This window comes from Nocardia sp. NPDC005746, assembly GCF_040630785.1.
In the GTDB taxonomy this organism is placed as follows: domain Bacteria; phylum Actinomycetota; class Actinomycetes; order Mycobacteriales; family Mycobacteriaceae; genus Nocardia.
The window spans coordinates 513,325-627,664 of record NZ_JBEXYE010000001.1; the positions used below are offsets into that span (position 1 = coordinate 513,325).

A 114,340-nucleotide genomic window follows, 5' to 3' on the forward strand; every position below is an offset into this window, starting at 1 on the left:
AGACGGTGCGGCGGGTGGCCCGGAAGCCGTACACCTCGCTGAGGATGTCGCCGATGACGTAGGCGATCGGGAAGAGGAAGAACGCGCCGTCCATGGTGATCGGCAGGATGGTCAGCGGGCCCAGGGAGAAGTGCTGTCCGGAGAAGAATTGGACGCCCTTGGCGACGCACACGTTGGAAATCAGCAGGACAGCGGTGAAGGCCACCGCCACCGGCGTGAAATATCCCCCCGCCGCGTCCGCGAATGCGGCGTGTTGCGGCGTGGGGTGTCCAGATCGGTCGGTTTCGACCGTTTCGATATCACTCACGCTCGAAAGTATCCCCTGCCTCGACCGCGGGGTATGGATAGCTGGGGTGCCCTAGGCTGGACGAATGACGAATCCTGGCGATTCCGACGAGTGGTGGAAGCAGTACGGGGGTGAGGGCGTCGCGCCCGAGACTCCGCCCGCGGCGCCGCAGCAATCGACGCCGCCTCCGCCCGGCTACACCTCCGGGCCGCAGTATCAGCAGCCGCCGCTGACCCCGCCGCCGCAGCCGGTGTATCCGAGCTATCCGCCGCCGCAGGCGAATCCGACGCCGGGCTATCCGGGCGCGGGCCAGCAGCCCACGCCGCAGCCCCCGGGCTACGGTGGCTACCCGGGCTATCAGCCCTACGGGTACGCGTCGCCGACGCAGCAGACCAGTTCGCTGGCCATCGCGTCGCTGGTGGTGTCGATCATCGGCATCCCGGCCATGTTCTTCTGCGCCTTCCTGCCGGTGATCTCGATCGTCGGACTGGTGCTGGGCATCGTCGCGTTCAACCAGCTCAAGACGAACGGGCAGCAGGGGCGCGGCCTGGCGCTCGGCGGCATCTGGGTCGGCGCGGCCGGGACGGTGCTGGGACTGGGCGGGTTCCTGATCTTTCTCATCGCCCGCGCGACGGGCTCCAGCTGAGAGACCGGCGCGGTGCGCGAATGATGTGGCGCACCAATGACAATGGGGCGCATCCGGAGAGGATGCGCCCCATTGCGTTCAGCGGAGGGAAGAGCCTCAGCCCTTCAGCACCTGGGTGCCGCCGGCGAACTGGTCGTGCCAGCCCTGCTTGGTCGGGCTCTGCTCGATGGTGATGGCGATGTAGATCGCCATGCCGAGGCCGACCAGCGTGCCCAGGCACGGGACCAGCTGCACGATCATGAACAGGTTGCGCTTGGCGGAGGCGGCCGGGTCCAGCGGCGCGCCGCCGGGGCCGACGACCCGCAGGTTCAGGATCTTCTTGCCCAGTGTCTGGCCGCCCTGCTGGGTCTCCATGAAGATGAAGTAGCCGAAGTAGATGACCGGGACCAGCACGCTCCACAGCCACGCGATGCTGCTGGGCAGCACCGCCTGGATGATGCCCGCCGGAATGCCGATGATCAGGCCGTCGATGATGCGGGCCGCGAAGCGGGTCCACAGGTCACCGGGCTGCGAGCCGCCGAAACCGCCACCGAAACCGGGCTGGCCGCCGTCCGGGTAGGGCTGGTAGGCAGGCTGGCCGTACGGCTGCTGCTGGCCGTAGGCGTCGGACTGACCGAACGGCTGCTGCGGCTGCTGGCCGTACTGCGGCTGCTGCTGCTGCTGACCGTACGGGTCGGGCTGCTGGCCGTAGGGCTGCTGGCCGTAAGGCTGCTGCGGCTGCTGGCCGTAGGGGTCGGACTGCCCGTAGGGCTGCTGCTGACCGTACGGCTGCTGTGGCTGCTGCGGCTGGCCGTAAGGCTGCTGCGGCTGCCCGTACGGCTGGCCGCCCGGATACTGGTTGGGGTCGTACCCACCGCTCGTCATTGTTCCGCCGTCCTCGTCGATTTCGTTCGGGATCTGGTCGAGTGCGTACGTTACGGACACCAGCTGGGTTGCAACAACCCGTCGGGGTCGAGTCTCCAGGGTTCTTTTGGGAGGTTTTCCGGCCGGAATCGTTCCAGGACATCGGCCGGCGTGATTGCGCCGTCGTAGCCGAGCGACGCCGCGAGCGCGCTCAGCACGTATCGCGGGGATTCGCCGAGGGCTGTCCGATCGCGCAGGGTGACCGCCCCGTCGCGCTTGGCGAGCCGTTGCCCGGAGGTGTTGAGTACCAACGGGACGTGGGCGAATACGGGGACGGGCAGGCCTAGCAACATGGCCAGATACGCCTGCCGCGGCGTGGAGGGCAGCAGGTCGTCGCCGCGCACCACCTGGTCGATGCCCTGCTCGGCGTCGTCCACCACGACGGCGAGGTTGTAGGCGGGGGTGCCGTCGCCGCGCCGCAGCACCAGATCGTCCACGGCGCCGCGGTATTCGCCGAGCAGGAGGTCGGTGACGGTGAATTCGGTGCGGTCGGCGCGCAGGCGCAGCGCGGCGGGGCGGCCCTCGTCACGCCGACGCTGCTTCTCCCGCTCGGTGAGGTCGCGGCAGGTGCCGGGGTACGCGCCCATCGGGCCGTGCGGCGCGGTCACCGCCTGCTGTATTTCCTTACGCGTGCAGAAACACTCGTAGGTCAGGTCCGCCTCGGTGAGGCGTGCGACAGCAGTGTCATAGCGGGCGAGGCGCTGCGACTGCCACACCACGGGCGGGTCCCAGTCCAGGCCGATGGCGGCCAGGTCCTCGAGTTGGCGTTCGGCCGCACCCTTTTTGACGCGGTCCAGATCCTCCACCCGCATGAGGAATTCGCGTCCGGTGGAGCGGGCGAAGAGCCAGGCCAGCAGTGCGGTGCGGAGGTTGCCCAGATGCAGATCGCCGGACGGGCTCGGTGCGAAGCGACCGGCCCCGGGCCGCCGTCCGGGGTGGGCGGCCGTTGCTGGGGCGGGGTCGGTCGGCATGTCTGTCGATGGTAGTTCGCATCCTTCGCAGCGCGGCCGACCCTTCGCCTTCGTGCCGGTGCGCACCTCGAGTGCGGCGGGACTACGGGATCGCGAATTCAGCGCGGGAGTGTGAGCCGAGCTCGAAGATCCGTGTCGGAGATGGGTTTTCCCTGCTCAATGGCCATGAGCAAGGTGTGCGCACGGTCCACCAGGCCGGGCGAGTCGATGCCGTAGGGCGCGGATCCGTAGGCGGAGAGGCGTTCGGACGCCCGTTCCAGCAGAGTGCGCGCTCCCTTGGGGTTTCCCCGCTGAATGTGGGTGAGTCCAACGGCAAATTGCGCGAGGCCCTGCCATAGCGACTTCTCCGCGAACGGACCGTTCTTCCAGGCGGCCTCCAGTACCTCGTGCGCGTTGAAAGCCAGGCCCTCGTCCAGCAGACGTTGGGCATAGTCGAGGGTTTCGGCCGGCGGCAGGTCCAGGTCATCGGGAATGCGAGGGATGCCGGGGCTGCCGAAAGGGAGGGGTCGCCCAAAACGGTCACGAGGACGGGCATTCTGGGCACGGCCGTCGTCGTCACGGTCCCGTCCGGCGTCCTCCGGTGACTGCTGGGGCATGCTCCCCATGATTCCCCATGCCCCGCGTATCTCGGTCCACCCGGGGTACCCGAGGCGTGAGCGAAGGAATTCTCATGTTTGAAATTCAATAGCCTCAAACCGGGGCTAATTTCTTGCAAATAATTTGCTGGCTAACCTTGCCACAAATTTGCTGATTGAAAACGAAAGAATGCGATCTCCTAATGACGAACCCTGCTAGGGTTTAGCGCGGGAACGGCCATCGGGGGCGCATTCCCATCGCGAAGTGCAGAGATAGGTGGTACGGAGCGTTTGCGTGCGACCCGCGGCGAGCCCCGGAGATTCGTGTTTTCGAGCGATCCCGCGGTCGCCAGGTTCGATGCCAGCAGGATTCCAAGCTTGACGCAGAAAAGGAGCTAGTACCGTGAAGGTGGATTTCACCGGCGCCGTTTGGCGCAAGAGCAAACACAGCGGCCCCAACGGCAACTGCGTGGAGGTCGCGTTTCTCCGCGACGGCAATGTCGCGGTCCGCGACACCAAGGACCACGGCGCCGGGCCGATCCTGGCTTTCACCCCGGGCGAGTGGGATGCCTTCGTAGCGGGCGTCTCCGACGGAGAGTTCAAGCGGGCCTGATCGCAGCCCCTATGCGGCCTGCCGCGGCCCCGCCGGGAAAAACGAGAAGCCCCCGAGTCCCGGAGACTCGGGGGCTTCATCATTGGCCCTACGCTTCGCTCCGGGCGGGTTCGCGGCCCCTGGTCCCGATTCTTCCCTCCTCCGCTCCTCCGCTTCGCTCCCCCGCTCCGTCAGTCCAGAATCGGGACGGCCGCGAACTTTTGAGCCCGGAGTCTCAGCGGGTGCTCTCCTGTGCGTCGCGCAATACGGCCAGCTGGGCGCGCTCGGCCGCGTGCTCGTTGGCGGCGTTGAGTTCGCGTTCCTCCGGGGGATCGGCCCAGAAGAACGCACCGGTGCCCGGGCTGCCGGCGAGGCCGAGTTGGTTCAACTTCCGGGGGACGCGGGCGCCCTGATATTCCAGGGGGATCGGATGGCCGTGCTCGTCGACGGGGCCGAGCGGCTGGTGCACCTCGATGTACTCGCCGTGCGGAAGTCGCCGCACCACGCCGGTTTCGATGCCGTGCTCGAGCACGCTGCGGTCGGCGCGTTGCAGTCCGATGCACAGCCGGTAGGCCGCGGCGTAGGCCAGCGCCGGGACGGTCAGCAGGCCGATGCGGAAGGCCCAGGTGGTGGCGTTGAGCGAGATGTCGAACTTGAAGGCGATGATGTCGTTGACGCAGGCCAGGGTGAGGATCAGGTAGAAGCTCAGCGACATGGCCCCGATGGCGGTGCGCACCGGGACGTCGCGCGGGCGCTGCAACAGGTTGTGCCGGGCCCGATCGCCGGTGAGCCGCTTCTCGATCCACGGGTAGGCGATGATCAGCGTGAAGATCAGCGGCATGAACAGCGCCACCGAGAACGCGCCGGGGATGGTGTGCCCGAACGGGTACGCCTCCCAGGCCGGGAACAGGCGCAGGAACCCGTCGGTCCACATCATGTAGAAGTCGGGTTGGGTGCCGGCCGAGACCTGGGAAGGGTTGTACGGCCCGAGATTCCAGATCGGATTGATCTGCAGCAGTCCGCCCATGAGCGCGAGCGCGCCCAGGGTGAAGGCGAAGAACGCGCCCTGGTCCAGTGAGAAGACCGGGACGATGCGGGTGCCGATGACGTTCTTCTCGCTGCGTCCGGGCCCCGGGTACTGGGTGTGCTTCTGATACCAGACCAGCGCGATGTGAACAACGATGAGCGCCAGCATGATTCCGGGCAGCAGCAGCACGTGCGCGATGTAGAGGCGCGGAATGATGATGGTGCCGGGGAAGTCTCCGCCGAACATGAGCCAGTGCAGCCAGGTGCCGATGACCGGACTGCCCAGGGTGATCCCGGCGAAGGCGGCGCGCAGGCCGGTGCCGGAGAGCAGGTCGTCGGGCAGCGAGTAGCCGAAGAAGCCCTCGAACATGGCCATGATCAACAGCAGCGCACCGATCACCCAGTTGGCCTCGCGGGGTTTGCGGAAGGCGCCGGTGAAGAAGATCCGGCACATGTGAACGATCATCGACGCGGTGAACAGCAGCGCGGCCCAGTGGTGCACCTGCCGGATGAACAATCCGCCGCGTACGTCGAACGAGAGGTTGAGCGCGGTCTCGTAGGCCCGCGACATGGTGACCCCGCGTAGCGGCTGATAGGAGCCGTTGTAGGTGACGTCGCCCATGGAGGGGTCGAAATACAAGGTCAAATAGACGCCGGAGAGCAGCAGAATGATGAAGCTGTACAGCGCGATTTCACCGAGCAGGAACGACCAGTGAGTCGGAAATACCTTGTTGATCGATCGTTTCAGGAATGCGGCACCCTGGTACCGCTGATCCATCTCATCGGCTTGTTTCCCAAGTCGACCGGCGATCTTGTTGGTGGTTGCCATAGCGGTCACCCCGCCCCCGGGACAGTGCCAGTGCTTCTACTACAAACGGTAGCACTGCCGTCTCCGCAGCGCATCGGGTTTTCGTTATGGTCGTCGGGTGAATTCCCTGGCCGCCCGGGACGCCACCATGTACTGGCTGTCCGCGCGCACCCGCAACGATCTGTTTCTGCTCTACTGCTTCGCCGACACGGGGTGCGACGCCGAGCGGCTGCGGACGGCCGTCGCGAACCGGGTGGTCCACATCCCGGATTTGCTGGTCCACGTGCTGGACGCTCCCGCGAATATCGCGTATCCGATGTGGGCGACTTGTGAATTCACCGCCGATCAGTTCGTCGACCACGACCTCGGCGATGCCACCTGGGCGACGCTCACCGACGAACTCGGCACCCTGCTCGGCACCGGCGTGCGGGCGAATGAACGCCCCTGGCGACTGCACGTCTTCCGAAACGTTCGGGACGTGCCTGGATTCGCTGCCGGGGAGTCCGCCCTCGTAGCGGTGCTTCAGCTGTCCCACGCCCTGGCCGACGGGCGTCGCGCGGCCGCCATCGCTCGCGCGCTCTTCGGTACGGGCGACGTTCCGGCGGCACCCGTGCCGCGTCCTTCGGCCGCGTTCCTCCTCCGTTCGCTGCCCCGCCGCGTGCGCGACACGGCGACCGGCGCGTTCGCCTCGGCTCTCGCTCTGCCCACTATCCCGATCGACATGGCGCGCACCATGATTCGCGGCCTGGCCGCCGTCCGCGCCCAGCGCGGCCTGGCGGATCTCACCGCCGCCGGTGAACTCCCGCCCCCGGCCCCCGATGTCGAGCCGACCCTCCTGAACGGCGCCGGCGCACCCCCGCAAGCGCATATCGTGCGAATGCTGGTGTGCGACAAGACCCGCCTGCGCGCCCAGGACCATTCGGTCACGGTGGTCGCCCTCACCGCCATCTCCTTCGCCCTCGAACGCTATCTCCGCGACCACGACGCGGCCGTCGCCGAACTCCGCGCCCAGGTGCCCATGGCGGTCGCCGCGCTCGGAACCGACGGCCCGGACCGTCCCGCCCGCAATGCCTACCGCGACCTCTCGGTCGATCTGTCCCTCGCCGAACCACGGCCGCGTGCCCGCGCCGACCGTATCGCCGCCGACCTGACCGCCCGCCGCACCCGCGCCGCCCACCCCCTCCAGCACGCGCCGGACGCGGTGACCGCCGTCCTGCCGGCCCCGATCCTCCACCGCGATGTAGCCAACGCGCCGATCGACATACTCCCCGAACGAGTTTCGGGTCACACCGTGGTTTCCAGCGTCGACCGCGGTCCCGCGGATCTCGAGTTCGGCGGCGGTGCGGTGCGTTTCACCGCAGGGTTCCCGGCCCTGGGCGCGGTCATGCACCTCACCCACGGTGTGACCGGTCTCGGTGACACCGTCACCGTCTCCGTGCACGCCGACCCCACCGTGATTCCGGATCCGGACCGCTACTCGGAGCTGCTGGAATCCGCTCTGGACGAGGTTGCGCGCGCATTGCGCTGAACCGCGAATGCGAAAGCCCCCGGCGGATCGAGTCCGGCGGGGGCCTTCGAGGTGGAGTTCGGTGGAGAGTTAAACCATTCCGTTGATCAGCGGATGCTCGGACAGGCTATCGGGTGCACCCCACTGGGTGTGGGTGAGTGCTTCGAAAACACAGATCAACAATAGTTTTCGCGCGCGATGGCCGGAGTGGCTGTCGGATTCGCCACCGACGTCCTGGATTCGCATACCGACCGCCGGGTTGCGGCGCGGTGCGGGTTCCGACAACATCCAGAACATTTCGGGTCCCATCAAAGTCGAGCGCCCGCCCGTCTCGCTGAACCACCGACCGGAGTATTCGATCATCAGATCGGTGAATGATTCGACGTTACCGAATGCTTCGGTGAACTGAGTCATCGCACCCGATCGATCCAGACTGTTCTGGATGATCGAAGCCAGCCGGATCGCGATCTCCCGGAACTGATCTACTCCCTGGTCCTGCCACATGTTCATCGCCATACTTCGCTCCAGAAGGGTCGGTGGTGCACTACATTTGCGCAGCGGTCATGTAGAACTGGCGCCGTTCGTCGGCGTCCAGCGGGACGGGCCTGTGCTGGGTGCTGATGCCGGCGGTCTGGCCCAGGGAATATCCGGGTGCCGCGGATTCCAGTGGGTAGAGCCTCGGCTGAGCCGCGGGATATGGGTCCTTGGCGCGCCCCGTCTCCTGCCAGTCGAGCGCCGCATCGCAGAGCTCGGGTGCGGGCTCCGGGTCGTCGTGCTCGACCGCGGCGACTACATCCTCTAGCTCGGACACCTCGATCTCGTCCGCGAGGTCGGAGGCCTCCAGCTCGGCCGCGTTTTCCGCTGCGACCTGCTTGCCGCGTTCCCAGAGCATCAACGTGAGATGCACGGCGAACAGCATGGTCAGTGGCATGCCGGCGTAAAGGCACATCGGCACGACGCTGCCGCCGATCTCGTGGGCGTACTGGATATTCCCGGCGATCGAGACGAGAGTCGACAGAGCGAACAAGGCGGTCGAGTACCACCAGCCGACGCTCCATTGCCGGAATGCGGCGGTGGCGATGATCGAGGCGATCACCAAGCCATCGATGGCGATCGGCACATTCGAGGCGAGATCGGGCGGAACCAGATTACGCACCGAGAGTTGGTGCAACGCGGCAAAAGACATCTGAAATGACTTGACTGCCACCACCGAAGTCACCAACAGCGAAGCATGGGCCAGCCGGGGTCTGAACGAACTCAGTCGACGGAGCGTGCCTCCCGTCCCGCGTGACGGGGATACTCGCACTTCGCCATTCGTAGATCCTGCGGTAGTCATCGTCACCATGGCGGCGAGGGTACCGCGCGGTCGGTCGTCTATTGCGCATCGTCTTGTTTTCAGATGCTTTGGGGTCCCGAGTTCTAATCTGCGGCGATTGAAATCGGTGAACTATTGCCTGAAATCCCCTCTACTGCAACAGGTCAAGACTTTCGGCAATGGTCGGAAGTGCTGTAATCATCAGCCTATGGGTGTTTCGTAATGATTATCCGTAATGTCCTTCTGCTCGTTGGGTTCTGACGGGAGCGCGGTCGCAAGCGGTCGAGCATGCCATCCAAAAGCGAACTCTCTCAGACGATTGCGACACCATGACCCACGCGGCGTCGAACGCCTCGGCATCGGCGATCGGCCGGTCTCGCCGGACGAGACATCGACCGTGACCGACATGGGCCTGCGGCGCTCGAACCGACCACCCGAGTTGATCCACTTCTCAACCGAGTACGGGGAGATCGCATCGGCGGGCAGCGTCAGAGCTGTGACGTAACTAACACGCTGATCGACCGGCTCCCCGAGCGAGTCTCGGGTCATGCCGTCGTCTTCAGTACCGACCGCCCGGCCTCGCCGACCCCGCCGCGCTCCCGGACCCAAACCACTGCCTGAGCCTGCTGGAATCCGCTCTCGACGAGGTAGCCCGCGCATTGCACCGCGCCGGGTCGGCTTCGGATATGCGGAAGGCCCCGACCGGACTGAGTCCGGCCGGGGCCTTCGAAGCGGAGGATAGGGGATTTGAACCCCTGAGGGCTGTTAACCCAACCCGCGTTCCAGGCGAGCGCCATAGGCCACTAGGCGAATCCTCCGTCGAGCAATATACCGGGTACACCCCTGGTGGAAGCAAATGCAGTGGTCGGCGGCTACTTCTTCTTCAGATTGCTGAGCGCCTTCTGGGCCTGCTCCTTGCACACCTGGGCGATCTCGTCCTTGCTGACGCTCTGGCCCTTGCCCATGCGCAGGCGGATGTTGACCTTCACCGAAGCGTTGTCGTCCTTGACCGCGACCGTGTAGTCGGTGGTGGTGAAGGAGGAGTAGTCGTCGACCTTGGCCGCCCAGTAGCCGGCCTCGCCGATGCCGTTCACGTCACCGGCGGTGCGGCCGCTGCCGGTGGTGCCGGTGTCGCTGGTCTTCCAGATGTCGTATTCGGGGCGGTTGTAGGCGCTCGACGAGCCGCTCAGCAGCGAGACGTTGAGGGTGAGGTCGGCGGTATTGGCGATCGCGTACTTGTCGGTCTTGGAGGTTTCCTCGTTGCCGGCCCGGCAGTCGAAGCGGCCGCCCGAGTAGTCGGTGGGCTTGGTCTCGGAGTGCTCGGGGGTGCCCTTGGAGTTGGCGGCCCACTTGTTGAGCACCGAGGTGTCGATCACGGTGCAGCCGTTGGTGATGCCCTCCATGGAGTACTTCCCGGCGGCCTTCTTCTTGTCCCCGCCCAGCGGCGACGGGCTGTCGCTGCCGCTGAGCGCGACCACGCCGATCACCGCGCCGACGATCACCACCAGGCCGATCACCCCGCCGATGATCCAACCGGTCTTGTTGCCGCCCGAACGCGGCGGCTGTGCCGGATAGCCGTAGCCCTGACCCGGCGGCGGGACCGGGGGCTGGGCGAACTGCTGCTGCGGGAAGCCGCCGGACAGGGGCTGGCCGTAGGCGTCGGTCATGGGCTGCTGGTAGCCGGGCATCGGCTGCTGCGGGTAGCCGGGCGCGGACTGCCCGGTCGGAAGGGGCTGGGCGGGTGGCGTGTACGGGGGCATGCCGCCGGCGGCGTAATTGAGCATCGTCGGGTCCGCACCCTGAACCGGCCGGCCCTCCCCGGCGGCGGGCGCGGTGGCCCACCATTGCGCGGTCTCCTGGGCTTTCTGCGGGTCGTGCGGCGCACCGGCTCCTGGATCGGAACTCGTCATATTCGTCTCTACCCCTCCGGAAAATCGCGGGCGACCCCGCATATCGCAGGCATCGTATCGACCCCGGGAGGCACCGGGCTCGGTGAGCCGCTACACTGGCCGACGGATCCAGCGCGGCGCGCATCCTGTGAACTCCCCCAGGGCCGGAAGGCAGCAAGGGTCAACGGGCTCTGCCGGGTGCGCTGGGTCCCCTTTCTTTTTCCGGCCCGGTCGTGCGGGTGACGGAAGTACAGATATCCCTGCCGAATCGGATACGCCGCCTAGTAACCTGGGCGGTTGGGTTCGCGGTGCGCGCAACCCTGGACATACATCCCACGCCATTGGAAGGGCGCTCAGATGCCTCGGCAGATGCAATTCGGTTTGATGAGCCATGCGGAACTCGTGACGGAACACGAGACGCAGACCGCGAACTACGCGAAGCTCAAGACCGAGAAGCTGACGCTGGACATTACGAGGGGTAAGCCCTCGCCCGAGCAGCTGGACCTCTCGCAGGGACTCCTCGAGCTGCCGGGCGCCGCCGACTACCGTGACGCCAACGGCACCGACGTCCGCAATTACGGTGGCCTGCACGGCCTGCCGGAGCTGCGCGCGATCTTCGGCGAACTGCTCGGCATCCCCGTGTCGAATCTGCTGGCCGGCAACAACGCCAGCCTGGAGATGATGCACGACCTGCTGGTGTTCGCCATGCTGTACGGCACCGCGGATTCGGAGCGCCTCTGGGCGGACGAGCCGGTGCTCAAGTTCCTGTGCCCGGTCCCGGGTTACGACCGGCACTTCGCGATCACCGAGTCGCTCGGCTTCGAGATGATCCCGATCCCGATGAAGAACGACGGCCCCGACACCCACCTGATCGCGGAGCTGGTCGCGTCCGACCCGAGCATCAAGGGTCTGTGGGCGGTGCCGAACTACTCCAACCCGACCGGCGTCACGTTCTCCGAAGCCGTTACCCGCGAACTGGTTTCGATGCCCACCGCGGCTCCGGACTTCCGCCTGTTCTGGGACAACGCCTACGCGGTGCACCCGCTCACCGACACCGCCGAACCGGTGCTGGACGTGCTGGGTATGGCCGCGGCGGCCGGCAACCCGAACCGCCCGTTCGTGCTGGCCTCCACCTCGAAGATCACCTTCGCGGGTTCGGGCGTGAGTTTCTTCGGCTCCTCCACCGCGAATGTGGAGTGGTACTTGAAGCACCTGGGCAAGAAGACCATCGGCCCGGACAAGGTGAACCAGCTGCGGCACCTGCGCTTCTTCGGCGACGCCGAGGGCGTGCGGGAGCACATGCAGAAGCACCGGGCCGTCCTGGAGCCGAAATTCAAACTGGTGCTGCGGATTCTGGAGGACCGGCTGGGCGCGTCGAAGGTGGCGTCCTGGACCGAGCCCAAGGGCGGCTACTTCATCAGCCTCGACGTGCTGGAGGGCACCGCCAGCAAGGTGGTGGCGCTGGCCAAGGACGCGGGCATCGCGCTCACCCCGGCCGGTTCGTCCTACCCGTACGGAAAGGACCCGGAGGACAAGAACATTCGCATCGCGCCCAGCTTCCCGTCTCTCGGTGAGCTGGAGAAGGCGATGGACGGCCTGGCCACCTGCGTCCTGCTGGCCGCCTCCGAGAAACTCATGAGCTCCCCCGCCTCTCCGCGCCTTTAGCGGGCGGCATGGGTGCCGTGAACTACTGGCGACCCGTGCCGGCGGCGGGGTGCCGCTGACCATTTCGGGCGTCCCCGGCGAGTTACCCTCGCCTCCCGAAATCAGTTGTCGCGAAACGTCTTTCGCTGCTCGGGCGCGCATCGAATCGATGCGCGCCCGAGTTGTTTCAGTTCGGCTTGTGCGCCAGCACCGCGAAGATGGTCACCGACAGGTGGATGTCGCCGCTGGCGGCTCCGGCCTCCAGGTCGGCGAGCAACTGATCGCGCTGGGGCTCGCTGATCGAGCCCCGCGCCACCGCGCGATCCGCGACCCGGGCGACCAGTGCGCCCGCGCCGACGCTGCGGTCCTGGATCAGGGCGTGTGAGCCGATTTCGTCGACGACCAGTCCGGCCGCGGCCAGCTGCCCCGACAGGCGGCGGCCCGCGAACGGGTTGGTGGTGCCCGCGATCATGGTCTCGATCACCTCGTGCACCACGTGCCGGTCACCCGGGTGCACGATGGCCGAGCCCCAGTCGGTGTCCATCACCACGACCCGGCCGCCGGGCCGCAGCACGCGGGCGATCTCCCCGACGGCGCGGGCAGGTGCGGTGAGGTGCTGGAAGACGCGTTCGCACAGGGCCACGTCGAAGCTCTCGCTGCCGACGGGCAGGCCGTAGGCGTCGCCGCTGACGAAGGTGGCGGTGGAGCCGACCTGGGCGGCGCGGCGTTCGGCGGCGGCCAGCAGGTTCGGGTCGGGTTCGACGCCGAGCGCGGTGCCGGTCGGCCCGACCAGCTCGGCCAGGGTCAGCACCTCCGACCCGGCGCCGGCGCCGATGTCGACGGCGCTCTCGCCGGGGCGGGTGGCCAGGGCCTCGTGGGCCCAGGCCCGCAGGCGCCGGATACCCGGCAGCGCTGCCTGTAGATCGTGGACGTCGACGAGCTGGTCCTGTCCGTCACGGTCGAAACGGTCCGGTCGCAGTCCTGAGTCCGCACCAGGTTGCGGCACGGTTCGCACTGAAGAATCAGCCATGGTGTCGGGCATATGCCGAGCCTAGTCGTGACCCACGTCACCGCAACGCAAGATGAATGGGATGATCGATGCATGGTGAGCCGCACGCTGTGTATTGCGCAGGAATCCGATGCCGACGAGCTGCTTTCGACCGATGATTTCGCCCTGTTGGTCGGGATGATGCTCGATCAGCAGTTTCCGATGGAACACGCATTCCGTGGGCCGTGGAAACTGGCCGACCGCATGGGCGGCTTCGATATCCATCGGATCGCCGCCGCCGATCCCGCGGAATTCGAGGAGCTGGCCGCTACCCCGCCGGCCATTCACCGCTACGGCCGCTCCATGGGACGACGGGTCCAGGAGCTGGCCCAGTACATTCTGGACAACTACGGCGGCAATACCGCGGGCCTGTGGACCGACGGCGATCCGGACGGCAAGGAAGTCCTGAAACGGCTCAAGAAACTGCCCGGCTTCGGTGACCAGAAGGCCCGGATCTTCCTCGCCCTGCTGGGTAAACAGCGTGGTCTGGCCGCCGCCGGCTGGCGCGAGGCGGCCGGCGCGTACGGCGAGGACGGCTCCCGCCGCTCGGTCGCCGACGTCACCGACGCCGAATCCCTCACCCAGGTGCGGGAATTCAAGAAGCAGGCCAAGGCCGCCGCCAAGGCGAAGTAATCTCCCTCACTTCCACGGCATCGAATCAAGCTGGTTTTTAACCTCCAGTTTCACAGGGGGTTCACAGATGCTTGCCGCCGACAGTTCAGTTCTCGGCAGTGGAAGCAGTACAGAAAATGAAGATGAGGGAATTCGCCGGGATCGCGGCATTGCTGGTCGCGGCGACGGGGGTCACCGCCGGCACCGCGTACGCCGGTCCGGCCAAGACCGATGACGGCACGATCAACTACACATCCCAGGTCACCGAGCAGGGCAACACGGTGGTCAGCACCGACGCCGGCTCGCTGGTCGTCGAGGACGGTGCGCTGAAGGTCAAGGCGGCGAATGGAACCACCGTCGCCGGCACCGAATTGAAGTTCCGGATCGACGATTTCGAGTTCCCGATCGCGGCGCAGATCAGCGACCGCACCGCCACCCTGACGCCGCAGGCCGACCTGGCGCACGCGGTGTACAAGCCGGTCGCGCTGCCCTACGAGGATCAGGCGCCGTGGAAGACCCAGTACGACCGTGAGCTGGCCGCCTGGAACCGCTTGACCAGCACCATCTCCGCGGGCGCGACCATCGGCACCGTGGTCGGCGGCCTCGGCGGCGCGGCGCTCGGCTGCGTCCTGGGCGGCGTCGCCTTCGCGACGGCGACGGCCCCGCTGGCCACGCTGTTCGGCGTCGGACCGCTCGCCGGTTGCTTGATCGGTGCGAGCACGGTCGGCTTCCTGGGCACCATCGGCGGTCAATTGCTCGTCACCGCGCCGATCGCGATCGCCGCTGCGGTGCAGTACTTCACCACTATCAACCAGCCGTTCACCGCGCCCAAATAGGTTTTTTCGGCAACCGATGGGCAAAGGTTCACCGCGCCGGAACCAAGCTGCCACATGGCGTTTGTAAAGGCCGGTTTCCATCACTGGGCCCCGGGGATACACCTGATCTGGTTTCCCCGGGGCACACCGCTCATCTCACGAGGGATTTTCGAACACATGCGTCTCAAGAACTTCACCGCGGTTTCCGCGCTGGTCATCGCCGCTCTGGGCGTCACCGCCGGCACCGTGAACGCCGCGCCCGCCGCCGATAACAACGGCGTGATCAACTACACCGCCACCAACTCCGAGACCAACACCGTCATCCGTACGGATGCCGGTTCCATGGTCGTCGAGAACGGCAACTTCGTCATCAAGGCCGCCAACGGCAATGTCGTCGCCGGCATGCCGCTGAAGGTGCGCGTGGACGACTTCGAGTTCCCGATCGCCGCGGAGATCTCGGACCACACCGCGACCCTGACCCCGCAGTACGACATGGACCACGCCACCTACGCGCCGGTCGCCAAGGATGTCGCCCTGCCCTACGAGGACCAGGCTCCGTGGAAGTCGGACTACGACCGTGAGCAGGCCGCCTGGAACCGTATGAAGGACACCATCTCCCTGGGCGCCACCGTGGCGACCCTGGTCGGTGGTCTGGGCGCCGCGGCCGTCGGCTGCGTCCTCGGCTTCGGTGTCGCCGGTCTGGCCTCGGCCCCGCTGGCCGCGCTGTTCGGCGCCGGCCCGGTCATCGGTTGCCTCGTGGGTGCGGCCACCGTCGGCTTCCTGGGCACCATCGCGGGTCAGCTGCTGATCACCGCGCCGGTCGCCATCGCCGCCGCGATCCAGTACTTCACCACCATCAACCAGCCGCACATCACCGCTCCGGCTCCGGCCAAGTAATACTCGGTCCGAGTAAAGAGCAAGGGGCGCAACAGGCATCAGCGATCACCTCATCGGGACAGCCCGCTCGGTCATTCGACCGGGCGGGTTTCGCAATTCGGGAGTGTTCACCGTATGAGCACCCGTGCGACATATTTCGTTCGCGTCGACCCGTTTCGATCATGCGGTCCAACCACGCGGACTGCCTGATGAGGAAACCGAGAAATGCGCTTCAAGACTTTCGCCGCGACCGCGGCCCTGGTGTCCGCTGCCATGGGCGTCACCGCCGGTACCGTCAACGCCGCTCCGGCCGCTGACAACGGGGTGATCAATTACACCGTAACCACTTCCGAGACCAATAGCGTCATCCGGACCGATTCCGGCTCGCTGGTCGTCGAGAACGGTGTCTTCAAGATCAAGGCCGTGGACGGCACCGTCGTGGCCGGTATGCCGCTGAACTTCCGCGTGGACGACTTCGAGTTCCCGATCGCCGCGGAGATCTCCGACCACACCGCGACCCTCACTCCGCAGTACGACATGGACCACGCGACCTACAAGCCGGTCGCCGAGGCCAAGGACGTCAACCTGCCCTACGAGGACCAGGCTCCGTGGAAGTCGGACTACGACCGTGAGCAGGCCGCCTGGAACCGTATGAAGGACACCATCTCCCTGGGCGCCACCGTCGGCACTCTGGTCGGTGGCCTCGGCGGCGCGGCCGTCGGTTGCGCCATGGGCGCGGTCGTCTTCGCCGCCGCGACGGCCCCGCTGGCCACGATGTTCGGTGTCGGCCCGCTGGCCGGCTGCTTCATCGGCGCGAGCACCGTCGGCTTCCTGGGCACCATCGCGGGCAACCTGCTCGTGACCGCCCCGGTCGCGATCGCCTCCGCCTACAACTACTTCGTCACCATCAACCAGCCGCACCTGGTCGCGCCGAAGTAAGTCGCACAGCAGCATCCCGAACCCCGTCCGGCACCCGCCGGGCGGGGTTCGTCGTTGTAATCGGGGTGAGCCCAATCCTGTCGCCGCGCTGCGGCCGATGCTGGAGTGGATCGATGGGTGACCTGACCTCGATTCACGGCGCGGCAGCCGCGCTCACTCCGGTCGACGGGACCGATCTCCGGAAGACCTTCGCGTACTTCCCCAGCGCTGTGGTGGCGCTCTGCGCCCGGCTCGGCGGAACGCCGCACGGGCTGGTGGCCAGCACTTTCGTGCCGGTATCGCTGGATCCGCCCCTGGTGTCGGTGTGCATTCAATACTCGTCGGAGACCTGGCCGCGGCTGGAGCAGGCGAGCCGATTGGGCTTGAGTCTGCTCAGCAGCGACCAGGAGAGCGCGGCGCGAGGTCTGAGCTCCAAGCGTGGAGACCGGTTCCGGGGTGTGGAGCTGCGGGGCGGGAACGGGAACGCCGCGTTCGTGGCGGGGGCGACGGCCTGGCTGGAAACCTCGGTGTACGAGCAGGTTCCGGCGGGAGATCACGCCGTGGTGCTGCTGCGGGTGCATCGGGTGGGCGTCAGCCCGGAGTCCGAGCCCCTGGTCTTCCATCGCAGTGATTTCCGCGCACTTTCCGGGAAATCGATTGAGGCGCAATTGAATTCAGCCTGAGCCGGACCGGCGACAGGGTGCGCCGGGCTTCGTATCGTCGGTGTCCATGAGCACCCTGGCGGTATCCGCGCAGACGGCGGAGGCGACCGGAGCCGAGGACGGTGATCTGTCCGTCGTCCGCACCCGCCACCCGTGGCGCTGGGTCACGGGGGCCGTCGCGCTGGTGCTGGTCGCGCAGTTCGCGCACGGGCTGATCACCAATCCGGGCTGGGACTGGGGCACGTTCGCGCAGTACGTCACCGCGAAATCGGTGCTGTCGGCGCTGAAAGTGACCCTCGAGCTGACCTTCTGGGGCACCTTGCTGGGGTTCTTCCTCGGTATCTGGCTGGCCGTCGGCCGCCTGTCGAAGAATCCGGTGTTGAAGGCGATCGCGTGGACCTATATCTGGGCGTTCCGGTCGATTCCGCTGATCGTGCAGCTGCTGTTCTGGTTCAACCTCGCCTATCTGTACAAGACGCTGTCGCTGGGCATTCCCTTCGGCCCGGAGTTCGCGCGATTCCAGACCAATGGCGTGATCAGCGGATTCACTGCGGCTGTCATCGGTTTGGCGTTGCATCAGGCGGCGTATTCGGCGGAGATCATCCGAGCGGGCATCATCTCGGTGGATGCCGGGCAGTGGGAGGCGGCGCGGTCGCTCGGACTGCCGTGGCGGCGTCAGTTCTTCACCATTGTCGGGCCGCAGGCCATGCGCGGAATTCTGCCGAATGCCGCCAATGAGGTGATCAGCCTTTTCAAGGGCACCTCGATCGTGTCGACCATGGCGATCGCCGAGCTGTTCTATCAGGTGCAGGTCATCTACGGCCGGAACGGCCGGGTGGTGCCGCTGCTCATGGTGGCCACGGTCTGGTACATCCTGCTGACCACGGTGCTCAGTGTCATTCAGTTCTATATCGAACGGCGCTTCGCGAGAGGAACCGGCGATGAGTGAATTCGCGATCGAATTACGTGGTATCCGAAAGTCTTTCGGCCGCACCGAAGTGTTGTCCGGAATCGATCTGACGGTGCGGCCCGGCGAGGTCACGGTCATTCTCGGTCCGTCCGGCTCGGGCAAATCGACGCTGCTGCGCACCATCAACCATCTCGAGCAGGTGGACGGCGGCACCGTGCGGGTGGGCGGCGAGCTGGTCGGTTACCGCCGCAAGGGCCGCAAACTCTACGAACTGCACGAGCGCGAGATCCTGCGCCAGCGGGCGCGGATCGGGTTCGTGTTCCAGAACTTCAATCTCTTTCCGCACCTGACGGTTCGGGAGAATGTGACGCTCGCGCCGGTGGCCGCGCAACGCCGCTCCAAGGCCGAGGTGAACGCCGAGGCGCTGGAACTGCTGGCGCGAGTCGGGTTGGCGGACAGGGCCGGCGAGTATCCGGGCCGGCTGTCCGGCGGGCAGCGGCAGCGGGTGGCCATCGCCCGGGCGCTGGCCTTGCGGCCGGAGGTGGTGCTGTTCGACGAGCCGACCTCCGCGCTGGACCCGGAGCTGGTCGGCGAGGTGCTCGACGTGCTCGAGGATCTCGCGCGCGGCGGTTCCACACTGGTGATCGTCACCCACGAGATCGGGTTCGCCCGCAAGGTGGCCGACACGGTGGTGCTGCTGGACGCGGGCCGCGTCGTCGAGCAGGGACCGCCCGCGCAGGTGCTCGACGCCCCGACTCATCCCCGCACCAAAGCCTTTCTCGCCCACGTGCTCTGACCCCCAACGCCGGATAAGGAACCCGCTCATGCCCAAGTCGCACCGTCGCAGACGGATCACCGCTCTCGCCGCACTCACCGTGCTCGGCCTGTTCGCGGCGACAGCCTGTGGCAAGGACGGCGATGGCGGCGCTCCCAGCTCCAACACCGTCAACGGTCTGAACTACGACCTGTCCCCGGCGCAGTCGGGCCGGGTGCACGCGGCCAAGGTGGACGCGCTCGCCGCGCAATTGCCCGCCGCCGTCCGGGATCGCGGCACGCTGGTGGTCACCGGATCGGTCGGCGCGACGCCGCCGCTGCGCTTCTACGCCACCGACGACCGCACCCCCATCGGTTCCGAGGCCGACGTCTCCTCCCTGCTCGCCGATCTGCTGGGCCTGAAGGTGGAGACCCGGGTGGGGGACTGGGCGCAGAACTTCGTGAAGATCGACTCGGGCGAGGCGGACGTCTTCATCAGCAATGCCACCGTCACCGAGGAGCGCAAGGAGAAGTACGACTTCGCCACCTACCGGCTCGACAATATCGCCCTGGAAGTCCCCAAGGACGCGAACTGGGCCTACCAGGACCGGAAGTCGCTGGCGGGCAAGAAGATCGGCGTCGGCTCCGGCACCAACCAGGAACAGCTGCTGGTGAAGTGGAACGACGACAACCTCGCCGCGGGCCTGCCGAAGATCGATATCGCCTACTACGAGAAGACCAGCGACTACTACCTGGCGCTGGCCTCCGGCCGCCTCGACGGTTACCTCGGCCCCAATCCCTCGGCGCAGTACCACTCGGCGTCCAGTGGCCAGACCAAGGTGGTGACCACGCTGTCGGGCGCGGGAGACGCGCTCCAGGCCGAGATCGGCGTCCTCACCAAGAAGGGCAATGGACTGGCGGAGCCGTTGCGGGCCGCCATCCAGTACGCCATCGACAACGGGCTCTACAAGCAGGTGCTGGACCGCTGGGGCCTGGGCGGCGAGGCCGTGCCGCAGTCGCGGATCAATCCGCCCGGACTGCCCAAGAAGAAGGGATGAGCATGTCGCGCAGGGTTTTCCATGTCGGGCAACACGATCCCCTGGCCGCGCCGCTGCTGGCGGAGCTCGCCATCGAGTACAGCAGCCGGTACGGCGGGACGCCGGGGGAGGTGCATGCGGATCTGACCGGGTATTCGGCCAGTCACTTCGCTCCTCCACAGGGCGACCTGTTGATAGTTGTGGATAACGGGGAAACGGTGGCGGGCGGCGCGTTCCAGCGGTACGACGCCGAGACCGCCGAGCTCAAGCGGATCTGGACGGCGGCCACGCATCGGCGAAAAGGGCTGGGGCGGTTCGTGCTCGACCAGCTGGAAGCCGAGATCGCGCGGCGCGGGTATCGGCGCGTCTACCTGACCACCGGTCCGCGTCAGCCGGAGGCGGTCGCTTTGTACACGGCGGCCGGCTATACCGCGCTGCCGCGTGATGTTCGTAAGGAAGTCGGCTACGTGCACCCGTTCGAGAAGTTCCTCGACGCCGGAGAGCAGGCGATTCCGGCATGAAGTTCCTCCTGCTGACCTTGATCACCCACACACCGGACCCGGTGACCGGCGGGACCGAGTCGCCTCGGCAGCGGCTGCGGCGGGTCGTCGAGAGCGCGCGTCTGGCCGAGGAGCTCGGTTACGACGGTTTCGCGGTGGGGGAGCGGCACGAGGATCCGTTCATCTCCGCGGCCCCGCCGGTGGTGCTCAGCCACCTCGCGGCCGTCACCTCGCGGCTGGCGCTGTTCACCGGTGTCACCACGCTCAGCCTGCTGGATCCGGTGCGCGCCTTCGAGGACTACTCGACGCTGGACAATCTCTCCGACGGCCGGCTGGAACTGATCATCGGGAAGGGCAACGGCGCGGCGCAGGCCAAGCTGTTCCACGTCACCACCGACGACCAGTGGGATCGTAATCGCGAAGGCTACGAACTGTTCCGGAAGCTGTGGGACAGCGACAGCGTCACCTGGTCCGGCCGGTTCCGGCCGGCGCTGACCGAGGCCAAGGCGCTGCCCCGGCCGCTGCAGCCGCGGCTGCGCATCTGGCACGGCAGCGCCACCAGCCGTGAATCCGCGGATTACGCGGCGCTGCACGGGGATCCGCTGTTCTCCGCGAATGTCACCTACCCGATCGAGCCGTACGCCGAACTGATCGACCACTACCGGGAACGCTGGGCGGCCTACGGCCACGACCCGGCCGAAGCCCTGGTGGGCGCGGGCACGGCGGGCTTCCTGGTGACCCGGACCTCGCAGGAGGCGCTCGACCGGTATCGGCCGGTCTTCGAGGCGCGGCAGGCGGTGGCGCGGAAGTTCGACGTGCCCATCGTGTTCGCCTCCGTCGAGGACTTCGCGGCCCGGTCCTCGGCGCTCATCGGCAGCCCGGAACAGGTGCTGGACAAGGTGAGCCGCTATCACGAGCGATTCGGCCACGAGGTCATCCACCTCAGCGCGGACGCGGACGTCCGGACCGAGGCCGAGCACCGCGAGAGCCTCGAACTGTTCCAGGCCGAGGTCGCCCCCGAACTCCGCCGCCGCATCCCGAGCCGACCGCTCGGCGCCGACCGTTACCCCGCTGGAGATCCCCGATGACCCGTTCCCTGCTCACACGCACCACCCGCCCCGTGGCCCTGGCGGGAGTGTTCGCCGCCGCCGTCACGCTCGCCGGGTGCGGCGGCGGGGACGCCACCACCGGCAGCGGTGAGCCGGCGGGTCCGCCGCAGGCGGGCGGCACCCTGCGGTACGGCCTGTCATCGGCCCCGACCTGCTCCGATCCCGCGCAGTCGTCGACCAATCAGACGATCTACGTGACCCGGCAGGTGGTGGACTCGCTGGTCGATCAGGACCCGGAGACCGGTCAGCTGAAGCCGTGGCTGGCCGACACCTGGACCGTCTCCCCGGATGCCAGGTCGTTCACCTTCCATCTACGCGACGGGATCACCTTCAGCGACGGCACCCCGCTCACCGCGGACTCGGTGCGCCGGAACTTCGATTCGATCGTCGCGCTCGGCGGTGCGAAGGCGCCGCTGGCCGCGAGCTACCTGGCCGGGTACGCGGGCAGCACGGTGCTGGATCCGCGCACCGTGCGGGTGGACTTCGCCGGGCCGAACGCGCAGTTCCTGCAGGCGACCTCGACCCCGCAGCTGGGCATCCAGTCCGAGGCCACCGCCGCCAAGGCCGCCGAGGAGCGCTGCCTGGGGACCAATATCGGCAGCGGCCCGTTCACCTATGCCGAGTGGAAGCAGAACGCCTCCGCCACCCTGGCCAAGCGGGCCGGGTATGCCTGGGGCTCCGCGGTTTTCGCCGGTCAGGGCGAGGCGCATCTGGACAAGATCGTGTTCACCGTGGTCCCCGAATCCGGGGTGCGCACCGGCAGCCTCGCCTCCGGCCAGCTCGACGCGATCAGTGACGCGCTGCCGCAGGATGTGGCGCAGATCGAGGGCGGCGGCGGTCGCGTGCAGTTCACCGCCAACCCGGGCGTCCCGTTCGGCCTGCAGGCCAATGTGACCCGGGGCGTGCTGCGCGATCCGGCGGTCCGGGCCGCGCTGCTGCCCGCCATCAACCGCAAGGAACTGGTGGACACCGTGCTCGGGCCGCAGTTCAAGACGGCCAGCAGCGTGCTCGCCTCCAAAACGCCCGGCTATGTGGATCTTTCGGCCCGGGTGAAGTTCGACCCGGACGCCGCGAAGAAGCAGCTCGACCAGGCGGGCTGGGCGCCGGGCGCGGACGGCATCCGGGTCAAGGACGGGCAGCGGCTGAGCGCGGGCGTCATCTTCGCCCCCGTGTTCTCGGCCAATCAGCCCATTCTCGAGCTGACCCAGCAGCAGCTGCGGGCGGTCGGCTTCGACCTGCGGCTGGAACCGTTGTCGGTGGCGGAATCGACGGTGCGCCAGAACACCAAGGACTTCGACTTCAACTACTACAACTCGACCCGCGCCGACGGCGACATCCTGCGCACCACCTTCGCGGTCGACCAGCGCAACCTGAACGCTCGCGGCCCCGCCGAACCCCTCGACGCGCTGCTCGCCCAACAGTTGTCGGCCACCGATCCGGCCGTGCGCGCCCGCATCATCGGCGACGCCCAGACCGCGGTCCTCGACCAGGGCCTGTGGATCCCGACCATCGAACTCTCGCAGGCCATCGGCGTCGGCAAGGCGGTGGCCGGGGTGAAGTTCGAGGCCTCGGCGCGACTGCAGTTCCACGACACCTGGCTGGCGCGGTAAACCCATGGGCCGCTACGTGATCGGACGGGTGCTGCAGGCGATCGGTGTGCTGTGGGCGGCGTTCACGCTGTCCTTCGCCGGGCTGTACCTGCTGCCCGGCGACCCGGTGGCGCTGGCGGCCGACGCGGCCACCGGCACGCCCGTCGACGCCGCGGCCATCGCGGAGATGCGGGCCCGCTACGGTCTCGACCAGTCGTTGTGGGCCCAGTACTGGACGGCCTTGTCGCACGCGGTACGCGGCGACCTCGGCCACTCCATCTCCACCGGTCAGACCGTCACCGGGGTGCTGGGCGACGCCCTGCCCTCGACCCTGGCGCTGGCGGCGATCGGGCTGCTGCTGGCCGTGGCGGCCGGCGGGGCGCTGGCCCTGGCGGCCGCGTACACCGAGCGTCCCCGGCTGCGCGGGCTGCTCACCTCGCTACCCGCGGTCGGGGCGTCGATGCCGGGCTTCTGGGTGGGATTGCTGCTGCTGCAACTGTTCTCGTTCCGGTTGAAGCTGGTGCCCGCGTTCGGCGGCACCGGATTGGGCGGGACCATCCTGCCCGCGATCACCCTGGCCATCCCGGTGGGGGCGGTCATCGCCCAGGTCCTCCACGCGAGCCTGGTCGCGACCTGGCGGCAGCCGTTCGTCGAGGTCGCCTTCGCCAAGGGCGCGTCCCGCTGGTGGGTGCAGCTGCGCGACGTCCTGCGCCCGGCGGCCGCCCCCGCGCTGACCGTGTCGGGATTGTGGACCGGCACCGTGCTGGCCGGGGCGGTGGTCACCGAGACGGTGTTCTCCCGCCCGGGCATGGGCCGACTGGCGCAGGAATCGGTACTGCGCCAGGACATCCCGGTGGTCCAGGGCATCGTCGTGTTCGCCGCCCTGGCCTTCGTGACCGTCAACCTGCTCGTTGATCTCGCCTACCCCCTGCTCGACCCCCGTGTGGTGCACCGGAACTCGACGAAGGAGCGTGCTCATGCCTGACCGTTCGCCGACCCCGCCCCGGCATGTGATCCGCGATCTGCGCGCGCGACTGCGCGGCTGCTCGCGCGGACCGCGATCGACGCTGCGGGTCATCACCCTGACCCACCCCCTGCTGGACCCGGGCATCGCCTTCTGGGACGCGGATGACGAGTGGTCCGATGTCTGACCTGGCATTCCGGCCCGAGTCCGACCGGACGTTCCGACGCGAGGCCATCGCCGGTGGGACGGCTGCCGCGTCGTGGGCGCGGCGCAATCCGGGAACCGTCGCGGCGGGCGCGGTCGTCGCGCTGGTGTGCGCCTGGGCCGTCGCCCCGGCCGTTTTCGCGAGCGGTGATCCCCTGCGCGGCGTGCCCGCGCAGAAGCTGCGCGGCCCCAGCCTCCAGCACTGGTTCGGCACCGACAATCTCGGGCGTGACCTGTACACCCGGGTGGTGCACGGCGCGGCACTGTCGTTGAGCGCGACCGTGTTCGCGGTGCTGATCGGGCTGGTGACCGGCGCCCTGATCGGCCTGGTCGCGGGTGCGGCGGGCGGCGTGGTCGACACCGCGATCATGCGCGCGGTCGATGTGGTGCTCTCGATTCCCGACATGCTGCTCGCCCTGGCCACCATCACCGTGCTGGGGCTGGGCACCCGCAATGTGGCCATCGCCGTGGGCATCTCGCTGATCGCCAGGTTCGCCCGGGTGATGCGCGGCGAGGTACTGCGGGTGCGCAACGCGCACTACGTGGAGGCCGCGTTCGCGTCCGGTGTGCGCTGGCACATCGTGCTGTTCCGCCACATCCTGCGCAATGCGTACGGGCCGGTGGCGGCATTGGCCGCCGTCGACTTCGGCGTGGTGACGCTGTTCGTGGCGTCACTGAGCTTCCTCGGCTACGGCGCGGTGCCGCCCACGCCGGAGTGGGGCTCGCTGGTGTCGGAGGGCCGCGGCTACCTGGCCACCGCGTGGTGGCTGACCACCCTGCCGGGGCTGGTCATCGTCGTGCTGGTGCTGTCCACCCAGCGGATCGCCCGCGCCTTGCAGAAGGAGGCCCGATGACCGAGCTGTTGAACATCGAGGGGCTACAGGTCGAGTATCGGGGCCGCGGCGGAGCGACACCCGCCGTGCGCGGCGTCTCGCTCCAGGTCCGGCGCGGGGAGACGCTCGCGCTGGTGGGTGAATCGGGTTCGGGCAAATCCACTCTCGCGCACGCGGTGATCGGGCTGCTCCAAGGCGGCGTGATCACCGCCGGGGAGATCACCTTCGACGGAGAGCGGATCGACCGGGCGTCTCCGCGCGCGCTGCAACGGATTCGCGGCGCGCGCATCGGGCTCGTCCCTCAGGATCCGGGCACCTCGCTCAATCCGGTGCTGCGCATCGGACGGCAGGTGGGCGAGGTATTGCGCATCCACGACCGGGCCGATCGCCGCACCGCCGACCTCGCGGCGGTCGAGATCCTCGACCAGGCCGGGCTGGATCGTCCCGAACTGCGGGCGCGCCAGTATCCCCAGGACCTGTCGGGCGGACAGCGGCAGCGGGTACTGATCGGGATCGCGCTGGCCTGCGGGCCCGAACTGGTGATCGCCGATGAGCCGACCAGCGCGCTGGACGTCACCGTGCAGCGCCGCATTCTCGACCTACTGGCCGCGCGGACCACGGAATCGGGGACGGCGGTGCTGCTCATCACCCACGACCTGGCGGTCGCGGCCGAACGGGCGGACCGCATCGCGGTGATGCGGGACGGCCTGATCGTCGAGACCGGCACGGCGGCGGAGGTATTGGGCAATCCGCAACACGAATACACGCGGCGGTTGATCGCCGCCGTGCCGAGCCTCGGTGCGGATCAGCCCCCGCGTCCGGTTCGTGAATACGGGACCCCGCTGCTGGCCGCGACCGGTCTGCGCAAGTCCTTCCGCGTCACCAGGGATTTCACCGTCGATGCGGTGAACGACGTGTCCTTGGAGGTCCATCGTGGTGAAACCCTCGCCGTGGTAGGCGAATCCGGCTCGGGCAAGTCGACCACGGCCCGCATCATCGCCCGGCTGACCGCGCCCGACGCGGGCGCCGTCACCGTCGACGGGCAGGACGTCACCGCCCTGCGCGGTTCGGACCTGCGGGCGCTGCGCCGTCGCGTCCAGGTCGTCTACCAGAACCCGTACGTCTCGCTGAACCCGAAGCTGACGGTCGGGCGAATCGTGGCGGAACCCTTGCAGGCGTTCGGGATCGGCGATCGGCGCGGCCGCCGCGCCGCGGTGGCCGCACTGCTGGATCAGGTCGCGCTGCCCGCCGCCTTCCTGGATCGGCGCCCGGCGGAGTTGTCCGGCGGGCAGCGGCAACGGGTCGCCATCGCCCGTGCGCTGGCCCCGCGCCCCGAACTGGTCGTGCTCGACGAACCGGTCTCGGCTCTGGACGTCTCGGTGCAGGCGCAGATCCTCGACCTGCTCGAACGACTCCAGACCGAACTGGACCTGGCCTACCTGTTCATTTCCCACGACCTGGCCGTGGTCCGTCGCCTGGCCGATCGTGTCGCCGTCATGCGCCAGGGCGGTGTCGTCGAAACCGGAGCGACCGCCGAGGTTTTCGACCGACCGCGACACGCCTACACCCGTGAACTACTCGCGGCCGTCCCCCGGGCGGCCACCCCCGATCACCCGCTACCGCTCGAAAGGACAGCCTGATGCCGCATCCGACTCCGCTGCTGCTGGGCCTGGAACTGTCCGGCACCGGCGCGCACCCCGCCTCCTGGCGGCGCGCCGACTCCCGCGCCGAAGACCTCTTCGACGCCCGGTACTGGGTGGACGCGCTGCGCGCCGCCGAGGACGCGGGAATCGAGTTGGCGTTCCTGCCGGACTCCTTCACCCTGCAATCCGCCGGGGCCATCGGACGCCTGGACGCGGTGGCGGTGGCCGCGCGTGCCGCCGCCGAGACCCGGCGCATCGGCCTGATCCCGCAGGCCTCGGTCACCCACACCGAGCCCTTCCACCTCTCCAAAGCCATTGCCAGCCTGGACTTCGCGGCCGCGGGCCGGGCGGGCTGGGAGGTGTCCGTCGGGGCGGGGGAGGCGCGGCTGTTCGGCCGCAAGCCCGAACAGGACGAACGCTCCCGCTGGGAGGAGGCGGACGAGGCGGTCGAGGTGGTGACCCGGCTGTGGGACAGCTGGGAGGACGACGCCGAGATCCGCGACCAGGCCACCGGCCGGTTCATCGACCGCGACCGGCTGCACTACATCGACTTCGCGGGTGAGCACTTCTCGGTGAAGGGACCGTCCATCACCCCGCGTCCGCCGCAGGGCCGGCCGCCGCTCGCGGTGCGCGCCGCCGACCCGCACAGCACGAGGGTCGCCGTGCACCGCGCCGACCTGATCCGGATCGCCGCACCGGATCTCGCGACCGCCGCCGCCACCCGCTCCGAACTGCGGTCCGCCATCGCCGCCGCCGGACGAGACCCGAACCGGGTGCGGGTGCTGCTCGACCTCGACATCCACCTCGCCGACACCGCGGACGCCGCCGCCCTCGGGGTCGCCGAACTGGAGGACTGGACGGCCTCGCCCGCCCCGGCCACCGTCTTCCACATCGGCACCCCCGCGGAACTGCGCGACATCCTGCGCCGCGTCGAAACCGACTGCGCCGCCGACGGTGTGGTGCTGCGCCCGCTGGCGCTCGCCGCCGCCCTGCCGCAGCTGCCCGCCCTCACCCCCACCCTGCGCGAGCGTCTGGGCCTGCCCCGGCCCGCCGGCCGCTACGCCCACGCCTGAGGAGTCACCGCCATGCCGGATCATCGGATACGCAAGCAGATTCACCTGGCCGCCCACTTCCCGGGCGTCAACCACCACACCGTCTGGACCGACCCGGACTCGGGCAGCCAGATCGACTTCGACTCCTTCGTGCACCTGGCCCGCACCGCCGAACGCGGCCTGTTCGACTTCTTCTTCCTCGCCGAGGGGCTGCGGCTGCGCGAACACCGCGACCGCATCCACGACCTGGACGTGGTCGGCAGGCCCGACACCTTCACGGTGCTCAACGCGCTGGCGGCCGTCACCACCCGCCTCGGGCTGGCCGGGACCATCAACACCACCTTCAACGAACCGTTCGAACTGGCAAAGCAATTCGCCTCGCTGGACCACCTGTCCGGCGGCCGCGCCGCGTGGAACGCCGTCACCTCCTCGGACGCCTTCACCGGCGAGAACTTCCGGCGCGGCGGCTACCTGGAGCACGCCAAGCGCTACACCCGCGCACACGAGGTGGTCGAGGCCACCCGCGCGCTGTGGGACAGCTGGCCCGCCGACACCCTCGTGATCGACCGGGAGCGCGGCATTTTCGCCCAGCCCGTCCCGCAGGCCCGGATCAGCAGCGACCAGTTCGAGATCGAAGGCCAGTTCGTCCTGCCGCGCGGCCCGCAGGGCTACCCGGTGCAGATCCAGGCGGGCGACTCGGACGAAGGCCGCGAATTCGCCGCCGCCAAGGCCGATGTCATCTTCAGCGCACACGGCGAACTCGAGGACGGACAGCGCTTCTACCGCGACGTGAAGGACCGGCTCGCCAAGTACGGCCGGGCCCGCGACGACCTGAAGATCCTGCCCGCCGCCGCCTTCGTGCTCGGCGACACCGCCGAGGACGCCGCCGAACGCGCCCGGTACATCCGGCGGCAGCAGGTGACGCCGCAGACCGCCATCGCCTTCCTCGAACAGGTCTGGGGCCGTGACCTTTCCGCCTACGACCCGGACGGCCCGCTGCCCGACATCGACCCCGTGGACGACGCGAACATCACCCGCGGGCGGGTGCGTCACGCCCGTGACCCGCGCGCCGTCGCCGAGGCCTGGCGGGCCAAGGCCGCCGCCGAGCAGCTGTCCATCCGGGACCTCATCATCGCCACCACCGCCCGCCAGCAGTTCGTCGGCACGCCCCGGCAGGTGGCCGCCGAGATCGACCGCTACGTGCAATCCGATGCCGCGGACGGGTTCGTCCTGGTTCCGCATCTGACTCCGACCGGGCTCGACGAATTCGTCGACAAGGTCGTCCCGGAGTTGCAGTCCCTGGGCAGCTTCCGCACCGAGTACACCGGCGCGACCCTGCGCGAACACCTGGGCCTGCGCCACCCCCATCACGGCACCGAAGGAGTACGCGCCTCATGACCGCCATCGAAACCGCCTACGACCAGCAGTGGGCCGCCTTCCGCGCCGAACGCGCCGCCTGGGCGCGCCAACCCTTGGGCTGGCTCAGCCTGACCGGGCTGCACTGGCTGGGGGCCGACCAGGAGACGGTCGACGGGCTGCCCGGCCGCTGGCACGCCGACAGCGAGAACGTCTATGTCACGGTCGATTCGGGACAGCCCGAGCTGTTGCTGAACGGTGTGGCGCTGAGCGGCAAGGCCGCGATCACGCCCGGCGAGGGGGCGCCGGGGCTCCAGGTCCACACCGGTGACCGCATCATCGAGGTGATCCGGCGGACCGGGCGGTTCGCGCTGCGTGTGCACGATCCCGCCGCGCCGACGCTGGCGGCGTTCACGGAGATCCCCGTCTACGAACCGCAGCAGCGGTGGATCGTGACCGGCTATTTCGAGCCCTTCGCGCAGACCCGTGTCGTCACCACCGGCGCGGTCGTGGAGGGTCTCGAGCATCACCACACCGCCACCGGCACGGTCACTGTCGAATTGGGCGGCGAGCGGCGCGAACTGGTGGTGTTCGGCAGTGAGGCCCTCGGCCTGCACGTGCTGTTCACCGACGCCACCAGCGGCGTCACCACCTACGGCGGCGCGCGGCGACTGGATCTGTCCCGGCCGGCGGCGGACGGCAGCCTGCTGCTCGACTTCAATCGCGCGGTCAACCTGCCCTGCGCCTTCACCGACTACGCGACCTGCCCGATCGCCCCGGCGGAGAACCGGCTGCCGCTGGCCGTCGAAGCGGGCGAACAGGATCCGCGGCGGGGGCGGTCGCTGTGACCATCCCGCTCTCGGTCCTGGACCTGTCGCCGATCAGCGCGGGCTCGACGCCCCGGCAGGCCCTCCGCAATACCGTCGACCTGGCCCGGCAGGCGGAAAAGCTGGGCTACCACCGGTTCTGGGTCGCCGAGCATCACTTCGTGCGGGTCGCGAGCTCCGCGCCGACGACGCTCATCGGACTGATCGCCGCCGCCACCGACACCATCCGGGTCGGTTCGGCCGCCGTGCAACTCGGGCATCACACCTCGATCTCGGTGGTGGAGGCCTTCGGCACCATCGACGCTCTCTACCCGGGCCGGTTGGATCTGGGGCTGGGTCGCTCGGGGCAGCGCGCCGAACAGCTGCGATCCGCGGGTGTGCCGCCGGTGCCCGCCCCACCGCGGCCCACCGAGGTCCGCGACGGCGTGGTGCTCCCACCCCCGTTCTACCCCGGTCAGTTGCTCGACTTCACCAGGGTGAAGGCGGCTTTGGAGACCCTGCACCTGCCGGGGGCGCGGCCGCTGCCGTACACCGAACAGGTCGAGGAGATCCTCGCGCTGCTCGACGGCAGCTTCGTGACCGACGACGGTGTGGAACTGCACGCCGTCCCCGGTGAGGGCGCCGAGGTGCAGCCGTGGCTGTTCGGCAGCAGCGGCGGCGAAAGCGCGCAACTGGCAGGGCGATTCGGGCTTCCGTTCGCGGCGAACTACCACGTGTCGCCGGGCACCATCGTCGAGACGGTGGAGGCGTACCGGGCGGCGTTCCGGCCGTCGGCCCGCTTCCCGCGGCCATATCTGGTGGTGTCCGCCGATGTGCTGGTCGCCGAGGACGACGCCACCGCCCGGCACCTGGCCTCCAGCTATGGGCACTGGGTGTACTCCATCCGCAGCGGCGCGGGAGCGGCCGACTACCTCGATCCCGAGAGCGCGCCCGCCTTGTCGGGTCCGCAGCAGCGGCTGATCGACGATCGGGTGACCACCCAGTTGGTGGGTTCCCCGGCCACCGTCGCCGAACGCCTCGACGCCTTGCGCAAGTTGACGGGCGCGGACGAAATCCTGGTCACCAGTGTGGCTTTCGACCACGATGACCGGGTGCGGTCGCACCGCCTGCTGGCGCGCGAGTGGGGGCTGTCCCCGCAGGCGCGCGCCGCCTGAGACCACCGCCGCTCGTCCGGAAGGGGACTCCGGGGCGGGTGGCGGTACCCCGCACCGCGCGCACAGGGCCTCGTGCGTGGGGCGGGACCCGGGGCCGGGCCGGATCGTGGACCATCCGGCCCGGCCTCCCGGGCGCGAACCGAGGTGCGACGGATTCAGGCCACGGCGAACGCCGGCGCGGCGGCCGGTTCGCGATGTCCGGCCGCCCGCAAGATCCGCAACACACCCTGATTGGCGTCGACCAGTTCGCGTTCGCACGCCTCACCGTTCGTGCCGGCGAGTTCCTCCTCGTGCGCTTGCACAGTCAGCTTCCAGCGGTAGCGAAGCGCCGCGATCAGTCCGTCCGGGTCGCCGAACACCGTGGCGTGTTCCGGGCGCCAGGGCAACTCGCCGTCTCGTCGGCTTTCGATCTCCGCGGCCACGTCGTGCAGTGCCCGCCACCATTCGTGCGTGCTGTCCCAACTCATTGCTCTCACCTCGATCGATTGTCGATGCCGTCGCGATCGCCGGGCTGTGACCGACTCTCCAGATCAGAATCGGTCCGGGCCGCGTCGGACCGCTATTGGGGGAATCACGTACTTCCGGGCACCGGTGAGGTACGCGTAAGCTCCGACAGTGACGCCCAGCGATTGGGAGTTCTCTCCTCCGCTGAACAATCTCCCGACGCCGCTGTCGAGCTTCGTCGGACGTCATGCCGATCTCGCGAAGATCCGGGACCTCTTCCAGACCTATCGATTCGTCACCATCACGGGGCCGGGTGGCGCCGGTAAGAGCCGACTCGCGCTCGAGGTGGCGCTGGCGCGCAGCGATGATTTCGTGGACGGCTGCTGGCTGGTCGAACTCGCCTCGATCACCGACCCCGCGCTCGTGCCGCACGCCATCGCCGGGGCCGTGGGGGTTCCGGAGCATCGCCGGCGTTCCCTCACCGATTCCCTGGCGGTCCGTCTCGAGGCGTCGGCCGCGCTGATCGTGCTCGACAATTGCGAACACGTCGTCGAGTCCGTAGCGAACGTGGTGACGGAGTTGCTCGAGCGCTGCGGCCTGTTGCGGATTCTGGCCACGAGCCGGGAACTCGTCGAGATACCGGGTGAGGTCGTTGTGCGAGTCGGAGGACTCGCGCTGCCGTCAGCGACCGGCGATCAGGATCTCGCGGTCGTGACCGGGGCGGAGAGCGTTGCGCTGTTCTTCGAGCGGGCTCGAGCGGTGCAGCCGAACCTGACGATGACCGCGGCGACCGCGGCCGGAGCGGCGCGGATCTGTCGCTATCTCGACGGCCTCCCCCTGGCGATCGAGCTGGCCGCGTCGAGAGCCGCATCGCTCGACGTCGAGCGGATCGCGGCCCACATGGATGACCAGTTCGGGCTGCTGACCAGTGGAAACAGGGCCGCCCTCCGGCACCATCGCACGCTCGTCGCCACCATGGACTGGAGTTACCGACTGCTGAGTCCGGCAGAGCGGACATTGTTCGACCGACTCGCGATCTTCGCGGGCAGCTTCGGAATCGAGGAGGTGGACGGGGTCGGCCGCGCACTGTCCGACGGCTGCGCGGGACTCCTCGCCGGTCTCGTCTCCAAATCGCTGGTCTCGTTCGACCCCGCCGCGGGACCGGCGCCGTATCGCCTGCTGGAGACGGTGAAAAGCTACGGCCGTGCGCATCTGCGCGCATCGGGGGACCTGGGCGAATTACAGCATGTCCACGCGTCCTACTTTCGCGATCTCGCCGAGCGCGCCGCCGCCGCCTTCCGGACCTATGCGGAACATGCGTGGGTGAACCGGTTGGAGGCCCAGCACCCCGACCTGCGTGCGGCGCTGTCCCACAGCATCGAGTCCGGCGATGCCGGCACCGCGATCCGACTCGCCGGCGCGCTGGCGCACTTCTGGCAGCTGCACGGTCATTTCCGAGAGGGATTGCGGTGGCTCGCGACAGCCCTCGCGATGTCTGGTGAAGTCGACGAATGGTTCACCGCCTGGGCTCATGTCGGGGTCGGTGACCTGGCGATGATCCATGGCGACCGGGCGGCCGCCGCGGCGGCGCTGGATCTCTCGGCGGCGGCATTCCGAGGGCTCGGCGACGGTCGCGGTCTTGCTCGCGCACTGCAATATCGAGGGTTGACAGCAGCATTCGGCGACGACCTGGCCCCTGCCGAGAGACTGATCCACGAGTCCCTGGCGCTCATCACGGACGCCGGTGAGACCGGGGGACTGGCCCACGGTTGGGGCCTGATCATGCTCGCGGGCGTCGAACTAGGGAAGGAAGACTACGTCGCGGCCGCCCGCGATGCCGAGGCGGCCGACCGGATCATGCGGGTGATCGGGGATCGTGAGGCCTTGGGCTGGGCGGCCCTGATCCGTGCGGTAGCGGCGTGGCGCACCGATCGGATCGACGAGGCCACGACCGAGGCACGGGTCTGCCTGATCGCCTTCCTCGATGCCGGCGGGCTGTACGGGGCCAGCGTCGGTCTGATGGTGGCGTCCGCCGTCGCGTTGAGCGGTTCCAGAATCACGCGCATGGCCGAATTGCTCGGCGCCGCCGAGGCCCTCGCCGCCACGATCGGCGCCATGACGGTTCCGTTCGGGATGCGGTGGCTGACAGAGACATTCGGCAACGCGGTCGCCACACTCGGCCCGGCAGCCTTCGAGGAACACCGCCTGATCGGTGCGGATCGGGTGCGATCCGACACCGCCGGATACCTCGCCGAGGTCCTCGACGATCTCGACGTCTCGATTCCACACCGAGCCGGGAAGCCGCTGCTCACCAGGCGCGAGCGTGAGGTGGCGGCGCTGGTGGCGCGCGGCCGGACGAACCGCCAGATAGCCCGGGCGCTGGGGATCTCCGAGCGGACGGCCGAGGTGCACGTGCACAACATCGCGGGCAAGCTCGGGGCGAGCGGCCGAGCCGAGGTCGCCGTATGGTTCGCCACCGATCACGCCCTCCGAGGCGGAGAGTCGACGTAGGTCCCCGCCGGGATCACCCGGCGGGGACTTCGTGTTCGGTGGGCTAGCGGGTCCGCGTGGCGCGGCGCATGGCCGAGAGCGGGTCGGCGTAGAACGCGCTCACCGAGGTGACCGCCGCCGCGAATTCCTGCACCCGGCCGCCGAATCGGCTGATCCGGAGATCCGCCGCGGGCAGCGTGGTCGACTCGGCGAAGGCCTTGGCGACCCGCTCCATGCCCGGGCGCCAGCCGGTGAACGCCTGGCCGCCCAGCACCACCCGGTCCGGATTGAACATGTCACGCACCAGAGCCGCTGTGCGGCCGAGGATTTCGGCCCGCTCGATGAGCAGGTCGCGAGCATCGGCATCGCCCGCGTCGGCGGCCCGGTACAGATCGGTGACGGCCGGGCGGCGCGGGGCCTCCGGCTTGGGCAGGATGCCCTTGCGCACGGCGCGCTCCAGCAGGGCGCGCTCACCGATGGTGGCCTCCAAGCAGCCGCGCCGGCCGCAGGTGCAGTCGGCGTCGGAGCCGGTCGGGAGATGCGCGATGGAGCCCGGGCCATTGGTGGGGGTGTGCACGCGATCGTGCAGAGTGACTGCGACACCGGCGGTTTCGCGGGCGTACACGAACAGGCTGCTGCCGGGCCGATTCTCCTCGGCCGGGTCGCGCGGGGTGAGCAGCAGCTCCGCCGCGGCCATCGCCTCGACGTGCGCGGACACCGAGACCGGCAGGTCCAGCACACTGCTGAAGACCGCCGCCACCGGCGCGGCCTGCCAGCCCAGGCGGGGATGGTCGACGACACCGGCCGCCGGATCCACCCGACCGGCCAGCGCGACGCCGGTCCACAGCGGCCGCCGCCGGGGCAGCCGGTCCAGGAAGGCCTTGGCGCTGCGGGCCACTATGGTCAGCGCCGCGTCCTGACCCGTTTGGGGCGTGGCGATCTCGAGCCCGCCGAGGATGCGGCCGGACAGGTCCGCGGCCACGATGCGGGTCACGGTGAAACCGATGTGCACGCCCAGCGTCACGTACGAGTCGGTGTCGACCTCGAACGGCACCCGGGGGCGGCCCACCGCGCCGGACGCGGTCAGATCGGCGCGCTCACGCAGCAGTCCGGCCGTAAGCAGCGCGGACACTTGGCGATTCACCGTGGCGATGCTCAGACCCGTGGTCTGTGCGGCGACATCGCGGAAGATCGGGCCGCGGGTGGCGGCGCGCAGCACGGCGGCCGCCGGGTTGTCGGTGATCCGCAACTCCGGGGGCACGGCCGGGCGCGCCGGGGCGGGGCGCGCGGTCGCGGTGGAGACGGCGGTATGGGTGCGGTCGAGCGTGGGGCTGGACACTGTGTCGAATCCTTGCTGCGGTCCACCCGGTCGACGGGTGGACGAATGCCTACATGAAGGTTTCAGCGGTGCAGCGAGGAACCCGGACGGCGACCGGCGGAAATGCCTGGTTATCGGGGTCAGAACTCGACTGCGCGATGGCAGGGACAACACAGTTCCCGTTGCCGCGGCAGCCGAACGCCCAGCGCGACGGTCACATACGTGACCCGCGGCGCGGAAGAAGGGCGACTGGCAGACATAGGATCAAAGTATCATTCCGATCACGGAGAACGGAAGGCAAGCGCGATCCTCCCGGCAGTCCCGGGCCTGTCACGGCGCGTCGGTGCGAAACCCTCCTGGCAACCTCGGTAGCTACCGAATCTTTTGCGGCGGTTGATATTTCAAGCCATCCGCGGCATGCGTCGGATCGGGCTCGACGAGTGGCGCACGCCACATTCTCTTCTCGTATCCCGAGCAGCAGCCCGAAACCCCACCCCACTCGAGTCCGCTGTCGCGCACACGCATTCCGCTCAGTGTGATTCCAAGGCACACGCTCCCGGAGCGGGTGGCGCAATACCCCGATTCGACCGCATTCCGGCAGGCCGCGCGTTCGGGCCGGCGGCGCAGAACCGCATCGCCGGCGCCGGGGCGTGGTGAGCGGCCCGGACGGCCCCATTTTCGCCGCTACAGTTCTGAAACCGCAGGTCAACGGCGTGGAAAGGAGTCGAGGTGTCGCCGGAACCGGTACCGCTGCGCGCCCCCGAACGCCGGGCGGATCGCGCCCGACACGTGGCCGACGTGTTGCGTCAGCAGATCCACGCGGGCGCCTTCGACGACGCACTGCCCGCCGAAGCGGCGCTGTCCGCGGAATTCGGCGTGTCCCGCAACACCGTTCGCGACGCGCTCGCGCTGCTCAAGGACGAAGGTCTGATCGAGCGCGCCCCGAAGATCGGAACGCATGTCGCGCGCCGCAAATACGACCACGGCCTCGATGCCCTGCTCGGTTTGAAGGAGACGCTGCGCGGCCACGGCGAGGTCCGCAACGAGGTGCGCGCCGCCCGCCGGGTCACCCCGCCGCCCGCGGTCGCCCGCAAGCTGCGGCTCGAACCCGGTGAACAGGCGGTCTACATCGAGCGGCTGCGCTGGTTCGGCGACCTGCCGCTCAGCCTGGACCTCACCTACCTGGTCCCCGACATCGGCGACCAGGTCGTCACCCGCGACCTCGAGACCAATGACGTGTTCGCGCTCATCGAGCAGATCAGCGGCGGCCCGCTCGGCTCGGCGGAACTGGCCCTCGAGGCCATCACCGCCGACGCGCACTCGGCCATGACCCTGCAGATGCCCGAGGGCGGCGCGCTGCTGCTGCTCGAGCGCCTCACCTCGCTGGAGGACGGCCGCCCGGTCGACCTCGAGTACATCCGCATGCGCGGCGACCGGATCACCATGCGCGGCAGCCTGATCCGGCCGCCGGAACGCTCACCCGATGCCGACCCGGGCACCGACTGGAGGTTGACCTAGATGGCTTTGGCCGAGAACCGGGCGGATGTCCCGGTGACCATCGACGAATCGCTGTGCATCCAGGGCTGCACGCTGTGCGTGGAGATCTGCCCGCTGGACTCGCTGGCGATCAACCCCGACAACGGCAAGGCGTACATGCACGTCGATGAGTGCTGGTACTGCGGCCCCTGCGCGGCCCGCTGTCCCACCGGCGCCGTCACCGTCAACATGCCCTACCTGCTGCGTTGAGCCCAACCCGCTGAGGAAACCCATGAAGTACCGCCCCGCCCGCGTGATCGCCGCGGCCCTCGCCTCCGCCCTCGCCCCGACCGTGTCCGGCTGCTCGCTCGAGAACGCCGGCAACGGTGACACCGTCAAGGTCGTCATCGGCTACCAGTCCAAGACCATCAATACCGTCACCGCCGGAACCCTGTTGAAGGCCAAGGGCTTCCTGGAACAACGCCTGAACACGCTGAGCGCCAAGGGCGGCGCGAAATACCAGGTGGAGTGGCAGGACTACGACACCGGCGCGCCCATCACCGCGCAGATGGTGGCCGAGAAGATCGACATCGGCTCGATGGGCGACTACCCGCTGCTCATCAACGGCTCCCGCACCCAGGCCAATGAGCGCTCCCGCACGGAGCTGGTGTCCATCACCGGCTACAACCCCAAGGGCGCGTTGAACATGGTGGTCGTCGCACCGGACTCGAAGGCGCAGTCCATCAATGATCTGGCCGGGCAGAAGATCTCGGCGAGCGTCGGCTCGGCCGGGCACGGCACCCTGGTCCAGGCGCTCACCCGGGCGGGCATCGACCCCAAGTCGGGAGTGGAGGTGCTCAACCAGCAGCCCCAGATCGGTTCCTCCGCACTGGAATCCGGTCAGGTGGCGGCGCTGTCGCAGTTCGTGGCCTGGCCCGGCCTGCTGGTGTTCCAGAACAAGGCCAAGCTGCTCTACGACGGCGCGGAACTCAACGTCCCGACCTTCCACGGCGTGGTCGCCCGCCGCGACTACGCCAAGCAGCACCCGGAGGTGCTCGATGCCTTCCTGCAAGCCCAGCTCGACGCCACCGACTTCATCCACCAGCGCCCCCTGGAGGCGGCACAGACCGTCGCGGACAACGCCGGGCTGGCCCCGGAGGTCGTGTACCTCTACAACGGGCCGGGCGGAACCTCCTTCGACACCACGCTGAAGCCGTCGCTGCTGGCGGCATTCCAGGGCGATGTTCCGTACCTGAAATCGATCGGCGACTTCGCCGACCTCGACATCGACAAGTTCGTCGACCCGGCCGCGCTGCAGCGGGCATACCAGGAACGCGGGCTGAACTACGACGCGGAACTGGCCAACAACGCCAATCCGCTGCCCGGGTCCGGCGGTGAGCTCTGGCTCGCCGGACAGGACACGACGCAGTCGCTCGCCGATCCCACCGCCCTGCTGCGGGCAGTGAAACAGGCTCGGGCACAGGGCAAGACGGTGCGCGCCGCCTACGTCCCGGACGCCGAACTCGGCACCCGCTGGTTCGCGGACAAGGCGATCTGGGTGCGCGACGGCGACAACTACCTGCCCTTCACCACCCCGGCCGCCGCGCAGCGGTACCTCGCCAAGCACCCCGCGGGCGCGATCGTCGGCTACGACCAGGCCGTGAACGAGGTCCGGGTATGAGCGCCCCGGCGGTCGCCGCCCCGGCGGCGGCCCCCGTCCTCGCCCCGGCCGCACCGCCGGTGGCGCGCCCGCGGGCCGGGCGGGCGGTGTGGCGGTCGCGGATCGTGCGGGCGCTGTCCGTGCTGACCGCCATCGGTGCCTGGGAGTTCCTGACCGCCAACCACATTCGACTCTGGGTCCGGTTCGACACGCTGCCGACCGTCACCCAGATCGTTCGGGCCTTCCGGCATCAGCTCGGCACCGACGCCTACTATCTGGACCTCGGGCAGTCGCTGATCCGGATCCTGAGCGGTTTCGGTCTGGCCGCCGTGATCGGCGTGAGCGCCGGTGTGACACTGGGCCGTTCCCGCTGGTTCGCCGACACCGTGGGACCGCTCACCGAACTGGCACGGCCCATTCCGGCCATCGCCATCGTGCCGGTCGCCATCCTGCTGTTCCCCGACGACGAGGCCGGGATCGTGTTCATCACCTTCCTGGCCGCCTTCTTCCCGATCCTGGTCGCCACCCGGCACGCGGTGCGGGCGCTGCCCACCATCTGGGAGGAATCCGTCCGCACCCAGGGCGGCAACCGCTGGGACGTGCTGTGGCGGGTGGTGCTGCCGGGTAGCCTGCCCGGCGTGTTCGGCGGGCTCTCCGTCGGCATCGGCGTGGCCTGGATCTGCGTGGTGTCGGCCGAGATGATCTCCGGGCGGCTGGGCGTCGGCTACCGCACCTGGCAGGCGTACACCATCGTCGACTACCCGGGAGTGTTCGTCGGCATCATCACCATCGGCGTGCTCGGCTACACCACCTCGGCCGCGGTGGAACTGCTCGGGCGGCGCGTCACCCACTGGCTGCCGCGCGGCGACGAGGAGGCGAAATGAGCACGGCCGGAATCGGATTGACCCTGGACCGGGTGCGGCTCTCCTACACCGGAGCCCCGATCATCGACGACCTGTCGATCACCGTGCGACCCGGCGAGATCCTCGTCCTCACCGGACCCTCGGGCTGCGGGAAGTCGACGGTGCTGCGCGCCCTGGCCGGACTGCTGCGCCCCGACGCGGGCCGGGTGCTCGCCGACGGCGTCGAGGTCACCGGCACCGACCGCGACCGTGCCGTCGTCTTCCAGGACAACGCGCTGCTGCCCTGGAAGACCGTGCGCGCCAATATCGAACTGGCACTGCGGCTGCGGGGCGCGCCGCGCGCCGGACGCCGCGAACTGGCCGACCGCTGGATCGCCGAGATCGGGCTCACCGGCTTCGCCGACTTCCTGCCCACATCGCTGTCCGGCGGCATGCGCCAGCGCGTGCAGCTGGCCCGCGGCCTGGCGGGCGCGCCGCGCGCGGTCATGATGGACGAGCCCTTCGGTGCCCTCGACACCCAGACCCGCGACACCATGCAGCGCCTGCTCGTCGACACCTGGGACAGCCACCCCACCACCGTCGTCTTCGTCACCCACGACGTGGACGAGGCCCTGCTGCTCGGCGACCGCATCGCCGTCCTCGGCCGCGCCGGCGAACCCCTGCGCGCCCTGCCGGAGGTCCCCCGGCCGCGCGAGACCGGCGTCGACCGCACCGCCCTACGGTCCGAAATCATTGCCGCCCTGAACCATTCGGGCGAGCTCACGGAGGCGACGAAGTAATGGAAATCCCCGATCTCGACGACACCCTCCGCCTCGACTGCGACGTGCTGGTCATCGGCGGCGGCACCGCCGGCACCATGGCCGCCCTCACCGCCGCCGAAGCCGGCGCGAACGTGCTGCTGCTGGAGAAGGCGCACGTCCGGCACTCCGGGGCGCTGGCCATGGGCATGGACGGCGTCAACAACGCCGTCATCCCCGGCAAGGCCGAACCCGAGGACTACGTCGCCGAGATCACCCGCGCCAACGACGGCATCGTCAACCAGCGCACCATCTATCAGACCGCCACCCGCGGCTTCGCCATGGTGCAGCGGCTGGAGCGCTACGGCGTGAAATTCGAGAAGGACGCCTACGGCGAATACGCGGTACGGCGGGTCCACCGGTCCGGGTCCTACGTGCTGCCCATGCCGGAGGGCAAGGACGTCAAGAAGGCGCTGTACCGGGTGCTGCGGCAGCGGAAGATGCGCGAGCGCATCCGTATCGAGAACCGGCTGATGCCGGTGCGGGTGCTCACCGAGAACGGGCGGGCGGTCGGCGCGGCCGCCCTGAACACGCGCACCGGGGAATTCGTGGCGGTCGGGGCCAAGGCCGTCATCCTGGCCACCGGGCCGTGCGGGCGGCTCGGGCTGCCCGCCTCCGGGTACCTCTACGGCACCTACGAGAACCCCACCAACGCGGGCGACGGGTACGCCATGGCCTATCACGCCGGGGCCGAGCTGTCGGGGATCGAATGCTTCCAGATCAACCCGCTGATCAAGGATTACAACGGCCCGGCCTGCGCGTACGTCGCCAACCCGTTCGGCGGATACCAGGTCAACGCGCTCGGCGAGCGGTTCGTCGACTCGGACTACTGGTCCGGTCAGATGATGGCCGAGGTCAAACGCGAGATCGAATCCGCGCGCGGGCCCATCTATCTGAAGGTCTCGCACCTGCCCGACGAAACCCTCGAGGCCCTCGAGGACATCCTGCACACCACCGAACGCCCCACCCGCGGCACCTTCCATGCCAATCGCGGCCACGACTACCGCACCCACGACATCGAAATGCACATCTCCGAGATCGGTTTGTGCGGTGGGCATTCCGCGTCCGGCGTCTGGGTCGACGAGAACGCCCGCACCACCGTGCCCGGCCTCTACGCCGCCGGCGACCTGGCCTGCGTGCCGCACAACTACATGATCGGCGCGTTCGTCTACGGCGACCTCGCCGGAGCGCACGCCGCCTCCACCCTCGACGAGCTGCCCGAACCCGGTGAGCTGCCCGCGGACCAGCTGGCCGCCGCCCACGAGCTCGTCTACCGGCCGCTGCGCCAACCCGACGGGCCGCCGCAGCAGCAGGTCGAGTACAAGCTGCGCCGCTTCGTGAACGACTATGTGGCCCCGCCCAAGACGGCCGCCAAACTCTCCCTCGCCATCGAGACCTTCGACCGCATGCGCGGCGACCTCACCGCCATGGGCGCGCGTACCCCGCACGAACTCATGCGCTGCGCCGAGGTCAGCTTCATCCGCGACTGCGCGGAAATGGCCGCCCGCTCCTCGCTCACCCGCACCGAATCCCGGTGGGGGCTCTATCACGAGCGCGCCGACCTGCCCGCCCGCGACGACGTCGAATGGCGGTACCACCTCAACCTGCGCAAGACCGCCGACGGGGACATGGAGTTCCTGAAGCGGCCCGTCGCACCGTATTTCGTGCCCGTGCCGGGGCTGGACGATCTGCCCGGCACCGACACGGCGGTCATCCCGGTCGAGCAGCCCGCCCTGATCGGCACCCCGCCCAACCTCGGGGCCCAGGTGCGCTCGCACGCCCCCACGGGACGCACGGCGAAAGACGCTGTCGCGCCGCGGATCGCGCTGCTGCTGAGCCTGGACGCGCCCGGCGTCGCGGAATTGCGGCCCTTCCTGTCCGATCCGGATCCACGGGTGCGGGCGACCGCCCTCGCGGTCCTCACCGAGAACACGCCCGACGGATTCGCCGGCGAACTGGTCGCGGCACTCGGCGACGAGGACGCCGAGGTGCGCGCCGCTGCCGTGGCGGGCCTGCGTGAACTCGCCGAAATCCTGCCCGCCGCAACAGGGCTCGCGGAGCACACCGATTCGCCCGACCCGTTCGTGCGCGCGGCCGTCGTGGATCTGCTGCGTTCGCTGCGCGCCGGGACGGCCGAACTGTTCGGCAAGGCCTCGGTCGACGCCGACCACCGCGTCCGCATCCAGGCCGTGCACGCGCTGGTGTCGCTGGACGACTGGCCCGCGCTGACCGCGGCCGCCCACGACGACAACCGTGAGGTCCGCATCGCCGCCGCCCGCGGCTTGGCCACCATCGGCCAGGGTGGCGTCGACACCGTGCGCGCGCTGACCCTGGATCGCGACCCACTCGTGCGCGCCGCCGCGTTCACCGCGCTCGCCCGGCTCGGCGGGGATGCCGATACCGCGATCCTGACCGCCGCGCTGAGTGATTCGGCCTGGCAGATCCGGGAGGGCGCGGCGCGCGGGCTGGCCGGGGTCGGCCCGGAGCGCGCCGTCACCGCCCTGAGCGCGGCGCTCACCGACATCCACCCGGACATCCGCAAAGCCGCGGTGCTGACCCTCAGCGTCTGGCCGGAGTCCGAGGCGGCCCGTGTCGCACTCGAAACCGCCCACGCCGACAGCGATGCCGACGTGCGTGCCTACGCCCGGCGGGCCCTGGCGGTGCACGCCGAACGGTGAGAGCGGTCGCGGGCGAACCGGTTACGCGGTGCGGTACATCAACCCCGTCGGCAGGTACCCGGTGGAGACCCCGGGGCTCAACCCGCGATCGACCGCCAAGCACACCACCGCCAGCAGCGGCCACGCGATGAATCCCTCCGGATCCAGGCCGCGCCGCGGGGTGTCCCAGAAGCGGCGGTGGAATTCGAGGCCCTCGACCAGAGCGGTCTCGAATTCGGCCGGGTCGCCGCGCAGGACCGCGTCCAGCAGGCACAGCGCCGAATAGGCGATGATGAGCGCGTAGTCGTCACCGCCGGCCTGCTGCGCGTCCACCGCGGCCTCGATCCCGTCCACGATGATCGTTTCCGCCGCCGGATCGCCGGTCCAGGCCCGCTGCCAGGCATCGGCCCACAGATAGAGGCACTGCTCCCCGGGCTGCCCGGTGCGCGTGGTCACCGCCAGCGGGTGACCGGGGCTGCCCGGTGCGCCCAGCAGATAGGCGAGCAGCTCGCGATCGCGGTCGATCACGGCGGCCCACAGGCCGTTCAGCAGATCCGCCACCGGCGGGGGCGGCACCACGCCGCCGCACGCGGGGACCGACCACCGCGTGCGCGCGAGCGTCACCACGATCGGCTCCTGCCCGGCGGGCCGTGCGGCCGAGCGCAGCCGAGCGGCGTAGGCCGCTGCGGTATCCGCGACGGCCTGGCGCAGCCGGGCCGACTCGCCGCGCGGATCGTCCAGGCTCAGATAGCCGACGACGGCCCGGGAACTCCAGGCCACGTCGGCGAGCACCGCCTGCGGTTGCGCGGCCAGGAATTCGGCGCGCAACGCCGTGGTCCGCACCCGGAAGGCGCGGCCGAAACCCGCATCGGTCGGTCGAATAGCTGTTGGATAACTAAGTTCCTGGGCTGTTAGTGCGATATGGCGATCGATCATCGGACTTCGATGATGATCGGTGTTCCCACCAATTTTGCCAATCGATTGCTCACGCCGTGACAATAGCGAATGGCGAACCCTGCTACATCGGTTGGTATATCGGTCGCCGGGGGTGTGTCACCGTTGATTGCCGGGCCGGAACAACCCCTCGACCGCGGTGATGAAGTACGGGAAGTGCGCGCCGAATCGCTGCAGACTGCGATCACCCTCGAACCCGCCGAACCAGTACAGCCCAGGACTCCCGTCCGCCGTCGGATCCAGGTCCCGGAACGTGCGCACCCACTGATCGCCACGGCGCGCGGCAACCAGGAACGGCAGCGCCCGCGAGAACGCCAGCTCCTGATCCGCCACCGGAATACGCCGCGGCGCAAGCGCGTCCAGCCCGCGCTGCATGGCCTGCACCCGGCCGGTCAGCTCCCGGCCCATCGCGCTGCGGGACGGCAGATAGCGGGGGAGCAGCAGTGCGGCCACCCCGCCCAGCGCGAGCGCGACACCGATCAGGGCGTGCCGCTGCGGACCCAGCGCCAGCGCCGCGGTCGCGGCGAGACCGCCCACGATCAGCGCGATCCCGAGCCAGAACTCGAAACCGCGGCGGGTGCGGTCGATGAACACCCCGGCCGTCACCGCATCGTCGATCAGCGCGGCGCGCACCGCCTTCGCGTCCACCTGCCCGCGGCGCTCGGACAGCAGCACCGCGTCCGCGCCCTCCGGGATCAGCGCCGAATACACCGCGCGCTCATAGGCGGTCAGCTGCTCGTCGGGCGGATTCACCCGGGAGAAGCGCCAATCCGCGTCACCGGCGACCGTCACCCACAGGTAGTTGCGGACCGCCAGATCCACCACGGTCGACGCCATGTCCGGCACGTCGGCGTGGCCGTCGAGCAGCAGGCCCGCCGTACTCGGCAGCACACCGTCCGGCGACGTGAACTGCACGTGATCGCCGGTCCGCACCAGCGGATCCAGGGTCTCGGCGGCGGCCGGCGCGGAACGCCGCGACCACAACACGTATCCGGCCGCCGCGGCCACCGCCGCGAGCAGCGCGCCGAACGCGGCCCACACCGGACCGGTCGGCGAGAACGCGTTGGGCGCGTTGTCGTCGCGCACATCGGCATTGGCCCGCACCGTGTTCGGCGGCAACTGCAAGGTCACATCGAGAATGTCGCCCTTGCGTAGGTCGGTCTTCTCCAGATGCGCGAAACCGTCCGGCTCGACCCGAATATCGCCGCAGTTCTGCGGATTTCCGGGCGGGCCGACCGTGCACTTGGTGACGCCCATCCGGAAGCTCGGGCTCGACACCGTCGCATTGATCGACGCCACATCGGTGTTCAGCACACCGGTCCACTGGAACACCTGCGCGCCCCCAGCGTCACTGACGGTGTTGTGCACCGTGTATACGAAGGTGGCCGTGCCCGGTCGCGCGGAGATGGTGAACAGATCGTCCGCGACATGCGCCTCGCCGTCCCCCTCGGCGGACACATCGGTCACCTCGAACGTGCGCAGCACACTCGGGTTCACCTGCACGCGCAGCGGCAGCACCTGCCGAAACTCCCCGCCCTCGGGGACTTTCACGGTTTCGGTGACCCGCAGCAGACCGTCGTCGCCCAGATTCACCTCCGCGGTGATATCCACACCGGCCGGCTGCGCCCACACGGCCGGCGCCGCCACACCCGCCAGCGCGAGCAGCAGCGCGACCAGGGCGGCCCCCCGAAAAATCTGCATGACTGGCACTCTAGCCAGCTTGCTATCCTTCCTCAGCGGCAAGTCGCAGGTCTATGGAGCCGGCAGGTTATCTCTGAGGAACGAGGGGGTGCGGGGGTTGACTCGCCCACCGTCCGAGCACGGACCGACGCCCCCGGGTCGCCGGCCCACGCCGCCTCCTGGAAACCCACAGCCGCACGGCAATCCGCAGCAGCCCGTCCAGCAACCCGGATTCCCGGCGGTCCCGCGCCGTCCCGCAGGTCAGCCCGGAGGCGCGCCGCCGCCCGGATACCAGCCTCAGCCCGGGTATCCGCCGCCGCCCGGATATCAACGGCCACCCGGATATTCGCCGCAGCCGGGCCATCAGCCCCCGCCTTACTCCGGTCACCCGCAGCAAGCCGGCGCACCTCGCCCGGGGTATCCCGCCCAGCCGGGCAAGGGCCCCGCTCGGCCGGGTTACCCACCGCAGCAGGGATTTCCGCCGCCACCCGGGTACGGACAACCCGGATACCCGTCCACCGGTCAGGGGCGGCCCGCGTATCGCGCGCCCATGCCGCCGCCCACCGCCGCGCCGCCGACCGGCGCGATTCCGGTGGCCCGGCCCGCGCCGCCGAGACGCGGCCGGGTGGGGACGCTCGTCGTGATCCTGGTGCTGCTGGTGTCCGGTGTGCTGCTGCGCACCGCCGTCACCACCGGCCTGAACTCCATCGGTTCCGGGTCGAACGTCAAGACCGGCTATTCCAGCGACGCCGGGGAGAACCACGGTGTCGCGGCCACCGCCGACAATCCGCTGTTGACGAACCCCGATTACACGCTGCTGCCCGCCACATGCGCGTACTCGCAGTGGGGCACCCAGGTCGAGGTGGCGCGCAAGTTCTTCGAGACCGCGGCCGACTGCCTGCACACGGCGTGGAAACCGTTGTTCGACAAGATCAATCTGCCGTTCCCCGCACCCAAGCTGAACGTGTCCGCGGACACCGCGGGCATCACCACCCTGTGCACCGGCAACAGCAGTAACTTCGCGGCCTTCTACTGCTCGGCGGACATGACCATCTACATGCCGATCAGTCAGCTGCAGACCGATATCTTCGGCAACAACTGGGTCGTCTACCTCTCGGTGTTCGCCCACGAGTACGGCCACCACGTCCAGGCGCAGTCGGGCATCCTCGGCAAGGTGCACCAGCAGCGCCGCGACGCCGGATCGCGCAGCGACACCGGGCTGGAACTGTCACGCCGCACCGAACTACAGGCCCAGTGCTTCGACGGCATGTACCTGTCGTCCTCCGGCAACGGCGGCTCGCTGACCAGCGCCCAGATCGGGGTGGCCCGCAACGACGCCTACCACCGCGGCGACGCACCCGGCGACATGCGCGATCACGGCACCGCGCAGAGCATGGGCGGCTGGTTCGAGATCGGCTACGACAAGGACCGCGCCATGCAGTGCAACACCTTCAGCGCCGCCGCGAGCAAGGTGAACTGACCGCGAAACACTCGAGCCCCGCCGCGAAGTGCGACGGGGCTCGAAACGGCTTCGGGCTCAGTGGCCCAGCGGCTTGCCGATGCGATTCGGCGAATGTCCGTGCACGCCCTCGGCGTACGCGGTCTCCGCGTGCAGCGCGAAGTCGACGCCGCCCAGCTCGTCCTCCTTGGTGACCCGGAAGCCGACCAGCTTGTCCAGCACCTTGCCCAGCGCGAACGTCATCCCGAACGCGAACGCCGCCACCGTCACCACGCCCACGGCCTGCTTGCCGAGCTGACCCAGCCCGCCGCCGTAGAACAGGCCCGCCGGGCCCTTGGTCATGACGGCCGAGGCCAGGAAGCCGATCAGCAGCGTGCCGACGATGCCGCCCATGAAGTGCACGCCCACCACGTCGAGCGAATCGTCGTAGTTGCCCTTGAACTTCCAGCCAACCGCGAACGAACACACCACGCCCGCGACCAGGCCCACGACCATCGCGCCGATGGTGTTCACCTCACCGCAGGACGGGGTGATGGCGACCAGACCGGCCACCGCACCCGACGCCGCACCGAAGGTGGTCGGCTTGCCGTCGCGGCGCGCCTCGACCACCAGCCAGCCCAGCATGCCGAGACAGCCCGCCACCAGCGTGTTCAGGAACACCGCCGCGGCGGTGCCGTCGGCGGTCAGCGCCGAACCCGCGTTGAAGCCGAACCAGCCGAACCACAGCAGGCCCGCACCCAGCACCACGAACGGCAGATTGTGCGGGCGCATCGCGTCCACCTTGAAGCCCTGACGCGGGCCCAGCACCAACACCATCGCCAGAGCCGAAGCGCCCGAAGCGATCTCGACCACCAAGCCGCCCGCGTAATCCAGCGCGCCCACCTTGCTCAGCCAGCCGTCCGAGGTCCACACCCAGTGCGCGATCGGCGCGTACACGATCAGCGCCCACACCGGCACGAAGATCATCCACGCCGAGAACTTGGTCCGATCGGCGATCGCGCCGCTGATCAGGGCCACGGTCAGAATCGCGAAGGTCAGCTGGAAGGTGACGAACAACAGCTCCGGAACGCCCGCGCCGGTGGTCTTGTCCACCACGTGCACGGTGTCGGGGTTGATTCCGGCGAGCCCGAAATGCCCGAGGTCGCCGATGATTCCGCCGCCCGCGTCATCGCCGAAGGCCAGGCTGTACCCGCCGAGCAGCCAGGCCACCGTCACCAGCGGGATCGAGATGAAGCTCATCATCAGCATGTTGAGCACACCGCTGGACCGCACCATGCCGCCGTAGAAGATCGCGAGGCCGGGTGTCATCAACAGCACGAGCGCCGTGGCCGCCAGCAGCCAGGCGGTCGACGCCGCGTCGATGTGGGGTGTCATGCGGTAACTCCTTCTGCGCGTGATCGCGTTGCGTGGAAGTTACCGAAAACTCACGTTAAGGCGCTGTTACAAAAATGAGGAGTCCGATACCTCCCCGTAACAGCGTCAGCTGCGCTGTTCCCTGGCCTTTTTGGCCAGCGCGCGCAATCCCCGCGGGCCGGGCACCGGATTTCCGTCCTCCAGCGCCATCCATTCCGCGGTGACGAGCCACCGCTGCTGGGCGCGGGCGTCGGCTGTGTCGTTGAACACCCGCCGGCCCCGGTCGTCGCGCAGCTCGTAGGCCATGACCGACCAGCGCGGCGGGCGCCCGTTCTCGGCCACTTGGTCGCGCAGATAGGCCGCCACCAGAGTGCCGATCATGTTCACCGGCCGCAGCGAGACCCGGTTGCCGTAGCGGAGGCCGAAGAAACGCCTTCCGGCACACAGGGATCGGGGCTCGGCGCTGTAGGCGATCCAGCCCGACCGCTGCGCGCGCTCGATGAGCCACAGGTGCTTGATGGCGGTCGGCGGGATGTCACCCACCCGGTCGCGGATCAGGGCGATCACCGGTTCGGTGAGCAGAATGTCGCGCCGGGTCGGACCGGTGCCGTGCACGGTCCAGTATTCGTCGGTCGCTTTGGCCAGAACCCGCCCGAAATCGTCGATGCTGCGCTGCGCCCGGCGGCCCAGCCGCTCGATGCGCTCGGCCTCGGCCCGCATGTCGTTCTGCACCATGTGGGTGCGGATGGCGGCCAGGGTCGGCACCTGGCGACGCTGCAGCAGTTCCAGGATCGCGCCCGCGGTGGCCGGATCGGCAGCGGCCGACACCGGTAGCGAATCACGCTTGATGTCGTAATCGTGCGGGCTGATGGCCCGGCTGAGCAGTCCGACGGCGGCGCTGTCGTCCGCGAATTCGGTGCTGGAGAGCCAGGCGGTGGCGATGTCGTCGTGCGAAGGCACGGGGCATGTCCTCCGGAGGATTTGGTTGTGCCCCGGTCGGGATGAGGGACCGGCCGGGGCAACCAACCTGATGAAGGTTTGGCTACCGAAGTTGCCGATGTCTACGGTAGCCAAGGGGTTGCGTTCTTGCCGCACCGATTCACAGAATCGTTATGTCCGCTCTGTGGTCTTGAAACAGAACGCAGGTCTGTATCTGGTGTCGTTGCAGTAAATGTGGGTTCGACAATTACCGTTTCAAAACGACGCGGAGAATTTGCTATCCGATTTGACCGGGTATCAGTTCGGGTCGGTCGGTTTTGGCAGGAGCTCGGGATGGAATGTGATCTGCATCACATCTCAGGGCGGCTGGTGGTTCGGCCGCATGTCACCACCTGTCGGGGCGCACCGGTAACCTCTCCCCGTGGCTCTGTACCGGAAGTACCGACCGGCAACGTTCGCTGAAGTGGTGGGTCAGGAGCACGTCACCGATCCGCTGAGTACGGCGCTCGACACCGGGCGGATCAGTCATGCGTATCTGTTCTCGGGACCGCGCGGGTGTGGCAAGACCTCCTCGGCGCGCATCCTCGCCCGCTCGCTGAACTGCGAACAGGGACCGACCTCCACCCCCTGCGGCGTGTGCTCGTCGTGCGTGGCGCTGGGTCCGGGCGGTGCGGGCAACCTCGACGTCATCGAGCTCGACGCCGCCAGCCACGGCGGTGTCGACGACACCCGCGAACTGCGCGACCGCGCCTTCTACGCACCCGCCGAATCCCGGTACCGCGTCTTCATCGTGGACGAGGCGCACATGGTCACCACGGCCGGCTTCAACGCGCTGCTCAAGATCGTGGAGGAGCCGCCCGCCCACCTGATCTTCGTCTTCGCCACCACCGAGCCGGACAAGGTGCTGCCCACCATCCGCTCGCGCACCCACCACTACCCGTTCCGGCTGCTCCCGCCCGCCACCATGCGTGGACTGCTCGGCAAGATCTGCGACCAGGAAGGCGTGCGGGTCGAGGAGTCGGTGTACCCCTTGGTCATTCGCGCGGGCGGCGGCTCCCCGCGTGACAGCCTCAGCGTGCTGGACCAGCTGCTGGCGGGCGCGGGCGCGGAAGGCGTCACCTATCCGCGCGCGGTGTCGCTGCTCGGCGTCACCGACATCGCCCTGATCGACGATGCCGTCGACGCCCTCGCCGATTCCGACGGCGCCGCCCTCTTCGGCACCATCGACCGCGTGGTGGAGGCGGGCCACGACCCCCGCCGCTTCGCCACCGACCTGCTCGAGCGCCTGCGCGACCTGATCCTGCTGCGCGCCGTCCCCGACGCCACCGACCGCAACCTGGTCACCGGCCCCGGCGACGTCATCGACCGCATGCGCGCCCAGGCCGACCGCCTCGGCGCGGCCACCCTGGCCCGCCACGCCGAACTCCTGCACGAGGGCCTCGGCGACATGCGCGGCGCCACCAACCCCCGCCTCCTGCTGGAGGTCATCGCGGCCCGCATGCTCCTGCCCGCGGCCTCCGACGCCGAGACCGCCACCCTCCAGCGCCTCGAACTCCTCGAGCGCCGAATGGCAAGCGGCGCACTCCCCGCCGCGTCGCAGCAGCCCCAGGGCGCCGCGCCCACCGCCGCGTCCGCAGCGTCGGCCCCGGCCGCGGCTCCGCCCGCCACCGGAGGCGGCAACGCCCGCCGCGGAGCCGCCGCCCTGGCCGCCATGCGGGCCGAGAAGTCCGGCACGCCCGCGCCTTCCGTCGCAGACGAGTCGGTTCCGCCCCGGACCGCCTCGCCCGTCGCGGCTCCGGCCACTCCGGCCGCGCCGGATTCGCCCTCGGCGGCCGCAGCTCCGGTGGCCCCCGCGGTGGCTCCGGCGCCGCCCGCTCAGACCGTGGCCGCTCCCGCCGCGGAACCGAATGCTCCGATGGCCGGGGACGCCCCGCCCGCACAGACCATGCCCTCGAGCGGATCCGATTCTCCCGCAGTGGATTCCGCGAATCCGAGTCCGACCGGAACCACGATCCGCCCGCCCGAGCTCTCGCCGGTCGCGAGCCCGGTGCCCGCGATGGTCACACCGCCGTCCCTCGCCCCCGTTCAGGAGAGCGCTGCCGCGGCGGTGGCCGCGCAGCCTGCTCATCCCGCCGAACGTGCTGCGGCACAACAGGCTTCACGCGGATCCGCGACCGCTGGGAACGTCGCGCCGGAGCACGAGTCCGGGCAAGCGGCAGCGCCGCAGCAGGAAGCGGCCGCGAATTCGGTAGCCGCGGCCGCGCCCACGAGCACCGCCGCGGCCGAGGCCGCCGCTCCCGCGCAGCCCGCCGTGGCCGCCCCGCCGTCCGCTCCCGCGGCCGACCATGCTGTCGCGCAGCCCTCTTCGTCCGGCCCGGCGGTCGCCGAAGCGGGTGTCGCCACTGCTGAGCAGGGACAGGCCCAGCCGACCTCCGGGCCGGCTCCGGCTGCCGAGGTCGTCCCGGCCGCCGGCCCCGTCGGTGACGATGTGCTGCAGCAGGTCGAGGAGGCCTGGGCGGATATCCGGGCCAAGGTGCGGGAGTTCGGGGCCGCGGTGCACGCGCTGCTGTCCGGCGCGAGCGTGGCCCGGGTCGAGGGCGAGACGATCGTGCTGGCGCATCAGCACGCGCCGCTGGCGCAGCGGTTGTCGCAGCCGCAGTACCTGGAGGCCGTGCAGTCGGCGGTCAAGGCGGTGCTGGGCCGTGAGCACGGGGTGAAGTGGGAAGTCGGGGGAGCCGGGTCGGGCGGCGCGGCCGCCAAGGCCCCGGCGGGCCGGGCGCCCGCGACCGCGCCCGCGGAGCCGAAGAAGGCGGCGCAGAAGTTCTCGCGGCCGAGTCAGGCCAGGGCGGCCGCGGCGCCGGTCGCCGAACCGGCTCCGGCGACCGGGTGGGGGAGCGCCCCCGCGTCCGCTCCGGCGGCTCCCGCGCCCGCGGATCCGGGGCCGGCGGGCGGGGATTCGTTCGAGCGGGAGAGCGCCCGTTTCGCGCCGCCGGAGGACGATATTCCGCTGCCCGACGGGCCGGACCTTCCGGACGATCCGGGGCCGGTGGACTACTCGCCGGTAGGTTATGACGGCGTCCCACCTGCTACTACGCCGGAGGAGGAGCGCGAGATGCTGGAGGAGTCGGCCAAGCCGGTGCCTCCGGAGGAGCGCCGCGACCCGGATGAGGTGGCCCTAGCGTTGTTGGTGCAGGAGTTGGGCGCCACACCTCTGGAGGGTTGACAGTTCCCTCGGGTGCCAACTTAAGTTAACCGGAGTTCGCATAGTTCGGTACTATGATCGGGTGGCCGTGAGTATCGGTTTCGCGAGGTTCTAAGGTATGCCCAGGCGTACGGGTTACCGGAGCGTCAACAAACCGGCTCGGGACGTTGTTTGTACAGCGTCAAAGGCGATCGGTCGTGGGGCCGGTCGGCGAGGTATGGCTACGGCACGGCCCGCACAACGCGGTGACGGCGCACCCAAGAGAGGAAAACTCCGATATGACCACAGAGGCCTACATTTACGAGGCCATCCGCACCCCGCGCGGCAAGAACCGTGGGGGGTCGCTGCACTCGGTCAAGCCGATCGACCTGACCACCGGTCTGGTCCAGGAGCTGCGGAAGCGCTTCCCGAACCTGGACGAGGCTCGCATCTCGGACATCATCCTGGGTGTCGTCTCGCCGGTCGGTGACCAGGGCGCGGACATCGCCCGCACCACCGTGCTCACCGCGGGCCTGCCCGACACCGTCGGCGGCTTCCAGATCAACCGCTTCTGTGCCTCGGGCCTCGAGGCCGTCAACCTGGCCGCCCAGAAGGTCCGCTCGGGCTTCGACGACCTGGTCATCGCCGGTGGCGTCGAGTCCATGTCCCGCGTGCCGATGGGCTCCGACGGCGGCGCCATGTTCATGGACCCGAAGACCAGCTACGACAGCTACATTGTCCCGCAGGGCATTTCGGCCGACCTGATCGCCACCATCGAGGGCTTCACCCGCGATGACGTGGACGCCTACGCCGTGCGCTCGCAGGAGCTGGCCGCCAACGCCTGGAAGAACGGCTACTTCACCAACTCCGTCGTCCCGGTCAAGGACCTGAACGGTCTGACCGTGCTGGACAACGACGAGCACATGCGTCCCGGCACCACCGCCGCCGACCTCGGCAAGCTGAACCCGGCCTTCGCCGGCATCGGCGAGATGGGCGGCTTCGACGCGGTGGCCATGCAGCGCTACCACTTCGTCGAGTCCATCAACCACGTGCACCACGGTGGTAACTCCTCGGGCATCGTCGACGGCGCCGCCATGGTGCTGATCGGTTCCGAAGAGGCCGGCGCCGCGTCGGGCCTGACCCCGCGCGCCCGCATCGTGGCCACCGGCACCTCCGGCGCCGACGCCACCATCATGCTCACCGGTCCGACCCCGGCCGCCGAGAAGGCGCTGGCCAAGGCCGGTCTGAAGCGTGAGGACATCGACCTCTACGAGATCAACGAGGCCTTCGCCTCCGTCGTCCTGAAGTTCCAGAAGGACCTGCAGATCCCGGACGAGAAGCTGAACGTCAACGGCGGCGCGATCGCCATGGGCCACCCGCTGGGCGCGACCGGCGCGATGATCACGGGCACCGTGGTCGACGAGCTGCACCGTCGCAACGCCCGCTACGGCCTGATCACCCTGTGCATCGGCGGCGGCATGGGTGTCGCCACCATCATCGAGCGCGTCTGACGCCCACCGACTTTTCTCTAGGGAGACACGAAACACTATGACCGAGAACATGATCGGCTGGGAAAAGGACGCCGACGGCATCGTCGTGCTGACCATGGACGACCCCAACCAGGGCGCCAACACCATGAACCAGCTCTACAAGGACTCCATGAAGGCGACCGTCGATCGCCTCGAGGCCGAGAAGGACGACATCACCGGTGTCGTCATCACCTCCGCGAAGAAGACCTTCTTCGCCGGCGGCGACCTGAAGAACATGATGAAGACCACCCCCGCGGACGCGGCCTCCATCATGGAAGAGCTCACCACCATCAAGGCTGACCTGCGTCGCCTGGAGAAGCTGGGCAAGCCGGTCGTCTCCGCGATCAACGGCGCTGCCCTGGGCGGCGGCCTGGAGATCACCCTGGCCACCCACTACCGCATCGCCGCGGACGTGAAGGGCGTGCAGCTGGGCCTGCCCGAGGTCTCCCTCGGTCTGCTCCCGGCCGGTGGCGGCGTCACCCGCATCACCCGCATGCTGGGCATCGCGAACGGCCTGATGGGCGTTCTGCTGCAGGGCAACAAGTTCACCCCGGCCAAGGCCAAGGCCACCGGCCTGATCAACGAGGTCGTCGGCTCGATCGAGGAGCTGGTCCCGGCCGCCAAGGCGTGGATCAAGGCCAACCCGGACAAGGGTGTGCAGCCCTGGGACGTCAAGGGCCACAAGATCCCGGGCGGCACCCCGTCCAGCCCGGCGCTGGCCGCCAACCTCCCGGCCTTCCCGGCCAACCTGCGCAAGCAGCTCAAGGGCCAGAACATGCCGGCGCCGCAGGCCATCATGGCCGCCGCGGTCGAGGGCGCGCAGGTCGATTTCGACACCGCGTCGCTGATCGAGTCCCGCTACTTCGTGTCCCTGCTGACCGGCCCGGTCGCCAAGAACATGATCCAGGCGTTCTTCTTCGACCTGCAGCACATCAACAACGGCGGTTCGCGTCCGAAGGACGTGCCGAAGCGTGAGATCAAGAAGGTCGGCGTGATCGGCGCGGGCATGATGGGCGCGGGCATCGCGTACGTCACCGCCAAGGCCGGCATCGACGTCGTCCTCAAGGACGTCACCATCGAGGCCGCCAACAAGGGCAAGGACTACTCGGTCAAGCTCGAGGAGAAGGCTCTCTCCCGCGGCAAGACCACCGAGGAGAAGTCGAAGACCCTCCTGGACCGCATCAAGCCGACCGCCGACCCGGCCGACTTCGCGGGCGTGGACTTCGTGATCGAGGCCGTGTTCGAGAACCCGGAGCTCAAGGCGAAGGTCTTCGGCGAGATCGAGGACATCGTGGACGCCGACGCGCTGCTCGGCTCCAACACCTCGACCCTGCCGATCACCCTGCTGGCCAATGGCGTGAAGCGGGCCGAGGACTTCATCGGCATCCACTTCTTCTCGCCGGTCGACAAGATGCCGCTGGTCGAGATCATCAAGGGTGAGAAGACCTCGGACGAGGCGCTGGCCCGGGTGTACGACTACACCCTCGCGATCCGCAAGACCCCGATCGTGGTGAACGATTCGCGCGGCTTCTACACCTCGCGCGTGATCGGCAAGTTCATCAACGAGGCCATCATGATGCTCGGTGAGGGCGTCGACCCGCAGACCATCGAGCAGGCCGGTCTGCAGGCGGGCTACCCGGCGGCGCCGCTGAAGCTGTCGGACGAGCTGAACTTCACCACCATGCAGAAGATCTACAAGGAGACCGCCGAGGCCGTCGTGGCCGCCGGTGGCGAGATCGACGCCGCTTCCGGCGCGACCGCGAAGATCCTCGACAAGCTGGTGGGCGAGTTCGACCGCAAGGGTAAGGCCGGCGGCGCGGGCTTCTACGACTACACCGACGGCAAGGCCACCGGTATCTGGTCGGAGCTGCGCTCCACCTTCGGCACCTCGACCACCCTCCCCGAGGGCGTCACCCTGCAGGATCTCAAGGACCGCATGCTGTTCGCGGAGGCCATCGAGACCCAGAAGTGCTTCGACGAGAACGTGCTGACCTCGACCGCCGACGCCAACATCGGCTCGATCTTCGGCATCGGTTTCCCGGCCTGGACCGGTGGCACCCACCAGTTCATCGTCGGTTACCCGGGTGGACAGGAAGCCTTCGTGGCCCGCGCCGACGAGCTGGCCGCCAAGTTCGGCAGCCGCTTCGAGGTTCCGGCCTCGCTGCGCAAGTAGTAACCGTGCGCGAGCGCTGAACCACCGGCGCTCGAGCATGTGAAATACCCGGCCCGGGTCGCGAATACGCGGCCCGGGCCGAGTGTTGTACGGGTATGTGTACAGCGGTGGGCGCGAGACCGAAAGGGTCCACACGCCCGAGCGGTCCGCGCTACGTTGAATATGCGCGGGCGGACACGGTTACTCGTTCCAGGTCGAGGTGGTGGAGATGAACTCACAGGCGCGCCGGGACGGCTCGCGGCGTGAGCAGGCGTCTCCCGAAAACTCCACGCAGGCATACGTTCCCGTGAACATCGACGACGAACTCGAGGCCATGGGCCTGTTCGACGCGGAGGAGATCGGCCGGGGCGGGTTCGGGGTGGTGTACCGCTGTAGCCAGCGTGCCCTGGACCGGGTGGTGGCGGTGAAGGTGCTCTCCGCGGAGATCGACGACGAGAGCCGGGAGCGGTTCCTGCGCGAGGAGCACGCCATGGGCCGGTTGTCGGGGCATCCGAACATCGTGGACATCCTCCAGGTGGACGTGACGCCGACCGGGCGGCCGTACATCGTGATGCCGTACGCGACCCGCGGTTCCCTGGAACAGGTGGTGCACGACAATGGGCCGCTGTCCTGGGTGGATTCGCTGCGGGTCGGGGTGAAGCTGGCGGGGGCCATCGAGACCGCGCATCGCGCCGAGGTGCTGCACCGGGACGTGAAGCCCGCCAACGTGCTGTTGAGCCGGTACGGGGAACCGCAGCTCACCGATTTCGGAATCGCGCGTATCCCGGGCGGTTTCCGCACGACCACGAGTTTGATCACCGGGTCGCCCGCGTTCACGGCGCCCGAGGTGCTCAAGGGTGACGAGCCGACCGTGCGTTCCGATGTGTACGGGCTCGGTTCCACCCTGTTCGCGCTGCTGACCGGGCACGCCGCGTTCGAGCGGCAGGCCGGGGAGAAGGTGGTGGCGCAGTTCCTGCGCATCACCAGTCAGCCGGTGCCGGACCTGCGGGAACTGGAGATCCCGGCGGATGTGGCCGCGGCCATCGAGGCGGCCATGTCGCCGGAGCCGCGGGATCGGCCCGTCAGCGCGGTGGAGTTCGGTGAGCTGCTGCGCGCAGTGCAGGGCGACCACGGTCAGGTGCCGGACGAGATGGCCTTGATCGACGGCGCGGAACTCGGTGCGGACGGCCATGATCCCTCGGCGCCGACGTATTCGACCCAGCGCAGGCACACCGTGGTGACGGCGCCGCGCAACCGGTCGCTGACGCTGCGCCCGACCGGCAATCCGAGCGCGGTGTTCAGCACCGGCAATACGTTGCCGCCCACGGCCACAACGAAATTCCTGCCGCCGACGCCGGCGCGGGAACCGATCGCCCGGCCCCGGCTGCTGGAGCCGCTGCGGTCGGGCGGCCGCCGCCGGCTGGCGGTGATCCACGGCCCGGCCGGATTCGGCAAGAGCACGCTGGCCGCGCAGTGGTGTGCCGAGCTCACCGATCGCGGGATGCCGGTGGCCTGGATCGGCATCGACCGCGACGACGACAACGAGGTGTGGCTGCTGGCCCACATCATCGCGGCCATTCGCAAGGTGCGGCCGGAGATCGGCGTGGGACTGGAACAGCTGCTGGAGGAGCGGCCCGCCGAGGCGGTGCCGTACGCGGTGTCGGCGCTCATCGACGAGGTGCGGGCGGGCGGGACCCCGGTGGTCGTGGTGGTGGACGACTGGCATCGGATCACCGACGCCGGGGCGCAGCGGGTGATGGCGTCACTGCTCGACAATTGTTCGCACGAACTGCGTTTCGTCATCACCAGCCGGGAGCGGGCGGGGCTGCCGTTGAGCCGTCTGCAGGTGGCCGACGAGCTGATCGAGCTCGGGTCCCCGCAGTTGCGGCTGACCGAGGCGGAGACCAGGGAAATCCTGGTCGACCGGCTGGGATTGGAGTTGAGCGACCGGCAGGTCGAGCAGATCCACACCGCCACCGACGGCTGGCCGGCCGCGATCCAGCTGGCGGGATTGTCGCTGCGCGCGGCGGATCACGATGTCGACCGGCTGATTATCGGGCTGTCCGGTGACAACAAGGCGATCCGGGAGTATCTGGCCGAGAACGTGCTCGGCGCCATCGAGCCGCGCATGCTCGAATTCCTCACTGACATAGCGATTCCCGAGCGGGTGAACGCGTCGCTGGCCGAGGCGCTGTCGGGTGCGGCGGACGCCGCGGATCTGCTCGACGAGGCCGAGCAGCGTGAGCTGTTCGTGCACCGGATTCCCGACGATCCGAGCTGGTACCGCATGCAGCCGATGGTGGCCGAGCATCTGCGCGCCCGGCTGGACCGGGCGCAGCCGGGGCAGTTGAAGAAGTTGAACGGCAAGGCGTCTCGCTGGTTCGCCGAACACAATCTGATCAAGCAGTCGGTGGATCACGCGCTGGCCGCCACCGATCTGAAGTACGCGCTGGACCTGGTCGAGAAGGGCGGCATGGATCTGATCGACAGTTCGCGGCTGGCCACCCTGTTCGGCACCGTGTCGAAACTGCCGGTCCAGCAGGTGACTTCGCGGTCCAAGCTGTTGATGGCGCTGGCCCGGGCGAATGTGAATCTGCAGCAGTCCGGGGCGGCGCGGACCGCGCTGGGCCGTTTGTCGAACATGCTGGCGCGCAGCGGCACCGACGATGCCGAGGCGGTGACCCAGCGCTGTCAGGCGGCGGTGCTGGCGGCGGCCGACCAGGTGGCGCGGGACCGCACCGAGGGCGTGCTCGACAAGATCACCGAATGCCTGAAGCTGGCCGACGATCTCCCGGCGTGGACGGTGTCCACGGCTGCGAACCTGGCCTCGTTCGTGCGGCTGTGCGGTTTCGACTTCGAGGGCGCGCGCGGCATGCAGGACTGGGCCGCCCCGTTCCACGCCCGCTCGGCCGACCCGCTGGGCGAGGTGTTCGGCCTGTGCGCGCGCGGCGACGCCGCCTACGAGCAGCTCGATATCGCCACCGCCACACGGTGTTTCGAACAGGCCTGGCAGACCGCCCGCGATCGCGCCGGGTCCCGGTCGGACGCGGTGCGGGTGGCGGCGGCGCTGCTGGGCGAGGTGGCCTACCGCCGCGGCGATCTGGACAGCGCCGAGCGGCTGCTGGATCAGAGCCACGAATTGACCACCCGCGTCGGCCCGGTCGACTTCCTGGTCACCATCTTCGTGAGCGGCGCGCGCGTGAAGGCGGTGCGCGGCGACCTGGAGACCGCCGCGGCTCGCCTGGACGAGGGCGCGCGGATAGCCGCCGACCGTAAGCTCACCCGGCTGGCCGCGCAGGTCCGGGCCGAGCGCCTGCGGCTGGGCCTGCCCGCCGATTCACTGAGCGCGGGTCTGGTCACCGACCCGATGGCGCGCACACCGCGGCATGCCACCGGTGCGGCGGTGCTGACCGCCGAGGCCGAGGAGATCGCCACCATCCGGGCGCTGCTGGCCCGCCACTATCGCGGCGACGACCGCGCCACCGACGACCTGGCCCCGCTCGGCACCGACGACACCGTGGTGAAACGGGCCCGCGTCCTGCACGCCCGGATCCAGGAACAGCACCGGCCCCGGGCCGAACTCGATTCGGCGCTGCTGCTGGCCGAGTGCCTCTCCACGGCGGGCTGGCTCGGGGAGTCGATCGCGACGCTCACGCCGGTGGTGCTGCGGTGCGCCGAGCTGGGCTGGTCGCGGCCGCTGCTGGATGCCGGGCCGAGTGTGCTGACCATCCTGCGGACCATGCGGCACGAGATGCCGTTGGACGCGGACGGTCAGGAGGCGCCGCGCCGCTTCCTGGATTCACTGCTGTAGGACGGGTCGCAGGGTATTCACAGCGTTTCTCGAGGAACGGCGGACACAATCGCCGTCGTGTTCTCGCCGCATGCGCCGTCGCAGTCACCGCCGCTCGGGCCGCCGCCCGCGCCGCACCCGCCCGCCGCCCGCAGCGGCTACGGGGGCTTCCACCACGGGGTTTCGCTATTGCACGGGTGGGTGCCGCAGGTGGTGGCGTTCGTGGCGGTGCTGCTGCTGGTGATCGCGTTCGCGCGGGCGACGCGACGCTGGTGGGTGCTGTGGATGCCGGTGTGCGCGGTGGGCGGCGTCGCGGCGGCGTGGGCGGCCTGGGATTTCGTGGACGATCAGGGACTGGCCTCGGATCCGGCGCCGGCGTTGTTGTGGGCGTCGATCGGATTGACGGCCGCCGGACTGGTGGCCGCGATCGTCGGACTGCGGACCGGCGGCTGGTGGCAGCGGATCGCGGCGGTGCTGGCGGTCCCGGCGGCGCTGCTGTACACGGGCGTGGTGCTCAACCAGTGGGTCGGCTACTACCCGACGGTGCAGGCGGCCTGGGACGCGCTCAACGCCGATCCGCTACCGCACCAGGTGGATCTGGACGAGCTCGCCGAATTGCGCAAGACGGATGTGGGGACCGGGCGCATCGTGGAGGTGGATATTCCGGAGGCGGGCAGCGACTTCCGGCATCGGCGCGAATACGTGTACCTGCCGCCCGCCTGGTTCGCCGGTGACACACCGCCCACCCTGCCCGCCGTGATGATGATCGGCGGCGAGTTCAACACTCCGGCCGACTGGGTCCGCAGCGGCCAGATCATGCCCGCCGTGGACGCTTTCGCGGCCAAGAACAGCGGGCAGACGCCGGTGCTGGTGTTCGTCGATTCCGGCGGCAGCTTCAACAACGACACCGAATGCGTGAACGGCCCGCGCGGCAACGCGGCCGACCACCTCACCAAGGACGTCCCCGGCTACGTGGAGTCGGAGTTCGGCGTCTCGAAGGATCCGGCGCAATGGGCGGTGGTGGGCTGGTCCATGGGCGGCACCTGCGCGGTCGACCTGGCCGTCATGCATCCGGACCTGTTCGGCACCTTCGTCGACATCGCCGGTGACCTGGGCCCGACCGCGGGCTCCAAGGAGCAGACCATGAAACGCCTGTACGGCGGAAACGCCGACGCCTGGGCGCAATTCGATCCGCTGACGGTCATGGAGAAGCACGGCCCCTACACGGGCGTGGTCGGCCTGTTCGACGACCTGACCGCACCCAAGCGCACCAACAACCCGGGCGCGAACGGCGCACCGAACGGACAGCCGCGGAACTTCCCCGGCACGCCCAAGGTGAGCGAGGAACAGATCGGCAAGGGCGGCCGCGACGGCGTCCAGGACGCGAACGAGGAAGGCGCCGCCGAGCAACTGTGCGACGCGGGCCGCAAGGTCGGCATCGACTGCACCGTGCACACGACGGTCGGCGGTCACACCTGGCAGTTCGCCGCCTCGGCCTTCACGTCGTCATTCCCTTGGCTGACAGCCCGTTTGGGGCTTCCGGTGCCCGGCCTGTCGTCGTGAGAGGGAACGGGCGCGCGGCACTGGCCGCACGCCCGTCCTCCGGGTTTCGGGGGACTACCCCTGAGAGCCCATGAGAGTCATGCCTTCCACCAGGGGCGGAGGGGCACCGTCCAGGTCTGGTCCGCGGCGAGTTTGACGCCCAGGATCTGGTGCAGCTGCACCACATTGCGTTCGAACCCGAGCTGGCAGCCCGCCATGTACAGGCCCCACACCTTGGCGGTGCCCTCGCCGACCTCGGCGACCGCGTCGTCCCAGTTCTTCACCAGGTTGTCGCACCATTCGGCGAGGGTGAGGGCGTAGTGCTCGCGCAGGTTCTCCTCGTGCAGCACCTCGAGGCCCACGTTCTGGATCTCGGAGATGATGCGCCCGGAGCCCGCGAGTTCGCCGTCGGGGAAGACGTAGCGGTCGATGAAGTCGCCCGCCTTGGTGATGCGGGTGTTGTCCGGCCGGGTGATGGAGTGATTGAGGAACAAGCCGCCGACCTTCAGCTTGGACTTGATGTAGTCGAAGTAGGCCGGGTAGTTGTGCACGCCGATGTGTTCGGTCAGGCCGATGGAGGACACCGCGTCGAAATTGCCCTCGTGCACGTCGCGGTAGTCGGAGTGCCGCACCTCGGCGAGGTCGGACAGGCCTTCCTCGGCGATCTTGGACTGCGCCCATTCGGCCTGTTCGGCGGACAGGGTCGCGCCGATGACGTGGACACCGTGTTTGGCGGCGTAGCGCACCATGCCGCCCCAGCCGCAGCCGATGTCGAGCAGTCGGTCGCCGGGCTTCAGGTTCAGCTTCTCGAAGACCAGGCGGTACTTGTTCTCCTGCGCCTGTTCCAGCGTCCAGGCCGGGTCCTCGTACGCGGCGCAGGTGTAGGTCATGGACGGGCCCAGCACGTATTCGTAGAACGTGTTGGAGACGTCGTAGTGGTGGTGGATGGCCTCGGCGTCGCGAGTCTTGCTGTGCCGCAGTCCCTCCAGCGCGATGCGCCGCCAGCGCGGCATGGCCTCCTGCGGCGGCGGGGGCACCGGCTTGAGCAGTTCCCAGCCCAGGGAACGGGCGATGACGACCAGCTGCAGCGCGGTGGGGCGGCGGAACTTCATGCTCGCCATGGCCTTCAGCAGTTCGTACGGGTCGCCGGGTTCGACGCCGTGGGCGATCAGGTCCCCGGCGATGTAGGCGCGCGCCATGCCGAGGTCGCCGGGCGCGGTGGCGATGTAGTTGACGCCGCGGGGCGTGAGGATCTCGAGGCCGAATTCGGAGTCCTCGGGTCCGGCGGTGCTGCCGTCGTAACAGGTCAGGCGGATGGGCACCGGGCCGTCGAGCAGGGTCGCGAAGATCTCGGCAATGCTCAGTTTGGTTCCGAGCTCGGCGAATACGTCGGAACGGTCCTTGTACGTGGTCACTTGCGTTGCACCGCCTTCGAATACAGATCCAGTAGACGAGAATCCGGGTCGTAGCGTTTCTTGAGAGAGGAGTAGGCGCCGCCGCCGTAATAGAGGCCGGCGAATTCATCCTGGTCGTAGAAGGAGTCCGAATACAGCGATTTGTGACCGTCCAGTTCGGACACTCTGCGTTCGATGGCGCGGTTGGCCACGCCCTCGGGCTGTCCGGGCACGGTCGGCACCGCCGACCAGAAGCCGACGTTCACATAGGTGCGGTCGGGTTCCAGCGGGTAGAGCGGCCAGGGCCGTTCGCCGTCGCCGTCGCGCAATCGCAACGGGCACAGCCAGATCGGCTCGATCGGGATCTCCCGCAGGAACCACTCCACGAAGTCGGCGGTGTGCTCGAGCGGCACTTCGATGTCCTGCACCACCCGTTCGCGGGGCGGATTCCCGTGCCGCGCCTCGATCTTGTCGCCGATGCCGTACTTGTGGTCGAGGGCGATGAGTTTCCAGTAGAAGCTGGAGCGCCGGTACCGCTGCGGCCAGAAGCGCCGGACGCGCGGGTTCTGCGCGCCGAAGGCCCGCGAGCACCAGAACCAGTCGGTGTCCCAGCGCCACAGGTAGTCGTGGATGGTGAGCCGGTCGCGAATGGGTCGCGGGGAGTCGTGCTGGATGGACCGGTAGTAGATGTCCATGCCGGTGTAGTCGCTGACCGGGCCTGGTTCGTCGGTCTGGCGGCCCAGGATCAGGTAACTCTCGTCGGCGGTGAAGACCACGCCGTCGAGGTAGTCGACCGGTTCGCCGTCCCAGGCGCGGTCGGCGATGATCCGCGCCATGGCGGCCTCGAGTTCGCGCAGCCGGTGGAAGCGAACATGCCGCACCTCGACATAGGGTTCCACGGTTTCCAGCTCGATCTTCAACCGCGTCGAATAACCCAGCGTTCCATACGAATTGGGGAATCCGCGGTACAACTCCGCGTGCTCCCCGTCCCGGGTCGCGGTGATGATCTCGCCCGCCCCGGTGAGGACGTCCATCTCCAGCACGGATTCGTGCGGTAGCCCGTTGCGGAACGAGGTCGATTCGATGCCGAGTCCGGTGACCGCGCCGCCGAGGGTGATGGTCTTGAGCTGCGGCACCACCAGCGGGACCAGTCCGTAGGGCAGCGTGGTGGCGACCAGGTCCTCGTAAGCGGTCATCCCGGCCACGTCGGCCGTGCGGGCTTCCGGATCGACCGCGATGACCTGCGTCAATCCGGACACGTCGAGTCCGGGTGCGGTACTGCGGGCGCGGGCCCGGAAGAGATTGGACGTCTTCTTGGCCAGCCGGACATTGGCATCCGGCGGGATGGCGCGATAGGAGGCCAGGAGGCGATCGACCCCAGCCTGATGCGCGGCGAAACCTGATTCCTGTGCGGCCGGTGCGCGGCCGGCCTTACCCAACAGACTCACTGCCACCCTCGAAAACCTAGCGTGCACCGACCGGTACGGCCAGCAAGAAAGCACCGGCGGGGCGGGTTTTCACACATAGTTTCCCTGTGCGCGGGCAGGCGTGACCTGCCCTGTAGTCAGAGTATTCCCCGTCACACCGTGATGATTCTTACTTTGGCTAACATTTGGCTTACGGTGTGCCGGAGCGGTTTACAGCGGGTCGTCGAGTTCCATCTGCCGGATCTGCGGCAGGTACGGGTCCAATTCGCCCGCTTCGAACCGGCACATGCCGATCACGTGCCAGAACTGGCCCGCCGTCAGACCTTCGGTCTTGTAGCGGCCGTCCGGCGTGAACGCCACCCAGCCCTCCGGCAGGCCCAGCAGGGTGGCCCGCGGTTCCGGCGCGGACTCGTCCAGCGCCCACACCATGATCGAGCCGTCATTGCCGCCGCTGGCCAGCAGCCGCCCGGACGGATCGAAGGCCAAGGACCGCACCCGGTTGCGATGGCCGTGCAGGGTGTGCCGGTGCTCGCCCGTGGCGATGTCCCACAGCTGGATCACCAGGTCGTCGCCCGCCGTGGCCAGCAGTCCCGACCGCGCGTCCACCGCCACGCACCACAGCCGCCCACGATGCAGGTCCAGCCGGTGCAGCGGGGGGCCTCCGGCCCGGCTCCAGATCCGGACCGTGCCGTCCCAGGAGATGCCCGCGACCAGGTCGTCGTGCAGGACCACCCCGTAGACGCGATGCCCGCCCGCGCCGCTCGGCGTCGGATCCGACAGCGTGCCCAGCAGTTCCCCGGACTCCACGGCCCAGAGCCGGATCTGCCCGTCGTCGCAGCCGGTGGCCATGGTCGCGCCGGTGGCGTCGAAGGCGATCGAGCGCACCCGGCCGCGATGGTCGGCGCAGACCGCGTGCTCGCCGCCGGTCTCACGGGTCCACAGCGTCACGGTGTCGTCGTCGTTGGCGGTCGCGATGAAGCGGGCGGTCGGGTCGTAGGCGATGGCCCACACCGGCGCGGAGTCGACGGTGATCTCCCGTTCGGCCTCGCCGGTGCCGATATCGGACACCCGCAGCCGCCCGGCATTGCCGACCGTCACCAGCTGGGTGGCCCGGGCCGGGCTGAACACCCCCGATTCCACCGTGACCAGCCCGTCCGCGCTGCCCTGCAGGCGGTGGGTGAGCCGCCCGGTGGCGGCGTCCCAGAGCCGGACGCTGCCGTCGTTGCCGAAACCTGCGAGCACGGTGCCGTCCGCGTTGAACGACACCGCGCGCACGTGCCGCCCGTGTCCGTTGAGGGTGTGCAGGCGTTCGCCGGTGGCGGAATCCCAGACCCGCAGCGCGAATTGGTCGTCGGCGAGATCGAGCGGTCCCCGGAAAGCGCCAGCTCGCAGCCCACCCTGGGCCTCACCGAACTGTGGCTCGCCGTCACGTATTTCGCGCTGCGGGTGTGGGAGAACGGGCGGCCCTACCTGAATCTCACGGAACTGACCGAGGTCGCGCAGGCCGCCGTGCAGGAGATCGACGCGAGCCGGCTCAATGTGGCGCAGTTCGTGCACGCCCTCGGCTCCCGCAGCCTCATCGTGCGCAGCGACGACAACCGCTTCGGCTTCATCCACTCGTCAGTGCGGGACTGGCTGGTGGCCAAGGCCATCGCCACCCAGCTCAGCGCGGGGGTCGCCGAACCCGCGCCGCCGGCGCAGGCGCAGCTGGAACCTCTCGCCGTCGCATGTCCGGCCGCCGCCGATCAGTTGCTGGCGTTGCTGATCGGCGCGAATGTGGGTCCGGTGGTGACGCCGTGGGCCTCCCTGGCCACCCTGCTCTGCCTGGAGTTCTGCCGCACCCACGAGGTGCGGGTGCCCATGCGGCGCTTCGTGCTGACCGGCCTGGTGCTGGCCGTGGCCGCGACTACCGCCGCGACGGCGGGGCTGCTGCTCACCGGCTAGAACGTATTGGCCGGTCGCAGTGCGTATTCCACGATCTCGGTGACATCGTCGTCGGTGTACACGGCGGGCAGCGGTAGCGTCAGCCGCTCCAGCAGCCGCCGCACCTGCGCGATGCTCGGTTCGGCGGGTGGCCGCAGCTCGCTGTCGCGGCCCAGCGGAACGTGGCGGGCCTGCTTGAAACTCAACGCCAATTCGCGGGTGAGATCGGAGTATTGGGTCTTGCCTCGTTCGAAGAGCAGCGCCGGGGTGTTCGAGCCACGCTGATTGGTGATGACCACGCTGTCGGACATGTCCCAGCGGTAGGTCGACACCACCGAGGACAGCGCCAGCTCGATGGTCAGCAGCTCGGACTGGGCCCGGTACCAGGAGCAGGCCACCACGGTGGCGAAGGACTGCTTGCGGATCCGGTCGGTGGTCCACGGTCGCCCGGTCGCGTCGCCGCCCGGCTGCAGGGAATTGCGATGCTGCGCCTCGACCTGGCACAGCTGCTCGTCGCTGGGGTCCAGGATCTCGACCCGCAGATTCAGCAGGTGCTGTTCGGCGCGTACCCGGCCCAGGAAGAACGGCAGCGTGGTGGCCCGCAGATAGGTTCCGGTGCCGCCCTTGTAGATCCAGTTGTCGGTGTCGCGTCGGGCCAGCGCGTGCGCCTGATCCACCTCCGCGCCGTAGAGCAGGCGCACCGCGGCCGTCTCGCCGACCAACCGGGCGATCCGGTTGCGGTCCCGCAGCAGCGTCACCGCGAGCAGGCTCAGCACCAGCAGGATGGCATTGCTCACCGGATCGAGCTTGGTGTTCTTGTCGATGAACTCGACGATCACCGCGGTGATCGCGATCACGATGGCGACCACCGCGTCGATATTGAGCCGGAGCCAGGTAGCGAAGCGTGTCATGGGCGGCGTCCTCCCCCGAGAGATGTCACCCAGGATAGGTGCCGCGTAGCATGACCGAGCGGTAACAGGGCAGAGTGCCGGTCAGCCCGCAATCACTAAGGAGCACATGGTGGGACAGGTCAGCGCCTCCAGTTCGATCGTCGTCGCGGCGGATCCGAAGCGAACCCTCGACGCGATCGCCGACTACGAAACGGTCCGGCCGAAGATCCTCTCCTCGCACTACCGCGACTACAAGGTGGTCGAGGGCGGCCAGGGCGCGGGCACCGTCGCGGAGTGGACGCTGCAGGCCACCGAGAAGCGGTCCCGCAATGTGCGCGCGGCCGTCTCGGTCTCCGATTCCATGGTGACCGAACGGGATTCGAACTCCTCCATGGTCACCGCCTGGACCGTCACCCCCTCGGGCTCCGGCTCGCTGGTCACCGTGCGCACCACCTGGAAGGGTGCGGGCGGCATCGGCGGGATCTTCGAGGGCATCTTCGCGCCCCTCGGCCTGAAGAAGATCCAGGCCGAGGTGCTCGAGAACCTGAAGAAGGAACTGGCCTAGTTCGGCTGATCCTGCGCGATATCGAAGAGGTTGCCCTCGGGGTCGGACAGCGTCGCCCACTTCACGCCGTATTCGTCGAAGTCGGCGAGATGCTTGGCCCCGAGCGCGACCGCCTTCGCGATCTCGGCCTGCTGGTCGGGTGAGTGCAGGTCCAGGTGCACCACGTTCTTGCCCGGGTTCTTGTCGGGCACCTTGATGAACATGAGCGTCGGGGTGGCGGCGCCATTGTCGATGGTGGCGAAGAATTCGGTCGCGCCGTCGTCGACGGGACGTTCGAACAGCTGCGCGTAGAACCCCGCCAGCTCGGCGGCGTTGTCGCAGTCGAAGGTGATGTTCCCGAGGGACAGTGCCATGGTTTTCTCTCCTTTTCAGAGCCGGCCGATCGGCCAGCAGACTTCGGTGCGGTAGTCGGCGGGTTCGGCGTCGCCGGGACCCACCAGGTAGAGCTCGCGCACGGGTTCGGCGAGCGCGATGTCGTGTTCGGCGACGTGGCTGCCCAGCGCGCCGTAGGTGCGGTCGAATTCGGTGAAGGGGCCCGCGTGCACCGCGATGGCGAAGCGGCGGGCGGGCAGGTCCAGGACGGTTCCGGGGTCGAAGCGGTCCCGGTGCCGGGGTTCGATGGGCACGAAGGTGACCACCTCGCCGCGGTCGTGCTCGAAGAAGGCGGGCGCGTAGGTGGCGCCACCCGGCCCGGCGGGTGCGAGATCGGCCGCGGCCAGGCTGCCGTAGAGCGTCCCGAAGCTGTGGTCGCACCACTGGTCGCAGTCCTCGCGCGCCACCTCGGCGGACATGGCGATCACGGGATGGCTTGTGATGGAACGGTATTCGACGCTGATCCGGTCCGACGGCAGCAGTAGCGCCTTGAGCGAGGCCACCACGTCGCGGGTGCGCACCAGCTCGGCCTCCATCCGCTCGAGGTGCGCGCGGATCGCCGCGTCCCGCGCCACCTGATCCGGGGCGGCCATCACCGCCTTGATCTCCGGCAGCGGCATGTTCAGCTCGCGCAGCCGCTTGATCAGGTGCGCCTGATCCACCTGGGCGGTCGAGTAGAAGCGGTAGCCCGAGCCGGGGTCCACCGCGACCGGCTCCAGCAGCTCGATCTCGTGGTAGTACCGCAGCGTCTTGATGGTCAGGTAGGTGAGCCGGGAGAACTCACCGATCGGAACCGTTGCCGTCATGCTTTCAGCGAACACCCTCCAGCGAGGGGAGAGTCAAGCGAACCGTCGCGTGTCGGCGACTAGGCTGGGGTGCGATCACCATCCCCCAGGAAGGACGCGCCGTGCAGCCCGGTGAAGGTTTCGATTTCCAGCAGTTGATGGCCCAGGCCCAGCAGATGCAGCAGGCGGTGATGGCCGCGCAGCAGGAGATCGCGGAGTCCGAGGTCGAGGGCGAGGCCGGCGGCGGCCTGGTACGCGCCAAGATCCGCGCCACCGGCGAGGTGCTGTCGCTGACCATCGATCCCAAGGTGGTCGACCCCTCGGATGTGGAGACCCTGCAGGACCTGATCATCGGCGCGCTCAACAACGCCATGGACACCGCGCAGAACCTGGCCGCCGAGCGGCTGGGCCCGCTCGCGGGCGGTCTCGGCGGCGCGCTGCCCGGACTCTGAGCGGGGCTGGGTAGGTGTACGAGGGTCCGGTTCAGGATCTCATCGACGAACTGGGCAAACTGCCCGGTGTCGGCCCGAAGAGCGCGCAGCGCATCGCCTTCCATCTGCTGTCGGTGGAGCCGCCGGAGATCGACCGGCTGCAAGCCGCCCTGCAGAAGGTGCGCGACGGGGTGCGGTTCTGCAACGTTTGCGGCACCGTCTCCGACGGCGAACTGTGCCGTATCTGCGCCGATCCGCGCCGCGATCGCACCATGATCTGCGTGGTCGAGGAGCCCAAGGATGTGCAGGCCATCGAGCGCACCCGCGAATTCCGGGGCCGCTATCACGTGCTCGGCGGCGCACTCGATCCGCTCTCGGGCGTCGGCCCCGATCAGTTGCGTATCCGGGAATTGCTGACCCGCATCGGAAATCAGGATGACGGGGTGGACGTGTCGGAGGTCATCATCGCCACCGACCCGAATACCGAGGGTGAGGCGACGGCCACCTATCTGGTCCGTATGCTGCGCGACTTCCCGGGGCTGAGCGTGACGCGTCTGGCCTCGGGGCTGCCCATGGGCGGCGATCTCGAATTCGCCGATGAATTGACCCTGGGCCGCGCCCTTTCCGGCCGCCGCGCGCTATAGACGGTCCGGGGGTTTCGGGGGGAACCCCCGAGAGTCGATCAGGTCCAGGTCGGCGGTGCGGGCAGCGCCGCCGGCTGCGGGCATGGAATGTGCTGCACGTTGCGGGGGATATCGGCGCCGGCGCCGCTGGCGTGTAAAGCCACGGCAATGGCGAAGGTGGCCGCCAAACCCGCCACAAGTGCCAGGCCCTTACGCAAGGTCCCGGTTTTCAGGGACGGGCGTAGCTTCATCTTTCGCTCCTCGCCTCGGTGATAATGCGCCGATCTGGAACACCGCGTGCAATTAGCGAAATGCTAGCTTTCCGTCCGCCCCCCGCAGCACATTGTGGGGGGTTGGAACCGGAAATTGAAATCTTCCCGTTATTTCTGGTCAGAACGTTAGACGCTGCCAGTCCAGGGCATCGAATCCCGAACGATCTCCGGTCGCCCAGCTCCAGATCAGGTCGGCGACAATTCGCGGGTCGCTCGCGGTGGCGGCGAAATGCTTGTCCGGCGAGCCGTCGCGGTATTCGAGGTCGTAATGCCCGTCCGGGTGGCGATAGGTCTGGATATAGACCTGATCGGCGGTTTCCGCGATCAGATAGGGACCGGGCTGGCCCAGCTCCGGAATCCACAGGTCCACCAGTTGTTTTGTCAGGTAAGGAAATTCGCCGGCTCCGCCGTGGGTGACCGCGGCGGCCACTGATCCGGCCGGATCCGCCAGCCACGACAGCTGCGGATCCCACACCGCGTACCCGCGCGGCGTGCCCAGCTCGAACAGCAGCGAGCGGGTGTGCCCGATGGCGTCGTACTGGGTGGACACGAACAGCGCGTCACCGAGCACGCCGTCGGCGGCGGGCGCGCCCAGGAAGCTGTCGACCTCGGGCAGCTCCGCATTGCGTTTGTCCAGCTCGGCCGCGATCCCGGTGATCGCCTCACCGGCCGGGCGGCCCTCCTGGCCGGTCAGGTGGTCGTCCACCTCGGCGGGGGAGGACGCGACGCCGGAGGGCAGCAGAACGAGGTCGTAGCTCACCCGGCCAGGCTAGTGGCTAGCCCGCGCGAGTCCGCCGCCCGGTCTCCGCGCAGGCGCAGCCGCCCGCCGCGTCGCCGCAGTCGGCCACGAACAGGTGCCGGGCCCGATCGGTGTCGAAGCATTCGGATTCGGTGCATTCCACCGGACCCGCGGCGTGCACGATCAATGTCCCGTGACAGTGATCGAGGGCCGATTCGCATAGTGAGCAACCCGCAGGATGCACCGCAACCTCCTTCAGCCGTTCCTATGGTGATAACACTCGCCACCGACAAGCGCGGGAGGACACCGCGTGTCGTCCGAACTGTCGGAAGAACTCCCGCGTGCCGGGGGTCCGCCGTGGTGAACTGGACGGATGGGGATCAAGGTTTCCCTCGAACACCGCATCACCTATTCCTTCGACCGCCCCGTGCGCGTCCACCCGCACGTGGTCCGGCTACGCCCCGCCCCGCACACCCGCACCGCCATCGAGGCGTACTCGATGCGGGTGACGCCGGGAAACCACTGGGTGAACTGGCAGCAGGACGCGTTCGTGCACGAGACCGCCTGGCCCCGCGCCGTTTTCGAATTGGCCCAGGACGTCCCGTCTCTGGACGGCCCCTCGTGCCCGCCGACTTCACCGACCTGCACGCTGGCCATGGTGCAGTCGCTGCTGGTGCGGGCGCTGGTACTGCAGTTCTGGGAGCATCCGCACACGGCCCCGCTCATCCGGCACGGCGCGAATCTGCACGGACGCTATCTGCTGCCGCATTTCCTGCAGGCCGATATCGCCGATGTGGCGGCCGATCTGCGGGCGCACGGTATCGAATTCGAGACCAGTTGGCTCGATCCGTTCTCGGAGTTTCGTTTTCCCCGCTTCGGCACGGTGGTACTCGGGGATATGGAAGTGGAACTGCGCGGGGCGATCGAACCGTGGAACACCCTGGGTGAACAGACCACCGCGTCCGGGACCGCCCGGTACGTGGACTCGTCGGTGGAGCGGCTGCAGGTGCGGGTCACCGGCGCCGACCGGGACCGATACGTGGTGACCTGCAATGGCTTCCCGCTGCCCCTGGTCCCGGCCGGACGGGCGGACGTGCAGGTGGCGGGCGTGCGGTATCGGGCCTGGCAGCCGCCGGAATCCCTGCACCCCACCCTCACCGTGGACGCGCCCCTGGTTTTCGACGTGCTCGACCTGGAGACGGGACTGTCGCGCGGCGGCTGCACCTATCACGTGAGCCATCCCGGCGGCATGTTCTACGCCGGGCCGCCGGTGAACGCGGTGGTGGCGCAATCGCGGCGCAACCGGCGCTTCGAATCCACCGGGCACACTCCGGGTCCGGTCGATCTGGCCGACGTGCGTGCCAAAATGGCCATACAGGCGACGGACGTGGGCGCGCCCGGAATACTCGATCTGCGCCGGGCGCGGACCGTGTGGGGCACGGCCGGCGGTCCGCGGGCCCACCCGAACGTCGGCGATCGATAGGCATACCCGGGGAAGTGGTTGCGGTGACAGTGCTCGACGCGGTGCCGCCCGGAGACGCCACGCCGGGAGAACCCGACCGGTGGACCGCCCTGTCGAATTCCCGGGAAGTGCTCGAGGAATTCGCGAACTACCGCGCCGCCGCGGCCGACACCGGCGCGCGCGACGCCTGCGGCCTCGCCACCGGCGGTTACTACGACGAACTCGCCGACCGGGACGGCCGTCTGCGCGGGATGTGGGCCGACCTGTCCGCGGATGTCCTGGACCAGGGCCGGGAAGGGCTGCGCCGCATCGACACCCGGGTCCGGCGGCTGGTCGAGGACGACGGCATCACCTATACCGAAATGACCGCCTCCGCCGAACCCGCCACCCCCTCGCCGTGGCGGCTGGACCCGATCCCGCTGCTGCTCTCCGACACCGAATGGGCGGCCCTGGAATCCGGCGTGGTGCAACGCTCCCGACTGCTGGATGCCGTGCTCGCCGACGTCTACGGCCCGCGCCGCACCCTCATCGAGGGCCTGCTGCCGCCGCAGCTGGTCTTCGCGAACCGGGGGTATGTCCGTGCCGCGCACGGCATCTCGCTGCCGGGACGGCATCAACTGTTCCTGCACGCCTGCGATGTCAGCCGCTGGAGCGACGGCGGCTTCCGGGCGCTGGCCGACTGGGCGCAGGCCCCGTCCGGCGCGGGCTACGCGCTGGCCGACCGCCGCGTCGTGTCCGCCGCCATCCCCGAGGCGTTCGAACTGGCCGGCCCGCGCCCGCTCACCCCGTTCGTGCGGGCCATGCGGCTGATGCTCATCGAGGCCGCGCCCCGTGCCGCCGACGAGGACCCCGTGGTTGTGGTGCTGAGCCCCGGCGTGCACTCCGAAACCGCCTTCGATCAGGCGTATCTGGCGTCGGTGCTGGGCTTCCCGCTGGTCGAGAGCGCCGACCTGGTGGTCCGCGAGGGCCGCCTGTGGATGCGATCACTGGGCACCCTGAAACGGGTCGACGTGGTGCTGCGCCGGGTGGACGCAGAATTCTCCGATCCGCTGGACCTGCGCGCGGATTCGCGGCTGGGCGTGGTCGGGCTGGTGGAAGTGCTGCGCCGCGGGGCGGTCACGGTCGTCAACACCCTGGGCAGCGGACTGCTGGAGAATCCGGGACTGGCCCCCTTCCTGCCCCGGCTGTCGCGACGACTCCTGGACGAGGAACTTACCCTTCCGGGTGTCGAATCCTATTGGGGTGGTGATGATTCCGAACGCTCCCACCTGACCGCCAACCTGCACCGGCTGATCCTGCGCTCCACCGTCGACGACGCCACCGTTTTCGGGCCTGTCCTCACCGCCGCCCAGCGCGCGCAGTGGCGAGCCCGGGTGGAGGCCGAGGGCTGGAAATGGGTGGGGCAGGAACCCGCCCGGTTCTCCGTCGCCCCGGCGGTGGACGGCTCGGGCGGACTGGTCGCCGCACCCGTCGCGGTCCGGTTGTTCTCGCTGGCCGGACGGGTCGGATACCGCGTCATGCAAGGCGGATTGGGGCAGCTGCATCAGCGCGGGGGTCCCGGCGGCATGGTGGGGGAGGCCGCCGCCAAGGACGTCTGGGTGCGGGCCACGCCCGCGGAGGTCCCGGCCGTGCCCGCGGTCGAGGTGCCGGAGGAGCGTGAACGCCCGGTGGTGGCCGTCGCCCCCGTCGATGTGGTCAGCTCGCCGCGCGTCCTCGACGATTTGTTCTGGCTGGGCCGCTACGGCGAACGCGCCGAGGTCACCGTGCGCCTGCTCGCCGCCATTCACGACCGGCATCAGGACTACCGCTATCGTCCCTGGATGGAAGGCGCGGAGGCCATGCCGATCCTGATGGCGGCGCTGGCCCGCATGACCGGTACCGCGCTGCCCGCGCCAACCCGAGTCGTCGTCAAACCGGTGCCGGTGCACGAGGATTCGACCGATCGCTCTGGCAGGCGGCGTCCCGGGGCGTCGAAGTCGCGAGCGCGTCCGGGGGCGTCACCGCGATCCGCCGGGCAGCCCGGACCGGAATTTCCCGGACAGTCGCAGTCCCTGCCCGCGCCCGTGGGCGCAGCGCAGATCTCCCGTCGCCGCGAGTACTCCGACGAACCGACCGTCCCGATCGCTCTGCCCGGCGCGTCCCGCCGCGATCACGACTACCTGGTCTCGCTCACCGTCGGCCGTGATGTCACCGGTTCTGTGGCCTTCTCCGTGGAGCGCTACGCCAAGGCCGCCCGCGCCGTCCGCGATCAACTCTCGCCCGACACCTGGATGGTGCTGGGCTCCCTGGACCGCGCCCTGTCGGAATACCGTGACGCACTGGGTGATCGGGGCGCGGCCCTGTCCACCGTGCACTCCCGCGTCCTGTCCGCGCTGCTGTCGCTGACCGGCATCGATGCCGAGTCCACGGTGCGTGACACCGGCTGGCGCGTCATGGACATCGGCCGCCGCCTGGAACGCGCTCTCGCGCTGGCGGCGCTGATGAGCTCCGCGCTCACCGGCGACCATCCGCCCGAGGCCGGGCGAGTGGTCACCGACGCCGTTCTCCAGGCCACCGTCTCCGCGGTGAGTTACCGCCGCCGCCATCGCGATTCGGTCCGCATCGCCGCCGTCGCGGGCCTGCTGCTGTTCGACGAGCACAATCCGCGCTCGCTGGCCTACCAGCTGCAACGCCTGGACGACGATTTCCAGGCGCTACCCGGCGCCTCCGGATCCGCTCGCCCGCAACGACTCCTGGCCGACGCCCGGCGCATGCTGCGCCGCGTCGATCCGGCCGACCTGGAGGCGGTCGACGCCGAAGGGCGTCGCGCCGAGCTGGCCGAGCTGCTCGACGGCGTCCACCTGCGGCTGCGCAAGCTCTCCGAATCCTTCGAGGCCACCCGGCTGTCGGTGCCCTCGGAGATCCAGCCGCTGTGGGGCACCGCCCGGGTGGTGGGCTGATGCGCCGCTACCGGGTGCTGCACCGCACCGTCTACGAGTACTCCGACGTGGTCAGCAGTTCCTATGGCCGCGCGTATCTCACCCCGCGCGAGTTCCCGGGTCAGCGCCTGCTCGCCCATGACACGCGGGTGGATCCGGTGCCGTCGGACCGGTCGGTCGGTGCGGACGTGTACGGCAACACCACCCTCTATTTCCACGTCACCGCCGGGCACCGCCGCCTCGAGGTCACCGGCGAATCCCTGGTCGAGGTCGCCGCGCCCGCCGTCCCCGCCGCGCAACCACCCTGGGAGCAAGCCCGCCCCGGCGCCGGAAACGGCCCGCTCGCGGTCGAATTCACCCTGGACCTGACCCCGCCCGAGATCACCCCCGAGGTGGCCGCCTACGCCGCCGAGTCGTTCCCGCCCGCCCGTCCCCTGCTGGACGCGGTCCGAGAACTGACCACCCGCATCCACACCGACTTCGCCTACCAATCCGGCTCCACCACGGTCAGCACCAGCGTCGCCGACGTCTTCGCCGAACGCCACGGCGTCTGCCAGGACTTCGCCCGCCTCGGCATCGCCTGCCTGCGCTCCCAGGGCCTGGCCGCCCGCTACGTCTCCGGCTACCTCTCCACCGACCCGCCCCCGGGCAAGGAACGGATGGTCGGCGCGGACGCCACCCACGCCTGGGCCGACGTCTGGCTGCCGGGCGGCGCGGGTCAGTGGATCGGCTTCGACCCGACCAACGACCAATTCGCCGACGACCGCTATGTCACCGTGGCCTGGGGCCGCGACTACGCCGACGTCCCCCCGCTGCGCGGCATCATCTATACCGACGCCCGCGAATCCACCATCACCGTCTCGGTCGACGTCGCCCCGGTCACGCCGGATGTCGCCCCCATCTCGCCCGATGTCGGCCCGCCCCCGGCCCCGGAGTGACACACTCGATGATGTGGCCCCCGCCTCCCCTGCTTCCAGGCGTCTATCGCACCCCTGTAAACTCGTGATCATCATGCAGCGGGCACTTCTCCTCGGCCGCCGCGACGGGGTCTGATTCGGACCGGCTCCCGCCGCGGGGATTTGCCGTGCCGGTCTACCCAATAACTGGGATCCAGCCACACCTCGGAGATAAATCGCCATGTCACCCGCTGATGCTTTCGTTTCCGGTACGCGCATCATCACCGCGCCGTCCAAGCCCGCGCCCGCTGACCAGCCGGCCTGGAACAAGCAGAAGAACTCCTCCATGCCGGTATTCCGGTACCGGCCCTTCGCCGAGGAGGTCGAGCCCGTCGAGCTGCCCGACCGCACCTGGCCGGACAAGATCATCGACCGCGCGCCCGGCTGGTGTGCCGTCGACCTGCGCGACGGCAACCAGGCCCTGATCGACCCGATGAGCCCCGCCCGCAAGCGCCGCATGTTCGACCTGCTGGTGCGCATGGGTTACAAGGAGATCGAGGTCGGCTTCCCGTCCGCCTCGCAGACCGACTTCGACTTCGTCCGCGAGATCATCGAGGACGGCGCGGTACCGGACGACGTCACCATCCAGGTGCTGACCCAGTCCCGCCCGGAACTGATCGAGCGCACCTTCGAGGCCTGCGCCGGCGCCCCGAACGTGATCGTCCACTTCTACAACTCGACCTCGATCCTGCAGCGCCGTGTGGTCTTCCGCGCGGACCGCGACACGGTCAAGAAGATCGCCACCGACGCGGCCGCGCTGTGCCTGGAGGTGGAGAAGCGGTACCCGGACACCAACTGGCGCTACGAGTACAGCCCCGAGTCCTACACCGGCACCGAGCTGGACTACGCCCGTGAGGTCTGCGACGCGGTCTCCGAGATCATCGCGCCGACTCCCGAGAAGCCGCTGATCATCAACCTGCCCGCGACGGTGGAGATGGCGACGCCCAACGTCTACGCCGACTCCATCGAGTGGATGCACCGCAACCTGGCTCGCCGCGACTCCATTCTGCTGTCGCTGCACCCGCACAACGACCGCGGCACCGCCGTGGCCGCCGCCGAACTGGGTTACCAGGCCGGCGCGGACCGCATCGAGGGCTGCCTGTTCGGCAATGGCGAGCGCACCGGCAATGTCTGCCTGGTCACGCTGGGCATGAACATGTTCTCCCGCGGCGTGGACCCGCAGATCGACTTCTCGAACATCGACGAGATCCGCCGCACGGTCGAATACTGCAACCAGCTGCCCGTCGCCGAGCGCCACCCCTACGGCGGTGACCTGGTCTACACCGCTTTCTCCGGTTCGCACCAGGACGCCATCAACAAGGGCCTGGACGCCATGAAGGCCGCCGCCGACGCGCAGGGCGCGGACGTCGACGACATCGTGTGGGAGGTTCCGTACCTGCCCATCGACCCGAAGGACGTCGGCCGCACCTACGAGGCCGTGATCCGGGTGAACTCGCAGTCCGGCAAGGGCGGCGTCGCCTACATCATGAAGACCGATCACGGGCTGGTGCTGCCGCGCCGTCTGCAGATCGAGTTCTCGCAGGCCGTGCAGCGGATCACCGACGGCGAGGGCGGCGAGGTCACCCCGAAGGAGATGTGGGACGTCTTCTCCGAGGAGTACCTGACCCCGATCCTGCCGCTGGAGCGCATGCGCCAGAAGGTGACCGCGTCCGAGACCGACGGCGGCGTCGACCACATCGAGGCCGTGGTCAAGATCGACGGTGTCGAGCACGCCATCACCGGTGAGGGCAACGGCCCGCTGGCCGCCTTCGTCGACGCGCTGGCCACCATCGACTACGACGTGCGGGTGCTGGACTACAGCGAGCACGCCATGTCCTCCGGCGACGACGCCCAGGCCGCGGCCTACGTCGAATGCGCCATCGGCGATCAGGTCACCTGGGGCGTCGGCATCGCCACCTCGATCACGACCGCCTCGCTGCGCGCGGTGGTCTCCGCGGTCAACCGCGCTGCCCGGAAGGCCTGAGTGGCCTGAGCCTCGAGGCTGAGAGAAAACGCAGGTAGGAGAGCCCGTCTCGACTTCGTCGAGGCGGGCTCGCCGCGTCCGGGGGGGTCAACAATGCTAGCGTTGGGTCGCAATAGCGCCGAGCTCTCTGTTCGAGCTGTCGAGCAGATGGGGGACACGTGACTACGAAAGATCAGAATTCGACCTCGAAGCCGATCGTGGCGGAGGACGTCGAAGACATCCTCGACGAGGTGGAAGCGGGTGGGCCCGCCGAGGCGAAGGAATCCGATTCCGAGGAGCAGGCGGCCGGATTCTTTCCGCCGGTACCGGATTCGATCGACCAGACCGTGGTGTATCCCGGCAATGGCGGACCCTTCCCGGGACCCCAGGGGCCGGGCGGCCACAATCCCTTCGCGGCCGACGGCCACAATCCGTTCCCTCCGGGTGGGCCCGGACCGTACGGCCCGCCGGGATTCCCGCCCGCCGGTGGCTTCCCGCCGCCCGATGCCGGGCAGTTCGCCCCGCCGCCGAATCCCGTTGTGCCGGGCGGTTTTCCGCCGATCGGCGAAGTGCGTGAGCAGACGCCCTACGGTGAGGTCCGGCAGGAGATCGGCAGCGACGGCATGGTGCGCCGAGTGTTCCCCGAGCAGCAGCCGGGTGAACCGGGGGAGCCGGGGCACTTCGGCGGTCCCGGCCACCCGGGGCAGTTCGCGCCCTCCAACGATCAGCCGGGCGGGCCGATCTACAGCTGGTCGCCGCCCCCGGCCGCGCCGCCGCAGCAGCCGCAGCCGCAGGTCGGTTTCCAGCCGGGCTGGAATGCCCAGCAGCAGCAGGGGATTCCGCCGCAGCAGGGCTCGTTCGGGCAGCAGTACGGTCAGCAGCAGCCGCCGCCCGGACATTCGGTCAATGACCTCAATCTCTTGAAGCGCGCCCGCCGCGCGCCGGGCAGCGGCTGGCGGCGCGCCGTGCACAAGGCGTCCGGCGGCGTCATCAATCCGGGCGAGTCGGCCGCGGACGTGGTGTACCGGCAGCTGGTGGACCGGGTCAACCAGCCGGTGCGCGGGGACTACCGGATCGCCATCCTGTCGCTCAAGGGCGGCGTCGGAAAGACCACCACCACTGTCGGTTTGGGCTCCACCTTCGCGTCGCTGCGCGGTGACCGGGTGATCGCCATCGACGCCAACCCCGACCTCGGGACGCTTGCGCACCGGGTGCCGCGGCAGACCCGATCCACGGTGCGAAACCTGCTGGAGGATGGGCACATCAGCCGGTACTCCGATGTGCGGGCGCACACCTCGCAGGCCCCGAGCCGACTGGAAGTGCTGGCCTCCGAACAGGATCCGGCCGTGTCGGAGGCGTTCTCGGAGGCGGACTACCGCAAGGCCATCGGCATCCTGCAGCAGTTCTACAACATCATCCTGACCGACTGCGGCACCGGTCTGATGCACTCGGCCATGTCCGGCGTACTGGATATGGCGAGCTCGCTGGTGCTGGTCACCTCCCCGGCCATCGACGGCGCGCGCAGCGCCTCGGCCACCCTGGACTGGCTCGACCACCACGGCTACCACAAGCTGGTGGAGCGAACCGTGGTGGTGGTCAACGCCTCTCGCAAGGGCTCCTCGACCGTGGACCTGGACCAGCTGCGCAAGCTGTTCCTGGATCGCACCCGGGCCGTGCAGGTCGTCCCGTTCGACGACCACCTGGCCGAGGGCGCGGAGATCGACCTCGAACTGGTCGGCAAGCCCACCCGCCGGGCGCTGCTGGAACTGGCCGCCATGGTGGCCGACGACTTCGGCTATCAGGCTGCCGCGCAGGGCTTCCCGCCCCAGCCGGGTGGATTCCCGCCGCAGGGTGGATTCCCGCCGCCGCAGGGCGGTATGCCCCCGCAGCAGGGTGGGATGCCGCCGCAGGGTGGTTTCCAGCCGGGCGGCTTCCCGCCACAGGGCTGAGCTCCGGCGGGATTCGACGAACGAAAAACCCCGCGGTTCAACAGAACCGCGGGGTTTCGTCCATCCGGTGCCGTGCGGTGATTCAGCCCTGGACCAGGGGCGAGAGCGCGCGCCCGGCCAGTTCGACCGTGCCCGCCTCGTGCCCGTTGGTGACCAGGTTGACGATGATGCCGTCGATGCCGTGATCGAGGACCCGCGACTGGATCTGCTCGGCCACTTCGTCGGGGGTGCCGACGAATTGGCGATCGGCCGGGGAGTTGCGCAGCGCCTCGTTGGGCAGCGCGCCCAGGTCGGTGATGCCGATGCGGGCCAGCATCTCGGCCTGGGTCTTGCGGGCGCGATCGCCGTCCTCGTCGACGATGACGAAGGCCAGGAAGCTGGTCTCCAGGGTCTTCGGGTCGCGGCCCGCCTCGTCCAGACGGGCGTGCAGGGCGTCCAGCTTGCGGGGCAGCTCGGAGGCATTGCAGATGATGTTGAGGTGGTCGGCGAACCGGGCCGCCAGCCCGAAGGTCTTCTTCTCGCCGCCGCCGCCCAGCAGGATCGGCAGGTCGTCGCGCACCCGCGGCTCGTTCATGGCGTTGTTGGTCCGGTACCACTTGCCGTCGAAGGTGGAGTGCTCGCCGCGCAGCATCGGCGTGATGATCTCCAGGGCCTCCTCGAGCTTCTCGAAGCGCTCGGTGAAGGTGCCGAAATCGAAGCCGTAGGCCCGGTGTTCGAGCTCGAACCAGCCCGCGCCGATGCCGAGCACGGCCCGCCCCCGGCTCACCACGTCCAGGGTGGTGACGGTCTTGGCGGTGAGCGCCGGGTTGCGGTAGGTGTTGCCGGTCACCAAGGCGGACAACTGGATTCGCTCGGTCGAGGCCGCGAGACCGGACAGCGCGGCGTACGCCTCCAGCATCGGTTCCTCGGGCGCTCCGAGGAGCGGCAACTGGTAGAAGTGGTCCATCACGAAGGCCGCGTCGAAGCCCGCCGCCTCGGCCTCGCGCGCCTGCGCCACCACCGCCGGGAAGAGGTCCCGGGGCGCGACCCCGTAGCTGAAGTTCGGCATCTGATACCCGAGTCGAATGCTCATGAGCGCCACGGTAGGACTTGGAGCGCACTCCAAGTCAACCGCTGACATTCCATCCGGCCGCCCGGCGCGGGTCAGGTGGTGGCGTGCCGGGCGGCGGCCTGGAAGGCGGCGATCACCATGGCGACGGCGGGCCGCTGCTCGACGTGCGGGCGGGTGGCCAGATCGTAGACGCGGGCGGCGCGCACCCCGGCCAGGCGCAGCATCACCAGGTGCGGGTGGCGGACCGCGTAGCGGGGCATGAGGGCGACGCCGTACCCGGTGGCCACCAGCGCCTCGATCACGCTGAACTCGTTGAGCCGCTGTGCGATCCGCGGTTGCACGCCGGTCACGGTGGCGATGGAGCGCAGCACGTCGTCGACCGGGAAGCCGGTGCGCACGCTGATCCAGGTCTCGTCGGCGAGTTCCGCGGGCACCACCGCGCCCTGCCGGGCCAGCCGGTGGTCGGGCGCGACCACCACGTCGATGGGCTCGCGCATCAAGACCCGCGACGCCACCCGCGGCCCGGCGAGCGACGGCGCGCGCTCGTCACGGTGGGTCAGCACCACGTCGTAATCGGCCAGCAATCCCGGCACCTCGCTGGGCGGCACGTCCTCGTCGCTGGCCACCACGTCCACGCCGCCGCCCGCCAGTTCGGCCAGCACGTGCGGCAGCAACAGTGCGGCCCCGGACGGGAAGAGCGCCACCCGGACCCGCCCGCGCGGCGATCCGCGGTACTCGGCCATCTCGGTGACCGCGCGTTCCATGGCCGCGAGCACCTCGTCCGCGCGCACGACCAGTGCTCGACCGGCATCGGTGAGCCGCACCCGCCGGCCGTCCGGCTCGAGCAACGGCACCCCGGCCTCGCGTGCCAGCACCTTCAGTTGCTGGGAGACCGCGGACGGGGTCATGGACAGGGCTTCGGCGACCGCGGCAACCGTTCCGCGATCGGCCAGTTCCCGCAGCACCCGCAGCCGTTCGAGCGACATCAAGGGCCCGTCGGGGCGGGGTGGTTCGGGGGTCGGCACAGTTAAGTTTTACTACATCGTGAGTACAGAATTATTCGATTGTCCTTACTTATTAGCCCCAGCAATATTCTCGGCATGACCAATCGCGATCGACTGCTCGGACTCGCCGTCGTGGTGCTGTGGGGCCTGAACTTCCTCGCCATCCACGTCGGGCTGGAGCACTTCCCGCCGTTCTTCTTCGCGGGACTGCGGTTCGCCGTCATCGCGATTCCGGTGCTGCTGTTCGTGCCGCGGCCCCGGGTGGCGTGGAAGTGGTTGCTGCTCTACGGGATCGGGTTCGGGATCCTGCAGTTCGCCTTCCTGTTCACGGCCCTGCGGACGGGGATGCCGACCGGGCTGTCCTCGCTGGTGCTGCAGTCGTCCGCGCCGTTCACGGTGCTGCTGGGCGCGGTGTTCCTGCGGGAACGGCTGCGGGGGGTCCAGTTGGCGGGGATCGCGGTGGCCATGGCGGGAATGGCGGTGATCGGCTGGGATCGGGCGCACCACGCGGCCCTGTTGCCCCTGCTGCTGACGCTGCTGGGCGGATTGGGCTGGGCCTTCGGCAATATCGGGTCCCGGCTGGCCGCGGCCTCGTCGGAGGACGTGAATCCGCTGCACCTCACGCTGTGGATGGCCGTGGTGCCGCCGATCCCCATGTTCGCGCTGTCCGCGCTCACCGAGGGGCCGACCACCGGCTGGAACGACCTGATCGCGTCGTTCTCGGCGACCGGGTGGCCCGCGTTCGCGGCCCTGGCCTACATCGTGGCGCTGGGCACCATCGCGGGTTCGGGTCTGTGGACGTATCTGATGAGCCGCTACCCGGCGAGCACGGTGGCGCCGCTGTCGCTGGCTGTACCGGTGGTGGGGATCGCCGCCTCGTGGGCCTTCCTGCACGAGGCGCCGTCGGCATTGTCGCTGGTCGGGGCGGTGATCGTGATCGCCGGCGCGTTCACCGCGACCTCGGCGGGCCGCCGGGTCCCGGCGGTCGGGGTGGAAGCCGCCACGCCCGGGACAATTCGACACGCCCAGCCGACACACCGCCAAATTCAGGACCCTGCGCTCGTCGAGGCCTAGCTGAGCAGTCTTGTTAATTGTTGTTCGACCAAATTCCGTACCTTCGGGATGAAAATTTCCACCCCAACCGACCATCTGTCTGCGACAGCTCCATAGGATGCTGACCAGGCGTGGGAGGTAACGGGTATGGCAGGACAGCGTTTGTCCGTCACGCGGCGATCAGTGCTGCGTGGAGCAATGGCGGCCGGGGCGATGGCGGGAGCGGTGGCGGCGGGGGCCGCCCGTCCCGCCGCCGCCCACGCGGCCGCAGGACGTCGGGTAGCCGTGCTGGGCGGCGGTGTCGCGGGTCTGACCGCGGCGCACGAACTGGCCGAACGCGGTTTCGAGGTGACCCTGTACGAACGGCGGGCGCTCGGCGGCAAGGCGCGCAGCATCCCAGTCCCGGGCAGCGGCAAGGACGGGAAGCCGGAACTGTGGGGTGAGCACGGATTCCGTTTCTTCCCCGGCTTCTACCGTCACATTCCAGACACCATGCGGCGAATCCCGTTCGCGGGCAATGTCAATGGTGTATGGGACAACCTGGTCGCGGCGTCGGAGGCGCGCTTCTCGCGCAAGGGCACCGACGACACCATCATTCCGATGGGCAAGGCCGGGAAACCGTGGTCCACCCCCGACAACTTCCGCGAAACAGTCGGGTCCGCGATCACCACCTCCACCAATATGGGCACCGCCGACGCCCTCTACTTCGCCAACCGCCTGCTGGTCTTCAACACCAGCTGCGACGCGCGCCGCAATGGGCAGTGGGACAGCGTGGCGTGGCGGGACTACGTCGGTGCGGGCAAGCGCTCCAACGAATTCCGCATGCTGCTGTCCAGAACGCTCACCACCCTGCTGGTGGCCGCCAAGGACGACAAGGCCAGCACCCGCACCATCGGCAATATGGGCGAGCAGTTCCTGGGCAACCCGCTCGAGACCGGCAATGACGGCCCGCTCGACCGGCTGCTGAACGGCTCCACCAACGAGGCCTGGATCGACCCCTGGGTCAACCGGCTGCGCGAACTCGGCGTCACCTTCGTCAACGCCGAGATCCGTGGTCTGGAACTGGACGGGGCGCGCGTTTCCGGTGCGCGGATGGTGGATTCGTCGGGATCGGCCCAGACAATCGAGGCCGACCATTTCGTGAGCGCGCTGCCGGTCGAGGTGGCCCGCACCCTGTGGACGCCCGAGATCCTGTCGCTGCGACCGGAATTGGCGGGCATGAGCCAGCTCACGGTGGACTGGATGAGCGGTATCCAATTCTTCCTGCGCCGCCGCGCCGATATCGCGCGCGGCCACGTCGCCTACGTGGACTCGCCGTGGTCGCTCACCTCGATCGCACAGGGCCAGTTCTGGAATCGCACCCCGGTCACCGGTCTCGGTGACGGCACCGTGCAGGACTGCCTGTCGGTCGACATCTCCGACTGGAACACCCCGGGCATCCTCTACGGCAAACCGGCCAAGGAGTGCACGCACGAGGAGATCGCGCGCGAGACCTGGGCGCAGCTCGACGCGCACCTCAACGACCGCGGCGAGCTGCTGCGCAAGGACGACCTGCACTCCTGGTTCCTCGACACCGGCATCGCGTGGGACGCCGCGCAGAAGCGCAACACCAATGCCGACCCGCTGCTGATCAATACCGCGGGTTCGCTGGCGCTGCGCCCGGATTCGCATTCCGACAGCCTCCAGAACCTGTATCTGGCGGGCGATTACGTACGCACCAACGTGGACCTCGCCACCATGGAGGGTGCTTCGGAATCGGCCCGCGCCGCGGTCAACAAGCTGCTCGACGTGACCGGTTCGGACGCGCCGCGCTGCAAGCTGTTCACGCTCTACCGCGCCCCCGAACTGGAGCCGTTCCGGCAGCTGGACACGCAGCGGTACGCGGCCGGGCAGCCGAATCTGTTCGACGCCTAGGGGAATTCCTCACACCGGCGGAAAAGAGCTGGTGTGAGGGCCTCGGGCGGGCGTTGAATCGGGGACATGAGCGAGATCACGGACCCGGTCGAACTGCGTGAACTACTCGGGGAGGTCGCTCCGCGGCCGCGGAACAAGGACCGCCACGCCCTGCACGAGCGGGACCGGGAGTGGATCGCGCGCTCGCCGTTCGTGGTGCTGGCCACCAGCGCCGCGGACGGCACCTGCGACGCCTCGCCGAAGGGCGATCCGGTCGGATTCGTGCAGGTGCTCGACGACAAGACCATCGCGATCCCGGAGCGGCCCGGCAACCGGCGCGCCGACGGATACCTCAATATCCTGAGCAATCCGCATGTGGGCGTGCTCTTCATGATTCCGGGCCGCAACGACACCCTGCGGATCAACGGCCGCGCCCGATTGCTCCGGGACGCACCGTATTTCGACGACATGATCGTCAAAGGCCATCGCCCGATCCTCGCCATCGAGATCGCGATCGAGCAGATCTTCTTCCACTGCGCCAAAGCGTTCATGCGCAGTGACCTCTGGCGGCCGGAGCGGTGGGCGGCCGACACGTTGCCGGGCACGGCGCGCCTGGTCAAGGATGTGCAGCCGACCACACCCGAGACCGTCGAACAGCTCGAGGAGTACTACAGCGTCGACAGCTACCAGAAGAAGCTCTACAACGGCTGAGTGCGGCGCGGATCACGGCGCGGCCCCCCACACCGCGTGCACGCCGTTTCCCCGTTCCCCATAAACTCGCGGTCGTGGCAGACATCTCGATGCGCGGACAGCTGGCGCTGCGGGCGGCGACGGCGGCGTCGTGGGCCTCGCGGCGGGCCGGGCGGGGCAACGGCTCGATGATCGGCGGGTTGATCGCGCTGAAGATCGATCCCTCGCTCATGACGCAGCTCGGCCGCGGCAAGCGCACGGTGCTGGTGACCGGGACCAACGGCAAGTCCACCACCACCCGCATGACCACCGCCGCGCTGCAGTCGCTGGGCCGGGTCGCCACTCAGGCCGACGGCGCGAACATGGACGCCGGGATCGTGGCCGCGCTCACCGCGCACCGCACCGCCCCGCTCGCGGCCATCGAGGTGGACGAACTGCACCTGCCGCATGTCGCCGACGCCCTGAACCCGTCGGTGGTGGTGCTCCTGAACCTGTCCCGCGACCAGCTCGACCGGGTCGGCGAGATCAATATGATCGAGCGCCGCCTGCGTGAGGGCATGGCCCGGCATCCCGCGGCCGTACTGGTCGCCAACTGCGACGACGTACTGGTTACCTCCATCGCCTACGACCACCCGAACGTGGTGTGGGTCTCGGCCGGCAGCGGCTGGGCCGTGGATGCCACCAGCTGCCCGCGCAGCGGCGAGCCCATCGTGTGGGAGGGCGAGCACTGGTACAGCACGGGCGCGGACTTCCAGCGCCCGGAGCCGCGGTGGCGGGTCGACGAAGCGGGCCTGCACGGCCCCGACGGCCTGGAACTGCCCCTCTCCCTTGCCCTTCCGGGCCGCGCCAACCGCGGCAATGCCGCCCAGGCGGTGGCCGCCGCGGTCGCGCTGGGCGCGGATCCGGCCGTGGCCGCCGCGGCCACCGGCACCGTGAAGGAGATCGCGGGCCGCTACCGCAGCGTCGACGTGGACGGCCGCAGCACCCGCATGCTGCTGGCCAAGAACCCGGCGGGCTGGCAGGAAGCACTGTCCATGATCGACCCGGCCGCAACGGGTCTGGTGATCGCGGTCAACGGCCAGGTGCCCGACGGCGAGGACCTGTCCTGGCTGTGGGACGTGCGCTTCGAGCACTTCGAGGGCACCCAGGTGGTGGCCGCCGGCGAGCGCGCCACCGACCTCGCGGTGCGCCTCACCTACGCCGGCGTCGAACACATCACGGTGGCGGATCCCTTGCGCGCCATCGCTTCCTGCCCGCCCGGGCGGGTCGAGGTGCTGGCCAACTACACGGCGTTCCGCGATCTGAATCGCGACCTCGAAGAGAAGACGGGCGTCCGCGCATGAGCGGGCAGGCCCGGCGGCGGCAGCGCAGTGTAACCATGGAGGGCCCCGCGAAGGCGCGAGAGGATAGAGCATGACACGAGAATCGACCGTCCGCATCGGGCTCGTGCTCCCGGACGTGATGGGCACCTACGGCGACGGCGGCAATGCCGTGGTGCTGCGCCAGCGGCTGCGCATGCGCGGCTATGACGCCGAGATCGTCGAGATCCCGCTCACCGAGCCGGTTCCCAACTCCCTGGACCTCTACACCCTCGGTGGCGCGGAGGACTCGGCCCAGCGGCTGGCCACCCGCCATCTGCAGCGCTATCCGGGCCTCCAGGAGGCCGCTGGGCGGGGTGCGCCGGTGCTGGCCATCTGCGCGGCCATCCAGGTCCTGGGCCACTGGTACGAGACGTCGTCGGGCGAACGTGTCGACGGCGTGGGCCTGTTCGACGTCACCACCGCACCCCAGGACAAGCGGGCCATCGGCGAGGTCGCGACCCAGCCGCTGGTGCCCGGCCTGTCCCAGCCGCTCACCGGCTTCGAGAACCATCGCGGCGGAACCAAACTCGGCGGCGACGCCAAACCGCTGGCCCGGGTCACCAAGGGCGTCGGCAACGGCGTCGGGGACGGGCTCGAGGGCGTCATCCAAGGTTCGGTGCTCGGCACCTACATGCACGGCCCCGCCCTGGCCCGCAATCCCGAGCTCGCCGACTATCTGCTCGGCCGCGCGCTGGGTGTGGATTCGCTTCCGCCGCTGGAGCTTCCGGAGGTCGATCAGCTCCGCCGGGAACGCCTCCGGGCCTGATGGCGGGCTGATTTCGGCGCTGCCCACGGGATCGGGGGCTTGTGCCGCGGCACAGCCGCCCTGAATGTCCGGTTGGTGATCTCTCACCAAGGTGTTGAGGCGATGGCGAACGGCCGGTAATCTCGCGCGCGGTCACGCGTGATTAGGGAGGTGACCGGTTGCGTAGGCGCACCATGTTGAAGGCTGCCGGATTGGCGGCTCTGTTGGCGGGCGTCGGAACGGGTGCCGCTACGCGCGGCGCCGGATCCGCGTCCGCGAATCCGTTGTGGAACGCGCTGTTCGAGGCGTGGGTCCCGGAAATCTTTGCGCCACTGCCGGATCCGCCCGAGCACACCGAGGCCATCGTCATCGGCTCCGGATTCGGCGCCGCGGTGACCGCGCTGCGACTGGCCGAGGCCGGTATCCAGAACACCGTGCTGGAACGCGGTTCCCGCTGGCCCAACGACCCGTGGCGGGAGATCTTCACCGGCGACGAGCTGCCCGACGGTCGCGGCTTCTGGCATCGCACCAGCTTCACCGGCATCACCAAGGTCCCGGTGCCGTGCGCGGACTTCGGCGGCGTCCTGGACGTCACCGAGTACCCCGGCATCGACGTGTGGCGCGCCTCCGCGGTGGGCGGCGGGTCGATCGTGTTCACCGGCGCCATGGTCGCGCCGCCGAAGCACCTGTTCGACCACGTCTTCGGCGGCGTCGTGAACTTCGACGAACTGGACTCGGTGTACTACCCCCGGGTCCGGCAGATGCTGCGGCTGTCCCCGATGCCCCAGGACGTCTACGACTCCGCGCCGTTCGCGCACTCGCGGGTGTGGGACCAGCAGGTGCGGGCCGCGGGGTACACGCCGCAGGCCAACGACTCGATCTTCAACTGGGACGTGGTGCGCGCCGAGCTGGCGGGCAACAGCCGCGCCTCGGCCACCGCGGCGCACAGCAATCTCGGCAACTCCAACGGCGCGAAGTTCGATCTCAACCAGAACTACCTGCGCTACGCCGAGGGCACCGGCCGCACCGGCATCTTCCCGGGCCACCGGGTCGACACCATCGGCCAGGACGCCAACGGCAAATACGTTGTCACCGTGAGCAAGCTGGCCCCGACCGGTCAGGTGCTGCGCACCCGCACCCTCACCTGCGACAAGCTGTTCCTGGGCGCGGGCTCGGTCGGCACCTCCGAACTGCTGGTGCGGGCGCAGGCCACCGGCACGCTGCCCAACCTCAACGAGCATGTCGGCGACGGCTGGGGCACCAACGGCGATGTGGTGCTGGCCCGCAGCTTCAGCTACCCGTCCATGAACGGCGGCGGCGTCCCCAGCGCCAGCCGCATCTTCGACGACGCGGGCATGCCGCTGCACCTCGAGAACTGGTACGTGCCGGGCATTCCCATCGACACCGGCGCCATCGCCTCGCTGGGCATCGTGCTGGACCCGACCCGCGCCCGCTTCGGCTACGACCGCGGCCGCAATGCCGTGGGACTGGCCTGGCCGCACGAGGCGCAGGGCCGGATCGTGGACGCCTGCCGCGCGGTGGATCACAAGGTGGGACAGGCCAGCGGCGCGATGGTGGACTACACCGCCATCGGATTCGACGCGCAGGGCTTCTTCACCGCGCACCCGCTGGGCGGCGCGGTGCTCGGGCGGGCGACCGACGGCTACGGGCGGGTCGTCGGCCATCCTGGTCTGTATGTCATGGACGGCGCGGCCATCCCGGGCAGCACCGCCACGGTGAACCCGTCGCTCACCATCACCGCGATCGCCGAACGCAATATCGAGGCGATCATCCGCGCCGGAAAGTAGCCGGGCGGAGGGCTTTTCGCCGTTGTCCACAGTTGCCCAGGGGGGGTGTGGACAAACTTGCGGCGCGGAATGCTGCGATAGGGAAAGACCGGTCGGCGGGAAATCTGCTGTGCGGAACACCGCCTCACCGGGGGTTTGCGCCGACTACGCTGGCGGCGACCGTTCGAGGAGGAAGGGGACGTCGTGACCGAGCTCAGCGCACCGGAGGCCGATCAGTTTCCGCACAAGCCCCCGGCCCTGTGGAGCGATTTCCTCATGCTCGCGCTCGCGGTGGTGTCCGTCGTGCTGGTCGCGTGGATCACCTTCTTCCCGGTGTCCGACCACACCTACCAGTTGATCCGGATCGCGGACTACAGCATCTGCGCGGTCTTCCTGGCCGAATTCCTGTGGCGCTGGCGGCGGGAGGGCTGGAGCTGGACGTTCCCGTTCATCTACTGGTACGAGGTCCTCGGCATGATTCCGGTGACCAGCCCGTTCTTCCGCGGGTTCCGGCTGCTGCGGATCGTGGTGATCGTGGTGCGGCTGGGCCGGGTGGCCGACCGCGCCTTCGGCGACCGGATCACCGCGGCCGTGGTGAGCCGCTCGATCGGGGCCATCGTCGAGGCCATCGAACGCCCGCTCACCATCCGGGTGCTCGACGAGGTCGGCGAGGTGATGCGTGCCGGCCACTACACCCGCAATATCGCGAACGCGCTGGAGGAGAACCGCTCCGAGATCGATCAGATGATCGTCGAGGTGATCCGGAGCGATCCGCAGCTGGGCAAGGTGCGCTACATCCCGTTCCACGAGGAGATGATCCGCGGCATCGCGGACGCCAGTTTCCGGGTCATCTTCCAGGTGCTGGCCGATCCGCGCACCGACGAACTGGTCGCGGACGCCCTGCGCGAGAACATCAATCAGCTCCGCGACGCCGTGCACGCGGGCACCCGGGTGCCGGAGTCGATCAACCACCGGATCGCCCCGGGCGCCGGATCGCCCGTATGACCGCTCAGTTCGTCCCGTGCCGGATGAGATCGCGCGGCTGGGCGTAGCGCACCACCTCGAACACGATCAGCGCCAGCAGTACCGAGCACAGGATGCCCAGCGCGGCCAGCGCGGGCAGCGCCGAAGCGAGCGGGATGAGCGCCGGCAGGACCCCGGCGGTCACCAGTCGCGGCACCAGCACCTTGCCGGTCGCGTAGTGCCGGAAACCGACCAGCGCCAGCAGATATGCCGCCACGCCGCCGTACAGCGCGAACAGCGGGATCCCGTGCAGCTGGTCGCTGAGCGAATGCCCTTGGGCCCCACCCACGTAGTTGAGCACCTTCTTCAAACCCAGTGCCATGGCCACGATTCCGGCGATCATCGGGAAGTGCCAGAAGGTGTAGCAGTTGCGGGCGATCTGGACGCGGCGCGCGCCCTGGGCGTGATGCATGGCGCGTTCCACCACCAGCGCGGCCACGTCGAAGTAGGCCCACCACAGCAGCCCGGCCACACCGAGCCCGAGCATCGAGCCGACCGCGATGGGCCACGAGATCGGCAGTCCGGCCACGCCGACGCCGATGGACACGATGGACTCGCCCAGCGCGATGATGACGATCAGGCCGTACCGCTCGGCGAAGTGCGAGGCCGAGTAGAGCCGCCATTCGTTGCCCGCGAAGAACGTCCAGCCCATATCGCACACCAGAGCGGCCAGCCACAGCCCCAGCTGGGCGGCGCCCGTGGTGAGGGCGCCCGCGACGAGCAGTACGGCGGGCACGCTGAGTGAGCCTGCCGCCCAGCGGATCACCTGTCGTCGCAATTGGGCATCGTGCGTACTCGCCATCCAGAACACCGCCAGGTGGATGAGCCGCACGGCCAGATACGCGATGACGAAGACCAGCGGCCCGTACCAGCCACCCGGCAGATCGTCGAAGGACTCGGGAATGGTGAGCGCGATGATGAACGCCCCGCCCATGGCCACGAACATGGCCACCCGGGCGATGCCCTCGTCGGCCTTGATCACATTGCCGAGCCAGGAGTAGCCGATCCACGCCCACCACAGCATGGCCAGGATCAGCAGGGCGCGCAGCAGATTCACGGCGGTGGTCTCGTGCGCGGCGAAATCGGTGACCATGGTGAAGGCGAAGACGATCACCAGGTCGAAGAACAGTTCCAGCTGGGTCACCGAGGCGTCCTCGGCGACCGGGGTCATGCGGGTGCGAACCGAACCGGGCATGGCAGACATACTGCCGGTTCGCGCGGGCGAACGGCAGTGTCAGCCGCCAGTGTTCGCCGTCGGCATCAAGCGGGTTCCCGCCACCGGCCTCAGGCGGTGCCGAAGCCGGGCTCGAAGCCGCGGCCGTAGTCCAGGCGCTGCGCGTAGCCGGGCTGCGGGTAACCGGGCTGGGCGTAGCCGCCCTGCTCGTAACCCTCGGCGTAGGGCGCGGGTTCGGCGGCCTCGGCCGGGGCGGCCTCGACCTCGCCGAGGCCCTGCAGGCCGGTCACGGATTCGACGAAGGCAATGAAGTTGCTGATCAACGCCTCGCCCTCGCGGCGCGCGCTGCGCTTGAGGACCATGCCGGGCACCGGGATCGGCAGGTAGAGCTCGGAGTGGTACCAGACTTCGGTTGCGCCGTCCTCGATTTCGGCGAGGTCGAACCAGCTGGTGCCGCCGGCGCCGGCGCTGGACTCGGTGACCCGCCATTCGACGCGGGTGTCGGTGCAGCTGAACTCGACGACCTGCCGGTCCGGCCGGCCCATCAGGTTGGCCGAGACGTAGACCCGCTTCGGACGGCCGAATTGGTCGCGGCTGGCGACCCGGACGTCCTGGTGCGAGGGCGACCAGTCGGGCATCTGCTCGACCATGAGCAACGCGTCCATCACCTGGTCGGGATCGAGGTCGATCACGAACCGGTGGTCAGTTTTCGTGCGCATATCTACCCTCCACTCGGGGACCGATTGTGACCAGGGTCGCTGCCAGAGTCAACTGTGCATCCCACTACTTCTGACCGACTGGTCGGTCTGATTGGGTGCAATGTCCCAGCTCGGCGTAGAAATCCGCCAGGGCTGTAGATAAACCGGAAATCTTGGGCAAAGCCGGTATTCGGGCGGCGCGAAGTGACGGCGGTCACACGGCCGGTATGGCCCGGTCCACCGCGGCCTCGATCAGCCGCGCGGCCTCCGCGTCGTCGAAGATCTCGGGCAGCGTGAGTCTTTCGACGATGAGCCAGTTCAGGGCCAGGTACAGCAGCAATACGGAGTCGGCATCGCCGGGCAGCCCGGAGTCCAGATGGTTGCGGACATTGAACTCGATGTCGGCGCGCACCCGCTCGGTGAGGATCGCCTGCAACTCCGGACGGCGGGTGGCTTCCAGGCGTAGTTCCAGCAGGGCGAGGTAGCCGGTCCGGAATCCGGTGATCCGCGCAACGGTCTCGGTCATCAGCTCGGCGATGGTCTGGCGGGTGCGCGGTCCGGTGGCGAGGTGGTCCATCGTCTCGGCGCTGGGTTGCAGCCGTTCGTAGAAGCGGTGTCCCGCCTGGACGAAGAGCTCGTCCCGATTCGGGAAGTAGTTCGAGGCCGTTCCCGCTGGTACACCGGCCTCTTTGTCGACCGCGCGGAAGGTCAGTCCGCGGGCGCCGTCGCGGGCCAGGACCTCGATGGCCGCGTCGATCAGGGCATTGCGTCGTTCCGGATTCGTCCGAACCATTGACACCACTCCATTCGTAGTACTATGTTCGTAACCACTACGGACACAGTACTACAAATGAGGCGGTAAATCATGCGAAACCTCGTCTACTACGTCGGCGTCAGCCTCGACGGCTACATCGCGGGTCCGGAGAACGAAGTCGACTTCTATCCGGTCAGCGACGAGTTGTCGGCCTGGTTCAACGAGCGGGTCCCGGAGGTCGTCCCGACCCATATCCGTGAACACGTGGGGCTGCCGGCCGATACCCCGAACCGGCAGTGGGACACGGTCCTCATGGGCCGGGCCACCTACGAGCCCGCCCTGGCCGCGGGCATCGCCAGCCCGTACGACCATATGAAGCAGTACGTCTTCTCCACGACGCTCGCACCGGTCGACAATCCGCAGGTGGAGGTGGTCGCGGGCGATCCGGTCGAGCTGGTGCGCCGACTGAAGCAGCAGGAGGGCCGCGACATCTGGCTCTGCGGCGGGGCGAACCTGGCCGGGCAGCTGATCGGTGAAATCGACCGGATGATCATCAAGAGCTACCCGGTGATCGCGGGCGCGGGCATCCCGCTCTTCGCCGGCGGGTTCCGTCCCACCCGGTTCGCCGTCACCGATCGCCGGGAATTCGGCAATGGCACGCAGGTCACCTGGCTGGACCGGGTGCGTCCGGAATAGCTGGCGGATGGCTGAAGTCGGTCGACGAGAGGTGGGGCGAAATCTCGTGGACCTCGGCCGGTAGTCTTGGGGCTCGGTAGCAGCAGTTTGTCGATCTTGGAGGATTTCCGCCGTGGCTCTCGTCGTCCAGAAATACGGAGGATCCTCGGTCGCCACCGCCGAGCGCATCCGGAGGGTCGCCGAGCGGATCGTCGAGACCAAGAAGCTCGGCCACGATGTGGTCGTGGTGTGCTCGGCCATGGGCGACACCACCGATGAACTCCTGGATCTGGCCCAGCAGGTCGCGCCCGCCGCGCCTGCCCGCGAGATGGACATGCTCCTCACTTCCGGTGAGCGCATCTCCAACGCGTTGGTGGCCATGGCCATTCACTCCCTCGGCGCCGAGGCTCGGTCCTTCACCGGCTCCCAGGCCGGCGTCATCACCACCGGCACGCACGGCAACGCCAAGATCATCGATGTGGCCCCGGGCCGGGTGCAGCAGGCGCTCGGCGAGGGCACCATCGTGCTGGTCGCCGGTTTCCAGGGCGTGTCCCAGGACAGCAAGGACGTGACCACGCTGGGTCGCGGTGGTTCCGACACCACCGCGGTCGCGCTGGCCGCCGCGCTCAATGCCGATGTGTGTGAGATCTACACCGATGTGGACGGCGTCTTCTCCGCCGACCCGCGCATCGTCACCGACGCCCAGAAGCTGGACTCCGTCTCCTACGAGGAGATGCTGGAGATGGCGGCCTGCGGCTCGAAAGTTCTGATGCTGCGTTGCGTCGAGTACGCGCGCCGCTACAACGTGCCCGTCCATGTGCGGTCCTCGTACACGGACAAGACGGGCACCATGATTACCGGATCGATGGAGGACATCCCCTTGGAGCAAGCAATCCTCACGGGCGTCGCGCACGACCGCAGCGAGGCCAAGGTGACCGTGGTCGGCATTCCGGACGAGCCGGGCTACGCCGCCAAGGTGTTCCGCGCGGTCGCCGATGCCGAGATCAATATCGACATGGTGCTGCAGAACATCTCCAAGGTGGAGACGGGTAAGACCGACATCACCTTCACCCTGCCCAAGCTGGAGGGCCCGCGCGCCGTCGAGCTGCTCACCAAGCGGCAGGGCGAGATCGGCTTCTCCCAGGTTGTGTACGACGACCACATCGGCAAGGTGTCGCTGGTCGGCGCGGGCATGAAGTCGCACCCGGGCGTGACCGCCACCTTCTGCGAGTCGCTCGCGGACGCGGGCATCAATATCGACCTGATCTCCACCTCGGAGATCCGGATCTCGGTGCTGGTCAAGGACACCGACCTGGACGAGGCCGTGAAGGTGCTGCACTCGGCGTTCGATCTGGGCGGCGACGAGGTCGCCGTGGTGCACGGCGGAACGGGACGGTAGAGCCATGGGTGTGCGTGTAGGCGTCGTCGGCGCGACCGGTCAGGTCGGCGCTGTCATGCGAAAGCTGCTGGAGGAGCGCAACTTCCCGGCCGACGAGGTGCGCTTCTTCGCGTCCTCGCGCTCGGCGGGCAAGACGCTGCCGTTCCGCGGCAAGGACATCGTGGTCGAGGACACCGAGACCGCGGACCCGACCGGACTGGACATCGCGCTGTTCTCGGCCGGCGCCACCATGTCCCGGGTGCAGGCGCCGCGCTTCGCGGCCGCCGGTGTCACCGTCATCGACAACTCCTCGGCCTGGCGCAAGGATCCCGAGGTGCCGCTGGTGGTCTCCGAGGTGAACCCGGAGGCGACCCGCAACCTGGTCAAGGGCATCATCGCCAACCCGAACTGCACCACCATGGCCGCCATGCCGGTGCTCAAGGTGCTGCACGACGAGGCCGGTCTGCAGCGGCTGATCGTGTCCAGCTACCAGGCGGTCTCGGGCTCCGGCCTGGCCGGCGTGGAGGAGCTGGCCTCGCAGGTGCGCGCGGTGATCGGCGACGCCGAGAAGCTGGTGCACGACGGGTCGGCCGTGGACTTCCCGGCGCCGAACAAGTACGTGGCCCCCATCGCCTTCGATGTGATTCCGCTCGCGGGCTCACTGGTGGACGACGGCAGCGGTGAGACCGACGAGGATCAGAAGCTGCGCAACGAGTCCCGCAAGATCCTGGGTCTGCCGGACCTGCTGGTGAGCGGCACCTGCGTGCGCGTGCCGGTGTTCACCGGGCACTCGCTGTCGATCAATGCCGAGTTCGCCCGGCCGATCTCGGTGGAGCGTGCTGAGGAATTGATGGCCAAGGCGCCCGGCGTGCGGCTGACCGATGTGCCGACGCCGCTGGCCGCCGCCGGCCAGGACGAGTCGCTGGTGGGTCGTATCCGCCAGGATCCGGGCGCGCCGGACGGTCGCGGTCTGGCGCTGTTCATCTCGGGCGACAATCTGCGTAAGGGCGCCGCGCTGAACACCATTCAGATCGCGGAAGTCCTTTTGAACAACTGATCAGTTTTCTCTGATCGGAACTAACCGTTACGGACCGTGCACGTAAAGTGCGCGGTCCGTTTTCGGATATGGTCAATCGGCCCAAAGTTCCGCGCACGGTAGTGGCGCGAGCCGATCGATGGGCATGCCGTCGATGGTGACTTCAATGCGATGCGGTCTCATATGTGCTGCGAGACGTTCCGCAATTGCTCGCTCGGCGCGGTAATCCAAGATCATTCCGCCGGGAAACCGCAGGCGCACATGGACTTCGTCGGTTTTGGGGGCGGCCGTCATCGTGTGGGCGCCCGGTGGGTGACTGATTGGCCTTTCGCCGCGCGGGAGTTCCGGTTACCCTCGCGTTCGAGGCGAGCGGTGATCGATTGCACCGTCGCCCCGTCGGCAGCGGAGGAATACTTGGTGGCCGCTAGGGCGCACGCCGCGAACCACATTGCCGCGCCGCCGATTCCGGCTCCGAGTAGGAAGAAGAGAAGTTCGCCGGGCATGACCACCTCTTGTCGTCCGTTTGGTTCGACGGGTCCTCTTCAAACGTTAAACACAGAAAAATTGCGGTGCAATAAGAAAAATCCATGTTCCATACTGTGCGCCGTAAGCTCGCCCGGTCTGGAATCCTTGTCGGCAGATCCCCCTTGGAAGGAATGGGCGGAGGGAGAAGGGCATGGTAGACATCGGCGAAACAAGCGGGCGGTGACGGCCGGGAAAGCCGATCAGGCAGAAGGAGTTTGACCCGGTGGCCGAAAGTACCCTTGGGGCACGGGTAGCGGAGTTGCGCCGGCGGCGGGGACTATCGCAGAAAGAGTTGGGCGCGGCGATTCGGCGCTCGGAAAGCTGGGTGTCGCAGGTCGAGCGAGACGTCCTGCCTGTTGAGCGACTGTCCGTTCTGCAAAGACTGGCGGACGTGCTCGGCGTGGCGGTACGCGATCTGCGTCCGGAAGCGGCCGAACCGGTGGCCGCCGACCGCGGCGACGGGCACCGGCCCGGCTCGGCGGTCTTCGAGCAGCTGCGGCTGTTGCTCACCGGACATCCCGCACTGGACCAGCTTCTCGGAGACGAGGCCGACCGCGTTCCCGAGCCGAACGCGGCGGACGCGAAACTCCCCGAGCTGCAACAGCGCGTGGACCTGGCCTGGCAGCTGGCACACGAATCCCGTTTGGTCGAGGTGGGCGGCAGCCTGCTGGAGCTGATCCCGGACTTGGAGCACGCCGCGCGGGCGAACACCCCGCGGCGGCCGGAAGTGCTGACCCAGCTCTCGCGCGCCTATCAGGTGGCCGCGACCGCGTTCACCCGTCAGGAGGAGGTCGACGCGGCGTGGGTCGCGGCCGATCGCGCCTTGTCCGCGGCCGAGGAATCCGGTGACGCGCTCAGCGTCGTGGCCGGAACCTACCGCATGGCACAGGCCTTCCTGCGCCTGCAACGACTGGAACAGGCCGAACAGGCGGCACGGGTGTCGGTGGCGGCGCTGGCCGCCCGCGCGGCGGCCGACCACCCGCGGCCGGAAGTGCTGTCGCTCTACGGATCCCTGCAGCTCATGCTGGCGGTGATCGCGGCGACGGACGGGAATCGCACCGCGGCCCGGGCCGGGCTGGCGGCGGCGCGCACCGCCGCCGATCGACTGGGCGAGGGCCGCAACGACTTCGACACCGAGTTCGGTCCGACCGGGGTCGCCGTGCACGCGGTGGCCGTGGCCGTCGAACTGGGTGACGCCGGCGAGGCGCTCGACACTGCGCGCACCGTCGACGCGTCGATCCTGTCGCCGGAACGGCAAGCTCGCTTCCTGGTCGACGTGGCTCGCGCGCACGCGCAACGGCGGCAGGCGGCGGAAGCGTTGGAGGCGTTGCTCAATGCCGAGCGACTAACGCCCGAACTGGTCCACACCGATCATCGCGCCCGCGAGGTGGTGCGCGATCTGCTGCAGTTCGCCGGCCGCCGGCCGGCCGAGGAATTACGGGAGTTGGCGGGGCGCGCCGCGGTCACGCCCTAGACGCTGTCGTCGGAGTCAGCGCACCCCCGGGGTGCGCGGGTCGGGGCCGACGCACGCCAGCAGCAGGCAGCCCGGGGGCGCGTCACTGAACGGCGGGGCGAGCGGAAGGTTCAAGCAGGACAACACGGTACAGCCGGGATAGGCGTCCGCGCCGACGCCGAAGACCGCCAGCGCGATATCGGTGTCGAAGTAGGCACGGTAGTCCACCCGCAGCGGCGTCTCCACGTACGGGCCCGGATCCGGCATCGGATGGTCGCGGAACCCGGACAGCAGGCGGCGGAAGAACTCGTGCGACGGCTCGTCGCTGTATTGCAGGAGGCCGCCGGGGCCTTGGCCGTTGTGCACGCCGAACACGCCGGTCCACACCACCATCAGGTCCAGGTCGGGCACCACGAAGACGTTCTGCAGGCCGAGTCCGGACATGGAATAGGTGTCGGCGGGCAGGAATTCGGGATTCTCCGCGCAGCCCGGGCCGAGCCAGAACAGGTAGCCGTAGCAGCGGTTGGTGCCCGACGGCGTGACGGCCCGATCCAGATAGGCCTCGGAGACGACCGCGCGACCGTTCCAGCGGCCGTGCGCGGCGACCAGCATACCGAGCCGCGCCAGATCGGCGGGCGGGATGAACAGGTGCGCGTACCCGTAGGTGTGGCCCGAACGGTCCCGCGCCCAGTAGTAGTCGCCGCGCTCGATGCCCAAGGGGCCGAACAGTTCCCGCTGCGCGAAGTCCTGGAGCGGTTCGCCGGTGGCCAGTTCGATCACATACGACAGCAGGTCCACATTGCGCTGGCTGTATTGGAAGGCGCTGCCCGGCGGGGTGTCGAAGGGCACGCCCAGTGCCTGGACCGCGCTGAACGGGTCGAGGGGGACGACACCGGTGATGCCCTCGGTGGCCGCGCCGATCCGCAGGCCCGAGGTCTCCTGCAGCAGGTTCTCCACGGTGATGGCGCGGTGCCCGGCGTCGCCGATGCCCGGCGGCAGATAGTTGTCCAGGGTCGCGTCGATATCGAGTTTTCCACGGTCCCAGGCGATTCCGGCGAGCAGGGAGACGATGCTCTTGGTGACGCTCCAGACGTTCCACGGGACGGTATCGGTCTCGGCGTTCGAGGGGCCGGCGCCGATCAGGCAGTTGTGCCGAAAGACCTGGACGTTCAAGCGGTTTCGGGTGGCTGCGAAGGCAAGGGCGTCGGCGAGTGGGCCGGGGTCGACCCCGGCGTCCTCGGGTGCGGCACGCACGAAGTCGCGCCCCGTGGGTTGCGCGCAGTGCGCCGGGTCGGCCACCGCTGTCGCGGCCCCTCCGCCGAGGATCACGCTGCCCGCCATCACTACCGTCGCCAACGCGCCGGCCATCCCCCTGCGCATGCGCCGCATGGAGTTCAGGCTAACCCGGAAAGTTGAAGCCGACGCCCAACAAGCGCCTCTCGGCGAGTGGTCGCTCGTAGCGACGAAGGGTGCGGCCCGGGGCTGTTCCGACGCCGGCACTGTGCATCAACCGGGCTTCGTGCCGATCTATTCCAGGTGCGACACTGTGATCTGGGCTATGCCTCGAAACGCCTATGGAGAGTCCGGGTTCAGAACCGCGGGGTGGCACGCCGGCATGATCCGGGTGACGTCGTCGCGGTGGTGACCGGTGTCACCGGGAGCGTTTAGCATTCGGCGAAGAACAATCTGTACTTCTCTTGGGGGAGCTGTGACCGACGATCCGGTGATCGCCAATCTGCTGACCGTGCTCGACGCCAATCCCGAGCTGCTGCCGGTGCGGATCAGCGTGATCGAACTGCTGGCCGCTCGCGGACGCCACGCGGAGGCGCTGTCGCAGTGCGCCACGGCGCTGGCCCAGGATCCGGTCAACGCGCAGGTGACGGCGCTGCTGCAACGCTGTACCGCGGCGCTGGCGGGCGCGGCCGGTGAATCGGCCGCGGCCGCACCGGCTTCCACGACGTCGGCCGCGGTCGAGCCCGAGGCGGCCGACTCCGGCTACGACTGGGAGGCCGCCGAGGAGCAGGTGGGCGACATCATCCAGCCCGCCTTCGTGAACGAGCGGTCCGAGCCGTACGCCGAGGGCGATGTCGGCCTGTTCGAGCGCCCCAAGCTGACCCTCGCCGATGTCGGTGGCATGGAGCACGTCAAGCAGCAGCTGGAGTTGTCGCTGCTGGGCCCGGTCCGAAACCCGGAACTGGCCAAGGCCTTCGGCACCAGCGCCCGCGGCGGCCTGCTGCTCTACGGCCCGCCCGGTTGCGGCAAGACGTTCGTGGCGTCGGCGGTGGCGGGTGAGCTGGGCGCGAACTTCTACGCCATCGAGATCGCCGACATCCTGAACTGGTACACCGGCCGCAGCGAGTACAACCTCAAACAGGTCTTCCGCACCGCGCGCCGCAAGGCCCCCTGCGTCCTGTTCTTCGACGAGATCGACGCCCTCGGCCACAAGCGCAGCCACCTGTCCGGCTCCAGTTCGCTGCGCTCCACCGTCAATCAGCTGCTCACCGAGATGGATTCGATGACCAGCGACAACGAGGGCGTCTACATCATCGGCGCCACCAACCACCCCTGGGACGTCGACGTAGCCCTGCGCCGCCCCGGCCGCTTCGACCGCATGGTCCTGGTCGCCCTCCCCGATCCGGAGGCCCGAGTCTCGATCCTGCGCCACCACTTGAAGGACCGCCCCGTCGAGGGCATCGACCTCAACGCCGTCGCCGCCCGCACCGAGAGTTACTCCGGCGCCGATTTGGCCCAAATCTGCAAGTCCGCAACCCAACTCGCCATGGCCGACTCCATCCGCACCGGCGCCGTCCGCCCCGTCCGCATGGACGACATCGCCGCCGCCCTCACCCAGACCCGGCCCAGCACCGGCGCCTGGTTCGAATCCGCGCGCAACGTCGTCGAATTCGCCAACAACGACGGCAGCTACGACGAGCTCGCCGCGTATATGCGCACCCGCGACAACCGCTGATCCCGGATCGCTGACCGGATGAGCGAGAAGATCGAGAAGGCCAGGGTGCTGGCGGATCTCGGGCGGTTCGATGCGGCCCGGGAGATGTTGGGGGAGGTGCTGGCGGGGGATCCGGAGGATCCCGAGGCGTTGGCGGACATGGCCAATCTGGCCTATCGGGAGGGGGAGTACGAGCGAGCGCTGGAGTTCGCGGGGGCCGCGATGCGGGTGGCGCCGGACGAGCCGTTCGTGTGGCGGGTGCGGGCGCTGGCGGAATTGCAGTCGAGTCGAAGCGCGGCCGGGGACGAGGGGGCGCAGCGGCGGGAGCGGGCGCTGGCGGCGGCTCGGCGGGCTGTCGAACTCGAGCCGGACGAGGCGGTGAATTTCCGGATCCTGGCCGCCACGCAACGGGATACCGATCCGGCGGCGGCGCTCGAGAATCTGGAGCTGGCGCTCGAGCTGGAACCGGACGACCCGCACACGCATCTGCTGCGCGGGCTGACCCTGCGGCGGAACGTGCACGGGCCCGATGCGCAGGCGCAGGCGGAGGCCGCGTTCCGGGAGGTGCTGCGGCTGGAGCCGGACCACGCGGAAGCGCTGTACGAGCTCGCGCTGCTCGCGGTGGATCGGGGGGACAACCAGGCGGGCGCGGAGCAATTGCGGCGGGTCGCGCAGTTGGATCCCGCGTACGGCGATGTGGTGCGGGAGCAGCTGGCGTGGCTGGCCGCGCAGGACGAACTGCGGGCGCGGGCGGCCCGGGACGCCGCGGCCGGGGGCGCGTCCCGTGGTCCGTACCGCGAGCGGAAAGCCGTTGTCCGGGCGCCGGTTCCGCGGCCGAAGTCCGATGGCAGCCGGTTCGGGCGCTGGGCGGCGGCGGTCGGGGTGCTGCTGGTGATCCGGGTGGTGATCGCCGCCCTGGGCTCGGATCACGATTCCGCGCCGACCACGACCCACTACACGCCGCCGCGCTACACCGCGCCGCCGACGTTCCCGTCGTACCTGCGGCAGTACCCGCTCACGGTGCCGCCGATGCCCACCTGGCTCGATCGCCCGCCCACCTACATCCCGCCACCGAACTTCCCGACCTATCGCCCGCCGGCTCCGCGGTAGCGCCCGGACTGTATACAGCTTTGTTTACCGACGAGCCTGCCCGCTTTTCTTGACTAGTTCAAGAAAGCGGAGCAGGCTCGGTTTCATGACCAAGGCGACCACCACCAACTCCGGCGCCCCGGTGCCCAGCGACAACGAATCGCTCACCGCGGGCGCCCAGGGCCCGATCCTGCTGCACGATCACTACCTGATCGAGAAGCTCGCGCACTTCAACCGGGAGCGCGTCCCGGAGCGCGTGGTGCACGCCAAGGGCGCGGGCGCGTTCGGCGAACTGGTGGTCACCGGCGACGTCAGCCGCTACACCAAGGCCGCGCTGTTCCAGCCGGGCACCCGCACCGAATCGCTGGTGCGGTTCTCCACCGTCGCCGGTGAGCAGGGCAGCCCCGACACCTGGCGCGACCCGCGCGGTTTCGCGGTGAAGTTCTACACCACCGAGGGCAACTACGACATCGTCGGCAACAACACCCCGGTCTTCTTCATCAAGGACCCGATCAAGTTCCCCGACTTCATCCACTCGCAGAAGCGCCTGCCCGGTTCCGGCCTGCGCGACGCGAACATGCAGTGGGACTTCTGGACCCTGCGCCCGGAGACCGCCCACCAGGTCACCTGGCTCATGGGCGACCGCGGCATCCCCGCCACCCTGCGCCACATGGACGGCTTCGGCTCGCACACCTACCAGTGGATCAACGAGGCGGGCGAACGCTTCTGGGTGAAGTACCACTTCAAGACCGACCAGGGCATCAAGACCCTCACCCAGGCCGAGGCCGACGAGCTGGCCGGCAAGGACGCCGACTACCACCGGCGCGACCTGTACGAGGCCATCGAGCGCGGCGACCACCCGAGCTGGACGCTGAAGGTCCAGATCATGCCGGTCGCCGAGGCGGAGAACTACCGCTTCAACCCCTTCGACCTGACCAAGGTCTGGTCGCAGCAGGACTACCCGCTCATCGAGGTCGGCCGCTGGACCCTGAACCGCAACCCCGCGAACTACTTCGTGGACATCGAGCAGGCCGCCTTCGCGCCCTCGAACGTGGTGCCCGGCATCGCCTTCTCGCCCGACAAGATGCTGCTGGGCCGCGTCTTCGCCTACGCCGACGCGCACCGTTACCGGATCGGCGCCAATCACGCGCAGCTGCCGCCGAACCGCGCCAAGGCCGCCCCGGTGAACTCCTACTCGCAGGACGGCGCCATGCGTTCCGGCCACAACGCGCCGACCGTTCCGGTGTACGCGCCCAACTCCTTCGGCGGCGCGCACGCCGACCCGGCCCGCGCCATCGATGACGGCGCGTGGGCGTTCGACCCGACCATGATCCGCGCCGGGTACGTCACCCACCGCGAGGACAACGACTTCGCGCAGGCGGGCACCCTGGTGCGTGAGGTCATGGACGACGCGCAACGGGATCGCCTGGTGAGCAATGTGGCCGGGCACATCCTGGGCGGTGTTCGCGAGCCGATCCTGGGCCGCGTGTTCGACTACTGGAAGAGCGTGGACGCCGACCTCGGCAAGCGCATCGAAGTGGCTGTCCGCGAACAGCTCTGACCAACTCTCGGGTCTCTCGCGGGTTTTACCCCCGGACCCGATTGGGGCCCGCGTCGCTTCGGCGACGCGGGTCTTCGGTGTTCCCGGCCAGAATCGAATCGGTGAGCCGTTCGGCCACGGCGGTATCGAGGGGCGCGTGGCCGAGCAGGAAGCGGTACCAGAACACGCCGTAGAACTGGTCGACCATGAGATCGAGGTCGGCGTCATCGGACAGTTCGCCGCGTGCGCGACCCCGCTCCAAGACCTCCAGGACAGCCTGACGCCGTTGCGCTGTGAAGGTTTCCAGCAATTCGGCCAGGTGCGGGTCCTGCGCCGCCTCACGAACCAGGGTGCGCAGGGCGGGCGCGGTCGAATCGCTCTGCGCACCACGGAAGGTCGAGTCGATGATCGCGAGCAGGTCGGCGCGCACCGAACCGGTGTCGGGCGTCGGCACGTGCAGGGTGGATCGTTCGGTGAGCGCGTCCAGCAGCAAGGCGCCTTTGGACGGCCACCAGCGGTAGACGGTCTGTTTCCCGACTCCGGCCGCCCGTGCGATGGCGTCGATGGTGACCGGCGCGCCCCCGGATTCGCCGAGCAGCCGTAGCGAGGTGTCGAGGATGGCCTGGTGGGTGGCCTCGTTGCGGCGGCGGCCGGTGTGGGGTCGCTCGGGATCGGACTGCGGCCCTGCGGTTTTCATCGATGTCCTCCTGTGGCGCAGCTCACCGTTCTGTCGAGACTAAAAGTCTCGGTTCCGCTGTTGTCGAGACTATCAGTTCCAACAAACTGGAGGTTCCGGCAATGACCACAACACAGCGCGTCGTCATCATGGGCGGCAGTTCCGGCATCGGTGAGGCCACCGCCGCCGTCTTCGCGGCCGCGGGCGCCGAGGTCGTCATCACCGGTCGCGACCGGGCCAAGCTGGACGCGGCCGTGGCCCGCATCGGCGGCGACACCACCGGTCACGCCGTGGACGCCGCCGACCAGGCCGAGGTCGACGCCTTCTTCGCCGGGCTGGGAACCCTGGACCACCTGGTCATCTCGGTGAGCGGTTCGGCCGGTAGCGGCCCGTTCGCCGAACTCGGCCTGGATCAGCTGGCCGCCGGTTTCGACGGCAAGTTCTGGCCGCAGGTCCGCATTCTGAAAGCCGCACTGCCACATCTGGATTCGCACGGTTCGGTGACCCTGGTGACCGCCGCCTCGGCTCGTTCGGCCTTCCCCGGCACCGCGGGTCTGGCCGCCATCAACGGCGCGCTCAATGCCATGGTCGCGCCGCTGGCGGTCGAGCTCGCCCCGCTGCGGATCAACGCGGTCGCCCCGGGAGTCATCGATACCCCGTGGTGGGAACGGGTTCCCGAGGCGCAGCGCACCGCCCTGTTCGACGGTCTGGTCGCCACCACCCCGGTCGGCCGGGTCGGCCGCCCGGAGGATGTCGCGGCCGCCATTCACCTGCTGGCCGTGAACGGCTTCACCACCGGCGTCGTCCTCGATGTCAACGGCGGGACCAGCCTGGCGTCCGGTCGCTGAATCCGCCCGCGCGGCAGCCTATTTCCCGGCCGTCCGGGTGCGCCGCACTTCCAGCCCGTCGAGGATGAGGCCGAGTTCGTCGTCGAAGAAGTCCTCGCGGGACTGGGCGACGTTGATGTCGCTCATGGTCCGATGGCGTTTGCTGATGTGCGGATAGCTGTGTGTCGCTCGCTCGGCCAGGGTCATGAAGTTGGTGAACCACTCCTGCTGGCTCTGGCCGCTGCGGGCGATGGTGGTGACCATGGCGGTCTCGCCGCTGGTGGTGCCGAGCACGTAGGACCAGACGGCATTGGCGGCGCGGTCGGCGGAGTAGTCGTCGAAGCCGACCGCCTCGAGCAGGGCGAGCATGGTCTCGGACAGGCGCAGCAGGTTCGGGCCGAGGTAGGCGAGTCCGGCGCCGGTCATGGCGGTACTGATCCACGGGTGTCGCAGGATGGCGGCGCGGATGTCGCGGCCCAGGGTGAGTAGTTCGGCGCGCCAGTTCTCGGCGACGCCGGGGGGTGCGGGGACGTCGCCGAAGGCCTCGTCGATGGCGAGTTCGAGGATCTCGTCCTTATTGGTGACGTGGGTGTAGAGCGAGGTCGCGCCCGCGTTCAGGCGGCTGCCGAGGCGGCGCATGCTGAGCGCGTCGTAGCCCTCGGTATCGAGCAGGGCGAGCGCCTCGGCGACGATCTGTTCCCGGCTCAGTGCGGGCTGATCCTTGCGCTGTCGTTCCGGTCGGGTCCACACCGACGAGAACTCCTGGGCCTTGGCCGCCATGGCTCTTCCTCCTTTGTCTGCGGAACAGCATAACCCCAGCTAGAACGCCGTTCGCCCTGCCGTACACCGTTCCTTGTTGCGAACAGTGTACGGAGACCGTACGGTGTTCGACAACGCCGCACAGTGTGCGGAACCGCTTCTCGAAGGGGACAACAATGACTGCGAAAGACACGGCCGAGGCGCTGCCAGCGCCGGTCGCCCAGCGCGACCCGCGGCGCTGGCTGATCCTGGTGGTGCTCTGCCTGAGCTCCCTGGTGCTGGTGATCGACAATATGGTGCTCACCGTCGCCCTGCCCCAGATCGCCACCGACCTGCACGCCGGCCCGCAGGCGCTGCAGTGGGTGATCGACTCCTACATCCTGGTCTTCGCGGGCCTGCTGCTCACCACGGGCAGTCTCTCCGACCGCTTCGGCCGCCGGCTGGTGATGGTCTTGGGCCTGGTGCTCTTCGGCGCGGCCTCGCTGCTGGCCGCCTACGCCACCAGCCCCGAGATGCTGATCGGCGGCCGCGTGATCATGGGCATCGGCGGCGCGCTCATCATGCCGAGCACCCTGTCCATCCTGATCACCGTGTTCGACGAGCAGGAGCGCCCCAGGGCGATCGCCGCCTGGAGCAGTGTCGCCATGATCGGCATGGTCGGCGGCCCGGTGCTGGGCGGCCTCATGCTCGAACACGTGTGGTGGGGCGCGGTCTTCCTGCTGAACGTGCCGATCGCGGCGGTGGCCATCGTGGCGGCCATGACCCTGATGCCGGAGTCCAAGGGCCCGGCCCGCCCGACCGATCTGCCGGGCATGGCGCTGTCCATCGTCGGCACCGTGGCGCTGGTGTGGGGCATCATCGAGTTCCCGACCAAGGGCCTTGCCGGAACCTGGGTTTCGCTGGTGGTCGCCGCGCTCTTCCTGGTGGCCTTCCTGATTCGTGAACTGAAGGCCGAACACCCGATGGTGCCGCTGCAGCTGTTCCGCAACCGCGTCTTCACCGGATCCAGCTTCTCGCTGGTACTGGTCACCTTCGCCAATGCCGGTCTGCTCCTGCTGCTGACCCAGTACCTGCAGTTCGTGCTCGGCTACACGCCGATGAAGACCGCGCTGGCCTTCACCCCGCTGGCCTTCGCCGCCCTGGTGGCGCAGGGTGTGGGCGCGGGTCTGGTGCAGAAGCTGGGCGTCCGCCCGCTGACCCTGCTCGGCATGCTGGTGCTGGCCGCCGGTTCGGGCGCCCTGGCCGCGCTCGACACCGACTCGGGCTTCTGGGCCGCGGCCCTCGCCATGGCGCTGGTCGGCGCGGGCGCCGGTCTGGCCATGCCCGCCGCGATCGGCGCGCTGATGGGGGCCATCCCGCCGGAGCAGGCCGGCGTCGGTTCGGCCCTGAACGACACCATCCAGCAGACCGGTGGCGCGCTGGGCGTGGCCGTGCTGGGTGCGATCCTGGCCGGAACCTACACCGACGGAATGCCTTCCGACGCCCCGGCGGCGGCCCGCGACAGCATCGCCGGAGCCTTCGCCACCGGCGACGCCGCCCTGCTGAACGCGGCTCGCGACGCCTTCACCCACGCCATGTCGACCACCTTCCTGGCGGGTGGCGCGGCGGTCCTGGCGGCCACGGTGATCGCCTTCTTCCTGATGAAGGGCGCGAAGGCGGCGGCACCGGAAGGACTTCCGGAGGAGACGGCCGAGCCGGAGCTGGCGCAGGCCCGCTAGCCGACCCCTGAAAACGATTCCGCCCCCGGCGTACTGCCGGGGGCGGAATCGTCTATTTCCTGATGGCTCAGGCCGACTCGTCCTTGGCCTGCATGCCGAACGAGACCAGCGCCACCAGTACCCCGATCGCCCCGAGCACGATGCCGAAGCCGGGCTGCATATCGTCAGCCCAGGCCAGGATGATGAAGTGCATATCGGCCTTCTCCAGGAACAGCGAGCCGAAGCCGAGAATCGCCATCCAGATACCCAGACGCAGCATTAGGGAACCCCCCCGATCGAAATGAAACGTGCCGCGACAGCGTATCGGTGGACGGCGACACTGTCAGTTCAGTAATTGCTCGATGCGGGCGGTGCAGAAGCCGGTGATGTTCATTTCCGGGGGCAGTTGCACGCGATGGGTCATGCGCAGCAGCGGAATCGACAGCAGGGCGGCGGAGAAGATCTCCTGGTATTCGAGATCGCGGACCTGATACCCGGTGCTCTTCTCGTAGTGGGCGATGGTCTCCTCGCGGGTCGGGGTGCCCGGTAGCGGCGGATGGCCCTCGTATTCGCTGCAGGCCCAGTCCAGGAACAACAACCAGGCCAGATCCGATTCGGGCGCACCGAGATGGGCGATCTCCCAGTCGAGGACGCCGCGGACCTGGAAGTCCTTGTCGTAGAGGATGTTCGACATGCGGGCGTCGCCCCAGCACAGGCAGGGCCGCTCCGGCTCGTAGAGGTTGTCGCGAAGGTAGGCGACCGCACGCCGGTACGTCTCGGGCGGATCCCCTTCGCAGGCCCAGCGCAGCGCTCCTTCGAGATAGTTCACCCCTTGTTCGACCACCCCGGTCCCGTGTCGCGGGAAGGCGAGGAAGTCCAATCCCAGTGCCCGCCAATCCAGTTGGTTGACGGTGGCGATAGTGTCCACGCACCCCCACCACATGCGGGCCCGTTGTTCGGGCGTGGCCTCGAAGTAGTTCCCGGCGGCGTGATACGACGGATAGTCGCTGGGGGCCTGCCCGTCCAGCCGGTGCATGACGAAGTACGGGCTGCCGAGCGGATTGTCCCCGCGCTCGAGCCAGGCCACCTCGGGGACGGGTAGCCCGGTGCCGGCCAGTCGTCGCATGACCAGTACCTGTCGCAGCAGGTCGTAGTCGGGGAACAACGACAGGTCCGGTGGGCGGCGCAGTACCAGGGGAGTGCTGCCGGATTCGTCCTCGACGGTGAAAAGGTAGGTCTCGGTGGCGAATCCGCGCTCGGTACGCGCGAGATCGCGGACGCGAGCCGCGCCGGAGGCCGAAAGATGCTCGCGCACCCGCGGTTCCAGTGCCGCCCCGAGGTGCTCGGCGGGAATTCTGATGGCGGTCACGGTCAGTACCCTTCGTACCCGTACCGCGCGTTGCGGCCCATGCAGACCATTTCGACCAGTCCGTAGCCGACCTTGCCCTCGGTCTCGACCCGGCAGAAGGTCTCGCTGAGCATGCTGACCTGCTTCAGGTCGGCGGTGTCGGTGAGGTCGGCGGTGAAGCCGTCGCTCCAGTTCGGGCCCTTCCACAGTCCGGAGGCGTAGCCGCGGTAGTGGTCGTATCCGGCCAGGCCGGGCCAGAAGCCGGAGACGGGGGTGATGGTGAATTCGCGATCGCGCCCGTCGGCGGAGCGCACCGTGAAGCTGCCGCCTCTGACGATGCGGAAGTCGTCGCGGAAGGTGAGCGCGTGGTCGGTGGTGGCGATGGGGATGGGCTGCCTGCCGGAGTCCAGCGGCGACAGCACGGTGCCCTCGAAGTGCCAGCGCTGCCCGTCGGCGGTCTCGCGCTGCGCGAAGTGCACGAGTTCGTCATCGAACTGGAAGATGCCCATGTAATAGAGGACGCCGTCGGGGATGTCGCCGGGCTGCAGGCCCTCGCCCTCGCCGAGGCTGCCGCCGCCACCCCCGTGGCGGGTGCCCCAGGAGTGGTCGCGTCCGAACCACCAGGTGTCGGGGTCGATCTCGAAGCGGGCGCCCTCGACCTCGATCCAGCCCGAGACGCGCCCGTTCTGGTAGTAGCGGCGCGCGTCCTCTCGGACCCGGCCGCGGCTGCGGAAGAAGGCAGGTTCCTGCTCGTAGGCCGGGAATTCGCCCGCGAGTTCGAGCTCCAGCCGGATGCCGTGGTCGTTGTCGCCGAGAGTGGCGCGGACCGTGCGCAGCGGCTCCACGATCTCGTACTTGAACGGCCCGACGGTCCAGTCGGCGATGCCGTCGTAGCGGTCGCCGATCTCGCGGGAGAGCCGGACCACGTGGGCGGTCTTGTTGCCGATGGTGACCATGGCGTAGGCGTCGAGCACATTGCGATTGGGGTAGCGCGCCATGCCGGTCATGACGCTGATCTCGCCGGTGGTGTCGAAGCCGTACAGGACGACGCGTTCGGTCCAGCGCAGATCGCTCTGCTGCACGTGGTCGAAGGTGGTGGGGAGCTGGTGGGCGAGTAGTTCGTCCTGGGGCGTCAGCATCGACGGCTGCCTCTCAGCGGTGTGGCCTGCGCCACTCTCAATTAAAATACGAGGCGCAGCGTATTCCAAATAAGGCTGGAATGTAGCCTGTTCCAGAAGATTCGCCCCGGCCGACCACAGGGAGACCACGTGACCGCAGCGACAGGGACCGCCCGCACCGGCCCCGGCCGTCCCCGGGATCCGCAGCTGGACGCGCAGGTGCTGACCGCCACCCAGGAACTCCTGGTGCGGGACGGCTACCAGGCCACCACCATCGCGGCCGTGGCCCGCCGGGCCGGGGTGGTCACCACCTCGATCTACCGCCGCTGGCCGGGGAAGCGGGCGCTGGTCGAGGACGCGATCTTCGCGCTGGACACCGAGAACCATCCGGCCCCCACCGGCGACCTGCGCGCCGACCTATTGGCGTGGACGCGCCTGTTCCTGAACGCGGCCGCGCATCCCGCCGCCCGCTCGGCCATCCCCGGCCTGCTGTCGGAGTATCACGACGATCGGGAGAGCTACCGCCGCCTGCTCGACGGCGGCGAGCGCCCCACGATTCAGGCGCTGGGCGAGCTGCTGACAGCGGCCGCCGACTCCGGCCAGGCGGCCCGGACATGCGACACCGAGGCGGTCTTCGAATTCCTGCGGGGCGCGACTCTGATGCGCGCGCTCACCCACGGGACCGAGGATGCCGACCACTTCAGCCGCCGGATCGCCGACGCCCTCTACGCGGTCGCGCAAACTCCCCGATCAGAGTAGGCCCCACCAGTAGATCAGGCAGGCCAGAGCCAGTACGACCAAGGTTTCCATCGTCCATCCCAATCTGCTTGGCGCTCTTGCCTTCCATGATGCCGTCTCTCGAGTCGTGAAGGCCACATTCGCGGATAACAAGATCATTCGACCTGGGTCCACCGGGCGATTGAAGTGCGAGGTGGTTCGTGGCGCGTCTAGTTCTGGACTGCGCTCCGCCTCCCCGCGCTGGAGCGGGGGAGGCGGAGCGGAGGGAGGGAGGGAAGAACGAGACCTCCAGGGCCGCGAACCCACCCGGAGCGAAGCGGAGGGCGGAAAAAACACAGACCCGCGTGTCCGTCACCCCTCGTGGACGGACTCGCGGGTTCTGCGCCTGCCTGCCACCCCCTTCGCGGCAGGCCGGATACCCCAGCGAGACGCCAGTCGATCGGTGTGCTGTGGGCGGCCCGTCACCCCTCGTGGACGGGCCGGCCCCAGCATTCCCGCCCCAGGAAAGGTGGCTCGGTGGGTCCGCCGGTGCGTTCCGGCGTTGGACACAACGATGCCCAGCCGTGCTTGGCGCGGCCTTAACAAGATCTTGTAACAGTGAAAAGTCCTGCTAATTCCCCCTTTTCGGGGCTAGTCGACCACGATGACCACCAGCTGCCGGGGGCCGTGCACGCCCTGCACCCGGATCATCTCGATGTCCACCGTCGCGGACGGCCCGCTGAACCAGGTCAGCGGCCGGTGCGGGTCCAGCACGCCGATCACCTCCGGATCGACGAGGCGATCTGCTCGGCCCCCACCACGCAGACATGGCAGTCGGGCACCAGTGTCGGCGCGCGCCGGCCCTGACCGGGGCCGCCGTCGAGTACCACGGTGCCCGAATCGGCGATCGCCGCGGCGCAACCGGTGACCACGGCATCCACAGCGTCGAGTTCGGCTGGGGACAACTGTGGATCATCGGAGACGACGCGATTCCCGGACCCGTGCGCCCAGTCCGTCAGCCAGGACGCGGGCAGCCCGGCCGGAGCGAGCACGCTCGATGCCCCGTGCTCGCGCAGTGCCGCCGCGATGGCGGCGGACAGCTCCGCGGCGCGCACCCGATGCGATTGCGCGCCATAGTGCTTCAGCCGTTCGAGGAACAGTGCCGTGACCGCGGCCGGGTCCCGTTCGTCGATTCCCGGTGCCTGCCCGAGGTAGTCGCGCGGCACGGTGGTGGTGCGTTGCGCGGCGGGCAGGTCCGACAGCGCCTCCCGAATGCGGGTGAGTACGACCTCGCGCGCGCTCATCGCAGCCCTCCGTGTCCGTTGCCCATCGCGTCGACCTGCCCATTGCCATCGCGCCCGCCATGGGTTCGCGCCCACCAGGTCCGGAAGGACTCCCTGGGCACGGCGGGCACCAACCGGCTCCGCGTCCATCCCGAAAGCGGCGGCGGCAGACGCTTTTTCGGTGCGACCACGCCCGCGATCCCCGCTGTCTTCACCGCCGCGGCCCAGAGGTGCGGGTGGTACATCATGCGCTCGACCACGTCGAGTGCCGCGCGTTCGGCGCGATGCTTCACCTGGGCCGGTCCCTCGGCGATATCGTTGCGCAGTTCGAGAAGGTTGCCCGTGATGTCGATGCGTACGGGACACACCTCGTTGCACGCGCCGCACAATGAGGACGCGTACGGCAGTGACGCGGTCTGCGGATCGTCCGCGCCTTTGAGCAGCGGGTTCAAGATGGCCCCGATCGGTCCCGGGTACACCGAGCCGTAGGTCTGCCCGCCGGTGCGTTCGTAGACCGGGCAGATGTTCATGCACGCGCCACATCTGATGCAGCGCAGTGCTTGTCGCCCGAGCGGGTCGGCCAGGGCGCGGGTGCGGCCGTTGTCGACCAGGACCAGGTGGAATTCGCGTGGCCCGTCGCGGTCGGTGACGCCTGTCCAGGTGGACACGTAGGGCGACATGCGTTCGCCGGTGGAGCTGCGGGCCAGCAGTTGCAGGAACACCTCGAGGTCGCGCCAGGTCGGCACCACCTTCTCGATGCCGACCACCGAGATGAGGGTCTCGGGCAGGGTCAGGCACATGCGGCCGTTGCCCTCCGATTCCACCATCACCACGGTGCCGGTCTCGGCGACCAGGAAGTTGCCGCCGGTGACGCCGACCTTGGCGGCCAGGAACTTCTCGCGCAGGTGCAGTCGCGCGGCGTCCGCCAGTTCGTTCGGATCGTCGGTGAGCCCGGCCGGGGCGGGCCGCCCGTGCTTCCCCATCTCCGCGGTGAAGATGTCGCGAATCTGCCCGCGGTTCAGGTGCATCGAGGGCACCACGATGTGGGAGGGCAGGTCGTCGCCGAGGTGCAGGATGATCTCGGCGAGATCGGTTTCGCGGGCGTCGATCCCGGCGGCGCGCAGCGCGTCGTCGAGCCCGATCTCCTCGGTGAGCATGGATTTGGCCTTGACGATCCGGGTCTCCCCGGTGCGGCGCACCAGCTCGGTGACGATCAGGCAGGCTTCGGCGGCGTCGCGCGCCCAGTGCACCACCCCGCCCGCCGCCTCCACCGCGGCCTCCAGCCGCACCAGATAGGAGTCGAGATGGTGCAGCGCGGTGTCTTTGATGGCGGCGGCGCTGTCGCGCAGCTGCTCCCAGTCGGGCCGTTCGCCGACCAGCCCGTCGCGTTTCGCGCGGATGGTGTGGGTGGCCCGGTGCACATTGGCGCGCAGTTGCGGATCGCGGGTGGATCGTTCGGCGGCCTTCGGGAACGGCGGCCAGCCCACGAAACTCTTGCTCATGACACCACTTCCGCGGCGGCGAGCGGCAGCCCGGGCATCGGCCCGTCGGCGGTGGTGCGGGCCAGGATCTCCACCAGGTGCAGGCTGCGGACGTCGGTCCCGTCCTTGGCGAGCCGCCCGCCGATGTTCATCAGGCACGAATTGTCCACGGCTGTCAGCACATTCGCGCCGGTCTCGCGGACATGCCGAGCCTTGTCGCCGTTCATCGCGCCCGACACCGCCCCGTTCTTGACCGCGAAGGTGCCGCCGAACCCACAGCATTCCTCGGCGGCGGGCAGTTCCACCAGGTCGATGCCCGCCACCGCGCGCAGCAGCGTCAGCGGCCGGTCGCCGATGTGCTGGACGCGCAGGGAATGGCAGGTCGGGTGATAGGTGACCCGGTGCGGGAAATACGCGCCCACATCGTGGATTCCGAGGTCGTCGGTAATGAATTCGGTGACCTCGCGGATTCTGGGCAGAATGGCCTGGGTGTCGAGGGCGAGCCTCGAATCACCGGTGGCCTCGGCGACTGTCATATAGAACTCGCGCGGCGCCTGCCCGCACGAGGCCGACGGCACGAT

The 114,340-nt window shown here is 69.0% G+C and carries 101 protein-coding genes, 1 tRNA gene, 1 other RNA gene and 1 pseudogene (2 of these 104 running past the window's edge); 64 read left to right on the forward strand and 40 right to left on the reverse strand.

The features are described from left to right. Positions 1-211 carry the 5' end (the start) of a queuosine precursor transporter gene (locus ABZ412_RS02320; RefSeq protein ID WP_357275933.1) on the reverse strand. 464 nt of this gene lie to the left of the window's left edge, so 211 of the gene's 675 nt are visible here — the first part of the coding sequence; the start codon lies at positions 209-211; its stop codon lies off the left edge, out of view. A 160-nt stretch (positions 212-371) separates the two neighbouring features. On the opposite strand from ABZ412_RS02320, the gene ABZ412_RS02325 reads away from it, so the two are divergent. Then, a complete protein-coding gene (locus ABZ412_RS02325) occupies positions 372-932 on the forward strand; it encodes a DUF4190 domain-containing protein (protein WP_357275281.1) in 561 nt (186 codons plus the stop codon). Between the two features lie 96 nt (positions 933-1,028). Here the strand turns inward: ABZ412_RS02325 and ABZ412_RS02330 are convergent, their stop codons facing one another. From ABZ412_RS02330 to ABZ412_RS02340, 3 genes are all read right to left on the reverse strand, one after another. After that, positions 1,029-1,796 carry an RDD family protein gene (locus ABZ412_RS02330; protein WP_357275283.1) on the reverse strand — a complete coding sequence of 256 codons (768 nt, stop codon included), beginning with the start codon at positions 1,794-1,796 and terminating at the stop codon, positions 1,029-1,031. A gap of 50 nt (positions 1,797-1,846) precedes the next feature. Beyond that, positions 1,847-2,806, reverse strand: coding sequence for a tRNA glutamyl-Q(34) synthetase GluQRS (gluQRS, locus tag ABZ412_RS02335; RefSeq protein ID WP_357275286.1), 960 nt, complete (start codon positions 2,804-2,806; stop codon positions 1,847-1,849). A 98-nt stretch (positions 2,807-2,904) separates the two neighbouring features. Next, positions 2,905-3,402, reverse strand: coding sequence for a DUF309 domain-containing protein (locus ABZ412_RS02340; RefSeq protein ID WP_357275288.1), 498 nt, complete (start codon positions 3,400-3,402; stop codon positions 2,905-2,907). Positions 3,403-3,784: 382 nt separating this feature from the next. On the opposite strand from ABZ412_RS02340, the gene ABZ412_RS02345 reads away from it, so the two are divergent. Further along, positions 3,785-3,994 (forward strand): DUF397 domain-containing protein, encoded by a 210-nt coding sequence (locus ABZ412_RS02345; RefSeq protein WP_357275290.1) that lies wholly within the window; start codon positions 3,785-3,787, stop codon positions 3,992-3,994. A gap of 214 nt (positions 3,995-4,208) precedes the next feature. Here ABZ412_RS02345 and ABZ412_RS02350 read toward each other — a convergent pair whose 3' ends face one another. Then, a complete protein-coding gene (locus tag ABZ412_RS02350) occupies positions 4,209-5,828 on the reverse strand; it encodes a cytochrome bc complex cytochrome b subunit (RefSeq protein WP_357275292.1) in 1,620 nt (539 codons plus the stop codon). A gap of 97 nt (positions 5,829-5,925) precedes the next feature. Here ABZ412_RS02350 and ABZ412_RS02355 point away from each other — a divergent pair, with 97 nt between their 5' ends. Beyond that, positions 5,926-7,335 (forward strand): WS/DGAT domain-containing protein, encoded by a 1,410-nt coding sequence (locus tag ABZ412_RS02355; protein ID WP_357275295.1) that lies wholly within the window; start codon positions 5,926-5,928, stop codon positions 7,333-7,335. Positions 7,336-7,404: 69 nt separating this feature from the next. On the opposite strand, the gene ABZ412_RS02360 is transcribed toward ABZ412_RS02355, so the two are convergent. From ABZ412_RS02360 to ABZ412_RS02375, 4 genes are all read right to left on the reverse strand, one after another. Continuing rightward, the gene (locus ABZ412_RS02360) at positions 7,405-7,830 is read right to left on the reverse strand and encodes a hypothetical protein (protein ID WP_357275297.1); all 426 of its coding nucleotides are present in this window, start codon (positions 7,828-7,830) and stop codon (positions 7,405-7,407) included. Positions 7,831-7,858: 28 nt separating this feature from the next. Next, positions 7,859-8,659: a DUF2637 domain-containing protein gene (locus ABZ412_RS02365; protein ID WP_357275300.1), complete on the reverse strand. Its 801-nt coding sequence runs from the start codon at positions 8,657-8,659 to the stop codon at positions 7,859-7,861. A 702-nt stretch (positions 8,660-9,361) separates the two neighbouring features. Next, a tRNA-Ser gene (locus ABZ412_RS02370) sits at positions 9,362-9,447 on the reverse strand. Between the two features lie 54 nt (positions 9,448-9,501). After that, complete coding sequence (locus tag ABZ412_RS02375) at positions 9,502-10,539, reverse strand: hypothetical protein (RefSeq protein WP_357275303.1); 1,038 nt, start codon at positions 10,537-10,539, stop codon at positions 9,502-9,504. A 101-nt stretch (positions 10,540-10,640) separates the two neighbouring features. On the opposite strand from ABZ412_RS02375, the gene ffs reads away from it, so the two are divergent. Together ffs and ABZ412_RS02385 are read left to right on the forward strand one after the other, a co-directional pair. Continuing rightward, positions 10,641-10,735: signal recognition particle sRNA small type (gene ffs / locus ABZ412_RS02380), an RNA gene on the forward strand. A 140-nt stretch (positions 10,736-10,875) separates the two neighbouring features. Beyond that, entirely contained in the window at positions 10,876-12,183 is a 1,308-nt protein-coding gene (locus ABZ412_RS02385; RefSeq protein WP_357275305.1) for an aminotransferase class I/II-fold pyridoxal phosphate-dependent enzyme, read from the forward strand. Positions 12,184-12,349: 166 nt separating this feature from the next. Here ABZ412_RS02385 and ABZ412_RS02390 read toward each other — a convergent pair whose 3' ends face one another. After that, complete coding sequence (locus ABZ412_RS02390) at positions 12,350-13,192, reverse strand: methyltransferase domain-containing protein (RefSeq protein WP_357275307.1); 843 nt, start codon at positions 13,190-13,192, stop codon at positions 12,350-12,352. A gap of 75 nt (positions 13,193-13,267) precedes the next feature. On the opposite strand from ABZ412_RS02390, the gene ABZ412_RS02395 reads away from it, so the two are divergent. The 19 genes from ABZ412_RS02395 (at position 13,268) to ABZ412_RS02485 (ending at position 31,024) form a co-directional block, all read left to right on the forward strand. Beyond that, positions 13,268-13,843 carry an HhH-GPD-type base excision DNA repair protein gene (locus tag ABZ412_RS02395; protein WP_357088749.1) on the forward strand — a complete coding sequence of 192 codons (576 nt, stop codon included), beginning with the start codon at positions 13,268-13,270 and terminating at the stop codon, positions 13,841-13,843. A gap of 116 nt (positions 13,844-13,959) precedes the next feature. After that, a complete protein-coding gene (locus ABZ412_RS02400; RefSeq protein WP_357275309.1) occupies positions 13,960-14,658 on the forward strand; it encodes a hypothetical protein in 699 nt (232 codons plus the stop codon). 156 nt (positions 14,659-14,814) lie between these two features. Continuing rightward, positions 14,815-15,534: a hypothetical protein gene (locus ABZ412_RS02405; RefSeq protein ID WP_357275311.1), complete on the forward strand. Its 720-nt coding sequence runs from the start codon at positions 14,815-14,817 to the stop codon at positions 15,532-15,534. Between the two features lie 204 nt (positions 15,535-15,738). After that, a complete protein-coding gene (locus tag ABZ412_RS02410; protein WP_357275313.1) occupies positions 15,739-16,452 on the forward strand; it encodes a hypothetical protein in 714 nt (237 codons plus the stop codon). Positions 16,453-16,565: 113 nt separating this feature from the next. Next, entirely contained in the window at positions 16,566-17,114 is a 549-nt protein-coding gene (locus ABZ412_RS02415; RefSeq protein ID WP_357275315.1) for a flavin reductase family protein, read from the forward strand. Positions 17,115-17,160: 46 nt separating this feature from the next. Further along, the gene (locus ABZ412_RS02420) at positions 17,161-18,042 is read left to right on the forward strand and encodes an amino acid ABC transporter permease (protein WP_357275319.1); all 882 of its coding nucleotides are present in this window, start codon (positions 17,161-17,163) and stop codon (positions 18,040-18,042) included. After that, positions 18,035-18,799 (forward strand): amino acid ABC transporter ATP-binding protein, encoded by a 765-nt coding sequence (locus ABZ412_RS02425; RefSeq protein WP_357275321.1) that lies wholly within the window; start codon positions 18,035-18,037, stop codon positions 18,797-18,799. The genes ABZ412_RS02420 and ABZ412_RS02425 overlap by 8 nt, the downstream gene beginning before the upstream one ends. A gap of 28 nt (positions 18,800-18,827) precedes the next feature. After that, on the forward strand, positions 18,828-19,814 hold the full coding sequence (locus ABZ412_RS02430) for an ABC transporter substrate-binding protein (RefSeq protein ID WP_357275323.1): 987 nt from the start codon (positions 18,828-18,830) through the stop codon (positions 19,812-19,814). Next, entirely contained in the window at positions 19,811-20,314 is a 504-nt protein-coding gene (locus ABZ412_RS02435; RefSeq protein ID WP_357275324.1) for a GNAT family N-acetyltransferase, read from the forward strand. Before ABZ412_RS02430 ends, ABZ412_RS02435 begins: the two co-directional genes overlap by 4 nt. Continuing rightward, the gene (locus tag ABZ412_RS02440) at positions 20,311-21,381 is read left to right on the forward strand and encodes an LLM class flavin-dependent oxidoreductase (protein WP_357275326.1); all 1,071 of its coding nucleotides are present in this window, start codon (positions 20,311-20,313) and stop codon (positions 21,379-21,381) included. The genes ABZ412_RS02435 and ABZ412_RS02440 overlap by 4 nt, the downstream gene beginning before the upstream one ends. After that, complete coding sequence (locus ABZ412_RS02445; RefSeq protein WP_357275329.1) at positions 21,378-23,012, forward strand: ABC transporter substrate-binding protein; 1,635 nt, start codon at positions 21,378-21,380, stop codon at positions 23,010-23,012. The genes ABZ412_RS02440 and ABZ412_RS02445 overlap by 4 nt, the downstream gene beginning before the upstream one ends. Positions 23,013-23,016: 4 nt before the next feature. After that, positions 23,017-23,976: an ABC transporter permease gene (locus ABZ412_RS02450; protein ID WP_357275331.1), complete on the forward strand. Its 960-nt coding sequence runs from the start codon at positions 23,017-23,019 to the stop codon at positions 23,974-23,976. After that, positions 23,969-24,142, forward strand: coding sequence for a hypothetical protein (locus tag ABZ412_RS02455; protein WP_357275333.1), 174 nt, complete (start codon positions 23,969-23,971; stop codon positions 24,140-24,142). The genes ABZ412_RS02450 and ABZ412_RS02455 overlap by 8 nt, the downstream gene beginning before the upstream one ends. Continuing rightward, the gene (locus tag ABZ412_RS02460) at positions 24,135-25,013 is read left to right on the forward strand and encodes an ABC transporter permease (RefSeq protein ID WP_357275335.1); all 879 of its coding nucleotides are present in this window, start codon (positions 24,135-24,137) and stop codon (positions 25,011-25,013) included. Before ABZ412_RS02455 ends, ABZ412_RS02460 begins: the two co-directional genes overlap by 8 nt. Next, positions 25,010-26,632, forward strand: coding sequence for an ABC transporter ATP-binding protein (locus ABZ412_RS02465; RefSeq protein WP_357275337.1), 1,623 nt, complete (start codon positions 25,010-25,012; stop codon positions 26,630-26,632). The genes ABZ412_RS02460 and ABZ412_RS02465 overlap by 4 nt, the downstream gene beginning before the upstream one ends. Next, entirely contained in the window at positions 26,632-27,708 is a 1,077-nt protein-coding gene (locus tag ABZ412_RS02470; RefSeq protein WP_357275340.1) for an LLM class flavin-dependent oxidoreductase, read from the forward strand. The genes ABZ412_RS02465 and ABZ412_RS02470 overlap by 1 nt, the downstream gene beginning before the upstream one ends. Before the next feature lie 12 nt (positions 27,709-27,720). Further along, entirely contained in the window at positions 27,721-29,085 is a 1,365-nt protein-coding gene (locus ABZ412_RS02475) for an NtaA/DmoA family FMN-dependent monooxygenase (protein WP_357275342.1), read from the forward strand. Then, entirely contained in the window at positions 29,082-29,891 is an 810-nt protein-coding gene (locus ABZ412_RS02480; RefSeq protein ID WP_357275344.1) for a DUF1684 domain-containing protein, read from the forward strand. Before ABZ412_RS02475 ends, ABZ412_RS02480 begins: the two co-directional genes overlap by 4 nt. Next, complete coding sequence (locus ABZ412_RS02485; protein ID WP_357275346.1) at positions 29,888-31,024, forward strand: LLM class flavin-dependent oxidoreductase; 1,137 nt, start codon at positions 29,888-29,890, stop codon at positions 31,022-31,024. The genes ABZ412_RS02480 and ABZ412_RS02485 overlap by 4 nt, the downstream gene beginning before the upstream one ends. Positions 31,025-31,179: 155 nt before the next feature. Here the strand turns inward: ABZ412_RS02485 and ABZ412_RS02490 are convergent, their stop codons facing one another. Next, on the reverse strand, positions 31,180-31,491 hold the full coding sequence (locus ABZ412_RS02490) for a hypothetical protein (RefSeq protein WP_357275348.1): 312 nt from the start codon (positions 31,489-31,491) through the stop codon (positions 31,180-31,182). 148 nt (positions 31,492-31,639) lie between these two features. Here ABZ412_RS02490 and ABZ412_RS02495 point away from each other — a divergent pair, with 148 nt between their 5' ends. After that, a complete protein-coding gene (locus ABZ412_RS02495; RefSeq protein ID WP_357275350.1) occupies positions 31,640-33,979 on the forward strand; it encodes a LuxR C-terminal-related transcriptional regulator in 2,340 nt (779 codons plus the stop codon). Between the two features lie 43 nt (positions 33,980-34,022). Here the strand turns inward: ABZ412_RS02495 and ABZ412_RS02500 are convergent, their stop codons facing one another. Continuing rightward, positions 34,023-35,297 (reverse strand): ROK family protein, encoded by a 1,275-nt coding sequence (locus tag ABZ412_RS02500; RefSeq protein WP_357275353.1) that lies wholly within the window; start codon positions 35,295-35,297, stop codon positions 34,023-34,025. Positions 35,298-36,005: 708 nt separating this feature from the next. Here ABZ412_RS02500 and ABZ412_RS02505 point away from each other — a divergent pair. Genes ABZ412_RS02505 through ABZ412_RS02530 form a run of 6 tightly spaced genes read left to right on the forward strand, consistent with a single transcriptional unit; the run spans position 36,006 to position 42,750 of the window. After that, positions 36,006-36,794: a GntR family transcriptional regulator gene (locus ABZ412_RS02505; RefSeq protein WP_357275356.1), complete on the forward strand. Its 789-nt coding sequence runs from the start codon at positions 36,006-36,008 to the stop codon at positions 36,792-36,794. Continuing rightward, positions 36,795-37,022, forward strand: coding sequence for a ferredoxin family protein (locus tag ABZ412_RS02510; protein WP_357087910.1), 228 nt, complete (start codon positions 36,795-36,797; stop codon positions 37,020-37,022). It abuts the gene before it with no gap. 22 nt (positions 37,023-37,044) lie between these two features. Further along, on the forward strand, positions 37,045-38,433 hold the full coding sequence (locus ABZ412_RS02515; RefSeq protein ID WP_357275358.1) for an ABC transporter substrate-binding protein: 1,389 nt from the start codon (positions 37,045-37,047) through the stop codon (positions 38,431-38,433). After that, entirely contained in the window at positions 38,430-39,296 is an 867-nt protein-coding gene (locus tag ABZ412_RS02520; protein ID WP_357275360.1) for an ABC transporter permease, read from the forward strand. Before ABZ412_RS02515 ends, ABZ412_RS02520 begins: the two co-directional genes overlap by 4 nt. Next, a complete protein-coding gene (locus ABZ412_RS02525; protein ID WP_357275363.1) occupies positions 39,293-40,054 on the forward strand; it encodes an ABC transporter ATP-binding protein in 762 nt (253 codons plus the stop codon). Before ABZ412_RS02520 ends, ABZ412_RS02525 begins: the two co-directional genes overlap by 4 nt. Continuing rightward, positions 40,054-42,750, forward strand: coding sequence for a fumarate reductase/succinate dehydrogenase flavoprotein subunit (locus ABZ412_RS02530; protein ID WP_357275365.1), 2,697 nt, complete (start codon positions 40,054-40,056; stop codon positions 42,748-42,750). The genes ABZ412_RS02525 and ABZ412_RS02530 overlap by 1 nt, the downstream gene beginning before the upstream one ends. A 21-nt stretch (positions 42,751-42,771) precedes the next feature. On the opposite strand, the gene ABZ412_RS02535 is transcribed toward ABZ412_RS02530, so the two are convergent. Together ABZ412_RS02535 and ABZ412_RS02540 are read right to left on the reverse strand one after the other, a co-directional pair. After that, positions 42,772-43,665, reverse strand: coding sequence for an immunity 49 family protein (locus tag ABZ412_RS02535; protein ID WP_357275367.1), 894 nt, complete (start codon positions 43,663-43,665; stop codon positions 42,772-42,774). A gap of 117 nt (positions 43,666-43,782) precedes the next feature. Continuing rightward, entirely contained in the window at positions 43,783-45,384 is a 1,602-nt protein-coding gene (locus tag ABZ412_RS02540; RefSeq protein ID WP_357275370.1) for a DUF2207 domain-containing protein, read from the reverse strand. 529 nt (positions 45,385-45,913) lie between these two features. Here ABZ412_RS02540 and ABZ412_RS02545 point away from each other — a divergent pair. Beyond that, entirely contained in the window at positions 45,914-46,843 is a 930-nt protein-coding gene (locus tag ABZ412_RS02545; protein WP_357275372.1) for a neutral zinc metallopeptidase, read from the forward strand. Positions 46,844-46,900: 57 nt separating this feature from the next. Here the strand turns inward: ABZ412_RS02545 and ABZ412_RS02550 are convergent, their stop codons facing one another. Together ABZ412_RS02550 and ABZ412_RS02555 are read right to left on the reverse strand one after the other, a co-directional pair. Then, the gene (locus ABZ412_RS02550; protein ID WP_357275374.1) at positions 46,901-48,196 is read right to left on the reverse strand and encodes an ammonium transporter; all 1,296 of its coding nucleotides are present in this window, start codon (positions 48,194-48,196) and stop codon (positions 46,901-46,903) included. A 105-nt stretch (positions 48,197-48,301) separates the two neighbouring features. Continuing rightward, positions 48,302-49,135, reverse strand: coding sequence for a hypothetical protein (locus tag ABZ412_RS02555; protein ID WP_357275376.1), 834 nt, complete (start codon positions 49,133-49,135; stop codon positions 48,302-48,304). 400 nt (positions 49,136-49,535) lie between these two features. On the opposite strand from ABZ412_RS02555, the gene ABZ412_RS02560 reads away from it, so the two are divergent. From ABZ412_RS02560 to ABZ412_RS02580, 5 genes are all read left to right on the forward strand, one after another. Then, positions 49,536-52,337, forward strand: coding sequence for a DNA polymerase III subunit gamma and tau (locus tag ABZ412_RS02560; protein ID WP_357275378.1), 2,802 nt, complete (start codon positions 49,536-49,538; stop codon positions 52,335-52,337). A 257-nt stretch (positions 52,338-52,594) separates the two neighbouring features. After that, positions 52,595-53,806, forward strand: a complete 1,212-nt coding sequence (locus tag ABZ412_RS02565) for an acetyl-CoA C-acetyltransferase (RefSeq protein WP_357275380.1) — start codon at positions 52,595-52,597, stop codon at positions 53,804-53,806. 37 nt (positions 53,807-53,843) lie between these two features. After that, positions 53,844-55,997 carry a 3-hydroxyacyl-CoA dehydrogenase NAD-binding domain-containing protein gene (locus ABZ412_RS02570; RefSeq protein ID WP_357275383.1) on the forward strand — a complete coding sequence of 718 codons (2,154 nt, stop codon included), beginning with the start codon at positions 53,844-53,846 and terminating at the stop codon, positions 55,995-55,997. Positions 55,998-56,205: 208 nt separating this feature from the next. Continuing rightward, a complete protein-coding gene (locus ABZ412_RS02575; RefSeq protein WP_357275385.1) occupies positions 56,206-59,787 on the forward strand; it encodes a protein kinase in 3,582 nt (1,193 codons plus the stop codon). A 57-nt stretch (positions 59,788-59,844) separates the two neighbouring features. Continuing rightward, positions 59,845-61,329: an alpha/beta hydrolase-fold protein gene (locus ABZ412_RS02580; protein ID WP_357275387.1), complete on the forward strand. Its 1,485-nt coding sequence runs from the start codon at positions 59,845-59,847 to the stop codon at positions 61,327-61,329. 77 nt (positions 61,330-61,406) lie between these two features. On the opposite strand, the gene ABZ412_RS02585 is transcribed toward ABZ412_RS02580, so the two are convergent. The 3 genes from ABZ412_RS02585 to ABZ412_RS02595 form a co-directional block, all read right to left on the reverse strand. Continuing rightward, a complete protein-coding gene (locus ABZ412_RS02585; protein ID WP_357275389.1) occupies positions 61,407-62,723 on the reverse strand; it encodes a class I SAM-dependent methyltransferase in 1,317 nt (438 codons plus the stop codon). Further along, on the reverse strand, positions 62,720-64,150 hold the full coding sequence (locus tag ABZ412_RS02590; protein ID WP_357275934.1) for an FAD-binding oxidoreductase: 1,431 nt from the start codon (positions 64,148-64,150) through the stop codon (positions 62,720-62,722). The genes ABZ412_RS02585 and ABZ412_RS02590 overlap by 4 nt, the downstream gene beginning before the upstream one ends. 189 nt (positions 64,151-64,339) lie before the next feature. Next, positions 64,340-65,395 carry a WD40 repeat domain-containing protein gene (locus ABZ412_RS02595; RefSeq protein WP_357275391.1) on the reverse strand — a complete coding sequence of 352 codons (1,056 nt, stop codon included), beginning with the start codon at positions 65,393-65,395 and terminating at the stop codon, positions 64,340-64,342. 18 nt (positions 65,396-65,413) lie between these two features. Here ABZ412_RS02595 and ABZ412_RS02600 point away from each other — a divergent pair, with 18 nt between their 5' ends. Beyond that, positions 65,414-66,073 (forward strand): hypothetical protein, encoded by a 660-nt coding sequence (locus ABZ412_RS02600; protein WP_357275393.1) that lies wholly within the window; start codon positions 65,414-65,416, stop codon positions 66,071-66,073. Here ABZ412_RS02600 and ABZ412_RS02605 read toward each other — a convergent pair. Beyond that, on the reverse strand, positions 66,070-66,963 hold the full coding sequence (locus ABZ412_RS02605; protein ID WP_357275395.1) for a hypothetical protein: 894 nt from the start codon (positions 66,961-66,963) through the stop codon (positions 66,070-66,072). The two genes, ABZ412_RS02600 and ABZ412_RS02605, sit on opposite strands and share 4 nt — an antisense overlap. Positions 66,964-67,072: 109 nt before the next feature. On the opposite strand from ABZ412_RS02605, the gene ABZ412_RS02610 reads away from it, so the two are divergent. Next, the gene (locus ABZ412_RS02610; protein WP_357275397.1) at positions 67,073-67,507 is read left to right on the forward strand and encodes an SRPBCC family protein; all 435 of its coding nucleotides are present in this window, start codon (positions 67,073-67,075) and stop codon (positions 67,505-67,507) included. On the opposite strand, the gene ABZ412_RS02615 is transcribed toward ABZ412_RS02610, so the two are convergent. Both ABZ412_RS02615 and ABZ412_RS02620 read right to left on the reverse strand, forming a co-directional pair. Then, positions 67,504-67,860 (reverse strand): VOC family protein, encoded by a 357-nt coding sequence (locus tag ABZ412_RS02615; RefSeq protein WP_357275400.1) that lies wholly within the window; start codon positions 67,858-67,860, stop codon positions 67,504-67,506. The genes ABZ412_RS02610 and ABZ412_RS02615 overlap by 4 nt on opposite strands. 15 nt (positions 67,861-67,875) lie before the next feature. Next, on the reverse strand, positions 67,876-68,685 hold the full coding sequence (locus ABZ412_RS02620; protein WP_357275402.1) for a MerR family transcriptional regulator: 810 nt from the start codon (positions 68,683-68,685) through the stop codon (positions 67,876-67,878). A gap of 101 nt (positions 68,686-68,786) precedes the next feature. Here ABZ412_RS02620 and ABZ412_RS02625 point away from each other — a divergent pair, with 101 nt between their 5' ends. After that, complete coding sequence (locus ABZ412_RS02625) at positions 68,787-69,116, forward strand: YbaB/EbfC family nucleoid-associated protein (RefSeq protein ID WP_357275404.1); 330 nt, start codon at positions 68,787-68,789, stop codon at positions 69,114-69,116. Positions 69,117-69,130: 14 nt separating this feature from the next. Beyond that, positions 69,131-69,739, forward strand: coding sequence for a recombination mediator RecR (gene recR / locus ABZ412_RS02630; RefSeq protein WP_357275406.1), 609 nt, complete (start codon positions 69,131-69,133; stop codon positions 69,737-69,739). A gap of 38 nt (positions 69,740-69,777) precedes the next feature. Here the strand turns inward: recR and ABZ412_RS02635 are convergent, their stop codons facing one another. The 3 genes from ABZ412_RS02635 to ABZ412_RS02645 form a co-directional block, all read right to left on the reverse strand. Next, the gene (locus ABZ412_RS02635; protein WP_357275408.1) at positions 69,778-69,969 is read right to left on the reverse strand and encodes a hypothetical protein; all 192 of its coding nucleotides are present in this window, start codon (positions 69,967-69,969) and stop codon (positions 69,778-69,780) included. A 139-nt stretch (positions 69,970-70,108) separates the two neighbouring features. After that, entirely contained in the window at positions 70,109-70,750 is a 642-nt protein-coding gene (locus tag ABZ412_RS02640; RefSeq protein ID WP_357275410.1) for a hypothetical protein, read from the reverse strand. A 16-nt stretch (positions 70,751-70,766) separates the two neighbouring features. Beyond that, complete coding sequence (locus tag ABZ412_RS02645; RefSeq protein WP_357275413.1) at positions 70,767-70,973, reverse strand: hypothetical protein; 207 nt, start codon at positions 70,971-70,973, stop codon at positions 70,767-70,769. A 129-nt stretch (positions 70,974-71,102) separates the two neighbouring features. Here ABZ412_RS02645 and ABZ412_RS02650 point away from each other — a divergent pair. From ABZ412_RS02650 to ABZ412_RS02675, 6 genes and pseudogenes are all read left to right on the forward strand, one after another. After that, positions 71,103-71,279: pseudogene (locus ABZ412_RS02650) on the forward strand (transglutaminase N-terminal domain-containing protein); the annotation flags it as partial. Beyond that, positions 71,280-72,212 (forward strand): transglutaminase family protein, encoded by a 933-nt coding sequence (locus ABZ412_RS02655; protein WP_357275936.1) that lies wholly within the window; start codon positions 71,280-71,282, stop codon positions 72,210-72,212. 23 nt (positions 72,213-72,235) lie between these two features. After that, on the forward strand, positions 72,236-75,130 hold the full coding sequence (locus tag ABZ412_RS02660) for a circularly permuted type 2 ATP-grasp protein (protein WP_357275415.1): 2,895 nt from the start codon (positions 72,236-72,238) through the stop codon (positions 75,128-75,130). Then, a complete protein-coding gene (locus ABZ412_RS02665; protein ID WP_357275417.1) occupies positions 75,130-76,047 on the forward strand; it encodes a transglutaminase family protein in 918 nt (305 codons plus the stop codon). The genes ABZ412_RS02660 and ABZ412_RS02665 overlap by 1 nt, the downstream gene beginning before the upstream one ends. Before the next feature lie 199 nt (positions 76,048-76,246). Beyond that, positions 76,247-78,049 (forward strand): 2-isopropylmalate synthase, encoded by a 1,803-nt coding sequence (leuA, locus tag ABZ412_RS02670; RefSeq protein ID WP_357275419.1) that lies wholly within the window; start codon positions 76,247-76,249, stop codon positions 78,047-78,049. 158 nt (positions 78,050-78,207) lie between these two features. Continuing rightward, positions 78,208-79,977, forward strand: a complete 1,770-nt coding sequence (locus tag ABZ412_RS02675; RefSeq protein ID WP_357275422.1) for a MinD/ParA family protein — start codon at positions 78,208-78,210, stop codon at positions 79,975-79,977. An 82-nt stretch (positions 79,978-80,059) separates the two neighbouring features. On the opposite strand, the gene ABZ412_RS02680 is transcribed toward ABZ412_RS02675, so the two are convergent. Next, entirely contained in the window at positions 80,060-81,049 is a 990-nt protein-coding gene (locus ABZ412_RS02680; RefSeq protein WP_357275424.1) for an LLM class F420-dependent oxidoreductase, read from the reverse strand. Positions 81,050-81,120: 71 nt separating this feature from the next. Then, positions 81,121-82,014 (reverse strand): LysR family transcriptional regulator, encoded by an 894-nt coding sequence (locus ABZ412_RS02685; RefSeq protein WP_357275938.1) that lies wholly within the window; start codon positions 82,012-82,014, stop codon positions 81,121-81,123. 114 nt (positions 82,015-82,128) lie between these two features. On the opposite strand from ABZ412_RS02685, the gene ABZ412_RS02690 reads away from it, so the two are divergent. The 7 genes from ABZ412_RS02690 to ABZ412_RS02720 all read left to right on the forward strand — a co-directional run bounded on the left by ABZ412_RS02690 (position 82,129) and on the right by ABZ412_RS02720 (position 90,566). Next, on the forward strand, positions 82,129-83,106 hold the full coding sequence (locus tag ABZ412_RS02690) for an EamA family transporter (RefSeq protein WP_357275426.1): 978 nt from the start codon (positions 82,129-82,131) through the stop codon (positions 83,104-83,106). A gap of 126 nt (positions 83,107-83,232) precedes the next feature. Then, entirely contained in the window at positions 83,233-84,999 is a 1,767-nt protein-coding gene (locus ABZ412_RS02695) for an FAD-dependent oxidoreductase (RefSeq protein ID WP_357275428.1), read from the forward strand. A 66-nt stretch (positions 85,000-85,065) separates the two neighbouring features. Next, positions 85,066-85,689 carry a pyridoxamine 5'-phosphate oxidase family protein gene (locus ABZ412_RS02700; RefSeq protein WP_357275430.1) on the forward strand — a complete coding sequence of 208 codons (624 nt, stop codon included), beginning with the start codon at positions 85,066-85,068 and terminating at the stop codon, positions 85,687-85,689. Between the two features lie 89 nt (positions 85,690-85,778). Further along, positions 85,779-87,011: a MurT ligase domain-containing protein gene (locus tag ABZ412_RS02705; protein ID WP_357275941.1), complete on the forward strand. Its 1,233-nt coding sequence runs from the start codon at positions 85,779-85,781 to the stop codon at positions 87,009-87,011. Between the two features lie 70 nt (positions 87,012-87,081). Continuing rightward, positions 87,082-87,795, forward strand: coding sequence for a glutamine amidotransferase (locus ABZ412_RS02710; RefSeq protein WP_357275433.1), 714 nt, complete (start codon positions 87,082-87,084; stop codon positions 87,793-87,795). A gap of 158 nt (positions 87,796-87,953) precedes the next feature. Beyond that, positions 87,954-89,582: a GMC oxidoreductase gene (locus ABZ412_RS02715; RefSeq protein WP_357275435.1), complete on the forward strand. Its 1,629-nt coding sequence runs from the start codon at positions 87,954-87,956 to the stop codon at positions 89,580-89,582. A 183-nt stretch (positions 89,583-89,765) separates the two neighbouring features. After that, the gene (locus tag ABZ412_RS02720; RefSeq protein WP_357275437.1) at positions 89,766-90,566 is read left to right on the forward strand and encodes an ion transporter; all 801 of its coding nucleotides are present in this window, start codon (positions 89,766-89,768) and stop codon (positions 90,564-90,566) included. Between the two features lie 4 nt (positions 90,567-90,570). Here ABZ412_RS02720 and ABZ412_RS02725 read toward each other — a convergent pair whose 3' ends face one another. The 3 genes from ABZ412_RS02725 to ABZ412_RS02735 all read right to left on the reverse strand — a co-directional run bounded on the left by ABZ412_RS02725 (position 90,571) and on the right by ABZ412_RS02735 (position 93,249). Further along, on the reverse strand, positions 90,571-91,779 hold the full coding sequence (locus ABZ412_RS02725; RefSeq protein ID WP_357275440.1) for a low temperature requirement protein A: 1,209 nt from the start codon (positions 91,777-91,779) through the stop codon (positions 90,571-90,573). An 89-nt stretch (positions 91,780-91,868) separates the two neighbouring features. After that, positions 91,869-92,477, reverse strand: coding sequence for an SRPBCC family protein (locus tag ABZ412_RS02730; protein ID WP_357275442.1), 609 nt, complete (start codon positions 92,475-92,477; stop codon positions 91,869-91,871). Positions 92,478-92,670: 193 nt separating this feature from the next. Next, positions 92,671-93,249 carry a TetR family transcriptional regulator gene (locus tag ABZ412_RS02735; protein WP_357275444.1) on the reverse strand — a complete coding sequence of 193 codons (579 nt, stop codon included), beginning with the start codon at positions 93,247-93,249 and terminating at the stop codon, positions 92,671-92,673. A gap of 72 nt (positions 93,250-93,321) precedes the next feature. Between ABZ412_RS02735 and ABZ412_RS02740 the strand changes: the two genes are divergently transcribed. The 4 genes from ABZ412_RS02740 to ABZ412_RS02755 all read left to right on the forward strand — a co-directional run bounded on the left by ABZ412_RS02740 (position 93,322) and on the right by ABZ412_RS02755 (position 98,298). After that, complete coding sequence (locus tag ABZ412_RS02740) at positions 93,322-93,906, forward strand: dihydrofolate reductase family protein (RefSeq protein WP_357275446.1); 585 nt, start codon at positions 93,322-93,324, stop codon at positions 93,904-93,906. Positions 93,907-94,018: 112 nt separating this feature from the next. Continuing rightward, positions 94,019-95,284, forward strand: a complete 1,266-nt coding sequence (locus ABZ412_RS02745; protein ID WP_357275449.1) for an aspartate kinase — start codon at positions 94,019-94,021, stop codon at positions 95,282-95,284. A 4-nt stretch (positions 95,285-95,288) separates the two neighbouring features. After that, positions 95,289-96,320 carry an aspartate-semialdehyde dehydrogenase gene (locus tag ABZ412_RS02750; protein WP_357275451.1) on the forward strand — a complete coding sequence of 344 codons (1,032 nt, stop codon included), beginning with the start codon at positions 95,289-95,291 and terminating at the stop codon, positions 96,318-96,320. Positions 96,321-97,047: 727 nt separating this feature from the next. Next, on the forward strand, positions 97,048-98,298 hold the full coding sequence (locus tag ABZ412_RS02755) for a helix-turn-helix transcriptional regulator (protein ID WP_357275452.1): 1,251 nt from the start codon (positions 97,048-97,050) through the stop codon (positions 98,296-98,298). A gap of 15 nt (positions 98,299-98,313) precedes the next feature. Here ABZ412_RS02755 and ABZ412_RS02760 read toward each other — a convergent pair whose 3' ends face one another. After that, positions 98,314-99,666, reverse strand: coding sequence for a serine hydrolase (locus ABZ412_RS02760; RefSeq protein WP_357275454.1), 1,353 nt, complete (start codon positions 99,664-99,666; stop codon positions 98,314-98,316). A gap of 319 nt (positions 99,667-99,985) precedes the next feature. On the opposite strand from ABZ412_RS02760, the gene ABZ412_RS02765 reads away from it, so the two are divergent. The 3 genes from ABZ412_RS02765 (at position 99,986) to ABZ412_RS02775 (ending at position 103,874) form a co-directional block, all read left to right on the forward strand. Beyond that, complete coding sequence (locus ABZ412_RS02765) at positions 99,986-101,245, forward strand: ATP-binding protein (protein WP_357275456.1); 1,260 nt, start codon at positions 99,986-99,988, stop codon at positions 101,243-101,245. Between the two features lie 18 nt (positions 101,246-101,263). Then, positions 101,264-102,334 (forward strand): tetratricopeptide repeat protein, encoded by a 1,071-nt coding sequence (locus ABZ412_RS02770; protein ID WP_357275458.1) that lies wholly within the window; start codon positions 101,264-101,266, stop codon positions 102,332-102,334. Between the two features lie 85 nt (positions 102,335-102,419). Beyond that, positions 102,420-103,874 carry a catalase gene (locus ABZ412_RS02775; protein ID WP_357275461.1) on the forward strand — a complete coding sequence of 485 codons (1,455 nt, stop codon included), beginning with the start codon at positions 102,420-102,422 and terminating at the stop codon, positions 103,872-103,874. A gap of 25 nt (positions 103,875-103,899) precedes the next feature. On the opposite strand, the gene ABZ412_RS02780 is transcribed toward ABZ412_RS02775, so the two are convergent. Further along, positions 103,900-104,550: a TetR/AcrR family transcriptional regulator gene (locus ABZ412_RS02780; protein ID WP_357275463.1), complete on the reverse strand. Its 651-nt coding sequence runs from the start codon at positions 104,548-104,550 to the stop codon at positions 103,900-103,902. Between the two features lie 101 nt (positions 104,551-104,651). Between ABZ412_RS02780 and ABZ412_RS02785 the strand changes: the two genes are divergently transcribed. After that, on the forward strand, positions 104,652-105,377 hold the full coding sequence (locus ABZ412_RS02785; protein ID WP_357275466.1) for an SDR family oxidoreductase: 726 nt from the start codon (positions 104,652-104,654) through the stop codon (positions 105,375-105,377). Between the two features lie 18 nt (positions 105,378-105,395). On the opposite strand, the gene ABZ412_RS02790 is transcribed toward ABZ412_RS02785, so the two are convergent. Beyond that, a complete protein-coding gene (locus ABZ412_RS02790) occupies positions 105,396-106,136 on the reverse strand; it encodes a TetR/AcrR family transcriptional regulator (protein WP_357275468.1) in 741 nt (246 codons plus the stop codon). A 155-nt stretch (positions 106,137-106,291) separates the two neighbouring features. Between ABZ412_RS02790 and ABZ412_RS02795 the strand changes: the two genes are divergently transcribed. Then, on the forward strand, positions 106,292-107,833 hold the full coding sequence (locus ABZ412_RS02795; protein ID WP_357275470.1) for an MFS transporter: 1,542 nt from the start codon (positions 106,292-106,294) through the stop codon (positions 107,831-107,833). 67 nt (positions 107,834-107,900) lie between these two features. Here ABZ412_RS02795 and ABZ412_RS02800 read toward each other — a convergent pair whose 3' ends face one another. The 3 genes from ABZ412_RS02800 to ABZ412_RS02810 form a co-directional block, all read right to left on the reverse strand. After that, the gene (locus ABZ412_RS02800; protein WP_357275472.1) at positions 107,901-108,092 is read right to left on the reverse strand and encodes a hypothetical protein; all 192 of its coding nucleotides are present in this window, start codon (positions 108,090-108,092) and stop codon (positions 107,901-107,903) included. Between the two features lie 63 nt (positions 108,093-108,155). After that, a complete protein-coding gene (locus ABZ412_RS02805; RefSeq protein WP_357275473.1) occupies positions 108,156-109,181 on the reverse strand; it encodes a phosphotransferase family protein in 1,026 nt (341 codons plus the stop codon). A gap of 2 nt (positions 109,182-109,183) precedes the next feature. After that, positions 109,184-110,299 carry a hypothetical protein gene (locus tag ABZ412_RS02810; protein ID WP_357275476.1) on the reverse strand — a complete coding sequence of 372 codons (1,116 nt, stop codon included), beginning with the start codon at positions 110,297-110,299 and terminating at the stop codon, positions 109,184-109,186. 129 nt (positions 110,300-110,428) lie between these two features. Between ABZ412_RS02810 and ABZ412_RS02815 the strand changes: the two genes are divergently transcribed. Beyond that, complete coding sequence (locus ABZ412_RS02815; RefSeq protein ID WP_357275478.1) at positions 110,429-111,037, forward strand: TetR/AcrR family transcriptional regulator; 609 nt, start codon at positions 110,429-110,431, stop codon at positions 111,035-111,037. 609 nt (positions 111,038-111,646) lie between these two features. Here the strand turns inward: ABZ412_RS02815 and ABZ412_RS02820 are convergent. The 4 genes in view from ABZ412_RS02820 to ABZ412_RS02835 are tightly spaced (at most 5 nt apart) and all read right to left on the reverse strand, a layout consistent with a single transcriptional unit that may run on beyond the window. Beyond that, positions 111,647-111,769: an LUD domain-containing protein gene (locus tag ABZ412_RS02820; protein WP_357275480.1), complete on the reverse strand. Its 123-nt coding sequence runs from the start codon at positions 111,767-111,769 to the stop codon at positions 111,647-111,649. A 5-nt stretch (positions 111,770-111,774) separates the two neighbouring features. After that, on the reverse strand, positions 111,775-112,299 hold the full coding sequence (locus ABZ412_RS02825) for an LUD domain-containing protein (RefSeq protein WP_357275483.1): 525 nt from the start codon (positions 112,297-112,299) through the stop codon (positions 111,775-111,777). Then, positions 112,296-113,780, reverse strand: a complete 1,485-nt coding sequence (locus ABZ412_RS02830; protein ID WP_357275485.1) for a lactate utilization protein B — start codon at positions 113,778-113,780, stop codon at positions 112,296-112,298. The genes ABZ412_RS02825 and ABZ412_RS02830 overlap by 4 nt, the downstream gene beginning before the upstream one ends. After that, a protein-coding gene (locus ABZ412_RS02835) for a (Fe-S)-binding protein (RefSeq protein ID WP_357275488.1) crosses the window boundary here: on the reverse strand, positions 113,777-114,340 show its 3' portion. It continues 216 nt past the right edge of the window; the window shows 564 of its 780 coding nt (coding positions 217-780); its start codon lies off the right edge, out of view — the gene reads right to left on this strand; the stop codon is at positions 113,777-113,779. The genes ABZ412_RS02830 and ABZ412_RS02835 overlap by 4 nt, the downstream gene beginning before the upstream one ends.

What these genes read in the sequence shown, in the direction of transcription:
- ABZ412_RS02325 (WP_357275281.1), top strand. Translation starts at nt 372, where the DNA reads ATGACGAATCCTGGCGATTCCGACGAGTGGTGGAAGCAGTACGGGGGT.
- ABZ412_RS02330 (WP_357275283.1), bottom strand. Translation starts at nt 1,796, where the DNA reads ATGACGAGCGGTGGGTACGACCCCAACCAGTATCCGGGCGGCCAGCCG.
- gluQRS (WP_357275286.1), bottom strand. Translation starts at nt 2,806, where the DNA reads ATGCCGACCGACCCCGCCCCAGCAACGGCCGCCCACCCCGGACGGCGG.
- ABZ412_RS02340 (WP_357275288.1), bottom strand. Translation starts at nt 3,402, where the DNA reads ATGCCCCAGCAGTCACCGGAGGACGCCGGACGGGACCGTGACGACGAC.
- ABZ412_RS02350 (WP_357275292.1), bottom strand. Translation starts at nt 5,828, where the DNA reads ATGGCAACCACCAACAAGATCGCCGGTCGACTTGGGAAACAAGCCGAT.
- ABZ412_RS02360 (WP_357275297.1), bottom strand. Translation starts at nt 7,830, where the DNA reads ATGGCGATGAACATGTGGCAGGACCAGGGAGTAGATCAGTTCCGGGAG.
- ABZ412_RS02365 (WP_357275300.1), bottom strand. Translation starts at nt 8,659, where the DNA reads ATGGTGACGATGACTACCGCAGGATCTACGAATGGCGAAGTGCGAGTA.
- ABZ412_RS02375 (WP_357275303.1), bottom strand. Translation starts at nt 10,539, where the DNA reads ATGACGAGTTCCGATCCAGGAGCCGGTGCGCCGCACGACCCGCAGAAA.
- ABZ412_RS02385 (WP_357275305.1), top strand. Translation starts at nt 10,876, where the DNA reads ATGCCTCGGCAGATGCAATTCGGTTTGATGAGCCATGCGGAACTCGTG.
- ABZ412_RS02390 (WP_357275307.1), bottom strand. Translation starts at nt 13,192, where the DNA reads ATGGCTGATTCTTCAGTGCGAACCGTGCCGCAACCTGGTGCGGACTCA.
- ABZ412_RS02400 (WP_357275309.1), top strand. Translation starts at nt 13,960, where the DNA reads ATGAAGATGAGGGAATTCGCCGGGATCGCGGCATTGCTGGTCGCGGCG.
- ABZ412_RS02405 (WP_357275311.1), top strand. Translation starts at nt 14,815, where the DNA reads ATGCGTCTCAAGAACTTCACCGCGGTTTCCGCGCTGGTCATCGCCGCT.
- ABZ412_RS02410 (WP_357275313.1), top strand. Translation starts at nt 15,739, where the DNA reads ATGCGCTTCAAGACTTTCGCCGCGACCGCGGCCCTGGTGTCCGCTGCC.
- ABZ412_RS02415 (WP_357275315.1), top strand. Translation starts at nt 16,566, where the DNA reads ATGGGTGACCTGACCTCGATTCACGGCGCGGCAGCCGCGCTCACTCCG.
- ABZ412_RS02420 (WP_357275319.1), top strand. Translation starts at nt 17,161, where the DNA reads ATGAGCACCCTGGCGGTATCCGCGCAGACGGCGGAGGCGACCGGAGCC.
- ABZ412_RS02425 (WP_357275321.1), top strand. Translation starts at nt 18,035, where the DNA reads ATGAGTGAATTCGCGATCGAATTACGTGGTATCCGAAAGTCTTTCGGC.
- ABZ412_RS02430 (WP_357275323.1), top strand. Translation starts at nt 18,828, where the DNA reads ATGCCCAAGTCGCACCGTCGCAGACGGATCACCGCTCTCGCCGCACTC.
- ABZ412_RS02435 (WP_357275324.1), top strand. Translation starts at nt 19,811, where the DNA reads ATGAGCATGTCGCGCAGGGTTTTCCATGTCGGGCAACACGATCCCCTG.
- ABZ412_RS02440 (WP_357275326.1), top strand. Translation starts at nt 20,311, where the DNA reads ATGAAGTTCCTCCTGCTGACCTTGATCACCCACACACCGGACCCGGTG.
- ABZ412_RS02445 (WP_357275329.1), top strand. Translation starts at nt 21,378, where the DNA reads ATGACCCGTTCCCTGCTCACACGCACCACCCGCCCCGTGGCCCTGGCG.
- ABZ412_RS02450 (WP_357275331.1), top strand. Translation starts at nt 23,017, where the DNA reads ATGGGCCGCTACGTGATCGGACGGGTGCTGCAGGCGATCGGTGTGCTG.
- ABZ412_RS02455 (WP_357275333.1), top strand. Translation starts at nt 23,969, where the DNA reads ATGCCTGACCGTTCGCCGACCCCGCCCCGGCATGTGATCCGCGATCTG.
- ABZ412_RS02460 (WP_357275335.1), top strand. Translation starts at nt 24,135, where the DNA reads ATGTCTGACCTGGCATTCCGGCCCGAGTCCGACCGGACGTTCCGACGC.
- ABZ412_RS02465 (WP_357275337.1), top strand. Translation starts at nt 25,010, where the DNA reads ATGACCGAGCTGTTGAACATCGAGGGGCTACAGGTCGAGTATCGGGGC.
- ABZ412_RS02470 (WP_357275340.1), top strand. Translation starts at nt 26,632, where the DNA reads ATGCCGCATCCGACTCCGCTGCTGCTGGGCCTGGAACTGTCCGGCACC.
- ABZ412_RS02475 (WP_357275342.1), top strand. Translation starts at nt 27,721, where the DNA reads ATGCCGGATCATCGGATACGCAAGCAGATTCACCTGGCCGCCCACTTC.
- ABZ412_RS02480 (WP_357275344.1), top strand. Translation starts at nt 29,082, where the DNA reads ATGACCGCCATCGAAACCGCCTACGACCAGCAGTGGGCCGCCTTCCGC.
- ABZ412_RS02490 (WP_357275348.1), bottom strand. Translation starts at nt 31,491, where the DNA reads ATGAGTTGGGACAGCACGCACGAATGGTGGCGGGCACTGCACGACGTG.
- ABZ412_RS02510 (WP_357087910.1), top strand. Translation starts at nt 36,795, where the DNA reads ATGGCTTTGGCCGAGAACCGGGCGGATGTCCCGGTGACCATCGACGAA.
- ABZ412_RS02515 (WP_357275358.1), top strand. Translation starts at nt 37,045, where the DNA reads ATGAAGTACCGCCCCGCCCGCGTGATCGCCGCGGCCCTCGCCTCCGCC.
- ABZ412_RS02520 (WP_357275360.1), top strand. Translation starts at nt 38,430, where the DNA reads ATGAGCGCCCCGGCGGTCGCCGCCCCGGCGGCGGCCCCCGTCCTCGCC.
- ABZ412_RS02525 (WP_357275363.1), top strand. Translation starts at nt 39,293, where the DNA reads ATGAGCACGGCCGGAATCGGATTGACCCTGGACCGGGTGCGGCTCTCC.
- ABZ412_RS02530 (WP_357275365.1), top strand. Translation starts at nt 40,054, where the DNA reads ATGGAAATCCCCGATCTCGACGACACCCTCCGCCTCGACTGCGACGTG.
- ABZ412_RS02535 (WP_357275367.1), bottom strand. Translation starts at nt 43,665, where the DNA reads ATGATCGATCGCCATATCGCACTAACAGCCCAGGAACTTAGTTATCCA.
- ABZ412_RS02540 (WP_357275370.1), bottom strand. Translation starts at nt 45,384, where the DNA reads ATGCAGATTTTTCGGGGGGCCGCCCTGGTCGCGCTGCTGCTCGCGCTG.
- ABZ412_RS02545 (WP_357275372.1), top strand. Translation starts at nt 45,914, where the DNA reads ATGCCGCCGCCCACCGCCGCGCCGCCGACCGGCGCGATTCCGGTGGCC.
- ABZ412_RS02550 (WP_357275374.1), bottom strand. Translation starts at nt 48,196, where the DNA reads ATGACACCCCACATCGACGCGGCGTCGACCGCCTGGCTGCTGGCGGCC.
- ABZ412_RS02565 (WP_357275380.1), top strand. Translation starts at nt 52,595, where the DNA reads ATGACCACAGAGGCCTACATTTACGAGGCCATCCGCACCCCGCGCGGC.
- ABZ412_RS02570 (WP_357275383.1), top strand. Translation starts at nt 53,844, where the DNA reads ATGACCGAGAACATGATCGGCTGGGAAAAGGACGCCGACGGCATCGTC.
- ABZ412_RS02575 (WP_357275385.1), top strand. Translation starts at nt 56,206, where the DNA reads ATGAACTCACAGGCGCGCCGGGACGGCTCGCGGCGTGAGCAGGCGTCT.
- ABZ412_RS02605 (WP_357275395.1), bottom strand. Translation starts at nt 66,963, where the DNA reads ATGACACGCTTCGCTACCTGGCTCCGGCTCAATATCGACGCGGTGGTC.
- ABZ412_RS02615 (WP_357275400.1), bottom strand. Translation starts at nt 67,860, where the DNA reads ATGGCACTGTCCCTCGGGAACATCACCTTCGACTGCGACAACGCCGCC.
- ABZ412_RS02620 (WP_357275402.1), bottom strand. Translation starts at nt 68,685, where the DNA reads ATGACGGCAACGGTTCCGATCGGTGAGTTCTCCCGGCTCACCTACCTG.
- ABZ412_RS02635 (WP_357275408.1), bottom strand. Translation starts at nt 69,969, where the DNA reads ATGAAGCTACGCCCGTCCCTGAAAACCGGGACCTTGCGTAAGGGCCTG.
- ABZ412_RS02665 (WP_357275417.1), top strand. Translation starts at nt 75,130, where the DNA reads ATGCGCCGCTACCGGGTGCTGCACCGCACCGTCTACGAGTACTCCGAC.
- leuA (WP_357275419.1), top strand. Translation starts at nt 76,247, where the DNA reads ATGTCACCCGCTGATGCTTTCGTTTCCGGTACGCGCATCATCACCGCG.
- ABZ412_RS02680 (WP_357275424.1), bottom strand. Translation starts at nt 81,049, where the DNA reads ATGAGCATTCGACTCGGGTATCAGATGCCGAACTTCAGCTACGGGGTC.
- ABZ412_RS02685 (WP_357275938.1), bottom strand. Translation starts at nt 82,014, where the DNA reads ATGTCGCTCGAACGGCTGCGGGTGCTGCGGGAACTGGCCGATCGCGGA.
- ABZ412_RS02690 (WP_357275426.1), top strand. Translation starts at nt 82,129, where the DNA reads ATGACCAATCGCGATCGACTGCTCGGACTCGCCGTCGTGGTGCTGTGG.
- ABZ412_RS02695 (WP_357275428.1), top strand. Translation starts at nt 83,233, where the DNA reads ATGGCAGGACAGCGTTTGTCCGTCACGCGGCGATCAGTGCTGCGTGGA.
- ABZ412_RS02700 (WP_357275430.1), top strand. Translation starts at nt 85,066, where the DNA reads ATGAGCGAGATCACGGACCCGGTCGAACTGCGTGAACTACTCGGGGAG.
- ABZ412_RS02705 (WP_357275941.1), top strand. Translation starts at nt 85,779, where the DNA reads ATGCGCGGACAGCTGGCGCTGCGGGCGGCGACGGCGGCGTCGTGGGCC.
- ABZ412_RS02710 (WP_357275433.1), top strand. Translation starts at nt 87,082, where the DNA reads ATGACACGAGAATCGACCGTCCGCATCGGGCTCGTGCTCCCGGACGTG.
- ABZ412_RS02725 (WP_357275440.1), bottom strand. Translation starts at nt 91,779, where the DNA reads ATGCCCGGTTCGGTTCGCACCCGCATGACCCCGGTCGCCGAGGACGCC.
- ABZ412_RS02730 (WP_357275442.1), bottom strand. Translation starts at nt 92,477, where the DNA reads ATGCGCACGAAAACTGACCACCGGTTCGTGATCGACCTCGATCCCGAC.
- ABZ412_RS02735 (WP_357275444.1), bottom strand. Translation starts at nt 93,249, where the DNA reads ATGGTTCGGACGAATCCGGAACGACGCAATGCCCTGATCGACGCGGCC.
- ABZ412_RS02740 (WP_357275446.1), top strand. Translation starts at nt 93,322, where the DNA reads ATGCGAAACCTCGTCTACTACGTCGGCGTCAGCCTCGACGGCTACATC.
- ABZ412_RS02750 (WP_357275451.1), top strand. Translation starts at nt 95,289, where the DNA reads ATGGGTGTGCGTGTAGGCGTCGTCGGCGCGACCGGTCAGGTCGGCGCT.
- ABZ412_RS02760 (WP_357275454.1), bottom strand. Translation starts at nt 99,666, where the DNA reads ATGCGGCGCATGCGCAGGGGGATGGCCGGCGCGTTGGCGACGGTAGTG.
- ABZ412_RS02770 (WP_357275458.1), top strand. Translation starts at nt 101,264, where the DNA reads ATGAGCGAGAAGATCGAGAAGGCCAGGGTGCTGGCGGATCTCGGGCGG.
- ABZ412_RS02775 (WP_357275461.1), top strand. Translation starts at nt 102,420, where the DNA reads ATGACCAAGGCGACCACCACCAACTCCGGCGCCCCGGTGCCCAGCGAC.
- ABZ412_RS02780 (WP_357275463.1), bottom strand. Translation starts at nt 104,550, where the DNA reads ATGAAAACCGCAGGGCCGCAGTCCGATCCCGAGCGACCCCACACCGGC.
- ABZ412_RS02785 (WP_357275466.1), top strand. Translation starts at nt 104,652, where the DNA reads ATGACCACAACACAGCGCGTCGTCATCATGGGCGGCAGTTCCGGCATC.
- ABZ412_RS02790 (WP_357275468.1), bottom strand. Translation starts at nt 106,136, where the DNA reads ATGGCGGCCAAGGCCCAGGAGTTCTCGTCGGTGTGGACCCGACCGGAA.
- ABZ412_RS02795 (WP_357275470.1), top strand. Translation starts at nt 106,292, where the DNA reads ATGACTGCGAAAGACACGGCCGAGGCGCTGCCAGCGCCGGTCGCCCAG.
- ABZ412_RS02800 (WP_357275472.1), bottom strand. Translation starts at nt 108,092, where the DNA reads ATGCTGCGTCTGGGTATCTGGATGGCGATTCTCGGCTTCGGCTCGCTG.
- ABZ412_RS02810 (WP_357275476.1), bottom strand. Translation starts at nt 110,299, where the DNA reads ATGCTGACGCCCCAGGACGAACTACTCGCCCACCAGCTCCCCACCACC.
- ABZ412_RS02825 (WP_357275483.1), bottom strand. Translation starts at nt 112,299, where the DNA reads ATGAGCGCGCGCGAGGTCGTACTCACCCGCATTCGGGAGGCGCTGTCG.
- ABZ412_RS02830 (WP_357275485.1), bottom strand. Translation starts at nt 113,780, where the DNA reads ATGAGCAAGAGTTTCGTGGGCTGGCCGCCGTTCCCGAAGGCCGCCGAA.